We start from the raw sequence: 85933 nt of genomic DNA on the forward strand, positions 1-85933 counted from the left end.
TTGTGTTCCCGGAACACACCCACTTCTTCCGCGTCGAGCCGTTTGAAGGTGCCAACATCGAAGCGGCGGCCTTGGAATTTACGGGGATCAAGCTCGATCACCCACTGCGCATGGCGGTGAGTGAAGAAGCGGCGTTGACCGATATTTTCCGTGGCGTGCGCAAGGCGTTGAAGGCCAATGGCTGCAAACGCGCGATCCTGGTCGGCCACAACAGCAGCTTCGACCTGGGCTTCCTGAACGCCGCCGTGGCGCGGCTGGATATGAAACGCAACCCGTTCCACCCGTTCTCCAGCTTCGACACGGCGACCCTCGCCGGCCTGGCCTACGGCCAGACCGTGTTGGCGAAAGCCTGCCAGGCAGCCGGTATCGACTTTGACGGGCGTGAGGCCCACTCGGCTCGCTACGACACCGAGAAGACCGCCGAGCTGTTCTGCGGCATCGTCAACCGCTGGAAAGACATGGGCGGCTGGGAAGACTTCAACGATTGAGGTGATATCCCGCCCATAAAAAAACCGGCCTTCTCAGGCCGGTTTTTTTGTACCTCGAACCAGGCTTACAACTTGCCAGCGTTCTCGGTCAGGTATGCCGCAACGCCTTCTGGCGAAGCGTTCATGCCTTTGTCGCCTTTTTTCCAGTTGGCAGGGCAAACTTCGCCGTGCTCTTCGTGGAATTGCAGGGCGTCGACCAGGCGGATCAGCTCTTCCATGTTACGGCCCAGTGGCAGGTCGTTGATGATCTGGGAGCGGACAACGCCCTTGTCATCGATCAGGAACGCGCCACGGAAGGCCACGCCGCCTTCAGACTCAACGTCGTAGGCCTTGGCGATGTCGTGCTTCATGTCGGCAGCCATGGTGTATTTGACTTTGCCGATGCCGCCATCATTGATGGCGGTGTTGCGCCAGGCGTTGTGGGTGAAATGGGAGTCGATGGAGACGGCTACCACTTCAACGTTGCGCGCCTTGAAATCGTCCATGCGGTGATCCAGAGCGATCAGCTCCGAAGGGCAGACGAAGGTGAAGTCCAGCGGGTAGAAGAACACCAGGCCGTATTTGCCTTTGATGGCTTCAGACAGTTTGAAGCTGTCTACGATTTCGCCATTGCCGAGGACGGCTGGGACGTCGAAATCCGGGGCTTGTTTGCCGACGAGTACGCTCATTGGGTATCTCCTGATGTGAGGGTGACGATTGAAGTAAAAGGACCGGCCCCGAGTCTGCCGCATTCAAGCGACAGCCCTGTGACGCAGTCACGCTTCGTGAAGACCGACCATCATACACTGAAAAAACCGTTCGTCAGTGCGGGCGCGGTGCCAGCAAATACCCTACGAATCTACTTTGACAATCATTCTCGTTAACATTAAGATCCATCGCACTTAAGCCTTAAACCCGCGACGGTTCTCCCTTATGTATGTGTGCCTCTGTACTGGCGTCACCGACGGACAAATCCGCGAAGCAATCTATGAAGGTTGCTGCAGCTACAAGGAAGTGCGTGAAACCACCGGCGTTGCCAGCCAGTGCGGTAAATGTGCTTGCCTCGCCAAGCAAGTGGTACGGGAAACCCTGACGCAGCTGCAGACAGCCCAGGCCGCGCTTCCCTATTCAGCAGAATTTACACACGCCTGATTGGGCGTGTTTTAAAGAACCGGACTTAGTGTCCGGTTTTTTTATGCCCACAATTCAATTAGTTAGCGCCAAGACGCGGAACACAAACATTCTTATTCCGATTAATTTTCATTTATTATTCAATAACTTAGGTTTGACACTAAGGATTTCGCCGCTCAAACTCCGCCTTATACACAGCTATTACAGGGCAGGACCCCAGTCATGAAAGGCGACATCTCAGTCATCCAGCAACTCAACAAAATCCTTGCCAATGAACTGGTCGCGATCAATCAGTACTTTCTGCATGCGCGCATGTATGACGATTGGGGCCTGGAAAAGCTGGGCAAGCGCGAATACAAAGAATCCATCAAGGCCATGAAAGACGCTGACGCGTTGATTAAGCGCATCCTATTCCTGGAAGGTCTGCCGAACGTGCAGGACCTGGGCAAGCTGAACATCGGCGAGCACACCCAGGAAATGATCAGCAGCGACCTGAAGTTCGAACACAAGAGCCACAGCGACCTCAAGGCCGCCATCGCTCACTGCGAAAGCAAAGGTGACTTCGGCAGCCGCGAACTGCTGGAAGACATCCTCGAAGACCAGGAAGAACACATCGACTGGCTGGAGACCCAACTGGGCCTGATCGACAAAGTCAGCCTGGAAAACTACCTGCAATCGCAGATGGGCGAAGAATAAGCCCCCAGCTCGCAGGTACAAAAAAGCCCCGCTCTCTCACGAGAAGCGGGGCTTTTTATTGCAAGCGCATCAAGCGTCGGTCTTGGTCGCCGCGTTGGCTGCTGCTTCTTTGACCAGCGTTTGCAGCGAACCATCAGCCGCCATCTCAACGATGATGTCGCTACCGCCGACCAGCTCACCGGCCACCCACAGTTGTGGGAAAGTCGGCCAGTTGGCGTATTTCGGCAGGTTGGCGCGGATTTCAGGGTTTTGCAGGATATCCACGTAAGCGAATTTCTCGCCACACGCCATGATGGCCTGGGACGCCTTCGCGGAGAAACCGCACTGAGGAGCGTTTGGCGCGCCCTTCATATAAAGCAGAATGGTGTTGTTGGCAATCTGCTCTTTGATCGTTTCGATGATATCCATGGAACACCTCGGCTGGAACTTTGCGACTCACAGGTCGGCACGGTGGCGCATTGTAACGCAAAATTCCAGCGCGGTGCTCAGGCGGCTGCTACCAGCACCGGCACGCCATTGAGCGCTGCATTGCCCGAGAGCTCGTCCAGTTGCCGTTCGTCGGTCAGATCGTTGGCGCTCGCCCCTGGCTGCCCGCTGGCGATCGTCATCTGCACGCCTGGGCGCCCATGACCCCAACCATGGGGCAGGCTGACCACGCCGGGCATCATGTCCAGGCTGGCCAGCACTTCCACTTCGATCATGCCAATGCGCGAACTGACCCGCACCCGCTGGCCATCGCTCAATTGCCGGCTGGCCAGATCGTCCGGATGCATCAGCAATTGATGGCGCGGCTTGCCCTTCACCAGCCGGTGATAGTTATGCATCCAGGAATTATTGCTGCGCACATGGCGACGACCGATCAGCAGCAGTTCGTCATCGACTGGCGCCGGTTGAGCGGCAAAACGCACCAGGTCGGCAAGGATCACTGGCGGCGCCGTTTGCACCTTGCCATCAGCGGTTTTCAAACGCGCTGACAGGTTGGGTTGCAGCGGCCCTAAGTCGACGCCGTGGGGATGATCCGCCAGCATGGCCACGGACAACTTGTGGCTGGATGCATCACCGTAGACGCCCGCACGCAGGCCAAAATCAATCATTTGCGCAGGGGACATCGTCGGCTTGAGCGCGACACCATTGTGAGCAGCGAAGGCTTTGGCCAGGCCGACGAAAATCTCCCAGTCATGCAGCGCGCCCGCAGGCTTGGGCAAGATCGCCCGATTGAAGCGGGTGACGTTACGCACCGCAAACATATTGAAGGTGGTGTCGTAATGATCGTTTTCCAGCGCCGACGTAGACGGCAGGATCAGGTCGGCATAGCGCGTGGTTTCATTGATGTAGAGGTCGATGCTGACCATGAACTCCAGACCATCAAGCGCCTGCTCCAATTGTCGACCGTTGGGCGTCGACAACACCGGATTACCCGCCACCGTAACCAATGCACGGATTTGTCCTTCACCCTCGGTGAGCATTTCCTCAGCCAATGCCGACACAGGCAACTCACCACCGTACTCCGGACGCCCGGAAACCCGACTTTGCCAGCGGTTGAAATGCCCGCCACCGGTCGACGCCACCAGGTCCACCGCCGGCGTGGTGCACAACGCGCCTCCGACGCGGTCCAGGTTGCCAGTCACCAGGTTGATCAACTGCACCAGCCAATGGCACAGCGTGCCGAATGCCTGGGTCGACACGCCCATGCGCCCGTAGCACACGGCCTTGTCGGCTGCAGCAAAGTCCCGTGCCAATTGGCGGATCTGCTCGGCAGGCACCGCACATTGGCGGCTCATGGCCTCGGCGGTAAACCCAGCGATAGCGCGCCGTACGTCCTCAAGGCCTTCAATCGGTAAATGGCTGTCGCGGGTCAGGTTCTCGCTGAACAAGGTGTTGAGCACGCCGAACAACAACGCCGCATCCCCACCGGGGCGCACGAACAGATGCTGGTCGGCCATTGCTGCCGTTTCACTGCGCCGTGGGTCGATCACCACCACTTTGCCGCCCCGCGCCTGGATCGCCTTGAGGCGCTTCTCCACGTCGGGCACAGTCATGATGCTGCCGTTGGACGCGAGTGGATTACCCCCCAGGATCAGCATGAAGTCGGTGTGATCGATGTCCGGGATCGGCAGCAACAGGCCGTGGCCGTACATGAGGTAACTGGTGAGGTGATGGGGCAACTGGTCCACCGACGTCGCGGAAAACCGATTGCGCGTCTTCAACTGGCCGAGGAAGTAGTTGCTGTGGGTCATCAGCCCATAGTTGTGCACGCTGGGGTTGCCCTGGTAAACCGCCACCGCATTCTGCCCATGCTGCGCCTGGATGCCTGACAACCGCTCGGCTACCAGCGCGAAGGCGTCTTCCCACGCAATCGGCTGCCAATCGCTACCGACCCGCAACATGGGTTGGTGCAGGCGGTCGGGATCGTTCTGGATATCCTGCAACGCGACGGCCTTGGGGCAGATATGCCCACGGCTGAAGCTGTCCTGGGCGTCGCCCTTGATCGAGGTGATCGCCAGGCTGCCATCGTCGGCTTGGGTGGTTTCCAGGGTCAGGCCACAAATGGCTTCACACAGATGGCAGGCACGGTGGTGGAGAGTCTTGGTCATGGCCAGTCTCTTTTATAGGGGCTTTGATCCCACTATGGGCCGCGACAGGTGCAGGCGCCACCAACGTTCGTCTCGTGAATCGCCCCGCATCAGGCCAGGCCATGGGCAAGCGTGAGCAAATGTTTCAAAACCCGGCATACCGCCTCTGAAACCGACGCAGCCTGGCCTGCGCCCGCCCCCGCACATTGCAAAAGGCCTCGACGCCAGTGTACAAATGGCTCGCTGCTGTCTGGAAATAGTCTTCAAAAGCGCCCCGGCGCCCTTCTTGAACACCCTTAAAAACCGTAGCCCTATTGGTAAGACGCGACATTTAATTATAAGATCGCGCCTTCCCCTATTTCGTCGCCCCGTGCGGCTTTCGCCGCAGGTCTCGCCCGTTGTCACAATAAACAAGGCTTTGAGTATCTGCGGTCTGTTGCAAAAAGGTAGTTAATGATGAGCGCAAGGCACTTTCTCTCCCTGATGGATTGCACGCCCGAAGAGCTGGTCAGCGTGATCCGTCGAGGCATTGAGCTTAAAGACCTGCGTAACCGCGGCGTACTGTTCGAGCCTTTGAAAAACCGCGTACTCGGCATGATCTTCGAGAAGTCGTCGACCCGCACCCGCGTGTCATTCGAAGCCGGCATGATCCAATTGGGCGGCCAGGCCATCTTCTTGTCCTCGCGTGACACCCAACTGGGGCGTGGCGAGCCGATCGCCGACAGTGCAAAGGTGATGTCGAGCATGCTCGACGCCGTGATGATCCGTACCTTTGCCCACAGCACCGTGACCGAATTTGCCGCCCACTCCCGCGTACCGGTGATCAACGGCCTGACCGACGACCTGCACCCGTGCCAGTTGCTGGCCGACATGCAAACCTTCCTTGAGCACCGCGGCTCGATCCAGGGCAAGACTGTGGCCTGGATCGGCGACGGCAACAACATGTGCAACAGCTATATAGAAGCGGCGATCCAGTTCGACTTCCAACTGCGCGTTGCCTGCCCGGAAGGCTACGAGCCTGACGCGCGTTTCCTGGCCCAGGCCGGCGACCGCGTGACCCTGGTCCGCGACCCGCGTGACGCGGTGATCGGCGCGCACCTGGTGAGCACCGACGTCTGGACCTCCATGGGCCAGGAAGAGGAAACCGCCAAGCGCCTGGCCCTGTTCGCCCCGTATCAGGTGACCCGTGCCCTGCTCGACCTGGCCGCGCCCGACGTGCTGTTCATGCACTGCCTGCCAGCCCACCGTGGCGAAGAGATCAGCACCGACCTGCTCGATGACCCACGCTCGGTCGCCTGGGACCAGGCCGAAAACCGCCTGCACGCGCAAAAGGCCCTGCTCGAATTCCTCGTGCCGCCGTCGTACCACCACGCATGAGCCACTCATTACTGCTGAACCTGCGCAATCTGGCATGCGGCTATCAAGATCAACGGGTGGTACAGAACCTCAACCTGCACCTCAATGCCGGCGACATCGGTTGCCTGCTGGGCTCCTCGGGTTGTGGCAAGACCACCACGTTGCGTGCGATTGCCGGGTTTGAGCCGGTGCACGATGGCGAGATCAGCCTGGCGGGCGAAGTGATCTCCAGTGCCGGTTTCACACTGGCACCAGAGAAACGTCGTATCGGGATGGTGTTCCAGGACTACGCACTGTTTCCTCATTTGAGCGTGGCCGACAACATTGCCTTCGGTATTCGCAAGCATCCGCAGAAAGACCGCGTGGTGGCTGAGTTGCTGGAGCTGGTCAACCTGAAGAACCTAGGCAAGCGCTTTCCCCACGAGCTTTCCGGCGGCCAGCAACAACGCGTCGCCCTCGCCCGCGCGTTGGCGCCGGAGCCGGCCCTGTTGTTGCTGGATGAACCCTTCTCCAACCTGGACGGCGAGCTGCGCCGCAAGCTCAGCCATGAGGTGCGCGACATCCTCAAGGCACGCGGCACCAGTGCGATCCTGGTGACCCATGACCAGGAAGAAGCCTTTGCCGTCAGCGACCAGGTCGGGGTTTTCAAGGAGGGTCGTCTGGAGCAGTGGGACACACCCTACAACCTCTATCACGAACCGCAGACGCCCTATGTCGCCAGCTTTATCGGCCAGGGTTACTTCATCCGTGGCCAATTGAGTTCGCCGGAATCGGTCAGTACCGAACTGGGTGAATTGCGCGGCAACCGCGCCTACACCTGGCCTACCGGCGGTGCGGTGGACGTGTTGCTGCGCCCGGATGACATCGTCTACGCACCGGACAGCGCGTTGAAAGCGCGGATCGTCGGCAAGACCTTTCTCGGCGCATCGACCTTATACCGCCTGCAACTGCCGACCGGCGCGCAGTTGGAGTCGATTTTCCCGAGCCATGCCGACCATCAGGTCGGCGCGGATGTGGGGATCCGTGTGGCCGCCGAACACCTGGTGTTGTTCCAGGCCCTGTAGGAGCGAGCTTGCTTGCGCAAAACCTGAGAGCAACAGGCTCATTCAGGAAGCCCGCGTTATCATTCGCGATTTTCGCGAGCAATCTCGCTCCTACAGTGATCGTTATGCCCGGCCAATTTCTGCGAATTTGGCCTGGGTATGTTCAGCCAGCACCGCTGCCGGCAGTTCAACTTCCAAGCCTCTTCTCCCCGCGCTTACAAAAATCGTTGCAAAGGGTTGCGCCGTTGTATCGATAAACGTGCGCAGGCGTTTCTTTTGCCCCAGCGGGCTGATGCCACCCAACAGGTAACCGGTTGAACGCTGCGCCGCTGCCGGGTCGGCCATTTCGACTTTCTTGACGCCTGCCGCGTGAGCCAGGGCCTTCAGGTCCAGACTTCCGACGACCGGCACCACCGCCACCAACAATTCGCCCTTCTCGCTGCTCGCCAACAAGGTCTTGAACACCTGCGCCGGGTCGAGGCCCAATTTTTCCGCGGCCTCCAGCCCATAAGACGCCGCCTTGGGGTCGTGTTCATAACTGTGGATACGATGTTCGGCGCGAACTTTTTTCAACAGGTCCAATGCGGGGGTCATGGCGTCTCCGGGCGTGGCAAACAGATGGCCAATTCTAGGCCAAGCCCACACAAAACGCTCTAGTCCGCCCACTCTTAAGGTGCAGGCGCAACGTGACAAGCATGATCATTCACCAGACCAATAGTTTGAAAGTGACTGACGGTTCACTTTCGACCTTTGACAGCCGTCATTCTTGTCTATATTTTTTCGTTTCCGAATACTGTAGGAATAGCCCCACAGTATTGAAGCAGTAAGCCGCGACCGGGATGGGGATCCTTGCCACGGTGAAAATCGCGCAACAATCCGTTGAGGTTGTGCGCCAGACAAGAACAACAACTGAGGTTTTCCATGACAACTGCTCTTCAACAGCCTTCACTTTCGAGCCAATGCATGGCCGAATTCCTGGGGACTGCGCTTCTGATCTTCTTCGGTACAGGATGTGTCGCTGCGCTCAAGGTCGCGGGTGCCAGCTTTGGCTTGTGGGAGATCAGTATCATCTGGGGGATCGGCGTCAGCATGGCGATCTACCTGAGCGCCGGGATTTCCGGGGCCCACCTCAACCCCGCCGTCAGTATTGCCCTGTGTATTTTCGCTGACTTCGACAAGCGCAAACTGCCCTTCTATATCCTCGCCCAGATCGCCGGCGCCTTTTGCTCGGCGGCCTTGGTGTACACGCTCTACAGCAACCTGTTTTTCGATTACGAACAAACTCACCACATGGTGCGCGGCTCCCAGGCCAGCCTGGAATTGGCGTCGGTGTTCTCCACCTACCCCCATGCGCTGCTGAGCACCGCTCAGGCGTTCCTGGTGGAAATGGTCATTACAGCAATCCTGATGGGCGTGATCATGGCCCTCACCGATGACAACAACGGCTTGCCACGCGGCCCGTTGGCCCCGCTGCTGATCGGCCTGCTGATCGCGGTGATTGGCAGCGCCATGGGCCCGTTGACCGGCTTTGCGATGAACCCGGCACGGGATTTCGGGCCCAAGCTGATGACCTTTTTCGCAGGCTGGGGTGAAATGGCCTTCACTGGTGGCCGTGATATTCCTTACTTCCTGGTGCCGATTTTCGCGCCGATCGTCGGCGCCTGCCTCGGTGCTGCGGCCTATCGTGGGCTGATTGCCCGTCATCTGCCAAGCGCCGCACCTGCTATAGATGAAGAAACACCTGACACGGCTGTCAACGGCAAGACCCGTATTTCCTGATAGCGCCAGCCTGGGCACCTGCCCTTTTGTAACCCAGGCTGATTACCGATTTTCTTATTTTCCAAGGCATTCGACATGACCGATATTCAGAATAAGAACTACATCATTGCCCTTGACCAAGGCACCACCAGTTCCCGGGCGATCATCTTCGATCGTGACGCCAACGTGGTCTGCACTGCCCAGCGTGAATTCGCACAGCATTACCCACAGGCTGGCTGGGTTGAACATGACCCGATGGAAATCTTCGCCACCCAGAGCGCGGTGATGGTCGAGGCCCTGGCCCAGGCCGGCCTGCACCATGACCAGGTCGCCGCCATTGGTATCACCAACCAGCGTGAAACCACCGTGGTGTGGGACAAAGTCACCGGCCGCCCGATCTACAACGCCATCGTCTGGCAGTGCCGCCGCAGCACCGAGATCTGCCAGCAGCTCAAGCGCGACGGCCACGAGCAGTACATCAGTGACACCACTGGCCTGGTCACCGACCCGTACTTCTCCGGCACCAAACTCAAGTGGATCCTCGACAACGTCGAAGGCAGCCGCGAGCGTGCGCGCAATGGCGAACTGCTGTTCGGCACCGTCGACAGCTGGCTGATCTGGAAATTTACCGGTGGCAAGACCCACGTCACCGACTACACCAACGCCTCGCGCACCATGCTCTTCAACATCCACAGCCTGGAGTGGGATGCGAAGATGCTGGAGATCCTCGATATTCCGCGCGAGATGCTGCCGGAAGTTAAGTCCTCGTCCGAAATCTACGGCCGCACCAAGAGCGGCATTGCCATCGGCGGTATCGCCGGCGACCAACAAGCCGCCCTGTTCGGCCAGATGTGCGTCGAAGCCGGCCAAGCCAAGAACACCTACGGCACCGGCTGCTTCCTGTTGATGAACACCGGCGACAAAGCCGTGAAATCCAAGCACGGCATGCTCACCACCATCGCTTGCGGCCCACGTGGCGAAGTCGCCTACGCCCTGGAAGGTGCGGTGTTCAACGGCGGCTCCACCGTGCAATGGCTGCGTGATGAACTGAAGATCATCAACGACGCCCACGACACTGAATACTTCGCCGGCAAGGTCAAGGACAGCAACGGCGTGTACCTGGTGCCGGCCTTCACCGGCCTGGGCGCTCCCTACTGGGACCCGTACGCCCGTGGCGCACTGTTCGGCCTGACCCGTGGCGTACGCGTGGACCACATTATTCGTGCAGCCCTGGAATCGATTGCCTACCAGACCCGCGACGTGCTCGACGCCATGCAACAGGACTCGGGCGAACGCCTCAAAGCCCTGCGTGTGGACGGCGGCGCCGTGGCCAACAACTTCCTGATGCAATTCCAGGCAGACATCCTCGGCACCCAGGTTGAGCGCCCGCAAATGCGCGAGACCACCGCATTGGGCGCCGCCTACCTGGCCGGCCTGGCGTGCGGCTTCTGGGGCAGCCTGGAAGAGTTGCGCGGCAAGGCAGTGATCGAGCGCGAATTCGAACCGCAGTTGGACGAAGCGGCCAAAGAGAAGCTCTACGCCGGCTGGCAAAAAGCGGTCAGCCGCACCCGTGACTGGGAGCCTCACGAAGGCGCTGAATAAGCCAACGTCCGGTTGTAACTGGCAGGGAGCGGATTCCTGCGTCATCATGGGCCACTTTTGTATGGCAGCCCAAAGGACGCCCCATGAATCTGCCTCCCCGCCAACAACAAATCCTCGAGCTGGTCCGCGAACGCGGTTATGTCAGCATCGAAGAAATGGCGCAGCTATTCGTTGTCACCCCGCAAACCATCCGCCGCGATATCAACCAGCTGGCGGACGCCAATCTGCTGCGCCGCTACCACGGCGGCGCGGCCTATGACTCCAGTGTCGAGAACACCGCCTACGCTATGCGGGCCGACCAGATGCGCGACGAGAAACAGCGCATCGGCGAAGCCATCGCCGCGCAGATCCCCGATCACGCCTCACTGTTCATCAATATCGGCACCACCACCGAATCCATCGCCCGTGCGTTGCTCAACCACAACCATCTGAAAATCATCACCAACAACCTCAACGTTGCCACCATGCTCAGCGCCAAGGACGACTTCGACGTGCTGCTGACCGGCGGTAACGTGCGCCGTGACGGTGGTGTGGTGGGCCAGGCGAGTGTCGACTTTATCAACCAGTTCAAGGTCGACTTTGCCTTGGTGGGCATCAGCGGCATCGATGAAGACGGCAGCCTGTTGGACTTTGACTACCAGGAAGTGCGGGTTTCCCAGGCGATCATCGCCAATGCACGCCAGGTGATCCTGGCAGCGGACTCCAGCAAATTCGGGCGCAACGCCATGATTCGCCTGGGACCGATCAGTTTGGTGGACTGCCTGGTGACCGACCAGCAGCCGGTGCCGGCACTGGTACAACTGTTGAGCCAGCATAAGGTTCGATTGGAAGTCGTGTAACACACCCACCTTGTAGGAGCCGGCTTGCCGGCGATAGCGACCTCACGGACGCCATCGCCGGCAAGCCGGCTCCTACCGTTTCATGTTCACAAATTTTCCTTTCCCGCCGCTTCGATGAGTTTTTTCAATCGAAGTCGGGTGGCTGTGCGCGCGTTTATCAGCTACCATTTTCGCAAATGAACATTAATGTTCGAATTCCAAGACGAAAAAATCGCGAGGCCAGCCGATGAACCCTTCCACCTTGCCTGCTCCACCGCTTGCCGAAGTCTATGACGTTGCCGTTATCGGTGGCGGGATCAATGGCGTCGGCATTGCAGCAGACGCAGCCGGGCGCGGTTTGTCGGTATTCCTTTGCGAAAAGGACGACCTGGCCAGCCACACCTCGTCCGCCAGCAGCAAGCTGATCCACGGCGGCCTGCGCTACCTCGAACATTACGAATTCCGCCTGGTGCGCGAAGCGCTGGCCGAACGCGAAGTGCTGTTGGCCAAGGCCCCGCATATCGTCAAGCAGATGCGCTTCGTGTTGCCGCACCGCCCGCACCTGCGTCCGGCGTGGATGATCCGCGCCGGCCTGTTCCTGTATGACAACCTGGGCAAGCGCGAAAAGCTCGCCGGTTCGAAAAGCCTCAAGTTCGGCGCCGACAGCCCGCTGAAAAGCGAAATCACCAAAGGCTTCGAATATTCCGACTGCTGGGTGGATGACGCCCGCCTCGTCGTACTGAACGCCATGGCCGCTCGTGAAAAAGGCGCGCATATCCACACGCAGACCCGTTGCATCAGCGCCCACCGTAGCAACGGCATGTGGGAAATGAACATGGAACGCGCCGATGGCAGCCTGTTCTCGATCCGCGCTCGCGCACTGGTGAACGCCGCCGGCCCGTGGGTCGCCAAGTTCATCAAGGACGACCTGAAGCTGGATTCGCCTTACGGCATCCGCCTGATCCAGGGCAGCCACCTGATCGTGCCGAAACTGTACGAAGGCGCTCACGCGCACATCCTGCAGAACGAAGACCAGCGCATCGTCTTCACCATTCCGTACCTTAACCACCTGACCATCATCGGCACCACCGACCGCGAATACACCGGTGACCCGGCAAAAGTCGCCATTACCGAAGGTGAAACCGACTACATGCTCAAGGTGGTCAACGCTCACTTCAAGAAACAACTGAGCCGCGACGACATCGTGCACACCTACTCCGGCGTGCGCCCACTGTGCAACGACGAATCGGACAACCCTTCGGCCATCACCCGCGACTACACCCTGGCATTGTCCGGCGGCACGGGCGAAGCGCCGATCCTGTCGGTGTTCGGCGGCAAGCTGACCACCTATCGCAAGCTCGCCGAATCGGCGATGGCACAACTGGCACCGTATTTCACCCAGATGCGCCCAAGCTGGACCGCCAAGGCCAGCCTGCCGGGCGGTGAAGATATGACCACGCCGGAAGCCCTCGCCGACGCTATTCGCAGCAAGTTCGACTGGGTGCCGAGTGAGATCGCGCGCCGCTGGTCCACCACCTACGGCAGCCGTACCTGGCGCCTGCTGGAAGGCGTGCAGTCACTGGCGGACCTGGGTGAGCACTTGGGAGGCGGCCTGTATACCCGCGAGGTTGATTACCTGTGCGCCGAGGAATGGGCGACCCAACCTCAGGACGTGCTGTGGCGTCGCACCAAGCTGGGTCTGTTCACCACCCCGGAAGAACAGGCCAACGTGGAGCGTTACCTGTCCACCGTTGAGCAGAACCGCAGCAAGATCGAAGCAGCCTGATCCCTTCCTGTGTAGGAGCGAGCTTGCTCGCGAAACACCTGAGAACGCCGCGTTTATCCAGAATAAACGCGGCGTTTTTGCGTTTTTTCGCGAGCAAGCTCGCTCCTACAGAGATGTCGCACAACATTCGGTTTTCCGAACGCCGCACTAAGGCCTATTCGGTTTGCCGGATTAAAATGTGAAATTCAGCGCGTCATACAAAGTTAATCTTCATATATATCAAACAGTTAATCATTTATTTCAGGCCTGGCACGACTCATGCTCTACACTCTTGGACGATTGCCTGGGACGCCTCAGGAGCCGTCACGGGCATTCGCTGTACAAGAGAGCCGTTTAGCCGGCTTCATAAAAAAAACAAATGTCGAGGAAGTATTGATGCGCATCGTTCCCCATATTCTGGGCGCAGCTATCGCTGCTGCTCTGATCAGCACTCCAGTTTTCGCCGCCGAACTCACCGGCACGCTGAAGAAGATCAACGACTCCGGCACCATCACTCTCGCTCACCGCGACAGCTCCATTCCGTTTTCCTACATCGCGGATGGTTCGGGCAAACCCGTGGGCTACTCCCACGACATTCAGTTGGCCGTCGTCGAGCAACTGAAAAAAGACCTGAACAAACCCGATCTGAAGGCCAAGTACAACCTGGTCACTTCGCAAACCCGTATTCCGCTGATCCAGAACGGCACTGCGGACCTCGAGTGCGGCTCCACCACCAACAACGCCGAACGCGCCCAGCAAGTTGATTTCACCGTCAACATCTTCGAAATCGGCACCCGTCTGCTGGTCAAGAAAGACAAGGATGGCAAGCCGACCTACGCCGACTTCGCTGACCTGAAAGGCAAGAACGTCGTGACCACCGCTGGCACCACGTCCGAGCGCATCATCAAAGCGATGAACGCCGACAAGCAAATGGGCATGAACGTCATCTCCGCCAAAGACCACGGCGAATCCTTCCAGATGCTGGAAAGCGGCCGCGCCGTCGCCTTCATGATGGACGACGCCCTGCTGGCCGGTGAAGAAGCCAAGGCCAAGAAGCCGGACGACTGGGTCATCACCGGCACTCCGCAGTCCTTCGAAGCCTACGCGTGCATGGTGCGTAAAGGCGACCCGGCCTTCAAGAAAGCCGTCGATGACGCCATCGTCGCCCTGTACAAATCCGGCGAGATCAACAAGATCTACAGCAAGTGGTTCGAGAGCCCGATCCCACCAAAAGGCCTGAACCTGAACTTCCCGATGAGCGACAAGGTGAAGGAGCTGATCGCCAACCCAAGCGACAAGCCAGCGCCTGACGTAAAAATCTGATACCTGACTAAGCTTATCTCCTGAGGGAGCCACCCTCCCTCAGGCGTCTGTTACTACCTGCTGGCTTTATTTTGGAACACTCGACCTGGCGGTTTTCGAGCCGATCGCGTGTGCCTGGCGTTCACCGTCAGGCGGGAAAGGATCTTCCCCAAGCGGGTGCTTGTACATCGATCGACTTCGAGGGGAGACCCTAATGAATTACAACTGGGACTGGGGCGTGTTCTTCAAGTCCACTGGCGTGGGCAGCGAGACTTATCTCGACTGGTACATCGCCGGCTTGGGCTGGACCATCGCCATCGCTGTCGTGGCATGGATTATCGCCTTGCTGCTGGGGTCCATTCTGGGCGTCATGCGCACCGTGCCAAACCGCATCGTATCGGGCATCGCGACCTGCTACGTGGAACTGTTTCGTAACGTGCCGCTGCTGGTTCAGCTGTTCATCTGGTACTTCCTGGTACCCGACATGCTGCCGCAGAACCTGCAGGACTGGTACAAACAAGACCTCAACCCGACCACCTCGGCCTACCTGAGCGTTGTCGTGTGCCTGGGCCTGTTCACCGCCGCCCGCGTGTGTGAGCAAGTGCGTACCGGCATCCAGGCGCTGCCACGCGGCCAGGAATCCGCTGCGCGCGCCATGGGCTTCAAGCTGCCGCAGATCTACTGGAACGTGCTGCTGCCACAAGCCTACCGGATCATCATTCCGCCGCTCACCTCGGAATTCCTCAACGTCTTCAAGAACTCCTCCGTGGCGTCCTTGATCGGCCTGATGGAACTGCTCGCGCAAACCAAACAGACCGCCGAATTCTCGGCCAACCTGTTTGAAGCCTTCACCCTGGCCACGCTGATCTATTTCACCCTGAACATGAGCCTGATGCTGCTCATGCGCCTGGTCGAGAAGAAAGTCGCAGTGCCCGGCCTGATCTCCGTGGGGGGTAAATAATGGACTTCGATTTCAGCGGCATCATCCCCGCTATCCCAGGCCTGTGGAACGGCATGGTCATGACCTTGCAGTTGATGGTCATGGGCGTGGTCGGCGGCATTGCGCTGGGTACGGTCCTGGCGCTGATGCGCCTGTCGTCCAGCAAACTGCTGTCGCGCGTTGCCGGCGCTTATGTGAACTACTTCCGCTCGATCCCGCTGCTGCTGGTGATCACCTGGTTCTACCTGGCGGTGCCGTTCGTGTTGCGCTGGATCACTGGCGAAGACACGCCGATCGGTGCGTTCACTTCCTGCGTCGTGGCCTTCATGATGTTCGAAGCCGCGTACTTCTGCGAAATCGTACGGGCCGGTGTGCAGTCGATCCCCAAAGGCCAGATGGCGGCGGCACAGGCGATGGGCATGACCTATGGCCAGACCATGCGCCTGATCATCCTGCCCCAGGCGTTCCGCAAGATGACCCCGTTGCTGCTGCAACAGTCGATCATCCTGTTCCAGGACACCTCGCTGGTCTACACCGTGGGCCTGGTGGACTTCCTCAACTCCGCCCGCTCCAACGGCGACATCATCGGCCGCTCCAACGAGTTCCTGATCTTTGCCGGTGTCGTCTACTTCATCATCAGCTTTTCCGCCTCGCTGCTGGTCAAGCGTCTGCAAAAAAGGTTTGCCGTATGATCTCTATCAAGAACATCAACAAGTGGTATGGCGACTTCCAGGTGCTGACCGATTGCAGCACCGAGGTTAAAAAAGGCGAAGTGATCGTGGTGTGCGGGCCTTCGGGCTCGGGCAAATCCACCCTGATCAAGTGCGTCAACGCGCTGGAGCCGTTCCAGAAGGGCGACATCGTGGTCGACGGCACCTCCATCGCCGACCCGAAGACCAACCTGCCGAAACTGCGCTCGCGCGTGGGCATGGTGTTCCAGCACTTCGAGCTGTTCCCGCACCTGACCATCACCGAGAACCTGACCATCGCGCAGATCAAGGTGCTCGGCCGCAGCAAGGAAGAAGCCACCAAGAAAGGCCTGCAATTGCTGGAGCGCGTCGGCCTGTCGGCACATGCCCACAAGCACCCGGGCCAGCTTTCCGGTGGCCAGCAACAACGAGTGGCGATTGCCCGCGCCCTGGCCATGGACCCGATCGTCATGCTGTTCGACGAACCAACCTCGGCCCTCGACCCGGAAATGGTCAACGAAGTACTCGACGTGATGGTGCAACTGGCCCACGAAGGCATGACCATGATGTGCGTGACCCACGAAATGGGCTTCGCCCGCAAAGTGGCCGACCGCGTGATCTTCATGGACGCAGGCAAGATCATCGAGGACTGCCCGAAAGAAGAGTTCTTCGGCGACATCAGCGCCCGCTCCGAACGCGCGCAGCACTTCCTTGAGAAAATCCTGCAGCACTAAAAAGCAACTCGCTCCTCTTCTGTAGGAGCGAGCTTGCTCGCGAAAGACGTCAACGATAACGCGTGCATCCAGGATAAACGCGGCGCCCTTGAGTTTTTCGCGAGCAAGCTCGCTCCTACAGTAGGCAGCCGCGGTAGCTGACCCAAGGCATCTGTGATGAAATGCGACCCCAACCAATTTCGCGCCGCACCGCCATCACTTGCCGTGAAACCACGCCTGATCCGCCAACTGTTCCTGCCGCCCCTGATCATCGCCCTGATGATCGGCCTGGGTTTTATCGGCTTCTGGGTCAGTGAGTACTACGGCATCCGCACCCTCAGCGACACCGGCGAACGCCAGCTGGAGCTGCATGCCCGCACCGTCGAAAGCGAACTGAGCAAATACACCTACCTGCCCAGCCTGCTCGAACTGGAGTCCAGCGTCTCCACGCTGCTGGCCGATCCGAACCAGGAAACCCGCAAGACCGTCAACGATTACCTCGAAGGCCTGAACCGACGCAGTCGCAGTCGGGCCATCTACGTGATGGACACCACTGGCCGCGTGCTGGCCACCAGTAACTGGCGCGATGCCGACAGTTATCAGGGTGAAGACCTGTCCTTCCGTGCCTATTTCCAGAATGCCGTGCGTGGCCAGCCGGGCCGTTTCTACGGTATCGGCAGCACCAACGGCGAACCCGGCTACTACCTGGCCCATGGCCTGGAAGAGCACGGCAAGATCATCGGCGTCGCGGTGGTCAAGGTGCGCCTCGAAGCCCTCGAAGAACGCTGGCAGCGCGCGCGCCTCGAAGCCTTTGTGAGCGACGAGAACGGCATCATCATCCTTTCCAGCGATCCGGCCCGCCGCCTCAAGGCCGTGCGCCCGCTGAGCGATGACACCAAGGACCGCCTGGCCCATAGCCTGCAATATTACTGGGCAACGCTGAACGAACTGGAGCCCCTGGCCCGCGAGCGTCTCAACGAAGGCACGGAGAAACTGACCTTCCCGGCCAACAGTGAAGTGGTCAACGACGAGCACGAGGTCAGCTACCTGGCGCAGACCCGGCCGCTGAATGACACGCCATGGAATTTCACCCTGCTCACCCCCCTGAATGACCTGCGCCGCGCCGCCATCAATCAGGGCATCCTGGTGGCCGTCGCGTTCGGCTTGGTCGCGTTTTTACTAATCGCCTGGAATGAGCGGCGCAAGGTCATCGCCACCCGCCTCGCAGCCCGTGAGGCCTTGCAGGAAGCCAACAGCCAGTTGGAACGGCGGATCGCCGAGCGCACCGCCGACCTGCGCGCCAGCAACGAGCGACTCAAGGGCCAGATCCGCGAACGACGCCAGGCCGAAGAGACGCTACGCCGCGCTCAGGATGAGCTGGTGCAGGCCGGAAAACTGGCCGCCATCGGCCAGATGTCCACCAGCATCGCCCATGAATTGAACCAGCCACTGGCGGCGCTGCGCACCTTGTCCGGCAATACCGTGCGCTTCCTTGAGCGCGGCGCCCTCGACACCGCCAGCACCAACCTCAAGACCATCAACGAACTGATCGACCGCATGGGCCGCATCACCGCCAGCCTGCGCTCCTTCGCCCGGCGCGGTGATGACCAGGGCGAAGCCAGCCTGGCCAAAGCGGTCGACGCAGCCTTCCAGGTACTTGGCGCACGCTTGGACAGCCTGCCGCTGACCCTACACCGCGACTTTTCCCACGCTCAATTGCAAATCGACCAGACGCGCCTGGAGCAGATCCTGGTCAACCTGATCGGCAATGCCCTGGACGCCATGCAGGCCCAACCCGCGCCCGAGCTGTGGCTGGAGGGCAGCAGCAGCGAGGGCAAATACCGCCTGCACGTGCGCGATAATGGCCACGGTATCGACGCCGAGGCGCGCAAGCATTTGTTTGAACCGTTCTTCACCACCAAGCCCGGCGAGCAAGGCCTGGGCCTGGGCCTGACGCTGTCCGCCAGCCTCGCGGCGGCCACCGGCGGCAACCTCGCCGTGGAACACCCGGCCAGTGGTGGAACGGCCTTTGTCTTGTGCCTGCCGTTGGCGGGCGCTCAAAAAGCTGAGTCGACATGAATACAGACGCTAAAGCCATTAAAGACGAACTCACGGTGCTGATCGTCGAAGACGATCCTCATGTGCTGCTCGGCTGCCAGCAGGCCCTGGCCCTGGAAGACATTCCCAGTGTCGGCGTGGGCAGCGCTGAAGAAGCGTTGAAACGTATCGGCGAGAACTTCGCGGGCATCGTGATCAGCGACATCCGCTTGCCAGGCATTGACGGCCTGGAACTGCTCACCCGCCTCAAGGCCCTGGATAAAAGCCTGCCAGTGGTGTTGATCACCGGGCACGGCGATATCTCCATGGCCGTCGGCGCGATGCGCAACGGCGCCTATGACTTCATGGAAAAACCCTTCTCCCCCGAACGCCTGGTCGACGTCGCCCGTCGCGCCCTGGAGCAGCGCGGGCTGGCGCGGGAAGTCTGGTCGCTGCGCCGCCAATTGGCCGAGCGCGATTCACTGGAAGGCCGCATCATCGGCCGCTCGCCGGCCATGCAGAACCTGCGCGAGCTGATCGCCAATGTGGCCGACACATCGGCCAACGTGCTGATCGAAGGCGAGACCGGCACCGGCAAGGAACTGGTCGCGCGCTGCCTGCATGATTTCAGCCGGCGCCACTCCCACCAATTCGTCGCCCTGAACTGCGGCGGCCTGCCGGAGAACCTCTTCGAAAGCGAGATTTTCGGCCACGAAGCCAACGCTTTCACCGGTGCAGGCAAACGTCGCATCGGCAAGATCGAACACGCTCACGAAGGCACGCTGTTCCTCGATGAAGTGGAAAGCATGCCGATCAACCTGCAGATCAAACTGCTGCGTGTGTTGCAGGAACGCACCCTGGAGCGCCTGGGTTCGAACCAGAGCGTGGCGGTGGATTGCCGGGTGATCGCTGCCACCAAGTCCGACCTCGACGAACTGAGCCGTGCCAACCAGTTCCGCAGCGACCTGTACTATCGCCTCAACGTAGTGACGCTGGAACTGCCGCCGTTGCGCGAGCGCCGCGAAGACATCCTGCAACTGTTCGAGCACTTCCTGCAGCAGTCGTCGCTGCGTTTTGACCGCAGTGTGCCGGAGCTGGACAACCAGACCCTGTCGAGCCTGATGAGCCACGACTGGCCGGGCAACGTGCGTGAACTGCGCAACGTCGCCGAACGCTTCGCCCTGGGCCTGCCAGCCTTCAAGAAAAGCGGCGCCAGCAGCGGCAACCAGGGCCTGGCCTTCACCGAAGCGGTAGAAGCGTTCGAGCGCAACCTGCTCAACGATGCCTTGCAACGCAGCGGCGGCAACCTGACCCAGGCCAGCCAGGAACTGGGGATGGCCAAGACCACGCTGTTCGACAAAGTCAAAAAATACGGATTGAGCCACTGATGGATCTGTTCTTGAAGGCCGCCCTGGGCGCGGCGGTGGTGTTGATTCTGGCGGCGCTGGCCAAGACCAAGAACTACTACATCGCAGGACTGGTGCCGCTGTTTCCGACGTTTGCGTTGATTGCCCACTACATCGTCGGCAAAGGGCGTTCGGTGGACGACTTGAAGACCACGATCCTGTTCGGGATGTGGTCGATCATTCCGTATTTTGTGTATTTGGCGACGTTGTATGTGATGGTGGATCGGATGCGGTTGGAGGCTTCGTTGGCCGTGGCAGCAGTCGCCTGGTTGATAGCCGCAACCCTCTTGGTAAGCATCTGGGTACGCCTGCACGCCTGACATTCACCTGTAGGAGTCCGGCTTGCCGGCGATAGCGTCCTTGAGACCGCCATCGCCGGCAAGCCGGACTCCTACAGGGAAGTGTGTTGAATCAGCGCACGATTTTGTCGACCTGGATACCCAGCTTTTTCAGGCGATACCAGAAGCTGCGCTCCGAAATCCCGATCTTCGCTGCCGCCGCAGCCTGCACGCCGTTGCTCTCCTGCAACGCCGCGAGTATGTAGGCCTTCTCCACCTCTGCCAGCGCCGCATCCAGGTCCTGGGGAATGCCCGGCCCGTCGCTAAGAATCGCCGTCACATCGCCTTCACTCGGCTTGGAAGCAAACAAGTAACCCGGCAAGTCGATGTCTTCGATCACAGGCGACGCCGCCACGATAGTCGCGCGCTCCACGCAGTTCTGCAGCTCACGGATATTGCCCGGCCAGTGATACGCCGCCATGGCCTGCAACGCCTCAGGGCTAAAGCCTGTGATACGTTTACCGGCCGTGGCGCTGAGGGTCTGGGCGAAGTGACGGGCCAGGGGCGCGATGTCTTCCACACGCTCGCGCAAGGCCGGCAGGGGAATCGGGAACACGTTGAGGCGGTAGTACAGGTCTTCGCGGAATTCCTTGTTGGCCACCGCTTCCAGCAAATTCTTATTGGTCGCGGCGATCACGCGCACGTCGACCTTGCGCTCGCGGGGATCGCCCACCGGTTCAATCACCCGCTCCTGCAACGCGCGCAGGATCTTGGCCTGCAACGCCAGGGGCATATCACCCACTTCATCGAGAAACAGCGTGCCCTTGTCGGCCTGTTGGAACCGCCCTACCCGGTCGGACACGGCGCCGGTGAACGCACCTTTGCGATGGCCGAACATTTCGCTTTCCAGCAGCCCTTCCGGGATGGCCGCGCAATTGACCGCCACGAAGGGCTTGTCGGCGCGGCTGCCATGCTTGTGGATGGCGCGGGCAACCATTTCCTTGCCGGTGCCGCTTTCGCCGGTCAGCAGGATGGTAGCGCTGCTGTCGCGCACCGAGTCCACGGCTTGCAGCACCTTGCGAAACGCCGGGCTGTCGCCCACCAGGCTGTCGAACTGGGCGTGTTCGTCCAGCTCGGCACGCATGCGCGCGTTGTCGCGCATGATGTCGCGAAATTGCAGGGCCTTGGCCACGGTGATGTCCAGCTCGTCGATATCAAACGGCTTGGCGATGTAGTCGTAGGCGCCGTTGCGCATCGACTGCACGGCGTTTTTCACTGTGCTGTAAGCGGTCATCACGATCACCGGCACATGGGGGTAGCGCACCTTGATCTCGGCCAGCAACGCCGGCCCGTCCATGCCCGGCATGCGCCAGTCACTGATCACCAGGTCGATGTCTTCCTGCTCCAGCACCTTGAGCGCGTGCAGGCCGTTGCCAGCGACAAACACCTGCACGTCGTTCTGGCCCAGGGCCGAGGCCAGCAGGTCGCAGAGCTTGGGTTCGTCGTCGACTACCAGAATGTTATGCGTCATGACTGTCCTCGTCGTCTTCGCCACTCGCCGGAATGTACAGGCTGAAGGTGGCGCCGGCATCTTTCTCACTGGCACATTCGATGCTGCCGTCGTGACTTTCCATGATCGAATAGACTTTGGCCAGGCCCAACCCGGTGCCCGACGCCTTGGTGGTGACAAACGGCGTGAAGATGCGCTCGATCATGTCCGCCGGAATGCCTTGGCCGGTGTCGGTGATGCTGATCAGCGTGTTCTCGCCTTCCGTGCGAATGCCCAGGGTCAGGCGCCCGCCTTCGGGCATCGCGTCGATGGCGTTGAGGATCAGGTTGAGGCACGCCTGCTTGAGCTGCTTGGCATCCGCGTAGATCGTCGCTCCGGGTGCTTGGTCGTCGATGTGCGCGTCGATGTTATGGGTGGCCAGTTCCGGCGCGCAGAAACCGAGGATTTCCTCCACCAACGGGCGCGCCGGCAGCAACACGCGCAATGGCGGATTGGGCTTGGCAAAGTCGAGGAATTCGGTGATCAGGTCGTTGATGCGGCTGACCTCGCTGACCACATACTCCAGATGGCGCTTGTCGGTTTCCGCCAGGTCGGCGCGGCGGTGCAGCAACTGTGTCGCCGTCTTGATGATGCCCAGCGGGTTGCGGATTTCGTGGGCCAGGCCCATGGCGACCTCACCCAGGGCGTGCAGGCGATCACGTCGACGTAGCTGGGCTTCAAGGTGATGCAGCTCGCCCAGACGTTCGGTCATGTGGTTGAAGGTGCTGCTCAACTGCGCCAGTTCGTCGCCGCCGCTGACCACCACGCGGTGCGCGTAATCACCGGAAATCACTGCGCTTACGCCCTGGGACAGGTCCCGCAGCGGCTTGGTCAAGCGCCGCGACACCAGCACGCCGGCGGCCAGCGACAGCGCCGAACTGAGCAGGAAGATCAGCACAAACAGGTTGCTCTGATTCACCAGCCCCACCAGGCTGGTGTGGCGCAACAAGCCGCTGAAGATCACACCTTGCAGTTCACCGGCATCGTTGAAGATCGGCCAGTACAACCCGCTGTAGTTGTTGGTGAACTGCTCGCTCGGCTGCTTGGTGCTGCGCATGGCGATTTCGACGTTCTTGGGGATGCGCGACGGGTGATCTTCAAAGCGTTGGGTCGAGAAGATCTCTGAGAACCCATTGGGGTTGGCCAGGTACAGGCGCAGGTCGAGGGAGTGCACGTCGGCCACGCTGGTGAGGAAACTGCTGTCCAGGTAAGTGGCTACCAGCAGCACATAATCGACGCCGTCCTGGGTGGTCTCGAAGGTGGACACCACCACACCTGTGCTCACCCCAGCCACCTGAACGGTCTGTAATACGGCGTTACTGGTGAGGCTGATCTGCTTGATGATGTCGTCAGAGGCAGTGCTGAATACCAGCTTGTGGTCGCTCACGCGAATCAGTGCCACCACGTCGATATCGGTGGCGTCGGCAATGTCGGCGGTCAGGCGGTCGTGCTTGGCGGCTTGCCGGCTCGAGGGCGGGCTGGTGTAGCGCAGGAACAACTTGGCCATGCGCGCGTTGTCGTGAAGGATGTCGCCAATCTCGTCCTTGACGATCTTGGTCGACTCCTGCAGCCAGATGCGCACGTTGCTGTCGAAGATCTGCGACAACGTGGTGGCCGCCAGTTCGGCGGCGATCATGGTGGGAATCACGCTGACCAACCAGAACGCCAGCACCAGCTTGCGCTGGACGCTCCAGCGCGAAATGGCAAAGGGGCGGGCTTTCTGGCGGGTCTTGGTGATCATCAGGTTTCGCTTATCGCAGCAGCCATGGCAGGGTCGGAACGATCCGGTCGAATAAACAGTTTTACAAGCTTGAGCAGGCCGTTGACCAGCCGGTTGCGGTGGCGGAAAAACACGCTGTTGCCCTGGAACTCGCAACCCAGGCGCAGCTTACTGGCATACCCGGCCTGGCCGCACTCATACACGGCAATATTGTGTTGAATACAGTAGTCCACATTGGTCAGCCAGCTACGGAAGTACAGGTTGTAGTCACGGGTGAATTCCACGTCATGCCCGAAAAACTTGTCCACCAGCCGGTGTTCGTCCACCAGGATCAGGTTGAACGCCACCAGTTGCTCATCCACCCAGTAAAGAACACAGACCGCCCGCTCATCAAGCCGTTCCAGCACTCCGGTGAAGTAGCCGGCGGGCAGCCGCTCGAACTGCAACTCGGCACGCGTCAGCGTGGCCTCGTACAGGCGCATGACCTCGGGCAACACGTCGTCGATATTTCGCCGCCACTCCACCCTAGGCCCCGGCGCGCGCAGTTTGCGGCGCAGGTCTTTGCGCGTGGATTTGCCCAGCGAGCCCAGGTAAGCGTCCACCGAGCCGTAGGGCAGCGGCAACACCCCCGTGGGCAAGCTCGGCATGCTCTGGAAGCCTGCCGCGCGGCAACTTTCGACCCAGTGCGGGTCTTTGCTCGGTGCGTCCTTGACCGCCACCAGGCCGATACCGAAGTCATCGGCATCCTGGCGCGCGGCTTCCAGCAGGTGCTTGAGCAGCAGCGGGCGGCGTGCATCCGCTACATTGCTGGCAAAACCAACGTCGCAGCGCTCCGCCACGGGGGAACCGAGGGCATACAGCCCCAGTTGCAAAAGCCCCGGCCACAGTCGCTCCACACGCTCGGTCAAGCGTTTGCCGGCGCCCGACACCGTGGTGTCGAGGCGATAATGGGTGATGAACGCCGCGGCCACAGCCACCAACGTTCCATCGTCGTAAACCGCCAGGTAACGCCACTGAAAATCATCGATGGCGGCGTTTTCCACGGCGACGTAATAGTCCCAGTCCTCCAGGGCACCCGGGAAACAGTCGTTCCAGGCACTGCGCTGGAGGGCCCGGATGGTCGGGAAGGCTTGGGCGGTAATCACAGGGTTTCCTTAAGGCTCAAGCCCGCTGTCGATAATCTTGAGGGGCCGGAATGGACTCGGCATGCTGCCCGACAAACTCCGCGCTCAACTCGATCACACGGCGGTATTGCAAGTCGACGGTGATCATGTGGTAGCAGTTGTCCAGCAGGATCTTGGTCACCGGGCCACCGAGGTGGCGTTCCACATAGTCCGCGTTCCAACGGCTGGTGATATCGTCCTCGATGGAGTGCAGCACCAACGCCGGCACCTTGACCTGCGGCATGCGTTTCTTGACCACGGCGTTCATCCGGTGCAACTCGCGCACAGTGATGCCCTCCATGGTCAGCAAGCCCGCCTCACTGCTCTCACCCTCCTTCATCTGCCGCTCGACGATGCCACGCAGGCGCTCGTTCTTGATGCCATACGGCGGCTTCTCTTCGAAGCGGCAGATATGCACGCCGAAGGGGATTTTCATCAGCAACGGCGTGAGAAACGCCAGCTTGTTGATGCTCCAGCCGTCGTACTTCAGGGTGGTGGAATACATCAACAGCCCGGCGACTTGCCCAGGGTGCTCGGCGGCCACGTACATCGACATCACCGCGCCCATGGACAAACCACCGACGAACACCTGTTCATGGCGCTGTTTCACAGCCACGAAGGTTTTGCGCACGCCTTCGTACCAGTCGCGCCAGCCGGTGGCTTGCAGGTCGCTGTTATCACCGCAGTGCCCGGCCAGGGTGGGCACGTACACCGTGCAATTGCCCACCTTGGCCAGGCCCTTGGCGACCTGGCGCAATTCCGTCGGGGTGCCGGTCAGGCCGTGGATCAACAGGATCCCGACCGGACCATCACCGAGAACGAAACCGGCATCACCTTCACCGAGGTCGATCTCTGCTGTGTTCACCGGTTGGTCGCCCGCACCAGCAGTTGCTCAAGCAGCTTCAGGCCCAGTTCGATTTCCGGGTAGCTGATTTCCAGGGACGGCGCCAGGGTGATCACGTTCTTGTAGTAACCGCCCACGTCGAGGATCAGGCCGAGTTTCTGGCCGTCCACCACCATGTCACCCTTCATGCCTTCTTCAACCATATAGTCCAGGGTCGCCTTGTCCGGCGTGAAACCATCCGGGCCGCAGATTTCGCAGCGCAGGGCCAAGCCCAGGCCGTCGACGTCGCCGATGATCGGGAAACGTTTCTGCAGGTCTTGCAAGCCTTCGAGGAAGAACTTGCCCTTGGCCATGACCATCGCGCCGTAGTCGACTTCGTTGGTCATCTTGAACATTTCCAGGCCTACCGCCGTGCCCAATGGGTTGGAGGCGAAGGTGGAGTGGGTCGAACCTGGCGGGAAGATCTTCGGGTTGATCAACTCTTCACGGGCCCAGATGCCGCCCAGTGGGTTGAGGCCGTTGGTCAGCGCCTTGCCGAACACGATCACGTCCGGTTGCACGTCGAAGTGTTCGATCGACCACAGTTTGCCGGTGCGGTAGAAGCCCATCTGGATCTCGTCGGAGACCATCAGGATGCCGTGCTGATCCAGCACATGCTTCAACTCACGGTAGAAGTTCATCGGCGGGATCACGTAGCCGCCGGTGCCCTGGATCGGCTCGACGTAGAACGCGGCGTATTCGCTGGAACCGACTTTCGGGTCCCACACACCGTTGTATTCGGTTTCGAACAGGCGGGCGAATTGCTGCACGCAGTGGCTGCCGTACTCTTCCTTGGTCATGCCTTTAGGGCCACGGAAGTGATACGGGAACGGGATGAACTGCGCGCGCTCGCCGAAGTGGCCGTAGCGGCGACGGTAGCGGTAGCTGGAGGTGATCGACGAAGCGCCGAGGGTACGCCCGTGGTAGCCGCCTTCGAAGGCGAACATCAGGCTCTTGCCATTGGTGGCGTTACGCACGACCTTCAGGGAGTCTTCGATGGACTGCGAACCGCCAACGTTGAAGTGCACGCGACCGTCGAGGCCGAATTTCTTCTTGGCGTCGACTGCGATCATTTCCGACAGCTCGATCTTGCCTTTGTGCAGGTACTGACTGGCGATTTGCGGCAGGGTGTCGATCTGCTGTTTCAGTGCATTGTTCAGGCGTGGGTTGGCGTAGCCGAAGTTGACCGCCGAGTACCACATCTGCAGGTCGAGGTAGGCCTGGTCTTCGGTGTCCCACACGTAGGAGCCTTCGCAACGGCTGAAAATGCGCGGCGGCTCGATGTAATGGACGGTGTCGCCGTAGGAGCAGTATTTGGCTTCTTTATCCAGAAGGACCTGGTCTTCGGCGGTAGCGATACGGATATCAGACATGGTGGAAGAGTTCCTGATTGTCAGCAGCAGTAAAGGAGGTGGCGTTGGCGGCTATGCCTTGCGGCAGTCGGGCCAGCAGCGCAGGCAGTTCGGCAAAGGTGTCGAAGCGTGCGTGAGGAATGTTGTTGGCTTCGCAGTACTTGGCGAGGCTGCCTTTGGCGAACACAAAGTCGGCAGTGGAAGCCACGCACATGTCGGACTTGCCGTCGCCGATCACCAGCACGCGCTTGTTGCGCGGCGTGGACTTGCACTTGCAGTTGCCGGAGGCGGCACGGCAGGCGTCACTGGAGTACGGGAAGTCGATGCGCCAGCTGTTCTGGTCGACCTGGCGCAGGCGGTTGGCGAGGATCGGCAGCAAGGTCACGTAGTTGCGTGAAAGGATCCGCGCGATGCCCTGCTCGATGCCGTCGCTGACCACTTCGATGGTTGCGCCCAGGCCCATGACGTGATCGACGAAGTCCGGGAAGTCCGGGTCGATCTCGACGCTGTCGAAATACGCCAGCAGTTCGGAAGGCGTCGCCTTGATCAGCGCCAGTTGGCGGCTCAGGCATTCGCGTGAACCGATATGCCCATCCAGCCATTCCTGTTCGATGGTTTCCCACTCGGGGCCGGCGAAGCGTTGGAGGACGTTGTCGATGACATCGGTGGGGGTGATGGTCCCGTCGAAGTCACACACGATATGCCATTGGATCATCGTTGTTTACCTTGGAGGAGCGCGCTGTGTGCGCTTGCAACAAGGTGTAGAGCAGAGAGTGTGCCAACTGGCCACCGCCCAGCAGGGCTGGGGTTTTGCCTGGCATGGCCAGCGATTTGTGTCGCAGGAGCTACAATTTTTGTAGCTTGCTACAAAGAAGATGAGTGCTTGCGTGGAAAGGATGCTTTGCGCGTTCATGCGCGCATATTCAATCAAGGAACTGTGACCATGTTGAGGATCACATGCGCTGCACTCGCCGGTTTAATTGGCCTGTGGGGCTTTTCAAACGCTGCCGTGGCCGAGGGCATCACCGGTGAAGTGGGCGCGGGCGTCAGCTACCAACCTCATGACCCTACCGGCAGCCGCTACGAAACGCGGCCCGTTCCCTATTTCGACCTGGACTGGGGCGATGTCAGCCTGAGCACCGATGACGGCTTGACCTGGAGCGCGCTCAACACCCAAGGCCTGACCGCCGGCCCCTATATCAATTACCTGTCAGGCCGAACGTCGAATGGCGATCTGCAGGGCCTGCGCAATGTGTCGGACATGGCGGAAGTCGGTGGTTTCATTCAATACGCCCCAGCTGATTTCTGGCGGGTCTACGCGCAACTGGGGCAAGCCGTGGGCGGGGGGCATTCGCAGAGCGGTGCCCTGGGCAAAGTCGGCGGCGAACTGGGGTACCCCCTGGGTGGCGGGATTATCGGCAGCAGCGGCCTGGTCGCGCATTTTGCCGACGCACGCCAGACCAACACGTTTTTCGGCGTGGATGACAACGAGGCCGCGGCCACGGGCTTTCGCCCCTACAACGCCAGTGGCGGCTTCCAGAACCTGACGCTGACCCAGAGTTTCGAGTTTCCCCTGGCGGCTAAATGGTCATTGCTGACCAGCGCCAGTTGGGTTCACCTGGTGGGCTCGGCGGCCGACAGCAGCATCGTCCGGCAGACCGGCGACGTGAACCAAGGCCAGGTGCAGACGGCCATCAGCTACAAGTTCGACTAGGTTGGTCTGGGGTTTGCAATGAGGTCCTGGAATCCATTTTTCCAGGACACTCTTCATGGCTCGCCCCGCTTATCGCCTGTTACACCACTCGCTCTGGGACCTGGTACCCATCGCCCTGGGCCTGGCGCATTTCGCCTTTGTCATCTGGCTGGTCACCGCGTTCCACAGCCTGAGCTGGTGGGCACTCGTGCCCCTGGCGCTGGTCTATGCGATCAGCTTGTCGTGGAGCATCAACAGTATCTCCCACAACCAGATCCATAACGCCTACTTCAGCCATCGTGCGATGAACCGGGCGTTCGATCTGCTGCTGTCGGTGACCATCGGCTTTTCCCAGACGCTCTACCGCGATATCCATAACCGCCATCACCGTGGCAACGCCGACCTGCCGGGCCCGGACGGTAAAACCATCGACCCGCTGTCGATCTACCAGCGCGGCCACAATGGCCAGCCGGAAAATCCGTGGGCTTACACTTTCCTGAGTTTTTTCCGCGACGATCCCAAGCCGTTCTATGACGAGATGAAGCGCAAGCGCCCGGCCGATGCACGCTGGGTCAAAGTCGAGATCGGCGTGACGGTGGCGTTTTATATCGCCCTGGCCTTCTACAACTGGCAGGCGGTGCTGTGGCTGTTGCCGTTCTGGTACCTGGGCCAGTGCCTGTCATCGCTCAACGGCTACTACGAACATTTCGGCGGCAACCCGGACCTGCCGATTGCCTGGGGCGTGAGTTCCTACAGCGTGCTGTACAACCTGATCTGGATGAACAACGGCTACCACGCCGAGCACCACTACCGGCCCAAGATGCACTGGACCCAGGTAAAGGCGTTTCATCGCGAGATTGCCGAGCAGCAGCGTGCGGCAGGGGTCAAGGCGCTTGCAGTGTCCCATGGGTTAGGGTTTTTGGTGGCACACCGCAAACCCTAGGCACTCAGTTTTCTTCGCCCTCTGCCAGGAGGGCGATACCGCCGATAATCACCGCCACCCCCACCCAGTGCAGCGGGCTGATATGTTCCCCCAGCCCCAGCCACGAACCGAGCAGCACCACCACAAACACCAGTGAACTCAGCGGAAACGCCAGGGACAGGCTACTGCGCCGCAGGATCAGCATCCACACGAAAAACGCGCCGATGTAACTGGCGATAGCCGCCAGAATCCCAGGGTTGCGCGCCACGTCCGCCAGCCACTGCCAGCTCAAATCCATCTGCCCCAACTGATCCCCGGCCACTTTGGTAAACAACTGGCCGGCGCTTTCGGTACAGATCAACAAGGCCCACAGCACCACCGTGCCGAGGCGCCCGTGCAGCCATCCATTATTCATCGTTTGCGTACTCATGCCTGACTCCCTGCAATGGCTACCAACATCACGCCTAAGGTAATCACCAGCGTGCCCAGCCAGCGGCGGCGGCTGACGGTTTCGCCCAGCACCACCTTGCCCGCCAGCACCACGCCGCAATAGGCCAGCGCGGCAGCCGGAAACAGCAGGCTCAACGGCGCACGGGACAAGGCTTCGAGCCACACGAAGAACTCAATGGCATAGGCGCCGATCCCGGCCCACAACAACGGCGCATTGAATACCTGGCCCCAGAACGCATTCAGGCGAAAACCGCCGTCCAGTTCAGGCAACCGGTCCAGGCCGATCTTGAAACACAACTGGCCGATCACATCGAGCACGATGGAAAACGCTACCAGCAACACCACGGTCAACGTCACGGGAACAGCTCCTCAAACAGGTCGATCAGGGCTTCATTGGTGGCGGCGTTACGCTGCAGATCTTCGGCGCTCCAGCGCTCGGGCGGCGGCTGGTCGGATTTAGCTTCCCAACGCTTGAGCGCGTTGCTGAAGGCTGGCGTGGCGAACTCGCCGCACACGTCGATGCCGATGATGCGTTTGCGCGCTGCCAAGGCCCGCAGGGCTTGCAGCAGATGGGTCAGACGCATGCCGCCCTGGTCCCAGTTGGTGGCCGCGTCTTCGCTGGCGAGCACGTCTTTGTCGATGGTGATCCAGATCGCTTCGGTGGGCAGGCTGGTGATCATCTGATCGAGGAATTGCGCCCAATCCAGCTCGGCCAGGTTGCGCCAGTACAGGTGGTTTTCCTGCTGCTGGTGACCGGCGCCATCCCCTACCCGGCCCCAGACTTTCGACGGCGGATGCTGCCAGGGAAACAACTGCAAGTGCCCGCGCTTGAGGGCACCGAGGTTACCGCCGCGCAGTTGCGGGTTGTGCAGGTCGTCGCTGCACGGGCCGAGGGTGACGATGCGCTTGATCGCCGGCATTTTCAGCGCACGGTTGACCCACGAACCACAGTGGCGCTTGGGCGCAAAGCGTACCCAGTCGGGGTGGTTGTCGAAGTGGATCAGGCTGATGGGTTCTTTCAGATCGGCGAGAAAAGCCGGCGTGAGGTGATGATAGTCGCCGGAGCCGACAAACAGGATTTCCGGCCGCGCATCGGTGGGCCGGGGCCGTTGGGCCAGGCGTTCGGCGAAGCGTTTCCAGGTTTTTTCGGTGGACCACAGGCGTAGCTTGGGGCCCAGGTCCAGCAGGTCGATACGCGTAGCACGGCCGCTGGCCAGACGCCGGGCAATCGGTGCCTGGCCGGTGAGGCTGTGGTCGAGGTCAAGAATGTTCAAGGCAGTGTCCCCTAAGGCTTTAAGGGGTCAATGCAAGGGACGGGCCAGCAGGTCTTTCGAGATCAATAGAGATCAAAATGTAGGAGCTGGCTTGCCAGCGATGGCGGTCTATCTGTTGCCACCGCTATCGCCGGCAAGCCGGCTCCTACAGGGGGCGGTGTCCAGAGGGCGGTGTCAGGATTTGGCGTCGTTGATGATCTGGCGGATCGCCCCCACAAAGGCTTCAGCCGGCTGGCCGCCGCTGACGGCGTACTGATCGTTGAACACGATGGTCGGCACCGAGGTCACGCCACGGGAGATCCACAGTTGTTCTTGCTCGCGCACTTCAACGGCGTATTCATCGGAGGCGAGAATCTCGGCCGCACGCTTAATATCCAGGCCGACGCTTTCGGCGATGATCGCCAGGGTGGCGTGGTCGGACGGGTCCTGGCCATCGGTGAAATACGTCTTGAACAGCGCTTCCTTGAGGTTGTACTGCAAGCCTTCCATCCCGGCCCAATGCAACAGGCGATGCGCGTCGAAGGTGTTGTAGATGCGGCTCTGGCCGTCGGTGCGAAAGGCAAAGCCCAACCCGGCGCCCATGTCGCGGATACGTTCGCGGTTGGCCTGGGATTGCTCGGCGGTGGAGCCGTATTTTTCGGTGATGTGTTCGACGATATTCTGCCCTTCAGCGGGCATGTTTGGGTTCAGCTCGAACGGCTGGAAATGGATCTCGGCTTGCACTTCGGCGCCAAGCTGGTCGAGGGCTTCGGTCAGGCCACGCAGGCCGATGATGCACCAGGGGCAGGACACGTCGCTGACGAAATCGATTTTCAGGGGAGTACTCATGACAGGCAACCTCGCAGGCGCAAATGGGCCACAAAGGTTGCACGATACACCAATGTCACAACACCTTCGAAGGCTCGCCCAGGTCAATCTGCGCCCAGTGCGCCGCGTCTTCACGATGGGCTTGCAGGTACGGCAGCACCGCCGTCAACAGCGGCGCCTTGAACGCTTCCTGGAAACGATGGGCCATGCCAGGGATCAGTTTCAACTGGCTGCCCTGGATATGCGCCGCCAGGTGCACGCCGTGCATCACCGGCAACAGCGGGTCGGCGGTGCCGTGCACCACCAGGGTCGGTACGCGCAGTTGGTTGAGCAACGGTACGCGGCTCGGCTCGGCAAGGATCGCCATGATCTGCCGCTTCACGCCGTCCGGGTTGAAGGCGCGGTCGTAGGACAGCGCCGCCTGGTGCAACAGTGCCTGGCGATCATCCGTCACGTTCGGGCTGCCCAGGGCCGCCAGCAGATCGGCCTGCTGCTCCAGCGCCACTTCACGGTTCGGTGCGCTGCGCCGCGACAACAGTTGCACCAACGCCGCATTCGGCGCAGGCAAGCCTTCGGCGCCGGAGCTGGTCATGATCAGCGTAAGGCTCTCGACCCGCTGCGGCGCCATGGCCGCCAGGTGCTGGGCGATCATGCCGCCCATGCTCGCACCCAGCACGTGGAATTGCTGGATCTGCAGGGCGTCCATCAAGCCGATGGCGTCGTCAGCCATGTCAGTCAGCGTGTAGGGCGCCGCCACCGGCAGCCCAAGCTTGTAGCGCAGCACTTCAAAAGTCAGGTTGGCATTAGCCGGCGCCTGGCGCCAAGTGGACAGGCCGACATCACGATTGTCGTAACGGATCACCCGGAAACCCTGTTGGCACAGGGCAACCACTACTTCATCCGGCCAATGGATCAACTGCCCGCCCAGGCCCATCACCAGCAGCAACGCAGGATCAGACGCACGACCGATGCTCTGGTAGGCGATGCTCACCTGAGCCAGGTCGACCGTTTGGGTCGGGACATTGACGTCACATCGAGAAGCCGCAAAAGACGGCAGGCCGAACAATAGAGCGGCCAGTAAAAGCAACACGCGCATGAAAAAACACCGAAACGCAGAACCCCAGTAGAGCGCGAGTCTGATGAAATTTGTTCAAGCGCGCTGCCATAGTTGCGTGACAGTTTGATGAATGCCGCTCAACGGTCAGCTCTCTAACTATCTATCCCTCGGCATCGTCTCCGACATTGGCAGGCAGTCCGTGGCATTGGCTCATATCCGCCCCTTGTGGTGGCCCAATAGCCGTAGAGCATGAAAAGCCGCAGCGCCCTGCGGCTTTTCATCAAGGCGTAGGAATCACAGTTTCAGGAACAGCTTTTCATCCAGAGGCGGGCCGATACGGGCCCTGACGATCTGTTCAACGACACGGTTGTTACCCGCCTCGGCAATCAGGTCTTTTTGAGTCTTGGCGCGCTGGGAAGGTATTTTCAAGTGCGCGGCGGTATAGAGGTTGCGGGGTGAGCCTTTTACCGGGTAATGAAAGTGGGCGTACCAAAGGACATCGCCTTTGCCTTTGTCACGTACCGCGTACTCGGTGAAGACATCGCCACTTTTGGTCGCTGTATCCCGCCGTTCCAGGTTGATATCGACGAAGCCATGCTTCCACAGGTAATCGATATTTTCCGGTTTGGGCGGGAGCACCTTGTAGCCGTCGGCGCAATGCTGGCGAGCTTTCTTCAGCAGATCGTCGGCCTGCGCACGCCATTGCTTGACCAGCTGTTCGGTTTCGGGCCTTGCGCTGTGGCTGTTTTCGGCTTGCAAGGCCGTGGCTTGCAGCCGGTCGGCTTGAGCTTCCAGCATGTCGTTCCAGTCCAGCGGGTTGATGCCTTCCCTGCGCTGCGGATCGTTGAGTTTCTTTTTCTGAAAGGCTATCGAGCGTTCAATCCCGGCACTGTCTTCGAGCAGTTTCTGGGCTTCGGTTTTGAGCGTCGCAAGGGACTTGGGCGACGGTGCAGGCCTTGGGGGTTCAGCGGGCACGATCTTTACCCACTCGCCGTCACTGGAGTGTTCGCTGTAACTGGCGACAGGCTTGCCGGTTTGTAGATCAATCACATCAATGATGGTGGTTTTTGAGCCTGACTCTTGAGGGCGAGTGGTGCCAATCAGGGTTTCCTTGTCACGGGTCCTGAACGTTCGCTGGCCCGCAGGCTTTTGTTGTTGGTCGATGCGTGCAACCGCCGCAGGCACCAGCGATTGTTCCTCTCGAATCACTTCGGCCAGATCCGCTTGGGCATCACCGATAGCTTCATTGAGGCGCTCGACAAAAAGTTGTTGGTATTGAGCCCGCATCAAGCCGGGATTGGCTTCCTGCAGCGACAGGCTATCGCTGAGTACCTGCTGGTACTTGCTGATAACGGTTTCCAGCGTCGCCTTACGCTCACTCAAGGTGTAGCCGGTGTACTGCCGTTGGTCCATATGGGCCCGGTAGATCGGGATCAGATTGGTTTCCTTGAATCGCCTCAGGTGAAACAGCTCAGCCGGGTCAACCGTTCTGACATTACGGTCCTGGCTCAATTCTTTCAGGTTCGACAGCGTGGACAGTTTCATGCGCAGGGCGGTATTGGCGGGTGGTTGCTTGTCTTGAAGTTTGAGAAAGAGCGCAGCCTTGGTCTTGCCAAACGAAGAGTCGTTCGTCCATTGCTCAAGGGTGGTAGCAGAGACAAGGGCGGCTTCTTTCACGTTTTCCAGGTCCTGATAGACTTTCGCGAAATTGTCGATCACCTCGGCGTAGGCACTGACCGAACCTGTCCTCGCCTCACGGACCACTTCTGCCATGGGCCTTCCACTCGAGACGAATTGGTTACTGTCCTCAACCAGGCTTGTGTAGAACGTTTCGATTTGGCGGTAGTTGTAAAGTATTTCGCCATAGAGTGTGGAGCGTTTTTGCTTGTATTCGGAAAGGTCGTCCAGTGCACCCATTTTTTTGGGCTGGAGGATGTCAATGGCATCTTGGAGGGCCGCACTATTGCGTTGAGTTCGTTGCTTGAGTTCTTCGAACTCACGATCGACTTTTTCCCTGAGGTTTTTCGTGGCTTCCAACTGCTTCATGTAGGGATCGATAAAGCGCTGTTGCTGTTCTCCCGTAGTGGACAGGCCCCAAAGCGTACGCAGCTTTTTACGGGCGCTGTGGTAGTCGCTGATGGTCGCCACCAGCTCATCGCGCGCCGTCTCCCGCGCTCCGTTCAGCGGCGCCGCGTCCTGCAGGCATTGATCGAAGCGAGCCTTTCGCTCTTGCCTGGCTTGCAGGTTCTGTTTGACCGTTTCGGCAACTCCGCCTTTTTTCGGCATACCTCCTCGCAACCGAGGGCTGTTATCGAAATGCCATTGACCCTGCCCATCGCTTCTCACCGGCGGGCCGGTACGCGCCTTGTTGTGCTCATCGATGATGAATACACCGTCAACGTCGTTGGCCGCCCTGAACCAGCGATGGTCGATCTTGGCATACAGGCGATCCTGGCTCAGGTACAAGCCCTTTTTTGGCCCATCGGCAATCGCTACACCGACGTCTTCGGGAGCGGGAACTACAAACGAATCTAGATGTGCTCGCTGGCGCTCGGTCAATCGACGGGGCGTTGAAAACGCAAAATCCAGCTCGGTCTTGTTATCGCCAATAACGCCAACAGTCGGCTCCACAGGGCTTTGGCTGATGGTCGCGCGATGGGTGATCGGCTCCTGGCTCGGCGCACGGCGTCCAGGGCCACCCGCCAAAGGAACCTCCTTGAGCTTGTCGAGCGTCACGGGGGACCCAGTCACGTCAACCGGTACAGAATGGGTCAACAACATGCCCATGTTGAGCAACAAGTCCACCACTACCGCCGCCGAGTCTCCCCGGTTAGTGGGGTCAGACAGCTTCCTGATGTCGTCCTCGCTACTCGCCAACTGTAGCAGCCACCCGGCCATCGCCCCCGGCCCGCGCATCACTGGTAGCAGTGTATTGAACAGCAACCCACCCAGCTCCTTATAGGAAGCCCAGCGGCTTTGTGCATCCGATACGGATTGCCCCTGGGCCAGGTGGATCAGGCTGTGGGTGTTGCTCTGGAATAAGTGCTGCATCAGGCGACCTTGCTCCAGATCCTGGCGCAAGGTGCTGGCCGCACCATAGCCATCCACGGCCAGTGCGGTCGGTGCCGGAGTGGGAGGCGCGTCGAACTCGTTGAACATACCGTAGCGGGCAATGTTCGGGGTCTTGAATCCACCGTTACCGTACACCGCGCGGGTTCTGTCGTCGGGCAACCAGGCTAGAACACTTTGCTGCAAGGGGCCGGGTTGTTGTATCGCCTCCAGCAACGCCTGGCGCGTCGCAAATTCCTGCAACGCGGGCGATAACATCGGCCGGTAGAGAACATGCGGGCCAGTAGCGGAGTCCGCAGGCTCAATCACAAACATGTTCTCGACGACATCCGGTGTCGCGCCGGGCTTGCGTAAAAAAGCCAGTGGGCGAACAACGATGTCTTGTTCATCGACTTGCTTGGCTCCCCCACCCGGCGTGAACACGGCCTCGACATATGAGTAGCCGCGCGCGGTGATCCCCGCTTCGCCCTTGAGCTTGAGTTCCAGGGCCTGCATCGTCAGTTGCAGGGGCACTTGCTCGGCAAACAAGGCACTGCGCTGGCGTGATTCCGCGCTGTCGCCGAGCAACCGTTGTTGCAGCAGTTCAGGATAGTGCTTGCCGATATCAACTTGGGTGATGATGTCTTTGAGGCGCTGGGGCGTTGTCGGATCGGTGATCAGTTGACCGAGGTGGCGCACTTCCATTTCGCCCTTGGGCAGCCCGGCCAGATTGCGCAAGGCCATGTCCGTGAAGCTCATGGTCACTCGCTCAATGTAGCCACCGCCCAAAGTGCCTACGGGCACCTTGAAGGTGACTTCCAGGTGCTGCGCGAGAAACCCGGTGTTCTGCAGTCGGGCCTGGAGTTGTTGCTGGGTATAGGCGCGAATATCGGGAATATCCGCAAGAAAGTTACGGCCCTGATTACGTTGTACATCGCTGGCCAGCTCCAGCGCATGGCGATGGTAGGCAAAACGATCGGCTTCACTGGCATTGCGCAGCCACGCCGGCAGTTTTTCCTGCAGCCGCGCCACCTTCCCGGAGTCCGGCGCATAGGCGTCGACCAGCCAAGGGCTGGGATCGCTGATCAACGCGAACCGCTGCTCCAGGTCGCTTGGACTGCTGGTTGGCGGGAGTTCGGTGGCTGCCACCGCTTGCAGCTGATTATTCAGAATGACGGCCGCCTGTGCATCGAAGACATTCGCGTCCGGCTCATGACGCTTCCAGGTCAGACTGTCGAACACAAAATCCTTTTCCAGACGTTCTCCCCATGCCTTGCCAAACGCTTCCAGCGATTCGTAAGGGGTGACCTGCCCGTTGGGACGTGCATGCAACACCTGGGTGCTGCCGCCAATCTGGCGGGTGATCAACAGATCGGGGCTGAGCTGAGTGGCCGTGTCGCCACCGTAGCGGACGCTGGAATCCAGGACAAAGACCCTGGCCGCGTCATCCCCCTTGGCACTCAAGCGTTCCGAGCGGTCGGGATAGGAAACGACCTGGTCAAGCGTGGCGCGTTGCGCATCGGTGAGGCCGGGTTGTTTGAGTGACGCACTCCTGAGGCTGTCACTGAGCATGCCGCTCAACCACAACCAACGACTGTCCGCAGCGGGACCCGTTGCGCCTGGGGCGCTTTGCCCCCAATAGTCCGTCAACGCCTGCGCAAAAGCGTTCTTCAGCGCCGGTCGCAAGCTACGAATCGCCAGCTCGATGGCCGACATGTCTAAATCATCCCTGCGGTTCCCTGAAGAGGCAGGAACCCTGAGGGTTGCACCTGTGCGTTGATTGATCAGTTTCTGGGGTAACCCGTATTTGTCGGTGAAGTCCAGTTCACCACCTTGCGCCACTTGCTTTAACGCCATATCCAGCAACGGCGTCAGCCGGTACTGCACCGGTTTATCCGAAATCGGTTCCGCCACAGAGGTTTGTGCCAGGTTGAGTTCCAGATCGGGGTACAGGCTTTTGATGGCATCACCCAACATTTTGCTGACCACCGAGTGCACGGTGGGCCGTGTCGCGAACTGGCTGTTTACGGCACGGGCTGCAAGGTGGGTCGGCCCAGAAGGGGGTGACGACACAAGGCCAGCCTGCACATCGACGGCGGGCGCGCGCGTTGCGCTCAGGAGGGAGGTGACATCGTGCAGCGGGGTCGCAGGCCATGCCGGAGGTTGGTGAGGTACGAACAGGCTTGATGAGTTTCTGTAGATCATGAAGGCGCATCCTTGGCGTAAAAAACGGGCTAATCCCAACGCCGCGTCGAGACGAGGCTCGCAGAAAAATACCGAACGCCCCCCAGGATGAAACAGGAAATGCGTAATTGGCTATTTCCAACAACGCGTACGCCGCTAGCCCCGTGGATGAGCGTCTTTTTCGCGATGTATGGCGGGATATGAACGCCTGGGTCGACAGCCCAAGCAACATGAGACAAACTCAACGCACTCGAAATAATCATCAATATTCCTCATGGAGGCTACGGTGCTGGAAATCCGCCACCTGAAAACCCTGCACGCCTTGCGCGAGGCCGATAGCCTGGTCGAAGCCGCCGAACGCCTGCACTTGACGCAGTCTGCCCTGTCCCATCAGTTCAAAGAGCTGGAAGAGCGCCTGGGCATGCCGTTGTTCGTGCGCAAGACCAAGCCGCTGCGGTTCACCAGTGCCGGCCTGCGCCTGTTGCAACTGGCCGACGCCACCCTGCCGCTGCTGCGCGGCGCCGAGCGTGACATTGCGCGGTTGGCCGGCGGCACTGCCGGGCGTCTGCACATGGCGATCGAATGCCATAGCTGCTTCCAGTGGCTGATGCCGACCATCGACCAGTTCCGCGATGCCTGGCCGGAAGTCGAGCTGGACCTGGCCTCCGGCTTCGCCTTCGCCCCGCTTCCAGCCCTGGCCCGTGGCGACCTGGACCTGGTGGTGACCTCCGACCCGCTGGAACTGCCGGGCATCACCTATGTGCCGCTGTTCACCTACGAAGCCATGCTCGCGGTCGCCAACCAGCACGCGCTGGCGAACAAGGCGTACATCGTGCCGGAAGACTTGCTGACCGAAACCCTGATCACCTACCCGGTGGAGCGCGACCGCCTGGATATTTTCACGCGTTTCCTCGAACCCGCCGATGTGGAACCGGCTCAGGTGCGCACGTCCGAGCTGTCAGTGATGATGATGCAACTGGTGGCCAGCGGCCGTGGCGTGTGCGGCATGCCCCATTGGGCACTGCACGAGTACAGCTCGCGTGGCTACGTGAAGGCCAAGCGCCTGGGTGAGAAAGGTTTGTTTGCCACGCTGTATGCGGGGATTCGTGCGGACATGCTGGATGCGCCGTACATGCGCGACTTCCTGCTGACGGCCAAGGACACGTCGTTTTCCACCCTGGATGGGGTCAGCGCAGTGCGCTAGCTGTAGGAGCGAGCTTGCTCGCGAAAAACGTCAACGATAACGCGCCCATTCTGATTCAACTCGGTGTTCTTGAATGCTTCGCGAGCAAGCTCGCTCCTACAGGGTGTGTTCAGGTGCCAAGGGCCGCCACATGTGGATCTTGTCGAAATAATCCACACCAACCCGCACCGCCAGCGGCTCCAGGCCGTACTGGATGAAACCGCAGCGCTGGTACAGGGCAAAGGCCGCTTCATTGCCGGCGGTGACCGTCAGCTGGATCACTTTGAGGCGCGGCTGTTTACGCGCTTCGTCCAGTGCCGCTTCCACCAACTGACGGCCCAAGCCTTTTTGTTGGTGGTCCGCATTCACGTACATGCCGAACAGGGTCACCTTGTGCCGCGCTTTTTCTCGCGGCTCAAAGGCCAGGCCGACAATGCCGGCCAACTCATCCCCGTCAAACGCACCGAGCAGGCAATCCAACGGGCTGCTCAAGCGTTTTTCCCACCAGCTCAGCGGCATTGCCGCACGCTCCGCCACGCTGGAGGTGAACGCCTGGGGATAGACGCCATACGCCTCAAGCATCAACGCCCGATACGCCTCGGCGTCGCTGGCCGCCAGCGTGCGGATGATCATGCCGTCAGCGAGGCGCGGTAAAACGGTAGGATCAGATCGCGCGTCAGCGGGGCCAATTGCAGGCCGCCATCTCCGGCCGGGTCGATCCAGCGCACTTCTTCAATCTCGGCGGCAGGCGTGACCGCCACATCGATCTGCACCTGGAATAGCTCGGCTTCCACGGTGAAACCCGGCTCGTTGACCGCAGGCGCGGAAAACTTGCCGAGATAGACGGCGGCGCTTGGCTCGATACGCAGGTTCAGTTCTTCGTGTAGCTCACGGGCCAAGGCCTCGGCAGGCTGCTCGCCGGCGTCGATTTTGCCGCCGGGTTGCATGAAGGCCTGGGTGCCGCGTTTGCGCACCAGCAGGGTTTGGCCGTCAGCGCCGATCAGGAGGGCGGCGGCGATGCGGATGGTGGAGGGCATGAACGATCTTCCTTGGCTGCAAAGGGCGCAAGGATCACATGAAGTGGCTCAGCCGCAAAGCAGTCCATCGCCGTTATCCTTGATGAAGACACTGTAGCGCGCCCCTTCCATGGTCTCGAAGGCAATCAATTTATCCACCAATGGCAGGTTCAACACCTTGCCGGCGTTGAGCAACAGCATGCCGTTGTCGGCATTGAGGTTGCGCGCCAGCACCATGCCCTCCGCAAGCTCGCGTGTACCGAGAACTTTGACGTTGGGATCACCCAAGGTCACGTCATTGAGGTAGGTCGCGCAGACCAGCACAAAGTCTTCGACCATCACCGGGTCATACAGCCGACCGGCGTATTTGCGGATGTACAGCAGCGCTTCGTCGCTGTTCATCTGCCGCTCCAGGATCAGGCCTTTTTGCAGCTCGATAAAGTCCACAGCCAGTTTCAACAGGCGCGAACCGGCGGGAATCGCTTCGCCTTTGAGGTGATCGGGGAAACCACTGCCGTCCCAACGTTCCTGATGATGGCGGATCAGGCGTGCGGCGTCTTTCATCGGTTCCAGGGTCATCAGCAGCGATTCGCTCTGAGTGGCGTAGGCGCGATAGCGTTCGCGGTCGCTGCTGTGCAGCAGGTCCGAGGGCGAGGCCATCATGCTGTCGCTCCAGCTCAGCTTGCCGATGTTGTAGAGCGCGGCGGCCATGGTCAGGTCCCGGTTGCTGGCCTCGTCCACGCCATGAGTCACACACCAGGTGCGTACCAACTCGATGATCTGCCGGTTGGTCTGTTTGGCCCGGGGCAGGCGCAGGTTGGCCAACAGCGAGAACACCTCAGTGCCGGTGGCGTAGCTGTGTTTGAGTTCTTCGTAGGCCAGGTCGAGCATGTCGGCGGTCTGCTGCAACTCGCTGGTGCGCGAGACCACGCGTTTTTCCAGGGTGGCGTTGAGCTGCTTGAGTTCATCGTTCTGCTGCTGGATCAGTTGTTCAAGGCGCAGGCGTTCGCGTTCGGAATGCTGATGGGCCAGGGATTGGCGCAGCGCCAGCAACAGTTCCTCATCCTTCCAGGGTTTGCTCAGGTAGCGGTAGATCTCGCCTTCGTTGATGGCTTTGACGATCAGGGTCAAATCAGTTTCGCCGGTCAGCAGAATGCGCACGGTGTGAGGGTAGTGTTGGTGGATGTGCGCCAGCAGCGAGGCGCCGTCCATGTCGGGCAGGCGTGCGGCACTCATCACCAGGTCGACGGGTTGGCTGGCGAGAATGGCCAGGGCATCGGCAGCGCAGGTGGCGCTGTGCAGGTCGAAGGGTTCCAGCCGCAACAGTTGGGTGAGGCTATGGAGTACATCCGGGTGAGCGTCGATCAGCAGCACCACGGCACGTTCGGCATCGGTGAAAGTGACTGACTCTCCCATGGGACACCTCGGATCGTCGGTGTGCGGTCCTTATGGTCTGGGTCTGCCTTCCTGGCGATTACTGACTTGCCTGTTACTGAGTAGCTTAGTTGGCTTTTCGGAAAATGATGGCCTTACGATATCAACGGCATAAAAAAAGCCGCCCCAGATACCGGAGCGGCCTTCGAGGTGAAACCTGCAAACCTCACGCGTCAGCTTTTTTCGGGCTCGAACCGAACGAAGCGAAACGCTTGTTGAACCCGGCAATCCGACCTTCGGCCTGGGTCTTTCGCTGTTGGCCGGTGTAGATAGGGTGCGAGGCGCTGGACACGTCCAGCGGGATGTACGGGTAAGTGTTGCCGTCGCTGTGTTTATGGGTGCGGTCGCTGTCGGCGGTGGAGCCGATCAGGAAGAACACGTCGGCGGCAGTGTCGTGGAACAGCACGGTGCGGTAGTCAGGATGGATACCAGCTTTCATAAGGCCTCCGGGGCGTCTGGGTGCATTCAATTTGTTATACAGTAACACAAATCATGCACCCAAACGAGAACCGATTGCAATAAGAATAGGCCCGTCGCTTCTATGCGGCTTCCTGGAAGTCCATCTCCGGTGGCTGCTGTGAGAACCCGCGAGTCAGCACGCCCAAGTAAACCAGGCCGATCGCCAACCACACCAAGCCCAGGTAGATAGCCAGATGATCGAGGCTGACCATCAACCACAGGTCCGCCAGCAGGCCGATGAACGGGAAAACCAGAAACAGGATCAACTCACGCAGGCCGCGCTGCTTGGCGCCGATCCAGTAGTGGGAAATCACCGACAGGTTGACCAGGCTGAACGCCAGGAATGCACCGAAGTTGATGAACGAGGTGGAAGTGGTCACGTCCAGCTTCAACGCCAACAGCGCCACCACCGCGCACAACAGGATGCTGTTGACCGGCGTACCGAAGCGCGCATGCAAGGCACCGAAGAACGACTTGGGCAATACACCGTCGCGGCCCATGGCGAACAGCAAGCGCGAACCACTGGCCTGGGCCGACAGCCCCGAAGCGAACTGGCCGACAATCAGGCCGATCAGGAAGATCGACACAAACAGGTCGCCACCGATATTGCGCGCGATTTCATACGCCGCCGAATCCACATTGGCGAATTCGAACGACGGATGGGCCACCTGCACAAAGTAGGACACCGCCACGAAGATCAGGCCGCCAATCAAGGTAATCAACATGATCGCCCGTGGGATGGTGCGGCGTGGGTCGCGGGTTTCTTCGGTCAGCGTACTCACCGCATCAAAGCCCAGGAACGAATAGCAGGCGATAGCCGCGCCGCTCATGATCAACGGCATGTGCATCTGGCCGTTGAAGAAGGGGGCGATGGTCCACAGCGGCTTGCTTGCGTCACCACCGATGTAGTGAATGCACAGCGCCACAAACGCAATCAACACCAGAAATTGCACCAGCATCAGCAACGCATTGATGCCGTTGGCCAGCTTGAGGCCGACGATGTTGATGGCGCTGGTGATGCCGATAAAGGCCAGCACCCAGATCCACTGCGGCACCGCCGGGAACGCCGAATTGAGGTACGCCGCACCGATCAGCCAGATGGCCATGGGCAAGAACAGGTAGTCGAGCAACACCGCCCAACCGGCGATAAAGCCCAGCTTGGGGCTGATGGCCTTGCGCACGTAGCTGTAGGCGGAACCGGCCACCGGAAACGCCGAGGCCATTCGCCCGTAGCTCATGGCGGTGAAAAACATCGCCACCAGGGCGGCCAGGTAAGCGGCGGGGACCATGCCCGCAGTGGATTGCGCCAGGATGCCGAAGGTGCCGAGCACAATGATCGGTGTCATATAGGCGATGCCAAACAGCACCACCGACCCTAACGACAGGGTGCGTTGCAAACGAGCCATGGGTGATTCTCCGCGCAATTATTAGATTTATGGCAGAACTGAAGTCGGTGTCGCGAATTTCATTTTTCTTATGATCAAGCATGTTTCGTGTGGCGAGCGGGCTTGTCCCGCGTTGGGCTGCGAAGCGGCCCCCAAAACCTGCCCCTTAGCTCTGCTCGGAAAAATGCGGTGAATGTAATTGGGGCTGCTGCGCAGCCCAACGCGGGACAAGCCCGCTCGCCACAATGGTCCGATGCACAAAGGGAGATCAGTGTTGTGGAATCAACAGCTCGCGCGTCCCATCGCTGTGCTCAATCACCTCACCCGGCAATTTCATGCGCTGGTCATCCAGGTAGCGGTAGTCCTTGCGCGCCGCTGCCAGTCGGTCGAGATCCAGCTCAACCGCGAATTGCCCCTCCTCACGCCCCGCTTCAAACAGCAGCGTGCCAAACGGGTCCACCAACGCACTGCCGCCGGCGAACACCAGGTCGCCATCGCCCGCTTCCACCCGGTTGACCATCAGCGCGAACGCCTGGTTTTCCTGGGCTCGGGCCATGATCGCGGTGCGGTGGGTTGGACCGTAGGGGTCCATGTTGCCGTTGGTGACAATCAGCAATTCGGCGCCCAATTGCGCCAGGGCGCGGGCAGTTTCAGGGAACTCGATGTCGTAGCAGATCAACAGGCCGACCCGCAGACCGTTCCACACACAAGTGGGGTAACGGTCGCCAGGATTGAACACACCGCGCTCCAACGGCCACAGGTGGGTCTTGCGGTACTTCAGGGCGATGCCTTCGGGGGTGATCAACAAGGTGGCGTTATAGAACTGGCCGCCATCATTTTCGGCGATGCCGATGACCACGGCGACGTTGCGAGCGCGGGCGGCCAGGATAATCGCCTGCACGGTGGGGCCATCCAGCGGTTCGGCGATGGCCGCGACGGTCTCGGATGTCGGGAAACCCGTCAGATGGGTTTCCGGGAATACGATCAGTTGCGTATCGTCGGCGCAGGCAGCAATTGCCGCCAAGGCGCGCTCAAGGTTGTAAGCTGTATCGTTATCACGACCGGCCAACTGGGCAAATTCGACCTTCATGGGTATTCCTTGTTCTTTAGCTGTGCCGCAGTATGCGCAGCCACAACCCACCAGGGAATCACGCGGCGGGGGTAACCCGATAGGGGTAGATCGATGACCATGTCGCTGCAAGACATCGCCTGGCACCGTGCGGTGGGGCAAATGATAGACGCGCTGGACCAGCCTAACTTCTGGACCCAGCTTGTCCGATTGCTGGACCAGTACGTGCCGTCCGACAGTTGGGTGGCACTGTTGTTCAGCAGCGAACACCGCCCGCTGGTGTTCGCCGAATGCCCAGGGGCCGACGGCACGCCGGACCACCTGTTCCAGGACTACCTCAACGGCCTGTACCTGCTAGACCCCTTCTACATCGCTAGCCGCGAACACGCGCGCACCGGGCTTTTGCGCCTGGCCGAAGTCGCGCCGGAGCACTTCGAACTCACCGAGTACTACCAGCGCTACTTCCGCCTGAACGTGGTCGCCGATGAAATTCAGTTCAATTGCCACCTGCCAGATGGGCGTACCCTGTGCCTGTCGCTGGGCTCGAAGCAACGCTTTGACCCGCAGCAGATCGCTCTGCTGTCGCTGATCCAACCCTGGGTATTGAGCCTGCTGCGCCAACGCCTGCCCCATGAACTGAGCCAGGTCAGCACCCCGCAACCGATCCAGAATGATGACTGGGGCGCGCAACTCACTGCCCGCGAACTGGATGTGGGCCGCTTGATGCTCAGCGGTTGCTCCAGCAAGGAAATCGCTCGTAAGCTGGAAATCTCTGTTGAAACCGTGAAAGTCCATAAGAAACACATCTACAGCAAGCTAGGGATCAAATCCCAGTCAGAGCTGTTCTCGATCTTTCTACAGGCGCAAAACGCCTAGCCGATGAGTCCGAACCAAGGAAAACCGTATGAGCCTGTCGTTATTAAGCCGTTACGCCTTCTTTGCCGTGTGCGTCATTTTCACCCTCGCCAGCCTCCCCTTCATCGAACACGAATGGCTGTGGCCGATCACCCTGGTCACGGGCGTATTGAGTCTGATCGGTATTTTCGACCTGCTGCAAAGCCCGCACGCCGTGCGCCGCAACTACCCGATCCTGGGCAATATCCGTTACCTGGTGGAAGCCATCCGCCCGGAAATCCGCCAGTACCTGCTGGAGTCCGACAGCGATGCCCTGCCCTTCTCCCGGGCCCAGCGTTCACTGGTGTATTCGCGCGCCAAGAATGAGACTGCCGACAAACCCTTCGGCACCCTGATCGACGTGTACCAGTCGGGCTTCGAATTCATCGGCCACTCCATGCGTCCGGCGCCGCTCAGCGACCCAAGCGCATTTCGTGTGATGGTCGGCGGCCCGCAATGCACGCAGCCGTACTCGGCATCGGTGTTCAATATTTCGGCGATGAGCTTTGGCTCATTGAGCGCCAACGCGATTCGCGCGTTGAACCAAGGCGCCAAACTGGGCAACTTCGCCCACGACACCGGAGAAGGCAGCATCAGCCCCTATCACCGCGAAAACGGCGGCGACCTGACCTGGGAACTGGGCAGCGGCTACTTCGGTTGTCGCACCAGCGACGGCCGCTTCGACCCGGAACGTTTCGCCGTGCAGGCGCAGAACCCGCAAGTGCGCATGATCGAAATCAAGATGAGCCAGGGTGCCAAACCCGGCCATGGCGGGATCCTGCCAAAACACAAAGTCACCCAGGAAATCGCCGACACCCGCGGCATCCTGATGGGTGAGGACTGCATCTCGCCGTCGCGCCACAGTGCGTTTTCCACACCGATCGAATTGATGCAGTTCATTGCCCAACTGCGTGAGCTGTCCGGCGGCAAACCGGTGGGTTTCAAGTTTTGCTTGGGTCACCCTTGGGAATTCATGGGCATCGCCAAGGCCATGCTCGAAACCGGCATCCTCCCGGACTTTATCGTGGTGGACGGCAAGGAAGGCGGCACCGGCGCAGCCCCTGTGGAGTTTACCGACCATATCGGCGTGCCACTGCGCGAAGGCCTGCTGTTTGTGCACAACACCCTGGTGGGCCTGAACCTGCGCGACAAGATCAAGCTCGGCGCCAGCGGCAAGATCGTCAGCGCATTCGATATCGCCAGCGTGCTGGCCATCGGCGCCGACTGGGCCAACTCGGCGCGGGGCTTTATGTTTGCCATCGGGTGCATTCAGTCCCAGAGTTGCCATACCAACAAATGCCCGACTGGCGTGGCCACCCAGGATCCACTGCGCCAACGTGCGCTAGTAGTGCCGGACAAAGCCCAGCGCGTGTTCAACTTCCACCGCAACACCCTCAAGGCCTTGGCCGAGATGCTCGCCGCTGCCGGCCTGGATCACCCATCGCAGCTATCGGCCAAGCATTTGGTGCGGCGTATGTCGGCGACGGAGATCAAACTGTTTTCGCAGTTGCATGTGTTCCTCAAACCCGGCGAATTGCTCACCGGCGAGGTGAATGGCGAGTTCTATTCGCGTATGTGGCAGATGGCACGGGCGGATAGTTTTGAACCCCATGAAGTGGCTGCCGCCTGAGAAATAAACAAACCCTACCTGCTGAACCGGACCACCGACGGCATCGTTGAAACAAGGAGATTCACATGCCGTTACTGGACTTCGCCGCCATCGCCGAACAACTGCCCGACACTTGGAAATCAACGCGCCTGGGCCAGGTTGGCCCGGCGCGGATCAAGGTGCTGCGCATGGATGAGCAGGCGTATGTGGAGGAAACCCATGATTACAACGAAGGGTTGCTGGTGATCAGCGGGTGTCTGTACTTGTCACTGGACGGCGAACAGATCAAGGTCGGCACCGGCCAGATGTATCTGGTAGAAGCCGGCACTGCCCATGCCGTGCTTGCAGGCAGCCATGGCACTTTGGTTATCCTGGATGTCTAGAGACATTCAGTAATACCCAAGCTTTGCAATTGATTACAAATACCGCCAACCTGCGCCCGCCCGACGTGCGGCGTACGACAACACCCGCGTTCGCCTGTCATTACTAAACCTTTCGTACAAGAGCCCGCTGCCATGCTGAACGGACGCGACCCACGCATCGATTTTTTTCGGGGCCTGGCGTTGATCTTCATTTTCTGGGATCACGTCCCCCACAACCCCCTCGGCCAGATCACCCTGCGCAACATCGGATTCAGCGATGCGGCGGAGGTGTTTGTGTTCCTCGCCGGTTACGCCGCCGTACTGGCCTACGGCAAGATCCTGCAGCGCGACGGCTACTGGATTGCCTCACTGAAAATCCTGCGTCGTACCTGGGTGTTGTACGTGGTGCATATCTTCTTGCTGGCGATGCTGATGGGCATCGTGTTCTTCGCCAACAGCCATGTCGAAACCCGCGACCTTGTCGAGGAGATGGGACTGACGCACTTCGTTACCCATCCGCAACAGGCCCTGACAGATGAGTTGCTGCTGCGCTTCAAGCCCAACCTGATGGACCCGTTGCCGCTGTACATTGTGCTGTTGGGCGGTTTGCCGCTGGTGTTGCCACTGATGCTGCGCAAGACCTGGATGGTAGTGGTCGGGTCAGCAACGATTTACCTGTTGGCCCCCTGGATGGGCTGGAACTTAAGGGCCATTGCCGATGGCGTGTGGTACTTCAACCCGGTCACCTGGCAATTTTTGTTTGTGCTGGGCGGCGCGGCGGCTATCCATGCGGGGAAGACACGTCCTGTGGACACCCGCCCGCTCCTGCACCGCCCCCTGTTCGTGGCGGCGGCCCTGTACGTGATGGTCGCGGGGATCCTGACGCTATCGTGGCGCTGGCCCGAGGTGCATGACGCTTGGATGCCCGCGCAGCTCAGCGACTTGCTCTACCCCATCAGCAAGACTGACCTGTCACCCGTGCGCCTGCTGCACTTTCTCGCGTTGGCCTATGTGACGGCGAAGTTGCTGCCGAGCCGTGCGTGGACCGAAAACGGGTTGGCGCAGCACACCTGTCGCATGGGCCGTTACTCGCTGGAAGTGTTTTGCCTTGGCGTGGTGCTCGCGCCACTCGCGGACATGATCAATGCCTTGGCAGGCGATGCATTCGCCATGCAAATACTGACGGCAGTTGCTGGCGCGGCATTGATGGTGATGCTGGCTGTGTGGCTGGAATTCAACAAACGACTGGATCAGTCGCTCAAATTGGCGGCACAGCCGCAGTAGGCGTATGGCCCGTTGCGCGCAACGGGCCATTCCCAGTATCAGGCCGAACGCGCCGAAGGCGAGGCCAGGTGGGTGGGTTGCAGCTTGAACACGTAGAACAACACCGTCAGCAGCACCAGGAATGCCGGCCCCACATACAGCGCCACTCGGGTATCCGGGAAGTACGCCATCAGGCCAACTACCAGCACCAGGAATGCCAGCGCCAGGTAGGAGCTGACCGGGAACAACCACATGCGGTACTTGAGCCCTGCCCGTTCTGCCGGGCTCAGGCCCTTACGGAACTTGAGCTGGGCCAGCAGGATCATCAGCCAAGTCCAGATTGCGCCGAAGGTGGCGATCGACGTCACCCAGACGAAGACTTTCTCCGGGACCAAGTAGTTGAGCAACACACCCAGCAGCAACGCGAAGATCGACAGCAGCAGAGCCTTGCGCGGCACGCCGTTGCTGGAGGTCTTGGCGAACGTGGCCGGTGCCTGACCGTTCTGCGCCAGGCTGTAGAGCATGCGCCCGGTGCTGAAGATGCCGCCGTTGCAGGACGACAGCGCCGCCGTGATCACCACAAAGTTGATGATACCGGCGGCGGTCTTGATGCCCAGGCGCTCGAAGGTCATCACGAACGGGCTGCCCTGGGTGCCGATTTCATTCCATGGGTAGATCGACAGGATCACGAACAACGCGCCCACGTAGAACAGCAGGATGCGCCAGAACACCGAGCCGATGGCGCTCGGAATGGTCTTCTGCGGGTTCTTCGCTTCACCGGCCGTGAGGCCGATCATCTCCACGCCCAGGTAGGCGAACATCACCATTTGCAGGGACATCAACACGCCTTGTACGCCGTTGGGCATAAAGCCGCCGTGAGCCCACAGGTTGGAGATACCCAGCGCCACGCCATCATTCCCAAAGCCGAACGCAATAATGCCGACGCCGCCGATCACCATCGCAATGATGGTGACGATCTTGATCAGCGCAAACCAGAACTCGAACTCACCGAAGGCCTTGACCGCTATCAGGTTGATGCTGCCCATGCTGATCAAGGCCGCCAGGGCCCAGATCCAGCGCGGCGTGTCGGGAAACCACACGCCCATGTACACGGCCACGGCGGTGATTTCCGCGACGCAGGTCACCAGCCACAGGAACCAGTAGTTCCAACCGGTGAGAAAGCCCGCCAACGGGCCGAGGTAATCCTGGGCGTAACGGCTGAACGAACCGGCGACGGGGTTGTGTACCGCCATTTCGCCGAGGGCGCGCATGATCACCAGGATCGCCAGGCCGCCAATGATGTAGGACAGCATGATCGCCGGGCCGGCCATTTCAATGGCCTTGGCCGAGCCAAGGAACAGGCCGACACCGATGCAGGCGCCGAGGGCCATCAGGCGAATATGCCGTTCACCCAGTTCACGTTTCAGCGGGCCGCCTTGAGCGGTCTCGCCATGGGGCAGGTGGTTGCCAACTGGCATAGGGGTACAACCTCGTCTTGTTATTGGATTGAGCCACTGGGTGCCGGAGGTCATGACGGGTCGGCCATGACGCCTTCACACCGGACTCGCCTCATGGGCCAGCCCGTCTGGCGAGGCCAGATCAGCGGGGGTGCAGTATAAAAAGCCCAACCCAGGGATTTTCACTCAATAAACGGCAAGATTCAGCGAGAAGTCTCGGTAAAAGCCCCTTTTGCGGAGGCGCTTTACCTAGACAGCGTAGGAATCGTCGCCAATAAACGGCGCCGAGTATTGCACAGCGAGGGTGCAGCGTCATTGCACTGGCCGACACGACTCACCACCACCCTTGCCACGATGTTGCGTCGAAGAACAGGCGCCTGGCCATGCGCAGGTTGATCTCACTGCGATAGATTGCCAGGTTGGGTTGTGCCCGCCCACTCTGCCCAGCCTGGATAAGCGCGTTGGCCTGCTCCTGTGCCCTGGCCTGGGCTTGCTTGCCCAGGCGATGTTGTTCCGGCGTTTTGAGGTGGGCGGCGGTGAAGTGGTCATTGAACGCTTTGGCGCTTTCATAGTGAAAATGGGCGTAGCACAACGGCTGATGGTCATGGGTGTCGAACACCCCGTAGACCTGCAAGAAATCATTGCGCCTGCCCTTCAGAGGCACCCGCTCATCCATTCGATAAATCTGCACCTCTTGCTGACTGAACAGAAAATCGACGCCCCCCTGAGTCGGTGGGCGAGACTTGACGGCCGTGACACGCGCCTGCAAGCCCTGTTCGGCCAACCGGCTGGCCGCAGCGGTCAACGCATGCGCCCGGGTTTGCGCCTTGGCGCGTTGGGTCGCGGCCAGTTGAGAAACGTCGTCCTGCAACAGACGTTGATTAATCGCCTGGGCGCACTCACGCAACGTGCTGGCCTGCTGGTCGAGAATATCCTGCAGGGATTGCGGTTCGTTTGCCGTCGGCGCTTGCTTGAGCACCTTGCTGATAGACGGTTCCACTTGCTCGAGCAACTTTTGCCCCTGCTCCAGCAAGTGGTTCAACTTGGGCCCGGCGACCGGACGTGCAACCGGCGCCGTGACCTGTTCCCACATGCCATCCGCAGCCTGGGTAAAGGAGGCCAATACCTGCTGGTTTTCATCTTTGAGTTCAGCGACCTCCTGAGGCGACTCCGCCGAGGGTTCTTTGATCGTGGTCACCAGCATGTCTTGGTTGCGTATGCGGATGATTTTCTTGGCTGGTCTGATGCGTGTCGGTGGGGGCGGTGGTGTAGGCGTGCGGATGGCGGAAAGCAGGTCGGTCAAGTGCAACTCAGCTTCATAGTGCATGCGGTTCAGCAACTGCTGGAGTTTCTCCACATACGGCGCATGGAAGTATTCCGGCCGCATTTCCCGCCAGTACTCCAGGCTGTCGCTGGTCTCGCCGTAGATCTGATTGATGTTCTCCACCAACTCGATGCGCTCGGCATCGGTGGCAAACGTCAAGCTTTCCAGCGATGTATGAGACCGTATCGCCCAGCGCGCCCGTTCCACCAACTTGTTGACGTCCTGCAAAAAAACCTCGTCGATCGCGGTGTGGCTGCTATCAAGTGACAGCGCCCACAAATTGGTCAGCTGCAAAGAGTGCAAATCCATGAGCGAGGGTTGGTTGTCGGTACCTGGGCTCAGCAGCGCGGCCCGGTCCCGACCAAAGCGTGGCACCTCCCGCAGTTCTTGCAGGTGCCTGTCCTGCATGGCGCGCCAGCGAAGGGCGTCGTCGTTGATCTCGGCCAATTGACGTAAGCCCTCGACAATCTCCATTTCATCCCGGTGCTGGTCCGGCGTCCTTGTCGCGTTGTCCTCCACGGCCTCCGCACGATCAAGGGCGGGCCTGAGTGCGTTATTGATGCGCATCGTCTGGAGACGCATCTGCGCGCTGAGCAACTGCTCGGTCAGAATCAGGTTTTCCAGGGTCGAGCACAATTCCTGTTCATAGCCACGCCGCGGCCCCTTGGTTCGAAGCTGCTTGAGTACCTGGACCTCCAGCAACACGCTCTCGTGTTTGCGCTTGAGTTCTTGTACGAAGCGATCGTGCACCGTTTTACGCTGCGCCTCACTCATCTGTGAGTTACCGAGTACGCCATGCGCGACGTTTATGGCTTTATCAGCGCTCTCGATCTGCTCACGAAGGCTGGCCAAGTCGGCCTCCAGGCGTGGCACGTTGTCGTTATCGGCGCGCTGGCGCTCGGCGATGACCTCGTCGGCGTTGCCACCGGCCAGGCGCAGGCGCAGGTCAATGTCCCAATACGCGTCGTCCACGCGCTTGAGCCACGGCCCCAACGTCTCGCCATCGGCGCTGACCACGCGCACGCTGCCTTGGCGCACTTGCACCCGATAACGCCGACCGCGCACCTGGGCCTGCCACTGTGTACCGTCGCGAAACAGCCCCTTGAGCGCCCCGCCCGTCTCCAGTACACCCTTGACCGCTCCCGACCCAAGGCTCATGGCTTCCAGACGCGCCTGCAAGGTCGGGTGCAACACGTCTGCGCCATCGAACCAACCGCTCGGTTGGGTATTCTTCACCACCCGGGTACTGGGCTCCACGCGTTTAGGCGCGTTCGGCAATCCAGGCTCATAGGCAGGATGCTCCGGCACATGGCGTGGCAGCGCGTCGGCAGGGGTCATATGCGCCGCCAACACCGTCACCAGATTGAACAGCAGGTCGGCAGTCGCCTGGCGCTTGTCCGCCGGATCGCCCTCAACCTGGGCTTGCGTGTCCTGCTGCAAACTCGCCATCAATTGAAACAGCCAACCGGCCAGACCCGCCGGGCCCGAGAGCATTGGCAGCACCTCACCAAACAGTAACCAGCCACCGGCCTTCAAGGTGGCCCAACGCGCCTGGGCATTGGACACCGATTGCGCATCAGCCAACGTCACCAGCGCCTGGACAGTGCCCACGAACACATGATGCAACGGGTCGCCAGCCACGAGTTGCTGACTCAACTGCGCCGGTTCCGGTCGGGGCGGCGGAGTAAATTCGTCACCCGGCAATGCGTGCTCAATGTGCGGTTCTGCAAAGCCGCCATTGGCATATACATGGCGGCGCGCCGGGGCGATCCAGTCCAGGACCGAGTCATGCAACGGGCCCGCCACCTTGATCGCGGCAAACAACGCCTCCAGCGAGGGATACTCGCACAGTACCGGTTGCAGCAACGGCCGATACAACAGATGCGGCCCACCCTCGCCCGCTGCCGGGCCGATGATGTACATATTGACCACCCCATCGACGCTATCGCCCGGTCTGGCTTTAAACGCCAACGGGCAGAGTGCCGCCGCCTGGCCATCGACTTTGCGCAGCGCTTGCGTCGCTTGCACCGCAGCTGCAAGCCAGCGGTAGCCCTCGGTGGTGAGGCCTTGTGCACGTTTGATTTTTTGTTCAAGCGCCAGCAGCGGCAACTGCGCCCGCAACTGCGCGACAAACAATTGCTCGCGGCGCTTGGCTTCCGTTGCGTCAGTCATAAACGTGCGCTTGAGCAGGTCCGGGTAACTTTGCCCCACATTCGCCTGGGTCACACAGCCTTTGAGCAGGGCGTAGGTCAACCGGGTCGATGCCGGCTGGCCTTTGACGGTGATTGCGACAGCGGTGTGGGCGAACCCGACGAGATTCTCCAAGGCCAATTCGGTGAGGGACATGCTCAGGTGCTGGATCCCTCCCACGGCGAAGCCCCCCGGCATACCGGCGCCGACCACTTGAGTAAATTTCAGGCTGATATCGGCGGCCCTGGCACGCGCTGCGTTCGGCTCGGCATCCAGACACTGCTGAAGCAAATGCTCGGCAAAGGCCTTGATTTGAGGCACACCCTCCAGAAAATCGCGGCCCGCCGCCTCATGCTGCGCCACCGCCAACGCCGTGAGGTGTTGCACGTAGGCTTTGACGTCTTGATCATCCGCGTGGACCAACCACAGCGGCAGCGCATCCTGCAGGCGCTGCTGCAACGGCGTCTGGACAATTTCTCTCTCCAAGATGCTGCCATGCCGTTGAATCCTGTCGTCATTTGATTTGCTCCATTCGTAGGAGCCGTCATCTTCACTCTCACTGTCGTCGTCAATGAATTCTCCTGCGCGCTCCCAGTCAGCGTCCGTCAGCTCCACGATCTCATCAGGGGCCGTCGACGTGTCGTTCACCCACGCCTCCAGTTCGGACTCCAACTTGACGTATTCGGCCTTCAGCCGCGTCAACTCAGCCGGCGCCCCATCGTGACCAAAGCGCGCCCAGAACTCATCGGCCATCGCATCGGTAAAGTCCGGGTAGAACGCTTTGACCGACGACCTCATCACCTCATTGGCCAACGCCTGCGCACCGACAGTGACACTCGCGCCGGAGCCTCCCTTCAGGCCACCGTCATCCGGGTCAAAAAATGGCGTGCGCAGTTGCTGGCGGGCCAACACCGTGTTCAGGTCATTGGGCGATAGCGCCTGTTGGCGCACCTTACGCATAAAGTTGGGTAGCCCATCGTCGGCATGCAAACGCATGGCCGCGCGCTCAGTCTCGGGCAGCGCATGTAGCACCGCCTCGGCAAATGGCTCAGAAGGATGCAGGGTGTGCGCGGCATCATCGTAAAGCTGATAGCCCATATCTATTTTCACCAGATAGCGCTTTTGCGCAGCCGACTTGAAGCCGATACGGTCCAGCACTCGGCCATTGAAGGAGCCTTCACGCACTTCAATACAGACTCCTCCGCTCCAACCCGGCATACGCTCCACGGTGTGCAACAGCAAGGTATCGCTGTCGACGTTACGCACTGATTCCAGAAACACCCCTTCATAGGCCCGTGCCTGACGCACGCTGGTTTCAAGGCTTTGCCCTCTGGTTTCCAGCTCTTTGAGCAGCGCTTTGATTCTTCCCAGGGTCAAGTGCTCTTCGCCTGTCAGGTGCTCCGCGCTCAACAGCTCTTCCAGCAGCACGCGGGACAGGCTTGGGTGTTCCAGATGCAGATACAACAACACGTCGCGATCGGTTTTTTGCAACGCCCGGTAGCGGGCTTCGAACAGTTGGGGGCGCTGGCGTTGCAGCCGGCTCGCCAGCTTCTTACGCAACAACTGAACCTGGGTGCTGAGGTCCGGCAGGGGAGCGGAGCCCTCAGCGACTTCCCCGATCAGCGCTCTGGTTTGACTGAACTCCAGCCCCCTGAGCAGTGCCCTCAGCATGTCATTGTTCGTCACCTGCAACACCAGAGGCTGGTGAGTACTGCCAGTGCCCACATACTCCCAGAGCACCTTGTTGTCTTTTATCAGCTGCACACCTTGTTCCACGGGCCAGGCAGGGTCCTGCGTCACCCATTGCATCAGTTGCGCCGGGCCGACATCCGGGTGCAGCCCGTTGCGCAGTTGCTCGATAATCGTTTGCAGGTCCTGGTCGATCTTGAAACGGTCCAGGGTGTCGGCCAGCAGTCCTCGGGGGGCACGGTGCTCGGCATACATCACACGCAGGTTGTCATCGCTCACGCCACTGACCTTGCGGATCTGCTCCAGTACCTCATCGGTAAAGGGCTCGACCGCAGGGCCGAGCCCACGCATCAATTGGGGCAGGGTCAGATCGGTGAACGACTGTACGACGGTATCCACGGTGGGTGTGGGTGGACGCTCGCCGGACACCACCGGCTCAGGTTCCGGAGTAGGTTTCACCTCGGGCACCTGTGCTTCAGGCACGCCGTGAGCAGCCTTGAGAAACAACGGCAACGCATTGAGCACACCAAACACCGTACGGGTCACGCCCTCGTTGCGCTCGTCCGCACCGGTGGCGCTGACGACTTCGCTCACGCCATAACCCGCCTCGATCAGGCCGGCAAGCCCCAGCACGCCCTCGCCGCCAGGGAAAAACAGCGCCAGCGCGCCCCATTGGTTGAGCCAGCGCACCGTGGGCTCGACGATTGCACTGAGGTTGTCACGATTGACCTGTGCGTCGTCACGGATACTGTCCTGTACATTCTCAAAAGACATTTGCTTCATCACCGCCACCAAGTCGGCGAACGGGTCGGTGGTCTGTGGCTCGTCGGCCAGGCTGATGTACTGCTGCGGGTTCCAGTAACCGTCGTCGTTGAAGAACCCAGCGTTGCGTGTCAGGTGATGGCGTTTGGGGTAGACCAGCATCGCCTCCAACGCGGTCTGCACGCCCGCGTGAAAGGTTCCGTCGCCACGATCGTCTTTGGCGAAGTGCGTGGCCAGGGCCGTCTTTTTCAAAGGGTCGCCGGCCTGTTGCACCACCCAGGCGCGCAAGGCGTTGAGGTCGGCAAACTCATGCAATGGCGAGGAGTTGCCCGGTACGTACAACAGCGTCAGCCCGCTGCTGCGATGCGTAAACACCCACAGGTCCCGCGCGGTGTAGCGGTAGATCACCAGACGCGACACCTGGACGGTATCCATAGGCCGGGTCCAGTGCTCCAATTGTGCAGAATTGATGTAGCTGAACCTGACCTGGTTGTCCCCCAACCCTGCCGACAGCAAGGCCAGCTGCAAGCCGGCCATGCTCAAACTGCCGGCGTTTTTTTGCAGGAACGCTGCCATCACATACGCGGTCTTGACCGAGGTGCGCACGGCGTAGGACGGGCGCGCCTTGATCGTGTCGTCACTCGGCCAGGTGGTATTCAAGTAGCGGGTGTACAAAGTGGTGAGCTCCAGCCTCCAGGCCCATTGCTTGAAGGCCGCCGGGGTCACGGGCAGTTGGGTTTGCGGGCCATAAGTCTGCGGGTCGGTGCGCCTATAAATGCCCTCGTAGCTGTCGTGATTGCCCGCCCCGTGAAAAGCCAGCTCATCCACATGCTCAACGATCTTTACCGCCGGCCCAATCGCCGGGGGCGTGTAGAAACCAAAAGCAGTTTCAAAAAACCGGTTATCGCCAACGGCTTGATAGTTAAGCAGCAGCGCCTGGATCAGCGGCTGCTGACTGTGCACCTGGCCTTGCTCCACACCGTCGACCGCCGGGTGACCGTGATAGTTGTAATCCAGGGTCACCAACTGCGCGGTTTGCGGGTCAATGTCGGCGCCCCACTGTTCTCGAATCAGTTTTGCGCCATAAGCGGCGGGTGACAGTGGCATCCCTGTTTCAACGGCTTGACTCAGTGTTTCCTGGGTGGTGCTCATGCTGCAAATCCTTGCATAGGTATGAGCCCCGAAGCTTAAGGACCGACACCCGGGCAGCGCGCTGGGAAACCACAGCCCCGCGTCCAGGCAACACCTGATAACCCTGTAAGAACCTCAGTCCGGCCCCGCAGAACAGCGCAATGACGCGGTAGATATCCACCGCGTCGCCCCACCGTATGAGATTTAGGCTGGGGCTTTATCGCATGGCTACCTGCGCAAGCTTGAGATCAAGATGATCGAGTGGAACCTTGAAGGCATACTCGTATGTTTCACTGATCAGGGTCAGCACCGCTGGGCACAGGACAAGGACGTGCGCTGGCGCAGCTTGCTCAACCAAAGCCTCAAACAGCAGATCCGCTAGGCGCAAGACAAATTCCTTGACCACGCCCAGCAGCGTCTAAGCTTTCACATACGTCCGATCAATCTGCGTGAATGGATCAATCGACTATGGGTGCTTTATGGCAAACCGATTCGAACAGGGCTGCGCTAGCAACCGACAGCCCGGATCAACCGCCGTTGCCACAGAGCTCCCGCTCGCGAAGACTGTGGTGGCGGCTGGTGTGGCTGGTTCTGGTAATCGCGCTGGCGGCCCTGGGTTGGGCCGCCAGCAAGGAAATGCACACCTCGCGCCTGCAGGCCGAACACCTGAGCCGGTTTGCCGCGTCGTTGACCTATCAGGTCAAACCCGGCGCAAGCGATGCCATGGTTTACCCCGGCGACGGCCCATTCGACCAGCGCCTGGGCTACAGCGCCCTGAATGAATTCCTGCCACGCCTGCTCAAACGCAATTACCTCGTCCAGGCACAGGCGCGTTTCTCTCCCGCGCTGATGGATTTCACCCGGCAGGGGCTGTTCGTGCCCTACGCGGAGAAAGTCCAGGCTGGTCTGACCATTACCGATTGCCGTGCCATGCCGCTCTACAGCTTCACCTACCCGCAACAGCTTTACGCCAACTTTGCCGCAATCCCGCCGTTGGTGGTGCAAAGTCTGCTGTTTATCGAAGACCGTGACTTGCTCGACCCCAAACAACCGTTGGCCAACCCGGCAGTGGACTGGCCGCGCTTTGCCAAGGCGGCCTGGTCGCAGGTGGCGAAGCTCCTGCATTTGCCTGGGCAAACGGCTGGCGGCAGTACCCTGGCCACGCAGCTGGAAAAATATCGCCACTCGCCTGAAGGCCTGACCCTTTCGGGTGGTGAGAAAATCCGCCAGATGCTGTCCGCCAGCGTCAGGGCCTATCAGGCCGGGCCGAACACCCTCGACAGCCGCCAGAATATCGTGCGCGACTACCTCAACAGCGTGCCGCTATCGGCGGTGCCGGGCCACGGCGAAGTGCACGGCATGGCCGAAGGGTTGCGGGTGTGGTACGGCGCCGACTTCAACCAGGTCAACCAGGCCTTGAGTGATACGGCTCAAGACCCGGCGAGTTTGGCCAAACGCGGCCTGGCCCTGCGCCAGGTGCTCTCGCTGATGATCGCCCAGCGCCGCCCATCCCATTACCTGAACAAAGGCCGTGACGAACTCGCACAGTTGACCGACAGCCATCTGCGCTTGCTCGCGCAAAACGCCGTGATCCCGGCCAACCTGTTGGCGGCAGCCCTCGCCAGCCACGTCACCTACCGCGACTGGCAACAGCAACCGACGATCCAGCCGGTGGAGACCAACAAGGCGATCAACGTTGCCCGCAGCCGTCTCGCCAGCCTACTGAACCGCCCGCTGTATGACCTCGATCGCCTCGACCTCTCTGCCACCAGCACCTTGCAGGGCGAGTTGCAACAACAGGCCACCGACTACCTCAAGCACCTGGCCGACCCGGCGTTCGCCGCGCAAATGGGCCTGCTTGGCCCGCGCCTGCTGACGCCGCAAAGCACGCCGCAGGTGCGCTACAGCTTCACCCTGTTCGAGCTGACGCCCGATGGCGCGCGCGTGCGGGTGCAAACCGACAACACCGACCAGCCCTTCGACATCAACGACGGCAGCAAGCTGGAGCTGGGCTCCACCGCCAAGCTGCGGGTGCTGACCACCTACCTGCAAATCATCACCGAGTTGCATGATCGCTACGGCGCAAAAACACCGGCTGAGCTGAAAAAAGTCGACGTACCCGACCAGGACCTCCTCTCACGCTGGGCCTTGGACTACCTGGCCCAGAATCCCGACCGCGACCTCTCGAAGATGCTCGACGCGGCCCTCAACCGCACCTATTCGGCCAGCCCTGGCGAGGCATTTTTCACCGGTGGAGGGCTGCATCGTTTCCATAACTTTCGCAACGAGGACAACGGCCGCAACCCAACTCTGCGCGATGCCCTGCGCGAGTCGATCAACCTGCCGTTCATTCGTCTGATGCGCGATTTGGTGCGCTACACCACCTATTCGGGCGCAGACAACAGCGCCCAATTGCTCAAGGACGACAACGACCCACGCCGCCAGGAATACCTGGCCAAATTCGCCGACCACGAAGGCACCGCATTCCTGCTCAAGTTCTGGAAAAAATACCGCAATAAAGACACCCAGGCGCGCCTCGACACGTTCATGGACAGCCTGCACCCCACCGCGATCCGCCTGGCCGCCGTGCACCGCTACTTGCTGCCCCAGGCCAGCCAGGAGAGCTTTAATACCTTTGTGCGCGCGCACCTGAAAAACGTCAAAACCACCGAAAAACTCACTGACGAGCGCCTCGAAAAACTGTATCAAAGCTATGGCCCCGGCGCCTATGACCTGCCCGACCAAGGCTACATCGCCAAGGTGCATCCCCTGGACCTGTGGCTGCTGGGCTACCTGCTCAATCATCCCGAGGCCACCTTCACCGATGTCGTCAAGGCCAGCGAATTCGAACGCCAGGAAGTCTATAGCTGGCTGTTCAAGAGCCGCCATCAGAGCGCCCGTGACAGCCGTATCCGCACCATGCTGGAGATCGAAGCGTTCCTGGATATCCACCAGCGCTGGCAGGCGGTGGGCTACCCGTTCGATCACCTGGTGCCGTCGCTGGCCACGGCCATCGGCAGCTCGGGCGACCGCCCCGCCGCGCTGGCGGAACTGATGGGGATCATCCTCAATGATGGCGTGCGCTTGCCAGTGCTGCGTATCGACAGCCTGACATTCGCCAGCGGCACGCCCTATGAAACCCATGTAGTCAATGACCCGCACCGTGGCAAACGCGTGCTACCGAGCGAAGTCGCCACAGCCTTGCGCGGCGCGCTGTCCCAAGTGGTGGACGCCGGCACAGCCAAACGCGTGGCCGGCAGCTTCAAACTGGCGGACGGCACACCGCTGGCCATGGGCGGCAAGACCGGCACCGGTGACAACCGCCTGCAAGCCATGGGCGCCGGTGGGCGCATGCTCAGCTCCAAATCGATCAACCGTACGGCGACCTTTGTGTTCTACATCGGCGAACACCACTTCGGCACACTGACCGCCTTTGTGCCAGGCACCTCCGCCCAGCACTTCACCTTCACATCGGCGTTGCCGGTACAGGTGCTCAAAGGCATGGCTCCGATTCTCTACCCGCTACTACAACCGCGGGGTTCCGCCACGTGCCTGCGGTAAGAGGAAGGGATCACGTAGTGCTTATTTAGACCTGACGCTCGCTCGACGCCCATTAGTCTGGGCATCGGCGTGCGGCCCCTTCCCTGACACCGGCCTGCACGATTCCCCCTATCGCGACAGGAAACCCGCGCTATGCCGTCACAACCCCAACCTTCTGCCGAAGACCTGCTACGCCGTGTGCCAGTGTGTATCACCGCCATCGAGCACCTGCTGGACGCACAGCCAGACCTGTCAACGGTCATGGCCACTGAACTGCGCCAGGCATTGGCAAAACGTCTGCCTGCCAGTGCACCGAACCCGGATACGGTTTATCTCAACGAGTACGTTTACGACAATGCGTCGCAGGCAGATCAAGACAGCACCGCACGGACACCCCGCATCACCCGCGCACGCAACCTGACCCAGGTGCTTCAAGAGACGATTGCCACCCAAAACGTGCCGACCGCGCTGACCAAGGAGCCGGAAACCGGCGCCATCAACCAGGCAGTCGGATTCTATGCAACTGCCAACGGCGCCGGCCGCAGCAATGAGATGGAGCCATTGGAAGTCGCAGCAGTCAATCAGTTGATCAGTGATCTGCAACTCAACTGCCAGACGCTGTACTTGAATAGTCTCAGGGCGTTCTGGTCATCGCCCCACGCGAGTACGGGTGCACTGAGTGTCTTGGAGGCTGTGAGTCAAAAGCAGCGTGAGGTATTGACGCTGGAGGCGGACCTGAAACTGCAGGATGCTCGGCAACAGCTCAGCCAAGCCGAGCAAACCCTAAAGAAAACGCCTGAGGATACCCACGCGCAAGCAGCCGTCACCACGGCCCAGTCACACCTTGAGGTGTTGGTCGAAGGCCGACAATTGATCGAAAACTGCGTGCTCCATGAGACCACGAACAACGCCACACCGCCGCTCATACTCGGCCTCACGCTGGAATTGACCGACCAGCCTGAATGGGCCGCACCACTCAACGGCTGCTTCGTACTCACCGAGCGCCTGCATGGGACACGACCGACCGTCCTGTATACCCCGCAATTCGGCGTTGAGTTCTTCATGAATTTCGCCACCCTGGAAAATGCCTTGCGCCGACGCCTGGTGAGAAGCGACGAAAGAACCCTGCTGCTCGCCAACATCGCCGCCAGCGAACGCTCCGCTGCCACCGACGCGTTAAGAAGTCGGCAGGCACTCACCTATCCCTCGATCACCGGGCCGGTATTCAGTGCATGCCTTCACGCCCAACGTCGCCAGCAAGAGGCCGATATCGAACAGGCCTTCGGTGCGTCCCACGCCACGTTCGAAACCCTGGCAGCCAGCGTACGAACCACCCTGGCACTGCCCCTCAAGGGCAACCCTGGGTTGATCGCTCGCATACCCGAATCGCCGGACCTGACACGTGCCTCTCCCGTCCCACTGACCTTGCCGGACGTTGGGCAACAAACGCACCTGATACAACAGTGGAACTCTCTTAACCAACAACTCGACCAAGTACTGGAAAAGGACAAACATCCCTCGCTGCGCGGCGTGCTGACGTCGCTGCTCAAAGAAACCTACCCAGATCTGCCGGCCGACACCGAGCTGGGCAGCCTGTATGTCAACCGCTACCTCATTGACAGCGATGGCCTGCGTCATTTTGAGTCTTCCCGCCCATTGCTCGAGGCGGCGTGTACCTTGTTGCTTTGGGACAACCCCGCAGAGCAAACGCAAGAGGATCAAACTGCCCGAGAAGAGGGCACCGCCACGCTCGACACGTTCGCCGAAGGCGTCTTCAGCAGCCCGACCGCTTTCAACGAAGTCGACCAGTTGGCCCAGACCGGCACATTACTGGAACTGGCTCACACGCTACAGACACGACTGGCCGAGCAGATCACCACCTATTATGGTCGATGTACTGGCTGGGTATGAACTTCTCGGTGCCATGCCCGCTCATTAACAACGGGCGCCGACGGACACCCTGTCCACTTGGATCCGTGAGGCCGAATGGCAAGCTCACACTCACCTGCAGTGGCACCTTGTCGCCGGCACTGTTACTGACGCCACAGGTATCGCCCATCGGTTGCGAGCAGAACATCTGCATCTTGAAATCCGTGGACGTCCACAGGCTGAAGGTCTGGTCTCGGAACAGTCGCTCGGGTGTGCGCCGGTGTTGCTGCCAGGCTTGCCAGCCGCCTTCGGGCACCAAGTCGATGGCGTCGCCACCGGGGGGGATTTGAACCCTGAAGACATGGTCGACATCGAGGGTGAAGTCGAGTTGGATCACGCTGTCATCCGGCAACATGACATCCCCCATGTCGATATCGCCGCCTGGGCCCAAGGCAATGGCCAGGTTGCCGGTGTACACACCGGCCTTCATGCCGAGCGGGTTGGGAGTCAGCAACTCGTAGGCAAAATCGAAGGCGTAGTACTGCAATTCCGGGATGTCAAAGTAGGCGGTCTTGGCACAGAGGCCCTCCACTGGAGCTAGCCAGAACCACAGGTACTGCGCCGGCCAGGGCACTGCGACGCTGCCCGTTTCGGTGCAAGGTCGGGGGGCCCAATTCCAATCGCCCTGGGGCCCGCCGCCCCACAATTTCTGGTGAGCGTCCAGGTTGGAGGAAGAGCCCGGCACCAGCTCATAAATCGGCACCGGACTTTTGTAGGTACTGGAGATGCCGGAAATACGGAACCGCAGGTTTTCCGTCTCACCGGTTGCCGCTGTCACTGGCAGGTCTTTCCAACCCGACCGGACCTGGAGCATCGCGCCCTGCCGCGGGTTGGTATGGTGGGCAACAATTGGTCCTGTCGAGTTGAACAGAATGGGTGTATTGATACTGAACAGGTTCTTGGAACGACAGAACACTGAGTATTGGACGTGCGCACAAATACCGGTCACCGGGGTAGTGTTTTTGAAGCGCACGGCACTCGGGTTGGCGGCATCCGGTGTGAAGGAGGCAGTGATCGGTACAGTTAGTGCCGCCGCAGGCCAGGCAAACAGTGTTAACACACAAAACGCCACAGCTTTGATCAAGGGGTTGATGGTTAGCATACAAAGCTCCTTCATCCTGGGCCCCCCGCCATATGAATGGCGTCAGCCAAGGTGTCCGGCGTGCAGCGCAGATCGCCGATCATCAGTACATCGGTTTCGTTGCGGGCCGTGCTCGGATCGAGACGGAACTGGCAGAGCAACTGGTTGCCGTGACGCACTTCCAGTGTCGGCGCGCCAGCGTTCATTTCCAGGGAGAAGAAACCGTCCACTTCGCTAACCCCACGGCTGGCGTGATTGATGATGTGATGGCCCTTGAGCGGAAGGCCCTGAGCGTCTAGCAGGCGACCGAGCACGGTGACGGTTTTCATCACGCGGATCTTGCGGTAATCCACCCCGCCCTTGTTCATGTGATAGGCGCTGCGCGGTGGCTGGATATTCGCCGACGGCGGGTGGTTGCCTTCGAAGTCGAACGCAACCGAGCCGGATTTGTAGGCGGTGAGCGGAACGAAGTTACGCCCTGGCCGCAGGGCGGTACTGCCGCCGCTCAAGTCATCGGCGCGCAGGGTGATGTCGTCCAGGTCGGTCTCGACATCGACGATCATGCCCGCGCCATTGCCGTGGTACTGGCTGGTCAGGGCGATCTTCTGGCCACCGACGACAAAGGTGCTGTTGAGGTTCAAGCCACCGGTAAGGTTGCCATTGAAAGAGGAGCGCTGGGCGAAGGCATCGCCGGCGAGGATGTCGGTCTGGAAGTTGGTCATGCCGGCCAGGCCGACGCCATAGGTGTCGGTGAGCACAGTGCCCGAGACATTCTGCAAGACATGATTGGTGAGGCTTTTGCGGTAGTTGAGCGAGGCATTGTTGTCGCGCTTGCCGTCCCGGGCGGTACGCGAGCCGATGCTGCCCGACCACTGCTCGCTGGGCCCGCCGAGGGCCAGGTTGAGGGTCAGGTCGACGCCACGGTTACGTTTGTCGCCGGTGCTGCGGCTGGCCGGGCGGTCGAACAACGACAGGCGCCAGTTGGCGTCACTGCCAAACAACGCGCCGTGCTTGCTCCACCCCAGGTCCAGGCCCACGCCTTCGAGGTTGCCGGTGCTGTGGGACAAGCGCGCGTTGAGGGCATTCTGGTTAAGCAGGCGATGGTTGATCGACAGCGACGAGGTGCTGGTCTGGCCGACAAAGGTTTGCCGGGTGCGCAGGCGCGTGCCGTCGGGCAGGGTTTCGTAGGTTCTGCGGGTATCCAGCCAACTGCGGTTGTGGCTGACCACCACACTGCCAGGGCCATAATTGTAGAGGCCTTGCACGTCCATGCCGGTGCCGTGGTCCTGGGTCTGGTAGACGTTGGCGTAAACGTTCGCGTAGTTAGCCAACGACCAGTCGACCGAGGTGCCGTATTGCATCCGGTCCTGTACCTGGCGACCGGACAGCCCGACGATCACGCGTGGATGCAGCAGGTAATTGACCGACGCGCCGGCGGTCATGTCACCCTTGTCGCGTTGCTCCCAGTTATTGAGCAGGGTGCTCTCGCGACCGGCAAACAGGTTGTAGCGCAAACGCTCATCGTGGTTGCGCCAGTTATTGGGCTTGTACACCAATTCCTGGGTGGTGGCAGTGACCTGGCCGTCTTCGACCAGCCGCACTTCCACTTCATAGATGCCACCCGGCAGGGGGCGCGTATCCAGGCTCTGCAAACCGGCGGGGACCGCCTGGGTATTGATCAGCAGGCCGTCACGGTAAATCTCCACCGAACCCTGGCGGTTGGCGGTGATGTAGATCGGGTAGACGCTGGGCTTGGGGTTGTTGACGACCAGGCTGTCGGAACTGCCGACCATCACGCCGACGGCGATATCCGGCGCTGCGCCAAACGAGCGCGGCTGGCGGTTAAGCCCTTCGGAGGTGGGCGTGAAATACCCCAGGCGCAGGAACTTGCCTTCGTATTCACGCTGGGCGTACAGCGAATACAGCGCGTGATACAACTTGGTGTCGGGCCCGCCGAGGCGCGCCAGTTGCAGGTTGAGCACTTGGCTCCAGTTACCCAGGCTGCTGCTGGCTTCAATGCCGAAACGACCGCCAAGCTCTTGGTCCTGACCACCGTTGAGGTTCAACTGGTTACTGACGATCAGCCCTGTGCTGCCTTCTTCGGGCTGGTGGTAATAGCGCTGGTGATCAGTGCCATGCTCGGCGTTCTCCGTGAGGATGGAGACCAGCGATTTTTCCAGGTTGTAATGCACCGCCAACATCTTCTCCGGGCACTGTTGCGTGCAACTGCCCAGGGCGACGCCTTGTTGCAAATAGGTGCTCCAGATATCGCGCTCACTCGACTTGATATTACTGTCGGCGATATCGGTGAAGCTCAGCAGAGTAATGCGGTCGTCCCGTGTCAGCACGACCATCGCTTCGCCCATGAATACTTGATCGCGCTCAACTCGCACAGCCAGGGGTACATCAAAAAAATGCTCTTCGAAATCGCTCGGCAAACCTTTTGCCTGGGCCAGCAAACTGCGCGGCGTCGTGCTGTTATCGGTCGCAGCCAAGGCAGCCGAACACGCAAGCAAGGCCAGCGCCGCCGCGATGGGTCTCATCGGGAACATGAACTTAATACTCTTTGGCTAACGGCAGACCATCTGGAAAAGCGACTGCACACTGAAGGCATGCAGCCGGTGGCGTTATCAATAAGGCCAGGCCTTATTCATGACGGTGACTCACGGGGTAGTGCGTGGCACGGCGTCGAAGACCACTGCGTAGCTGCCGGTGTACAGGCCGTTCTGCGTGTCAGCCGGCTTGGCTGGGGTGATGACCAAGTCAGCCTGGGTGCCAGGGGTGGACTGGGGATCATCCACCACTTCCTGCGGCGTGCCGGTCAGGACGATGCCGTTGAAGGTATTGGTCAGCGCGATGCTGTCACTGCCGTTGTACAGCGCAGCCGCGGTCGGGCCGCCTTCGATGTAGGCATGCACCGAACCGTCGGTATTTTTCACATCGAAGGTGGCACGCAGCGAACTCAACTCGCCGCTGACCGGGTTGTAGTTCAGGACTTCGTCCCGACCGAAGTTGGGGTCTCGCGGCTGAGCATGGAACTGCTTGGTAGGAATGTCGGCCTTGATGTTGATGGTGGTGCTGGCATCGTCAACGGCCATGGCGGCCGAAGAACCCAGGACGGCGACAGCGAGCGGGAGCAGAACGGCAAACTTCTTGATCATGCTGGAATACCTGTTTCTCAATTGAAATAAAGTTGGTTAAAACCACAGCGTGGCTCTAACGCAGGCGTGAAATTCAGGGCTTGAGCGAACTTTCAACGCCGACAAAGTCTCGATCATTTCCAATTAAAAGTAAGCAGTCCGAATCCGAGAAACATGCAGGCCAATAGGCCATCATTCTGGAGGAATAAATATAATAAATACGATATCAATAACTATGGCTGTCAGATTTGAATGACACACAGATTATTCAATAAAAACAGTACAGTTAGTTCAGTCTACCTAACTAACCTGTTGAGGCCGTCGTCATTGAGGACGTGATTGCGGTAGGACGATGCCTTTTCCACCCCGCCCCAAAAGCCGCAGGCAGGGAGGAAAACGGTTGCAGGCAGCCCTGGAAAAGGACCTACCCGATGCGCGTCAGGCCCGCCGTACCCAGGACGATGAGCAGCTCTTCAAACGCGATGAAGCGTTTGTCTTTCAGGTGAGGCCAGCGATCAACCGGATAATGGCCGGCTTTTTTGAGGCGTGTTCGGTCCATTGGCGCAAACGCTGTGGGCGGGCGTGTACCAAGGACGTCGACCCCCAGGGTGAAGTCGGTGCGTATCGCCCTCAGATGATGGGACGAGTCGAGTTCCGCGCCAGGCCAGCCCTGGAATCCCTTCATACACGTCGGCGTGGGCACGCCCCATATGGGCCACCCACTTGTGCGCGCCCTATGCTGCCTGGTCTTTACGGATGACTTGATTGGCGAAAAAGTTGAACTTCGAAATCCTGGATCTGCCGGCGTTGCTCATGCCTTTGGTGTTGTAACTGGAGACGCAGTCCAGAGGACTGAGTCTAGGCCGGGTCATGGCACCCCCATGATGAGTACGCCGCTACCGCTTATGGGCCCGGCGGTAGGCAGGGATCCCGCTCGTCGAACAAGGGTAAACGTCACGTCGTCGCCCCCCACGCTGTTGTCGATGCGGGTCAGGAATGAACCGCCGACTTGCACCGCAGTCCCCGCACGAAGCATGGCGGTGCCCACGTCAGGATTGGTCATCATCAGAAGGCGTGAGTCGAATGCGGATCGGGTGCCCTGGTAAGTGATGGTGATCGGTGAGTTGATCCCGCCAGTCGGGCAGGAGTAGGTGAGTCTGCGGTCGCTGCGAACGGTTGTCGTCAGTGGGTCAGTGCCTATTGCACGCTGGTGGACGTTACCGAAGTTGATGTCGATAGGGTTGTTGTTGTTGATCGTGCAGGTTGAAGGGGAAATGGAGAAGTTATTGGCGGCGGTGTACGTAATCATGAGCCCCCTCCTCGCGCCATCATAATTGTTTGTCTGGTTGAGTCGTAACACACCAAGGACGTCACCTATTCGAACGTCGATAGGGTTCGTGGGGTTGTTGTTTACCAAAATGTAGGGCGTTACATCGATTGGGTAAGCCGCGCCGTTATTGGCTAAGGTCGATATCCGAATGTTATACGGGACAGGGGTGTTGTAATACGCTCCGTTTATTCGTAAGCCGGTGCCTTGGCTGGCGAATTTGGGGCCGGCTGTCCAAGGAGCACCGGATATAGCCGCAGTTCCCCAATAGTCCTGAAATGTCGGATAAGGCTGGCCAGGTGTGAACCGGCACTCCAATCTCACCCCTTCAAGGATAATGCGGGTTGCGTCCGAACCAAGCCGGACAGTGACGGGGACCTGTAGAGGCAGGGTTCCGTCGACCGCTATCCACGGTCCACCGTTCACACGGCAATCAGCCGCTCGGACGGTCGTAGCAATCCCCATTACGACTAGAAGCACCATGATTCCATCATAAAGTCGTTTCATTTTGTTCTCTCATTGCGACTCTACCCAGACCTTGCCCTGCGAGCAGCCTGGATAGAGTTGAGGTTTGTCTGCGGCGTTTACGGATAGTCCAACGTAAACGTGGAGGTCACCGTATAGGTGCCGTGTCCGATGGTCTGATCACTGATGGCTTGCGGCTCACCCTGCACATAGGCCTTGAGCTCAATTACATTGCTGCCATTGCTCAACACCTGTTCATCGCTGACGCTATTGAGGGGCAATGGCTTGTTGCTTGGCGTCTCCAAGCCGACCCCGATCCCCGAGGCGCCACTGCCACCATCCAGCGCGAACAGCCCCGGTAGAGCGGGGTTTTCCCTGCCACCGAACTGGATGGTGACCGTGTTGCCAATCGTGGTGTCGCAGTCCTCCAGGTGCACCTTGAAACCCTTACCCTGCGTGCGCGTATTGATGTAGAGGTGCTTGCTGGTCACGTCCCAGAGTTCCAACGTGATGGCCTCGTCACCCGGCCGAATCGTGCAAGCCTCTTCAACCAGGTTGCCCTTGAGGCTCAGGTTGTCCGCCGCATACGCACTGGGCATCAGGCCCCCGGCCAGCAGTAACGCCAGCCCGGCACATGACCAAGTCTTGTAAACGCTTTCATGTCGCATCGACTCAGCTCCTACTCGTATTCGGCCAACAACGTGGCCACCGCTGCAAACCTGGCGGGGGCCAGCATTGCGCCGGGCTGTTTGACGGGCACCACTTCCAATACCGGCGGTGATGGCAGGGATATGTCCAAGCGCGTATTAAGTGGAAACGGCACGTTGTTCTGATACACCCGGATGCCCAACGCAGGCACATTGGTCTGCACCGCTGAGGCGTCATACGGCGTTGGTGTGCCGTTTACGCTCAGCTTCAGTTCCCACGGCAGCGTGGCCGGGCCGCAACTGATGGTGTAGGCGAGCCCTTTGCGGTATTTCACACCGTCAACGCGCTTGACCCCGACATCGCCAAAATCCACTTCAATCGTGTTGCCGGCGTCAATGGTGCAAGGCGGTGGCTCGTTCAGCGTGCCACTGAAGGTCAGGTTGGCCGACGCTGCACTGCACAGGCCGATGGAGCACAATGCGAGCAACGCTCGTGGCTGCCAAAAGGTCATTGATCATTCCTCTTCATTGATAGTCGACCACCAGGGTGGCGGTCGCATCAAAGGCCCCTCCCGTCAGTGTGCTGCCCGCGCGCTTGACGGGTACCGCCTGCACCACCGGAAAGTTGGGATAGGTAAAATTCACGGCGGTATTGAGCGGCCAGTCGGCGCCGTTCACGAACAGCTTTACGCCAAGGTCCGGCTTGCGGGTCACGAGCACGCGGTTATCAAACGCAGCGCCCGTGCCCTTGAGTTCCAGGGTCAAGGCGTTGCTGAAAGGCGAATCACAGATGACGGTATAGGGCACGCCACGGCGGTAATTCACCCCGTCGACCCGCGACGTCAGCAAGTCATTGCCAAACGGCACATCGAGGGTCGTGCCGCTGTTAATGACGCACGGCGGCGGCGCGATGATGACCGCACGGATAGTCAAATTGGTGTTGTTGGCCTGCACACCTTGGCTGACAGCCCACAGCAGACCACCACCGAACAGCAGGGTTAACTTAGCCATCGTTCTGCCCTTACTCATAGTTGAGCCTGAAATCCACCACGGCCCGGTAGGCGCCGCTGGTCAACGCGGCGGCGGTGCGTGTGGGCTGTACAAGCCAGGTCTGGGTGTTGCTGCCCAGCGGCAAGAACAACGGTTCGCCCCTTGAACCCAGCTGTACATCCCGCCCCAGTGCATCGGTCAATTGCAGACCCATCCCGGTCACGCCTTGCACTTTGACCAGGCGTGAATCCTCGTCATCGGCGGGCGCTAAAAACGCCACCGACAACACCGGTTGAAAGGCGCTCCAAGTCAGTCTCCCCGTACGCTCACTGCGGATGCTGCCGGCCGTGCGCTGGCAATCAGTGAAGCGCAGTTGAAACGCCACCGGTTTTGCCTGATCGCCAGGCCGTTGCAACTGGCTGGCCGACACCGCGCCCAGGTCGATCGTTTGGTGCAGCGAGGTCATTTCCAGGCTGCACGGGGTTTCATGCATCGACCCGGTAACGTTCAACCGCCCATTCATGCCCTCGACATCCTCAGCGTGCGCTGGCCCGACAATGGCCAGTAACAGGCCACCCAAGCCCTTCACAATCTGCAACTTCATGACGTTCTCCAGCAGCAGGGGCTACTTATCAGGCGAGACTTGTGCACTCACGGTGCAAGCGCTGCCGGTGCAGGTGAAAGCCAACAGCGGACGTCCGCCGTACGGTCCAGGCCGACAGCGGCGTGGGCGCCCTGGCTCAAGCCGAGGGCCAGCAGCACAAGGGCCTGGAGTGAGAGGTGAATATTGAGCTTCATGAGGATGTGTTCTCCGTGTCGGTAGGCTTCCCGGTCAGCGAGGCTGGCTCGGGTGCAGATTGATCAGTGGCGGCCAGGCGGCAGCCCAGTTGCAGGGCATCGGTCAAGGCGTCAGCCGGCAAAACGACGGGCAGCGTGAGGGTGCATCGCTCGCTCCCTCCCCAACTCACGGTCATTGCTTCGCCCGCCTGAATGCCGCTCAGGTAAACCTGCCCGCCGTCGTTCACGATCCCGGTGTCTTGCTGTTTTGTGTTTTTCACCACTGCGCCGAAGGGCGGTGAACTGCCATCCGGCAGGCGCAGCACCGCCATGGCCTTCTCACCGGCAATCACGTCCAGGGAGCGATATCCAATGGCCCCTTCGGTGAGGGTCAGTTGCGTGACGGATTGAGTGGCTTCGACGTTGCTCGGCAAGCGCTCCAGGTCGACACTGGCCGCCGTACGCTGATAGCTGCCAATATCGGAGATCACCGCTTTGCCGAACGCGTTGCTGCGCGTCGGCGTGCCGTAACCGCGCACTGGCACATCGGGCACACCGCCGGTGTCCACCATCAGGCGGGTGCCGCCGGTACTGTTGGTTCGATGCAGCGCTCCACCATGCGGCGTGAGCGTGCCGCCGCCGCGAGCCGACGCACTGAGGCTGGTGTAATTACCTTCTTGTTGGCTGACGGCGAGGTCGATGTCGGCGTAGTCGCCGATATGACTCAGATAACCACTGGCGGACTTGTTGCCGGCGCTGAGTTGGTAGCTATTGCGTTCATCGAGGCGATCGCTGTAGCGCGTTGAAAAACGGTTTTTGCCTGCGCCTCTGTTAGCGTCCATCGACAGCGTGCCGGTGCGCCCCAAAGGCAGGCTGACCGTCAGCGCCATGCCGTTGTCCTTGTAGTTGTAGTCCAGCGTGCGGTACAGGTTCAGGGACAAGCTCAGGTTCTTCACGGTGCCCACATTGAAGTAGCGTGATGCCGAAAGGTTCCAACGCTGAGTGGCGGGCCGCTCCCAATACGTCTGCTTGTTGTAGCTGGCGTAAACGGTGGTGCTCAGGTCACGAAACTGCTTGTTGACCGTCGCGGTATACAGGGCCTTGCTGCCGCCGATCGGTTTCCAGGATCCGTTCACGTCAGGCCCGGCGAGTTCACCGTTGCGCCCGTAATGGCGAGCATCGAGGTATTCGCTCATGCTCAAGTAGTTCTTCTCGGAAAACCGGTAACCGGCAAAGGTGACTTGGCTGTCGTACTCTTCAAAGTGCTTGGAGTATTGAAGGCGGTAGGATTTACCCGAGAGTGCCTCGTTCCACACCGTTGCACGGGACTGAGTGGCATCAAGCGACACCGCACCAAACGCCAACAGGTCACGACCAACACCGGCCGTCAACGCGCGGTAATTGTTATCGGTGATACCGCCGCCAAACAGCGACCAGCCATTGCTGACGCCCCACGAAAACTCGCCACTGCCGAAAAAGTTGCCATCCGCGCCGTACTGAAGATTGGACGGTCGCCCGGTCGCCAGTTTGTAACGGACTTGCCCTGGACGCGTCAGGTAGGGAACGCCTGCGGTATCGACCTGGGAGGTATGTACCGTGCCGTCCTGCTCTTCGACCCGCACATCCAGCTTGCCGGTGACGGCGTCGTTAAGGTCCTGGATACGAAACGGCCCGGCCGCGACCAGCGTCTCATAGAGCACCCGGCCCTGCTGGCTGATGATGACCCTTGCGTTGGTTTTGGCCACCCCGACCACTTCCGGCGCGTAACCGCGCAAGTTGGGCGGCAACTGGCTTTCGTCCGAATTGAGGGCGGCACCGGTAAAGCGGAAGCTGTCAAACAGGTCCGAATACAGGTAGTTTTCGCCCACCACCAAGCGGGCTTTCAGCGCAGGAATGGCGCGGTAAGCGTAGTAACGGCTCCACTCCAGCGTCGAACGCCGGGACGGCTGATCGCGGTCCTGGTCGACACGCCCCTGCCAATCGGCCCGCAGTCGCCAAGCCCCGGCATTCGCCCCCACCGTGCCGTTACCGCTGACGTTATTGCGGGTGCCATCATCCCTTTGGTAGCTCGACTGCGCCGTCATGTTGTAGTCAACCAACAAACCCGGAACCCCATCATCCCAACGCGAGGGCGGGTCCCAGTTGATGGCGCTGTATTCAAGGTAGGCTTGGGGGAGGCTGATGTTCAGCGTGGAAGTCGCCAGATCGCCGCTGACTTCCATGCCTGGCAATCCTTGAATATCAAGACACTCCCCGCCTTTCCACCACGTGAGCTTGGCAGCACCGGACTCTTTGAGGCCCAGTTGTTCCACAAGCCCTTGGGATAAACAGGCCTGACTTCCTTTGGGATCATTATCGGGGGGATAAAACGCAACTGCTTGTTCGGCAATCGGCTGGTTATTGATTTGCACAACCATCGAATAAGTGCCCGGCAGAATAAACCCGCTGCGCGCAAACTGAGACAAGTCAATATTGGTGCGATCACTGAGATCAAGAACGTCGGTATTAAACTCGATATCCCCTGCACCCCATGCAGTTCCTGCCAAGGACATCAATCCACCCACAAGCAGACCCGGACGGAACGCTTTTTTAATTTTCGACGCATTCAACATGAAAGCAACCCATCAATGTTCAAAAGTATTCCAACTTGAACCGCACGGCGGCTGCGTGAGCCCCGGGCGCCAACGGCAGTCCGTTGCCAACAAGGCGAAGCGTGTAGTTGAGTGTCATGTCACCCTCAGCCAGCGGGCGCAGTGCCATCGGCACCCCCGGCACACTCTCCTCACCCGTCGAATCCCAGATATGCAAGGCAACGCCCTGGGAATCGCCAAAGGCTGCAAAGGAGCGACCGTCCCTGTCGGGAGCCCCGTCAAACGTGACCCGCAGGTGCTCCCAATCAGGCAAGTTGACGCCGGGGCGCAACGGATCAGGGCGAGTCAGCGTGCAATTGACCAGGCGCAACTGGAAGGGGTGTGGTGCTCCCAGTGCATTGCGCAACAGCCGGCCGATGGGTTCGGGCGTCATGTCGATGGTTTGATCGACACTGGCCAGTTCCAGCCCGCAGGCAGAGTCAATGACCTGTCCACCCAGCGTGACAATGCCCTCGCCTTGCGCATCGGCTTGCGCGTAAACCCAAGGATTGATGAACACCGTCAGTGAAGAGGCAATAGCGAGGTGTATGAATGTTTTCACCGTTATCTCCCGCCAGCTTCCCCCCGCCACTCAACGTGGCGGGGGAAACACTTACTGATAAGCCAAGGTGAAATTGGTGACCGCGCTGAAATTGCCAGGGACGATTGGAGCCGTCGCTGCGCCTTGTACATAGGCACCGAACTCCAACGTGTTGTCGCCGGCAGAAATGGCCTGCGGCGTGGTGGGAACGCCCAACTCAATGAGTTTGCTGCCGTGGGTCATCATGATGCCCACGCCGCCTGCACCACCGACGGTACCGATCGCACCCGGCACAACGGTGGAAGGCGCCGCTGTAAAGGTGGTGGTCACTGTGTTGTCGGTGAGGCCCGTCAGATCGCAGCCCTCAAGCTCAATCCGTACAGGTCGGGCTTCAGACTTGCCTCCGGATTGCAGCTGATGCTTTGCGATCGCGCCCAAGTGAACCGACTGATCCACGGACTCAGGCTTGATAGAGCAGGCACCCGAATGGACCGACCCAATGAACGTAACGGTTCCGTCCGCCGCTTGAGCGACGGAAGCCGAACCCATCAGCAGGCCGAGAGACAACAGTGCAGTTTTCATTTTGGTATTCATTAGCAAACACTCACACATTGATAAAAGAAACCCTGCCGCAGGAATGCGAAGGACTATCAGTTAAGCGACGACCAGGTGGTAATCCTTGATTTAGTTCGGCAAAAAGTTGAGTGCACACAGGGTCACTGCGGTTCTGTTTTTCCAACTATTTGCATTGCAAATCTGGAACCCGTTCGAAGCCAGGCAAGTTTCAATGTTCGCCTTGAGAATGTAAGCCGGGAAATTCAACACGTTGCGTAGCCCTGTTACATCAGGACATATAGGAAGAATATGGCAATTTGCCAAAACTTTTAAAACAGCTGTAAGAATCAGACTACAACTGCACTAATGAGAATAGTTTAGTTAAGGAAGCGTATGTAAGAAGCAGATTACATTCACTCAAAATAACCATGTTTACTTGAGCAAGATTAACTAACGAATAAAAGAGTGCTCCAGGAAATGGAAACCGTCTGTCGGAAGCCCTTGCGAGCCTCACAAGATATATCTTAAGTTATATCTAGACACACACAGAGGCTCCTACCATGCGAGACCATCCTCACCCGCGCGACGGCTTTGACCCGCGCTCCGGCCGCGGTCGCGGCCCCCGGGTATTTGCGCCCGGCGATTTGAAATTGCTGCTGCCGGCACTCATCGCCGAACAGCCCTGCCATGGCTATGACCTGATCCGCCAGATCGAAAGCCTGTTCGACGGCGCCTACACCCCCAGCCCCGGCGTGATCTACCCGACCCTGACCTTCCTGGAAGAAAGCGATTTGATCCAGGGCGACGCCGATGGCGGAAAAAAACGCTACACAATCACCGACGCCGGTCGTCTCTTCATAAGCGAGCAACAGGTCGCCCTGGACGGCGTGCGCATGCGCATCGACGTGAGCAAGCGCTCACTGCGCGGTCATGATCGCCCACCGGAAATCCACGAGGCGGTACATAACCTGCGTCATGCCCTGCACTCGCACCACGGGCGCTGGAGCCCGGAAGAAATCGTTCGTGTCGCGGCGCTGCTCAATAGCACCGCTCAAGCCATTGCCGACGGGAAAGACCAATGAATACTCAAGCCATCCACCGCGTGACCCACGAAATCAAACGCCGCCGCCTGCAAGTGTTGCGGGTGGTCGACATTACACCGCGCATGCGTCGCATCACCCTGGGCGGGCCAGAGCTGGCGGGTTTTGTCAGCCTGGGTGCCGACGATCACATCAAACTGCTGTTTCCACAGAACGCCGCCGAGCAGGCCGCGCTGGAAAGCCCGACCTTCACCATCAAGGGCGACGGCCCACAACCAGCCATGCGCGACTACACGCCGCGTCGCTTTGACCTGAGCGTTGGTGAGTTGGATATCGACTTCGTGCTGCACGGCGACGGCCCCGCGTCCACCTGGGCCGAGCAAGTGCAGGTCGGCCAACACCTGTACATCGGCGGGCCTCGGGGTTCGTTGATCGTGCCGGATATCTTCGACAGCTACTTGCTGATCGGCGATGAAACCGCCCTGCCCGCCATCGCGCGGCGCCTGGAAGAATTGTCGGCGGGGCGTAAGGTGCTGGCGGTGATTGAGATCGCCAATGCACAAGAAAAGCAGCCGCTGCAAAGCGCCGCCGATGTTGAAGTGATCTGGGTGATCCGTGGCCAGGATGACCTGCTCGAAACCGTTCAAAACCTCACGTTGCCGAGCGGTTCGCTGTACAGCTTCGTGGCGACTGAAACCAAGTTGTCACGCCGTGTGCGCCGCGTGCTGCTGGACACGCACAAGGTCAATGAGGACTACCTCAAGGCCGTGGGTTACTGGCGTGCCGAAGGCAGCGAAGAGGAATGATCAGCGCCGGGGCTTGATCAGCTTATCCAGCCCCACCACCGCCAACGCGATCAGCACAAAGCCCAGCAAAATCCCCCCGGCATTCACAAAGACCTGTGGATAGCCGAGGGTGCTCACGTCAATGAATGGGTACTGATACTGCCCGAGCAAATCCCCCCGCAGCAGTGCGTAGGCGAAGTACACCAGCGGGTAAATCACCCAGCCGCCGATGTGCTTCAAGCGTAAATCACCCTTGGGCACACATCGCCACCAGTAGATGAAAAACAGCACTGGCATCACGTCGTGCAGCAACTCATCGGCGATGAACTGGAAGCCTTCGGGCTGCCACAGATGGCGCAGCAGCAGGTTGTACGCCAGGCCTACCACCAGGATGCTCACGGCGATGCCACTGCAGATTACCGGCGCAAGGAAAAACCGCTTGGCAGGGGAATCACGTTTCACCAGCGCATAGCTCAACACCACCGCCGCCAGGGTATTGGTCAGCACGGTGAAGAAGCTGAAAAAGTTGATCAACCCGCCCAACAGGCTGGCACCGGATTCCCAGCGCGAATAGAAAATCAGGTATTGCTGGATCGCCAACCCCGCCCAACCGGCCAGCGCCGCTGCCGCCACGAACCGCTTCATCGAATCAATCCAGCGGGCGTTTGGTGCGCATCAGTTTTACGTACAGGCCTTCGACTTTCTCCCGCGCCCACGGAGTTTTGCGCAGGAACGTCAGGCTCGACTTGATGCTGGGGTCGCTCTTGAAGCAGCGGACATCAATACGCTCGGCCAGGCCTTCCCATTCGTAGTGTTCCACCAGGGTGGTGAGGACGTGCTGCAGGGTCACGCCGTGGAGTGGGTCGTTGCTTGTCGCGGTCATGCCGGGCCTTTTACAAAAAGTAGAAATACAGCCGCTCACTTTAGCACGAAGAAAAAAGTTCCCGTCCTCAACGAAAAAGAGATGTTATATTGTAACTATACCTTTCAACTCTTTTAGTCGTTTTGCCAAGGAATGTGTCTGATGTCCTTCTCTTCTCTATGGCGCTTGTCCCCGCTTGCCGCCGCCCTGTTGATCGGCTCCGAAGCCCACGCGCTTGAGCTGCAGCCCCAAGTCATCACCGGCAACCCGCTGGGCAGTGAACAGCTCGCCTCGCCTACCGCCGTGCTGGAAGGTGATGACCTGACCCTGCAACAGAAAGGTAGCCTCGGCGAAACGTTGAACAAGCAACCGGGCGTGTCGTCTTCGTACTTCGGCCCAGGCGCCAGCCGGCCGATCATCCGTGGCCAGGATGGCGACCGCATTCGCATCCTGCGCAATGGCGTGGGTGCGCTGGATGCATCGTCGCTGTCCTACGACCACGCGGTGCCGCTGGACCCGGTCAACGTCGACCGCATTGAAATCGTGCGCGGCCCGGCAGCGTTGTTGTATGGCGGCAGCGCCATCGGCGGTGTGGTTAACACTTTCGACAACCGCATCCCCACCGAGGCCATCGAAGGCATCCACGGTGCCGGTGAGCTGCGCTACGGCGGCGCCGACACCACGCGCAGCAGCGCGGGCAAACTGGAAGCCGGCAACGGCACCTTTGCCCTGCACCTGGATGCCAACGCGCGGGAATTCAACGACCTGAAAATCCCCGGCCAGGCGCGCAGTCGGCACGCGCCGGCAACCGAAGACGCTCCGGGTAAAAACGGGCGCCTGGGCAACAGTGATGGACGCCAGGACGGCGGTGCAGTGGGCGGTTCCTACACCTGGGACGACGGTTATGCCGGTTTGTCCTACAGCAATTACGACGCGAACTACGGTTCGCCGGCCGAACAGGACGTGCGTATCCGCATGAAGCAGGATCACTACGCGTTTGCGTCGGAAATCCGCAACCTGCAAGGCCCGTTTACCTCGGTGAAACTCGATGCCGGCTACACCGACTACGAGCACCGCGAGATCGAAGGCGGCGAAACCGGCACCACCTTCAAGAACAAGGGTTACGAAGCGCGCGTTGAAGCCCGCCATCAACCGATTGGCCCGTTCGATGGCGTGGTCGGTGCTCAAGTGACCCGCAACGAGTTCTCGGCCCTCGGTGAAGAAGCCTTCGTACCGCAGACCGACACCAACGCGGGCGCGCTGTTTATCCTCGAAGAAATGCAAGCCACCGAACGCCTGAAACTCAGCCTCGGCGGGCGTCTGGAACACACCAGCGTCGACCCGGACGCCAAGGGCAACGCACGCTTTGCCACAGCCGACAAAAGCAATGACTTCACCGCCGGCAGCCTGTCATCCGGCGCCGTGTATACCCTCACGCCAATCTGGTCCGTGGCGGCAACCTTGGGCTACACCGAGCGCGCACCGACGTTCTACGAGCTGTATGCCAACGGCACCCACGTTGCCACCAACACTTACGAGCGTGGGGATGCCAACCTGAACAAAGAAAAAGCGGTGTCCAGCGACCTGGCCCTGCGCTTTGACAATGGTACTCACAAAGGCAGCTTCGGCGTGTTCTACAGCCGCTTCTCCAACTACATCGGCCTGCTCGGCAGTGGTCGCACGTTGAACGAAGAAGGTGAAGAAGACGCAGGTGGCCAACCTGAGTACAACTACTCCGGTGTACGTGCACGTTTCGCCGGCTTCGAAGCCCAGGATCACTGGAAACTTGGCGAAAGCGCCTACGGCAAGTTCGCGCTGGAGCTGTCGGGCGACTACACCCGCGCCACCAACCTGGACACCGGCGAAGCCTTGCCGCGCATTGCGCCGCTGCGCTTGAACAGCGGTTTGCTGTGGGAACTGGACCGCTGGCAGGCGCGCATCGACGTGGAACATGCGGCGGGCCAAGGCCGTGTGCCGGATAACGAGAGTGGCACCGATGGCTACACGACGTTGGGGGCGAGCGCGGGTTATCACTTCAACATGGGTGGCAGCCAGTGGCTGGCGTTCGTGAACGGTGAAAACCTGACCAACCAGACTGTGCGGTATGCCAGCTCGATCTTGCGGGACATTGCACCGGCGCCGGGGCGCAGTGTGCAGTTCGGCGTGCGAACCACCTTCTAAAAACACCGCAATTCTAACCTGTAGGAGCCGGCTTGCCGGCGATGGCGTCCTTGTAATCGCCATCGCCGGCAAGCCGGCTCCTACAGGTTTTGCAGGGCCCTTTGCAGCGACGTTCTGTCACTGTTACCAAATCTGAAATGATGCATCTTGCGATTGACGCTTTCTCTCGACGCCCTCTCCCTTTATCCTTGCCGCAACAAACTGAAACGTTTCACGTCCGCGGTCGACCTCATCTTGCCGAATTCCCCCTCCGCCCAAGACAGCGCTGTCTTACACCGACCTGCGCCTGGGGATAAATCGCCCGCCTGTGGATAACCACACTTATCCCCAGAAAAACCGAATTAACGCTGAACCAAGCCCGTGTCGAATCGTCATCTACAGTGAAGAAACACGGGGATACATAATTCCAACGTCACGGAGAAACACACTATGAGCACTGATGGTGCTTCGAGCCCAAGCCGCCTGTTGCCCAGGCTGCTCGGCGTCTTGCTGCTGATCATGGGCCTGGCCTTGCTGGCCGGGGGTATCAAGCTGACGATGCTTGGCGGGTCGCTGTATTACCTGCTGGCCGGTATCGGCATCACCCTGACCGGCCTTCTGCTGCTGGCCACCCGTCGCGCCGCGCTGGGCCTGTACGCACTGGTGCTGTTTGCCAGCACCGTGTGGGCGCTGTGGGAAGTCGGCCTGGATTGGTGGCAGTTGGTGCCGCGCCTGGCGCTGCTGTTCGCTTTGGGCATCGTCATGTTGCTTCCGTGGTTTCGCCGTCCGTTGCTGCGTGGCCAACCTGCCCCGCTGGGCACTGGCGCGCTGAGCGTGGCCGTGGTGCTGGCGGGTGCTACCGCCCTGGCCAGCCAATTCACCAATCCCGGTGAAATGGTCAAGACCGGCCAACTGGACCGCGACGCAGTCCCTGGCATGGCCAGCGCTGCACCGACCCAGGCCGATGGCGACTGGAACTCCTACGGCCGTTCGGCCTACGGCGATCGCTACTCGCCACTGGCGCAGATCACCGCGGAAAACGCTCACAAGCTGGTGCCGGCGTGGACGTATCGCACCGGCGACATCCCTGGCCCGAACGATCCAGGCGAGACCACCGCAGAAAACACCCCGCTGAAAGTCAACGGCATGCTCTACGTGTGCACGCCGCACAGCCAGGTGATAGCGCTGGACCCGGACACCGGCAAGGAAATCTGGCGCTTCGATCCGAAGATCAGCAGCATGGGTGCCGAGAACTTCAAGGGCTGGGCCCACATGACCTGCCGTGGCGTGTCGTATCACGATGACGCCGCCTACGCGTCCGAGCAGAGTCCGACAGGCAGCGCCAGCCCGGCTGCCGCGCCGAATGCTTGCCCGAAACGCATCTTCGTGCCGACCGCCGACACTCGTCTGATCGCCCTCAACGCCGACACCGGCAAGATGTGCGAAGACTTCGGTGACAAAGGCCAGGTCGACCTGCGTGCCAACATCGGTGGCTTCGCCCCCGGCGGTTACTACTCCACCTCGCCACCGGCCGTGACCAAGAACCTGGTCGTGATCGGCGGTCACGTCACCGACAACGTCTCCACCGACGAGCCGAGCGGCGTTATCCGCGCGTTCGACGTGCACACCGGCAAGTTGGTGTGGAACTGGGACAGCGGCAACCCGGACGACACCACCCCGTTGGCCGAAGGCAAGACCTACACCCGCAACTCGCCGAACATGTGGTCCATGTTCGCCGTGGACGAAAAACTCGGCATGCTCTACCTGCCGATGGGCAACCAGATGCCCGACCAATACGGCGGCGACCGTACCGAAGACTCGGAAAAATACAGCGCCGGCCTGACGGCCCTGGACATCGACAGTGGCCACGTGAAGTGGACCTTCCAGTTCACTCACCATGACCTGTGGGACATGGACGTGGGCGGCCAGCCGTCGCTGATCGACATCAAGACCGAAGCCGGCGTGAAGCAGGCGGTGATGGCGTCGACCAAGCAAGGCAGCATCTACGTGCTGGACCGTGCGACCGGCCAGCCGGTAGTGCCGATCCACGAAGTGGCCGTGCCGCAAGGCGCTGTTGCTGGCGACCACACTTCGCCGACCCAACCGAAGTCCGACCTGAACTTCATGCCACCGCCGCTCAAAGAGCGTGACATGTGGGGCGTGACGCCGTTCGACCAACTGCTGTGCCGCATCGATTTCAAATCCATGCGCTACGACGGGGCCTTCACCCCGCCATCGCTGCAAGGTTCGATCGTTTACCCAGGTAACTTCGGCGTGTTCGACTGGGGTGGCATTTCCGTCGACCCGGTACGCCAGATCGCTTTCGTGAACCCGAGCTACATGGCGTTCAAATCCAAGCTGATCCCGGCCGCCGATATTGCCAAGCAAGGTCCACGCGTCAGCGAAACCGAAGGCGTGCAGCCGAACAAAGGCGCGCCGTACGGTGTGATCCTCGAAGCGATGCTGTCGCCAATGGGTCTGCCGTGCCAGGCACCGGCATGGGGTTATGTGGCGGCGGTCGACCTGACCACCCACAAAACGATCTGGATGCACAAGAACGGCACCGTGCGTGACAGCGCGCCGGTTCCGATCCCGCTGACCATGGGCGTGCCTAGCCTGGGCGGCACCTTCACCACGGCCGGTGGCGTGGCGTTCCTCAGCGGTACGCTCGACCAGTACCTGCGTGCCTATGACGTAAAAAACGGCAAGCAACTGTGGGAAGGCCGCCTGCCAGCCGGCGCGCAAACCACCCCGATGACCTACACCGGTAAAGACGGCAAGCAGTACGTGCTGGTCATGGCCGGCGGTCACGGTTCCCTGGGAACCAAACAGGGTGACTACGTGATGGCGTTCAAACTGCCGGAATAAGCTTCACTGGCGGTAAAACAAAGGCGGCTACCTGTGAAGGTAGCCGCCTTTTTTATGCCGGTTAAATCGGAACCCGCTCGCGACGCATCCACATTTCGAACGCCATGGCGTTCAACGGCCGGCTGATCAGATAGCCTTGGGCGGTGTCGCAGTTCCACTGTTTGAGCAGCTTCAGGCTGGGGGCGAATTCCACGCCTTCGGCCACCACCTTGAGCCCGAGGTTGTGGCTCATCTCGATGGTGGAACGCACGATTACCCCGTCGCCACTGGTGCTATCGAGGTTGCGTATGAAGGATTGGTCGATCTTCAATTCCTGAACCGGCAGGCGCTGCAATTGCGCCAGGGACGAATAGCCAGTGCCAAAGTCATCCACCGACAAACTGATACCGCAGCCGCGCAACTGCTCCAACACACTGAGGGCCTGTTGCGGGTTGTGCATGATCGCGCTTTCGGTGATCTCGAAAATCAGCTGCTCGGCCTCCACTTGGTACTGCATCAACAACGCAGTGACGCGAATCGCCAAATCATCATCGGCCAGGTCGTCCACCGAGATATTCACCGACAACTGGATCAGCATGCCGCGCTGCGTCCACTCGGCAATCTGGCGGATGGCTTCTTCGATCACCCACAGGGTCAGGCTGCTCATACTGCCGGTGCGTTCGGCGAGGGGGATAAATTCGGAAGGAGACACCTGGCCCAAGGTAGGATGCTGCCAACGCAACAAGGCTTCGGCCTGGCGTACGTGGCCGTGCTTGAGGTCAAGTTTGGGCTGGTAGCACAGGAACAATTCGCCCTCGATGGCGGCACGGCGCAGGTCGCGGATCAGGGTGATCTGGCGTTGGTGGGCCAGGTCGCGGTCCTGTTGGTAGATCTGCAAATGCCCTGGCAGGCTGGCCGCGTCATGCCGGGCGATGGCGGCGCGGCTGATCAACTCCTCCACCTGTTGGCCGTCGGCCGGGTAGGCGGCGATGCCGATGCTCACCTCGTGGCGCAGCTCGTCATGGCCGATGCGCTGGGGCTCGGTGAGTAGCGTGTAGAGACGGTCGGCACGGGCCACGGCGCGGTCAACCTCAGTGTTTTCCAGCAACAGCAGGAACTCGCTACCGGCGATGCGCGCCGCCGTGTCACTGGCCAACAGGCTCATGGACAGGCAGCGGCTGGCTTCACGCAGCATCTCTTCGACGCCCTCGGGGCCGAAGCCTTCGTTGATCACCCGGTAATTCTCGATGCCGACGTACAGCAACACCACCGGCCTTCGCGCACTGATCGCGCTGCCCAGGCGCTCCATGGCCAGGGCGCGATTGGGCAAACCGGTGAGCGGGTCATGCAAGGCGTTGTGTGCCAACTGCCGCTCGCGCACGGCGATGCCGCTCTGCATGGCGTTGAAGGCACGGGCCAGCAAGCCGAATTCATCGTGGCTGCGCACCCGCACCGGCGTGCGGTAATCACCGGCACCGATACGTTCGGCCGCCTGCACCAAGGCATTAAGCGGGCGCGATACCCGCCGCGCCAAAAACAACGCACCGGCCAACGACACCAACAGCACCGCCAGGGCAATCCCGAGGAATTGCCGGTCCAGGGGCGCAAAGGATTCCAGGGCATGGTCCAGTGGGCTTTGCAGCAGCACCCGCACTTCATCGCCATCACCGGTGTTGGCCAGCGGCAACACCTGGCTGAGCACACGCTGACCATAAAACACATGGATTTTCGGTTCAGGGTCGACATGCCCTTCGCGCAACAGGCTGAGCGTGCCGGCCTGGTAAGCATCCGGTTGAGTGCTGAACAGCGGGCCCGGCGTGCCGTTTTGCACACTTAGGAACGACACCTCCAAGTTGCTCATGGAGCGCAGTTCATTGGCGAACAGCTTGTCCATGGGAAAGCCCATGACAACGCGCGCAATGGGTAGATCGTCGATCACTTCGCGTTGCACCAACAGGTAGGGCCGCCCATCCAGGGCAACTACCAGCATCTGCAGGCCCGTGCGTCGGGCATGGCGCAGGGCGTCGTCATAGGGGAATAGCTGACCGCGTGTGAGGATCGGCAAGGTGCTGACCATGACCTTGCCATCCAGGCCCAGCACAAACACTTCGCTGGAACGGATGCCCGTACCGTGGCGACGCAATGCAGCGAGAATCGGCACGGTATTGCCTTCGGCCACGGCCTGTTTGAAGGGGAGATCTACGGTCAGCCAGTCGAGCCCGTATTGCAGGCGACGCCCACGCAGGTCGAGCAGGCGCTCGAACACCTGGCTACCGGTTTGCAATTGAACTTGCGCCTGGTTTTCCACGGCGCGAGTGGTGGCGGTCTTCACGGCGAAATAAGTGGCGCCGACCACCACCAGCAGTAACAGCGCCAGCACCCCGGCGATGCGGGTTTGGAACGTGTGGCGCCACCTCATTGCAGTGCCCTCTGGCAGCGTTCGCCTCTCTCTGCCACTACGTCCCTTTGTCATGTGCATTCCCTGCGACTGCTGACCTGGCGTCAAAAAAATATCCATTTGGATTGAATATTAGGTCTTAGGAGATTAGCTGGGACTTGGGTTAAGTGCACCCAATAAAACTGGGGAATTTTGTGGCGGTTTTTTGGCGACAATGGGTTGGCTGGGGGGGCATATCCGTTATTTGGGTAACGGCTGATATGGGTTCCGCCCTTACGGCGGGTCACTTTTGAAAAGCCCAAAAGTAACCAAAAGG

Annotated in this window: 71 protein-coding genes (1 of these 71 running past the window's edge); 29 read left to right on the forward strand and 42 right to left on the reverse strand. The window is 60.2% G+C overall.

What is annotated here, in order from left to right:
* Window positions 1–488: the 3' portion of a ribonuclease T gene (gene rnt, locus HX868_RS29775; protein ID WP_010212742.1), read on the forward strand. It extends 184 nt beyond the left edge of the window; only the last 488 of its 672 coding nucleotides appear in the window; its start codon lies beyond the left edge, outside the window; the stop codon is at window positions 486–488.
* Window positions 489–553: 65 nt separating this feature from the next.
* Here rnt and HX868_RS29780 read toward each other — a convergent pair whose 3' ends face one another.
* Window positions 554–1156, reverse strand: a complete 603-nt coding sequence (locus HX868_RS29780) for a peroxiredoxin (protein ID WP_003172097.1) — start codon at window positions 1154–1156, stop codon at window positions 554–556.
* Window positions 1157–1400: 244 nt separating this feature from the next.
* On the opposite strand from HX868_RS29780, the gene HX868_RS29785 reads away from it, so the two are divergent.
* Both HX868_RS29785 and bfr read left to right on the forward strand, forming a co-directional pair.
* Window positions 1401–1619, forward strand: a complete 219-nt coding sequence (locus tag HX868_RS29785) for a bacterioferritin-associated ferredoxin (protein WP_010564137.1) — start codon at window positions 1401–1403, stop codon at window positions 1617–1619.
* A 201-nt stretch (window positions 1620–1820) separates the two neighbouring features.
* Entirely contained in the window at window positions 1821–2294 is a 474-nt protein-coding gene (gene bfr, locus HX868_RS29790) for a bacterioferritin (protein ID WP_028619062.1), read from the forward strand.
* 69 nt (window positions 2295–2363) lie between these two features.
* Here the strand turns inward: bfr and grxD are convergent, their stop codons facing one another.
* Both grxD and HX868_RS29800 read right to left on the reverse strand, forming a co-directional pair.
* Window positions 2364–2702 (reverse strand): Grx4 family monothiol glutaredoxin, encoded by a 339-nt coding sequence (gene grxD, locus HX868_RS29795; protein ID WP_177005322.1) that lies wholly within the window; start codon window positions 2700–2702, stop codon window positions 2364–2366.
* A gap of 77 nt (window positions 2703–2779) precedes the next feature.
* Window positions 2780–4888, reverse strand: a complete 2109-nt coding sequence (locus HX868_RS29800; RefSeq protein ID WP_177005323.1) for a molybdopterin oxidoreductase family protein — start codon at window positions 4886–4888, stop codon at window positions 2780–2782.
* A gap of 435 nt (window positions 4889–5323) precedes the next feature.
* Here HX868_RS29800 and argF point away from each other — a divergent pair, with 435 nt between their 5' ends.
* Window positions 5324–6244 (forward strand): ornithine carbamoyltransferase, encoded by a 921-nt coding sequence (argF, locus tag HX868_RS29805; RefSeq protein WP_038847844.1) that lies wholly within the window; start codon window positions 5324–5326, stop codon window positions 6242–6244.
* A complete protein-coding gene (locus HX868_RS29810) occupies window positions 6241–7287 on the forward strand; it encodes an ABC transporter ATP-binding protein (RefSeq protein WP_177005324.1) in 1047 nt (348 codons plus the stop codon). The genes argF and HX868_RS29810 overlap by 4 nt, the downstream gene beginning before the upstream one ends.
* A 102-nt stretch (window positions 7288–7389) precedes the next feature.
* Here HX868_RS29810 and ybaK read toward each other — a convergent pair whose 3' ends face one another.
* Entirely contained in the window at window positions 7390–7860 is a 471-nt protein-coding gene (gene ybaK, locus HX868_RS29815; RefSeq protein WP_095014898.1) for a Cys-tRNA(Pro) deacylase, read from the reverse strand.
* A 327-nt stretch (window positions 7861–8187) separates the two neighbouring features.
* Between ybaK and HX868_RS29820 the strand changes: the two genes are divergently transcribed.
* From HX868_RS29820 to HX868_RS29870, 11 genes are all read left to right on the forward strand, one after another.
* Window positions 8188–9045 carry an MIP/aquaporin family protein gene (locus HX868_RS29820; RefSeq protein WP_177005325.1) on the forward strand — a complete coding sequence of 286 codons (858 nt, stop codon included), beginning with the start codon at window positions 8188–8190 and terminating at the stop codon, window positions 9043–9045.
* Window positions 9046–9120: 75 nt separating this feature from the next.
* Entirely contained in the window at window positions 9121–10626 is a 1506-nt protein-coding gene (gene glpK, locus HX868_RS29825; RefSeq protein ID WP_177005326.1) for a glycerol kinase GlpK, read from the forward strand.
* An 83-nt stretch (window positions 10627–10709) separates the two neighbouring features.
* The gene (locus HX868_RS29830) at window positions 10710–11465 is read left to right on the forward strand and encodes a DeoR/GlpR family transcriptional regulator (RefSeq protein ID WP_025856881.1); all 756 of its coding nucleotides are present in this window, start codon (window positions 10710–10712) and stop codon (window positions 11463–11465) included.
* A gap of 226 nt (window positions 11466–11691) precedes the next feature.
* Window positions 11692–13230 carry a glycerol-3-phosphate dehydrogenase gene (gene glpD / locus HX868_RS29835; RefSeq protein WP_177005327.1) on the forward strand — a complete coding sequence of 513 codons (1539 nt, stop codon included), beginning with the start codon at window positions 11692–11694 and terminating at the stop codon, window positions 13228–13230.
* Between the two features lie 375 nt (window positions 13231–13605).
* Window positions 13606–14532 carry a glutamate/aspartate ABC transporter substrate-binding protein gene (locus HX868_RS29840; RefSeq protein ID WP_177005328.1) on the forward strand — a complete coding sequence of 309 codons (927 nt, stop codon included), beginning with the start codon at window positions 13606–13608 and terminating at the stop codon, window positions 14530–14532.
* Between the two features lie 193 nt (window positions 14533–14725).
* Window positions 14726–15472, forward strand: a complete 747-nt coding sequence (locus HX868_RS29845) for an amino acid ABC transporter permease (protein WP_010212762.1) — start codon at window positions 14726–14728, stop codon at window positions 15470–15472.
* On the forward strand, window positions 15472–16143 hold the full coding sequence (locus HX868_RS29850) for an amino acid ABC transporter permease (protein ID WP_010212763.1): 672 nt from the start codon (window positions 15472–15474) through the stop codon (window positions 16141–16143). The genes HX868_RS29845 and HX868_RS29850 overlap by 1 nt, the downstream gene beginning before the upstream one ends.
* Entirely contained in the window at window positions 16140–16874 is a 735-nt protein-coding gene (locus tag HX868_RS29855; protein ID WP_007916729.1) for an amino acid ABC transporter ATP-binding protein, read from the forward strand. Before HX868_RS29850 ends, HX868_RS29855 begins: the two co-directional genes overlap by 4 nt.
* 156 nt (window positions 16875–17030) lie before the next feature.
* Window positions 17031–18932 (forward strand): two-component sensor histidine kinase AauS, encoded by a 1902-nt coding sequence (gene aauS / locus HX868_RS29860; RefSeq protein ID WP_177005329.1) that lies wholly within the window; start codon window positions 17031–17033, stop codon window positions 18930–18932.
* Window positions 18929–20278: a two-component response regulator AauR gene (gene aauR, locus HX868_RS29865; RefSeq protein WP_095014894.1), complete on the forward strand. Its 1350-nt coding sequence runs from the start codon at window positions 18929–18931 to the stop codon at window positions 20276–20278. Before aauS ends, aauR begins: the two co-directional genes overlap by 4 nt.
* On the forward strand, window positions 20278–20616 hold the full coding sequence (locus HX868_RS29870; RefSeq protein ID WP_177005330.1) for a GlpM family protein: 339 nt from the start codon (window positions 20278–20280) through the stop codon (window positions 20614–20616). The genes aauR and HX868_RS29870 overlap by 1 nt, the downstream gene beginning before the upstream one ends.
* Window positions 20617–20707: 91 nt before the next feature.
* On the opposite strand, the gene HX868_RS29875 is transcribed toward HX868_RS29870, so the two are convergent.
* From HX868_RS29875 to HX868_RS29900, 6 genes are read right to left on the reverse strand one after another with little or no spacing between them, the layout of a single operon-like run.
* Window positions 20708–22105 carry a sigma-54-dependent transcriptional regulator gene (locus tag HX868_RS29875; protein WP_177005331.1) on the reverse strand — a complete coding sequence of 466 codons (1398 nt, stop codon included), beginning with the start codon at window positions 22103–22105 and terminating at the stop codon, window positions 20708–20710.
* Complete coding sequence (locus HX868_RS29880) at window positions 22095–23864, reverse strand: sensor histidine kinase (RefSeq protein WP_095014892.1); 1770 nt, start codon at window positions 23862–23864, stop codon at window positions 22095–22097. The genes HX868_RS29875 and HX868_RS29880 overlap by 11 nt, the downstream gene beginning before the upstream one ends.
* Complete coding sequence (locus tag HX868_RS29885) at window positions 23864–24988, reverse strand: GNAT family N-acetyltransferase (protein ID WP_095014891.1); 1125 nt, start codon at window positions 24986–24988, stop codon at window positions 23864–23866. The genes HX868_RS29880 and HX868_RS29885 overlap by 1 nt, the downstream gene beginning before the upstream one ends.
* Before the next feature lie 16 nt (window positions 24989–25004).
* Window positions 25005–25871 (reverse strand): alpha/beta hydrolase, encoded by an 867-nt coding sequence (locus HX868_RS29890; protein WP_016977482.1) that lies wholly within the window; start codon window positions 25869–25871, stop codon window positions 25005–25007.
* Window positions 25868–27262 (reverse strand): aspartate aminotransferase family protein, encoded by a 1395-nt coding sequence (locus HX868_RS29895; protein WP_177005332.1) that lies wholly within the window; start codon window positions 27260–27262, stop codon window positions 25868–25870. The genes HX868_RS29890 and HX868_RS29895 overlap by 4 nt, the downstream gene beginning before the upstream one ends.
* Window positions 27255–27956, reverse strand: a complete 702-nt coding sequence (locus HX868_RS29900) for an MtnX-like HAD-IB family phosphatase (protein WP_016977484.1) — start codon at window positions 27954–27956, stop codon at window positions 27255–27257. The genes HX868_RS29895 and HX868_RS29900 overlap by 8 nt, the downstream gene beginning before the upstream one ends.
* 228 nt (window positions 27957–28184) lie before the next feature.
* Between HX868_RS29900 and HX868_RS29905 the strand changes: the two genes are divergently transcribed.
* Window positions 28185–28955 carry a MipA/OmpV family protein gene (locus HX868_RS29905; protein WP_177005333.1) on the forward strand — a complete coding sequence of 257 codons (771 nt, stop codon included), beginning with the start codon at window positions 28185–28187 and terminating at the stop codon, window positions 28953–28955.
* Window positions 28956–29010: 55 nt separating this feature from the next.
* Window positions 29011–29877 (forward strand): fatty acid desaturase family protein, encoded by an 867-nt coding sequence (locus HX868_RS29910; protein WP_177005334.1) that lies wholly within the window; start codon window positions 29011–29013, stop codon window positions 29875–29877.
* 4 nt (window positions 29878–29881) lie between these two features.
* On the opposite strand, the gene HX868_RS29915 is transcribed toward HX868_RS29910, so the two are convergent.
* From HX868_RS29915 to HX868_RS29940, 6 genes are all read right to left on the reverse strand, one after another.
* Complete coding sequence (locus HX868_RS29915; protein ID WP_033896394.1) at window positions 29882–30286, reverse strand: DMT family transporter; 405 nt, start codon at window positions 30284–30286, stop codon at window positions 29882–29884.
* Window positions 30283–30663 (reverse strand): DMT family transporter, encoded by a 381-nt coding sequence (locus HX868_RS29920; RefSeq protein WP_010212789.1) that lies wholly within the window; start codon window positions 30661–30663, stop codon window positions 30283–30285. The genes HX868_RS29915 and HX868_RS29920 overlap by 4 nt, the downstream gene beginning before the upstream one ends.
* Entirely contained in the window at window positions 30660–31580 is a 921-nt protein-coding gene (locus HX868_RS29925; protein WP_177005335.1) for an arginase family protein, read from the reverse strand. The genes HX868_RS29920 and HX868_RS29925 overlap by 4 nt, the downstream gene beginning before the upstream one ends.
* Before the next feature lie 174 nt (window positions 31581–31754).
* Window positions 31755–32408: a DsbA family oxidoreductase gene (locus HX868_RS29930; protein WP_177005336.1), complete on the reverse strand. Its 654-nt coding sequence runs from the start codon at window positions 32406–32408 to the stop codon at window positions 31755–31757.
* A gap of 55 nt (window positions 32409–32463) precedes the next feature.
* The gene (locus HX868_RS29935) at window positions 32464–33483 is read right to left on the reverse strand and encodes an alpha/beta fold hydrolase (protein ID WP_061435465.1); all 1020 of its coding nucleotides are present in this window, start codon (window positions 33481–33483) and stop codon (window positions 32464–32466) included.
* Between the two features lie 255 nt (window positions 33484–33738).
* On the reverse strand, window positions 33739–38565 hold the full coding sequence (locus HX868_RS29940; protein ID WP_343048395.1) for a dermonecrotic toxin domain-containing protein: 4827 nt from the start codon (window positions 38563–38565) through the stop codon (window positions 33739–33741).
* Between the two features lie 397 nt (window positions 38566–38962).
* Between HX868_RS29940 and metR the strand changes: the two genes are divergently transcribed.
* The gene (gene metR, locus HX868_RS29945; protein WP_068936992.1) at window positions 38963–39880 is read left to right on the forward strand and encodes a transcriptional regulator MetR; all 918 of its coding nucleotides are present in this window, start codon (window positions 38963–38965) and stop codon (window positions 39878–39880) included.
* A 96-nt stretch (window positions 39881–39976) separates the two neighbouring features.
* On the opposite strand, the gene HX868_RS29950 is transcribed toward metR, so the two are convergent.
* The 6 genes from HX868_RS29950 to HX868_RS29975 all read right to left on the reverse strand — a co-directional run bounded on the left by HX868_RS29950 (window position 39977) and on the right by HX868_RS29975 (window position 45243).
* Entirely contained in the window at window positions 39977–40492 is a 516-nt protein-coding gene (locus HX868_RS29950) for a GNAT family N-acetyltransferase (protein ID WP_177005337.1), read from the reverse strand.
* A complete protein-coding gene (locus HX868_RS29955; RefSeq protein ID WP_095014884.1) occupies window positions 40489–40896 on the reverse strand; it encodes an NUDIX hydrolase in 408 nt (135 codons plus the stop codon). Before HX868_RS29955 ends, HX868_RS29950 begins: the two co-directional genes overlap by 4 nt.
* Before the next feature lie 48 nt (window positions 40897–40944).
* Entirely contained in the window at window positions 40945–42291 is a 1347-nt protein-coding gene (nosR, locus tag HX868_RS29960) for a response regulator c-di-GMP phosphodiesterase, NosR family (RefSeq protein ID WP_177005338.1), read from the reverse strand.
* Between the two features lie 184 nt (window positions 42292–42475).
* The gene (locus HX868_RS29965; protein ID WP_016970719.1) at window positions 42476–42748 is read right to left on the reverse strand and encodes a type B 50S ribosomal protein L31; all 273 of its coding nucleotides are present in this window, start codon (window positions 42746–42748) and stop codon (window positions 42476–42478) included.
* A gap of 100 nt (window positions 42749–42848) precedes the next feature.
* Entirely contained in the window at window positions 42849–44174 is a 1326-nt protein-coding gene (locus HX868_RS29970; protein ID WP_177005339.1) for an APC family permease, read from the reverse strand.
* A gap of 247 nt (window positions 44175–44421) precedes the next feature.
* A complete protein-coding gene (locus HX868_RS29975) occupies window positions 44422–45243 on the reverse strand; it encodes a carbon-nitrogen hydrolase family protein (RefSeq protein ID WP_177005340.1) in 822 nt (273 codons plus the stop codon).
* A 93-nt stretch (window positions 45244–45336) separates the two neighbouring features.
* Here HX868_RS29975 and HX868_RS29980 point away from each other — a divergent pair, with 93 nt between their 5' ends.
* The 4 genes from HX868_RS29980 to HX868_RS29995 all read left to right on the forward strand — a co-directional run bounded on the left by HX868_RS29980 (window position 45337) and on the right by HX868_RS29995 (window position 49371).
* Window positions 45337–46098: a helix-turn-helix transcriptional regulator gene (locus tag HX868_RS29980; RefSeq protein WP_177005341.1), complete on the forward strand. Its 762-nt coding sequence runs from the start codon at window positions 45337–45339 to the stop codon at window positions 46096–46098.
* Window positions 46099–46126: 28 nt separating this feature from the next.
* Window positions 46127–47746, forward strand: a complete 1620-nt coding sequence (locus tag HX868_RS29985; RefSeq protein ID WP_033896380.1) for an FMN-binding glutamate synthase family protein — start codon at window positions 46127–46129, stop codon at window positions 47744–47746.
* A 65-nt stretch (window positions 47747–47811) separates the two neighbouring features.
* Complete coding sequence (locus tag HX868_RS29990; protein WP_177005342.1) at window positions 47812–48108, forward strand: cupin domain-containing protein; 297 nt, start codon at window positions 47812–47814, stop codon at window positions 48106–48108.
* Window positions 48109–48240: 132 nt separating this feature from the next.
* Entirely contained in the window at window positions 48241–49371 is a 1131-nt protein-coding gene (locus HX868_RS29995; protein ID WP_095014873.1) for an OpgC family protein, read from the forward strand.
* Between the two features lie 38 nt (window positions 49372–49409).
* Here HX868_RS29995 and HX868_RS30000 read toward each other — a convergent pair whose 3' ends face one another.
* From HX868_RS30000 to HX868_RS30010, 3 genes are all read right to left on the reverse strand, one after another.
* Window positions 49410–50828 carry an amino acid permease gene (locus tag HX868_RS30000; RefSeq protein WP_177005343.1) on the reverse strand — a complete coding sequence of 473 codons (1419 nt, stop codon included), beginning with the start codon at window positions 50826–50828 and terminating at the stop codon, window positions 49410–49412.
* A 313-nt stretch (window positions 50829–51141) separates the two neighbouring features.
* Entirely contained in the window at window positions 51142–57924 is a 6783-nt protein-coding gene (locus HX868_RS30005) for a dermonecrotic toxin domain-containing protein (RefSeq protein ID WP_177005344.1), read from the reverse strand.
* 196 nt (window positions 57925–58120) lie between these two features.
* A complete protein-coding gene (locus HX868_RS30010) occupies window positions 58121–58291 on the reverse strand; it encodes a hypothetical protein (protein WP_177005345.1) in 171 nt (56 codons plus the stop codon).
* 80 nt (window positions 58292–58371) lie between these two features.
* Between HX868_RS30010 and HX868_RS30015 the strand changes: the two genes are divergently transcribed.
* Both HX868_RS30015 and HX868_RS30020 read left to right on the forward strand, forming a co-directional pair.
* On the forward strand, window positions 58372–61464 hold the full coding sequence (locus HX868_RS30015; RefSeq protein WP_177005346.1) for a transglycosylase domain-containing protein: 3093 nt from the start codon (window positions 58372–58374) through the stop codon (window positions 61462–61464).
* 132 nt (window positions 61465–61596) lie between these two features.
* Window positions 61597–63354 carry a hypothetical protein gene (locus HX868_RS30020; protein WP_177005347.1) on the forward strand — a complete coding sequence of 586 codons (1758 nt, stop codon included), beginning with the start codon at window positions 61597–61599 and terminating at the stop codon, window positions 63352–63354.
* Here HX868_RS30020 and HX868_RS30025 read toward each other — a convergent pair.
* From HX868_RS30025 to HX868_RS30085, 13 genes are all read right to left on the reverse strand, one after another.
* Window positions 63317–64474, reverse strand: coding sequence for a hypothetical protein (locus HX868_RS30025; RefSeq protein WP_177005348.1), 1158 nt, complete (start codon window positions 64472–64474; stop codon window positions 63317–63319). The two genes, HX868_RS30020 and HX868_RS30025, sit on opposite strands and share 38 nt — an antisense overlap.
* Before the next feature lie 11 nt (window positions 64475–64485).
* Entirely contained in the window at window positions 64486–67005 is a 2520-nt protein-coding gene (locus HX868_RS30030; RefSeq protein ID WP_177005349.1) for a TcfC E-set like domain-containing protein, read from the reverse strand.
* 111 nt (window positions 67006–67116) lie between these two features.
* A complete protein-coding gene (locus tag HX868_RS30035) occupies window positions 67117–67614 on the reverse strand; it encodes a CS1 type fimbrial major subunit (RefSeq protein ID WP_095014861.1) in 498 nt (165 codons plus the stop codon).
* Window positions 67615–68017: 403 nt separating this feature from the next.
* Window positions 68018–68278 carry a hypothetical protein gene (locus tag HX868_RS30040; protein ID WP_177005350.1) on the reverse strand — a complete coding sequence of 87 codons (261 nt, stop codon included), beginning with the start codon at window positions 68276–68278 and terminating at the stop codon, window positions 68018–68020.
* 183 nt (window positions 68279–68461) lie between these two features.
* Window positions 68462–69427 (reverse strand): fimbrial protein, encoded by a 966-nt coding sequence (locus HX868_RS30045; RefSeq protein ID WP_177005351.1) that lies wholly within the window; start codon window positions 69425–69427, stop codon window positions 68462–68464.
* Window positions 69428–69504: 77 nt separating this feature from the next.
* A complete protein-coding gene (locus HX868_RS30050; protein WP_177005352.1) occupies window positions 69505–70053 on the reverse strand; it encodes a fimbrial protein in 549 nt (182 codons plus the stop codon).
* Window positions 70054–70064: 11 nt separating this feature from the next.
* Complete coding sequence (locus tag HX868_RS30055; RefSeq protein WP_177005353.1) at window positions 70065–70544, reverse strand: fimbrial protein; 480 nt, start codon at window positions 70542–70544, stop codon at window positions 70065–70067.
* Between the two features lie 13 nt (window positions 70545–70557).
* Window positions 70558–71043 carry a fimbrial protein gene (locus HX868_RS30060; protein ID WP_177005354.1) on the reverse strand — a complete coding sequence of 162 codons (486 nt, stop codon included), beginning with the start codon at window positions 71041–71043 and terminating at the stop codon, window positions 70558–70560.
* 10 nt (window positions 71044–71053) lie between these two features.
* Complete coding sequence (locus HX868_RS30065; protein ID WP_177005355.1) at window positions 71054–71626, reverse strand: fimbrial protein; 573 nt, start codon at window positions 71624–71626, stop codon at window positions 71054–71056.
* A 47-nt stretch (window positions 71627–71673) separates the two neighbouring features.
* Window positions 71674–71820 carry a hypothetical protein gene (locus tag HX868_RS30070; RefSeq protein ID WP_177005356.1) on the reverse strand — a complete coding sequence of 49 codons (147 nt, stop codon included), beginning with the start codon at window positions 71818–71820 and terminating at the stop codon, window positions 71674–71676.
* The gene (locus tag HX868_RS30075; RefSeq protein WP_177005357.1) at window positions 71817–74411 is read right to left on the reverse strand and encodes an outer membrane usher protein; all 2595 of its coding nucleotides are present in this window, start codon (window positions 74409–74411) and stop codon (window positions 71817–71819) included. The genes HX868_RS30070 and HX868_RS30075 overlap by 4 nt, the downstream gene beginning before the upstream one ends.
* A gap of 19 nt (window positions 74412–74430) precedes the next feature.
* Window positions 74431–74991, reverse strand: a complete 561-nt coding sequence (locus tag HX868_RS30080; RefSeq protein ID WP_177005358.1) for a fimbrial protein — start codon at window positions 74989–74991, stop codon at window positions 74431–74433.
* A gap of 51 nt (window positions 74992–75042) precedes the next feature.
* Window positions 75043–75552 carry a fimbrial protein gene (locus HX868_RS30085; protein ID WP_095014852.1) on the reverse strand — a complete coding sequence of 170 codons (510 nt, stop codon included), beginning with the start codon at window positions 75550–75552 and terminating at the stop codon, window positions 75043–75045.
* A gap of 533 nt (window positions 75553–76085) precedes the next feature.
* Between HX868_RS30085 and HX868_RS30090 the strand changes: the two genes are divergently transcribed.
* Both HX868_RS30090 and HX868_RS30095 read left to right on the forward strand, forming a co-directional pair.
* Window positions 76086–76607, forward strand: a complete 522-nt coding sequence (locus HX868_RS30090) for a PadR family transcriptional regulator (protein WP_177005359.1) — start codon at window positions 76086–76088, stop codon at window positions 76605–76607.
* Window positions 76604–77371 (forward strand): siderophore-interacting protein, encoded by a 768-nt coding sequence (locus tag HX868_RS30095; RefSeq protein ID WP_177005360.1) that lies wholly within the window; start codon window positions 76604–76606, stop codon window positions 77369–77371. The genes HX868_RS30090 and HX868_RS30095 overlap by 4 nt, the downstream gene beginning before the upstream one ends.
* Here the strand turns inward: HX868_RS30095 and HX868_RS30100 are convergent, their stop codons facing one another.
* Together HX868_RS30100 and HX868_RS30105 are read right to left on the reverse strand one after the other, a co-directional pair.
* The gene (locus HX868_RS30100) at window positions 77372–77995 is read right to left on the reverse strand and encodes a Pr6Pr family membrane protein (protein ID WP_177005361.1); all 624 of its coding nucleotides are present in this window, start codon (window positions 77993–77995) and stop codon (window positions 77372–77374) included.
* Window positions 77996–77999: 4 nt separating this feature from the next.
* Window positions 78000–78233, reverse strand: coding sequence for a VF530 family protein (locus HX868_RS30105; protein WP_016977534.1), 234 nt, complete (start codon window positions 78231–78233; stop codon window positions 78000–78002).
* Between the two features lie 141 nt (window positions 78234–78374).
* On the opposite strand from HX868_RS30105, the gene HX868_RS30110 reads away from it, so the two are divergent.
* Both HX868_RS30110 and HX868_RS30115 read left to right on the forward strand, forming a co-directional pair.
* Window positions 78375–80393, forward strand: a complete 2019-nt coding sequence (locus tag HX868_RS30110; protein ID WP_177005362.1) for a TonB-dependent receptor — start codon at window positions 78375–78377, stop codon at window positions 80391–80393.
* Window positions 80394–80822: 429 nt separating this feature from the next.
* Entirely contained in the window at window positions 80823–83240 is a 2418-nt protein-coding gene (locus HX868_RS30115; RefSeq protein WP_177005363.1) for a glucose/quinate/shikimate family membrane-bound PQQ-dependent dehydrogenase, read from the forward strand.
* Window positions 83241–83301: 61 nt separating this feature from the next.
* Here the strand turns inward: HX868_RS30115 and HX868_RS30120 are convergent, their stop codons facing one another.
* Together HX868_RS30120 and HX868_RS30605 are read right to left on the reverse strand one after the other, a co-directional pair.
* Window positions 83302–85638 carry a putative bifunctional diguanylate cyclase/phosphodiesterase gene (locus HX868_RS30120; RefSeq protein ID WP_177005364.1) on the reverse strand — a complete coding sequence of 779 codons (2337 nt, stop codon included), beginning with the start codon at window positions 85636–85638 and terminating at the stop codon, window positions 83302–83304.
* An 83-nt stretch (window positions 85639–85721) separates the two neighbouring features.
* Window positions 85722–85933 (reverse strand): hypothetical protein (locus HX868_RS30605; protein ID WP_218168863.1); only part of this gene is annotated, 212 nt, incomplete at its 5' end.

Source organism: Pseudomonas reactans (assembly GCF_013385825.1).
GTDB classification, from domain to species: Bacteria; Pseudomonadota; Gammaproteobacteria; order Pseudomonadales; family Pseudomonadaceae; genus Aquipseudomonas; species Aquipseudomonas reactans.

What these genes read in the sequence shown, in the direction of transcription:
- HX868_RS29820 (WP_177005325.1), top strand. Translation starts at nt 8,188, where the DNA reads ATGACAACTGCTCTTCAACAGCCTTCACTTTCGAGCCAATGCATGGCC.
- HX868_RS30095 (WP_177005360.1), top strand. Translation starts at nt 76,604, where the DNA reads ATGAATACTCAAGCCATCCACCGCGTGACCCACGAAATCAAACGCCGC.
- HX868_RS29955 (WP_095014884.1), bottom strand. Translation starts at nt 40,896, where the DNA reads ATGCCCTCCACCATCCGCATCGCCGCCGCCCTCCTGATCGGCGCTGAC.
- HX868_RS29905 (WP_177005333.1), top strand. Translation starts at nt 28,185, where the DNA reads ATGTTGAGGATCACATGCGCTGCACTCGCCGGTTTAATTGGCCTGTGG.
- HX868_RS29840 (WP_177005328.1), top strand. Translation starts at nt 13,606, where the DNA reads ATGCGCATCGTTCCCCATATTCTGGGCGCAGCTATCGCTGCTGCTCTG.
- HX868_RS29970 (WP_177005339.1), bottom strand. Translation starts at nt 44,174, where the DNA reads ATGGCTCGTTTGCAACGCACCCTGTCGTTAGGGTCGGTGGTGCTGTTT.
- glpK (WP_177005326.1), top strand. Translation starts at nt 9,121, where the DNA reads ATGACCGATATTCAGAATAAGAACTACATCATTGCCCTTGACCAAGGC.
- nosR (WP_177005338.1), bottom strand. Translation starts at nt 42,291, where the DNA reads ATGGGAGAGTCAGTCACTTTCACCGATGCCGAACGTGCCGTGGTGCTG.
- HX868_RS30000 (WP_177005343.1), bottom strand. Translation starts at nt 50,828, where the DNA reads ATGCCAGTTGGCAACCACCTGCCCCATGGCGAGACCGCTCAAGGCGGC.
- HX868_RS30120 (WP_177005364.1), bottom strand. Translation starts at nt 85,638, where the DNA reads ATGAGGTGGCGCCACACGTTCCAAACCCGCATCGCCGGGGTGCTGGCG.
- HX868_RS30020 (WP_177005347.1), top strand. Translation starts at nt 61,597, where the DNA reads ATGCCGTCACAACCCCAACCTTCTGCCGAAGACCTGCTACGCCGTGTG.
- HX868_RS30035 (WP_095014861.1), bottom strand. Translation starts at nt 67,614, where the DNA reads ATGATCAAGAAGTTTGCCGTTCTGCTCCCGCTCGCTGTCGCCGTCCTG.
- HX868_RS30110 (WP_177005362.1), top strand. Translation starts at nt 78,375, where the DNA reads ATGTCCTTCTCTTCTCTATGGCGCTTGTCCCCGCTTGCCGCCGCCCTG.
- aauR (WP_095014894.1), top strand. Translation starts at nt 18,929, where the DNA reads ATGAATACAGACGCTAAAGCCATTAAAGACGAACTCACGGTGCTGATC.
- aauS (WP_177005329.1), top strand. Translation starts at nt 17,031, where the DNA reads ATGAAATGCGACCCCAACCAATTTCGCGCCGCACCGCCATCACTTGCC.
- HX868_RS29895 (WP_177005332.1), bottom strand. Translation starts at nt 27,262, where the DNA reads ATGTCTGATATCCGTATCGCTACCGCCGAAGACCAGGTCCTTCTGGAT.
- HX868_RS29910 (WP_177005334.1), top strand. Translation starts at nt 29,011, where the DNA reads ATGGCTCGCCCCGCTTATCGCCTGTTACACCACTCGCTCTGGGACCTG.
- HX868_RS30075 (WP_177005357.1), bottom strand. Translation starts at nt 74,411, where the DNA reads ATGTTGAATGCGTCGAAAATTAAAAAAGCGTTCCGTCCGGGTCTGCTT.
- HX868_RS29830 (WP_025856881.1), top strand. Translation starts at nt 10,710, where the DNA reads ATGAATCTGCCTCCCCGCCAACAACAAATCCTCGAGCTGGTCCGCGAA.
- HX868_RS29800 (WP_177005323.1), bottom strand. Translation starts at nt 4,888, where the DNA reads ATGACCAAGACTCTCCACCACCGTGCCTGCCATCTGTGTGAAGCCATT.
- HX868_RS29850 (WP_010212763.1), top strand. Translation starts at nt 15,472, where the DNA reads ATGGACTTCGATTTCAGCGGCATCATCCCCGCTATCCCAGGCCTGTGG.
- HX868_RS29990 (WP_177005342.1), top strand. Translation starts at nt 47,812, where the DNA reads ATGCCGTTACTGGACTTCGCCGCCATCGCCGAACAACTGCCCGACACT.
- HX868_RS30045 (WP_177005351.1), bottom strand. Translation starts at nt 69,427, where the DNA reads ATGAAACGACTTTATGATGGAATCATGGTGCTTCTAGTCGTAATGGGG.
- HX868_RS29785 (WP_010564137.1), top strand. Translation starts at nt 1,401, where the DNA reads ATGTATGTGTGCCTCTGTACTGGCGTCACCGACGGACAAATCCGCGAA.
- HX868_RS30050 (WP_177005352.1), bottom strand. Translation starts at nt 70,053, where the DNA reads ATGCGACATGAAAGCGTTTACAAGACTTGGTCATGTGCCGGGCTGGCG.
- HX868_RS30055 (WP_177005353.1), bottom strand. Translation starts at nt 70,544, where the DNA reads ATGACCTTTTGGCAGCCACGAGCGTTGCTCGCATTGTGCTCCATCGGC.
- HX868_RS30060 (WP_177005354.1), bottom strand. Translation starts at nt 71,043, where the DNA reads ATGGCTAAGTTAACCCTGCTGTTCGGTGGTGGTCTGCTGTGGGCTGTC.
- HX868_RS29870 (WP_177005330.1), top strand. Translation starts at nt 20,278, where the DNA reads ATGGATCTGTTCTTGAAGGCCGCCCTGGGCGCGGCGGTGGTGTTGATT.
- HX868_RS30100 (WP_177005361.1), bottom strand. Translation starts at nt 77,995, where the DNA reads ATGAAGCGGTTCGTGGCGGCAGCGGCGCTGGCCGGTTGGGCGGGGTTG.
- ybaK (WP_095014898.1), bottom strand. Translation starts at nt 7,860, where the DNA reads ATGACCCCCGCATTGGACCTGTTGAAAAAAGTTCGCGCCGAACATCGT.
- HX868_RS30115 (WP_177005363.1), top strand. Translation starts at nt 80,823, where the DNA reads ATGAGCACTGATGGTGCTTCGAGCCCAAGCCGCCTGTTGCCCAGGCTG.
- HX868_RS30030 (WP_177005349.1), bottom strand. Translation starts at nt 67,005, where the DNA reads ATGTTCCCGATGAGACCCATCGCGGCGGCGCTGGCCTTGCTTGCGTGT.
- HX868_RS30085 (WP_095014852.1), bottom strand. Translation starts at nt 75,552, where the DNA reads ATGAAAACTGCACTGTTGTCTCTCGGCCTGCTGATGGGTTCGGCTTCC.
- HX868_RS29950 (WP_177005337.1), bottom strand. Translation starts at nt 40,492, where the DNA reads ATGATCATCCGCACGCTGGCGGCCAGCGACGCCGAGGCGTATCGGGCG.
- HX868_RS29855 (WP_007916729.1), top strand. Translation starts at nt 16,140, where the DNA reads ATGATCTCTATCAAGAACATCAACAAGTGGTATGGCGACTTCCAGGTG.
- HX868_RS30005 (WP_177005344.1), bottom strand. Translation starts at nt 57,924, where the DNA reads ATGAGCACCACCCAGGAAACACTGAGTCAAGCCGTTGAAACAGGGATG.
- HX868_RS30015 (WP_177005346.1), top strand. Translation starts at nt 58,372, where the DNA reads ATGGGTGCTTTATGGCAAACCGATTCGAACAGGGCTGCGCTAGCAACC.
- bfr (WP_028619062.1), top strand. Translation starts at nt 1,821, where the DNA reads ATGAAAGGCGACATCTCAGTCATCCAGCAACTCAACAAAATCCTTGCC.
- HX868_RS29975 (WP_177005340.1), bottom strand. Translation starts at nt 45,243, where the DNA reads ATGAAGGTCGAATTTGCCCAGTTGGCCGGTCGTGATAACGATACAGCT.
- HX868_RS29915 (WP_033896394.1), bottom strand. Translation starts at nt 30,286, where the DNA reads ATGAGTACGCAAACGATGAATAATGGATGGCTGCACGGGCGCCTCGGC.
- argF (WP_038847844.1), top strand. Translation starts at nt 5,324, where the DNA reads ATGAGCGCAAGGCACTTTCTCTCCCTGATGGATTGCACGCCCGAAGAG.
- HX868_RS29880 (WP_095014892.1), bottom strand. Translation starts at nt 23,864, where the DNA reads ATGATCACCAAGACCCGCCAGAAAGCCCGCCCCTTTGCCATTTCGCGC.
- HX868_RS29930 (WP_177005336.1), bottom strand. Translation starts at nt 32,408, where the DNA reads ATGAGTACTCCCCTGAAAATCGATTTCGTCAGCGACGTGTCCTGCCCC.
- HX868_RS29810 (WP_177005324.1), top strand. Translation starts at nt 6,241, where the DNA reads ATGAGCCACTCATTACTGCTGAACCTGCGCAATCTGGCATGCGGCTAT.
- HX868_RS29845 (WP_010212762.1), top strand. Translation starts at nt 14,726, where the DNA reads ATGAATTACAACTGGGACTGGGGCGTGTTCTTCAAGTCCACTGGCGTG.
- grxD (WP_177005322.1), bottom strand. Translation starts at nt 2,702, where the DNA reads ATGGATATCATCGAAACGATCAAAGAGCAGATTGCCAACAACACCATT.
- HX868_RS29995 (WP_095014873.1), top strand. Translation starts at nt 48,241, where the DNA reads ATGCTGAACGGACGCGACCCACGCATCGATTTTTTTCGGGGCCTGGCG.
- HX868_RS30090 (WP_177005359.1), top strand. Translation starts at nt 76,086, where the DNA reads ATGCGAGACCATCCTCACCCGCGCGACGGCTTTGACCCGCGCTCCGGC.
- HX868_RS29935 (WP_061435465.1), bottom strand. Translation starts at nt 33,483, where the DNA reads ATGCGCGTGTTGCTTTTACTGGCCGCTCTATTGTTCGGCCTGCCGTCT.
- glpD (WP_177005327.1), top strand. Translation starts at nt 11,692, where the DNA reads ATGAACCCTTCCACCTTGCCTGCTCCACCGCTTGCCGAAGTCTATGAC.
- HX868_RS30025 (WP_177005348.1), bottom strand. Translation starts at nt 64,474, where the DNA reads ATGCTAACCATCAACCCCTTGATCAAAGCTGTGGCGTTTTGTGTGTTA.
- HX868_RS30040 (WP_177005350.1), bottom strand. Translation starts at nt 68,278, where the DNA reads ATGAAGGGATTCCAGGGCTGGCCTGGCGCGGAACTCGACTCGTCCCAT.
- HX868_RS29875 (WP_177005331.1), bottom strand. Translation starts at nt 22,105, where the DNA reads ATGACGCATAACATTCTGGTAGTCGACGACGAACCCAAGCTCTGCGAC.
- HX868_RS29980 (WP_177005341.1), top strand. Translation starts at nt 45,337, where the DNA reads ATGACCATGTCGCTGCAAGACATCGCCTGGCACCGTGCGGTGGGGCAA.
- HX868_RS29780 (WP_003172097.1), bottom strand. Translation starts at nt 1,156, where the DNA reads ATGAGCGTACTCGTCGGCAAACAAGCCCCGGATTTCGACGTCCCAGCC.
- HX868_RS30065 (WP_177005355.1), bottom strand. Translation starts at nt 71,626, where the DNA reads ATGAAGTTGCAGATTGTGAAGGGCTTGGGTGGCCTGTTACTGGCCATT.
- HX868_RS29985 (WP_033896380.1), top strand. Translation starts at nt 46,127, where the DNA reads ATGAGCCTGTCGTTATTAAGCCGTTACGCCTTCTTTGCCGTGTGCGTC.
- HX868_RS29965 (WP_016970719.1), bottom strand. Translation starts at nt 42,748, where the DNA reads ATGAAAGCTGGTATCCATCCTGACTACCGCACCGTGCTGTTCCACGAC.
- HX868_RS30105 (WP_016977534.1), bottom strand. Translation starts at nt 78,233, where the DNA reads ATGACCGCGACAAGCAACGACCCACTCCACGGCGTGACCCTGCAGCAC.
- HX868_RS30070 (WP_177005356.1), bottom strand. Translation starts at nt 71,820, where the DNA reads ATGAAGCTCAATATTCACCTCTCACTCCAGGCCCTTGTGCTGCTGGCC.
- HX868_RS29900 (WP_016977484.1), bottom strand. Translation starts at nt 27,956, where the DNA reads ATGATCCAATGGCATATCGTGTGTGACTTCGACGGGACCATCACCCCC.